Raw genomic sequence first — 115,343 nt, 5'->3', positions numbered from 1 at the left:
GCACCGAGATCGTTCATGCAGCTGACGCACCCACGCGTCGCCAGAAGGTCGGCGGAGCATTCAAGCGCATCAGTGTCGCAGCACTCGCTGTAGGACTCGCAGGCGGCATCGCTCTGCCTGCTGTCGCTGGCAGCACCGGCATGCAGCAGGACTCATCGCTGGCTTCTTCATTTGCCGGCCAGGAGCAGAACTACGAGGTCAGCCCCGAGCTCGAGGCCGCCCTCGCACTCGTGCCCGACACGATCGATGCAACCTCGCGCGAAGAGCTCGAGGCAATGCAGGCACGCATCGAAGCAGATGCCAAGGCTGAAGAAGAGGAAGGCATCGAAGTCGACGAAGAGGCTCCTTCGAACGACGCGCCTCCCGTGTCAGACAATGCTGGCGGCATCGTCGGCATCGCACAGCAGTACCTCGGTGTTCCCTACGTCTTCGGCGGCAGCACGCCTGCCGGCTTCGACTGCTCGGGCTTCACCCAGTACGTCTATGCGCAGGTCGGCGTCAGCCTGCCGCGCATCGCAGGCGCTCAGGCGAGCGTCGGCACACCTGTCGGAATCGGCAGCGTCCAGCCCGGCGACTTGCTCGTCTGGGGCGGCCACACCGCGATCTACGTCGGCAACGACCAGGTCATTCACTCACCCTACGAAGGAACGACCGTGCGATACGAGTCGTTCTCTGGCATGATTGCCGCGATGGGAACCCCGCAGGCACGCCGCTTCTGAGGCCCTGCAAACGATTGGAATCACCGCTCATGAGCAACAGCACTGACTTGGTCCGCGTCGACCGCGAGACCGCCGAGACCCCCAAGCGCCGCTTCCTCGGAGCAGCAAAGAAGCTCGGCATCGTCGCAGTGGCTGCCGGCCTGGTCGGCGGCGTCACGCTTCCGGCTGTGGCCATGAACGACAGCGCGCAGTCGTCGCAGCTGCCGTCGATGTATTCGAGCCTCGGCCAGGGCGGCACTGCCGTCGAGGGCGAGACCGTGGTGTTCCCCGAAGACGCATTCGTCGCAACGACCGCTGCCGAGCTCGAGCAGCTGATCGCTGACGAAGAGGCTGCCGCCGAAGAAGAGGCGAAGCAGCAGGCTGCAGACGACGCAGCCGCAGATGACGCGGCAGACGACTCGTCTGACGACCAGGGTGCAGAAGACACCGGTCAGCACCAGTCGACCGGCGGCGGCAACCAGGCAGTCGTTCAGGCAGCGCTTGCGCAGCTGGGCGTGCAGCAGTGGTGCACGGAGCTCGTGCAGAAGGCCGTCGCTGCCAGCGGCACCTTCACCTGGACGGGCTACGCATCGCTCGGCCAGCTCCAGCAGGTGCCGATGTCACAGGCTCAGCCCGGCGACATCCTCTACTACGCTGACGGCGGCACAGGCCTCCACCACGTTGCGATCTACCTCGGTGACGGCAAGGCAGTCCACGGCGGCTGGGGCTCAGGCCTCACCACTGCTGTGTCGACGGCCTACGTGGGCAGCGGCCCCATCGCGTACAGCCTCGGCGGCTGACACGCGCCCGCGCGACCTGATAGCGCATCCGCCTCTGTAGCTCAATGGAAGAGCATCTCCGTCCTAAGGAGCTGGTTGGGAGTTCGAGTCTCTCCAGGGGCACCACTTCATCATTCCCCGATGCGTTGCAATTCGCTGTCAATTTGCGCGAACGCGGCGGGCTGAACGGCCACTTCGCACATGCGCATATAGCCTGGGCGCGTGCATCCTGAAGACGACGAGAACCGCGAGGACCAGCCAGTGGCTGAGCGCGACGAGACAGTGACCGCCGACGAGGCCGCGCTGCCAGCCGATGATGCCCTTCCTGACGCTGTCGAATCCGGCTGGGGCGCATGGCGCAGCGAGCTCGCTGACGTGGGCGGCCGCTCTTCGCTGCTGCGCTTCATCGACACCTCGGCGACACGCATCGAGCTCTCGGCGACGCACCCCGGCGGCCTCGCCCAGTTCATCATCGGAAAGCCGACGCTGCTGTCGAACCTGATCCGAGACGACCTGGCCCTGCGCGCTGCCCGCGGCGCCGCATCCGCCATTCTGTCGAAGGGCGTCGAGCTTGCGACCGCGCGCTCGATCGATGCCGTGCACCTGGCCGTGGGCCTCGCCACGATGCCGTCTGAGCCACTCGACGTGCAGGCGCCGGTGCTGCTGCGGCCGCTGGTGATCCGTCGTCGCGGACGCGACTTCGAGCTGCAGCTGCAGGGCAAGTCCTTCGTGAACCCCGCGCTGTCTCGCCTGCTGCGCGACGACTTCGGCGTTGAGCTCGACGAAGAGCACCTCGCATCGCTCGCCGACGACGGAGGCGGGTTCTCGCCGAACCCGGTGCTTGACAGCCTGCGGCTCTCGGCAGCGCATGTTCCCGGCTTCGACCTCTCGCCGCGGGTGCTCGTCTCGGTGTTCGCCGAGGTCGCGACGCCCATGCTCGACGACCTGACGTCGGCCTCGCATCCTGTCCTCGACGCGGTCGCAGGCGACGAGATCGCTGTGTCGCTCCTTCGCGATGCGCGCACCGAGCCCGACTACGTGCCGCAGGACGAGCGTGCACCTGAGACCGACCGCCTGGTGCTCGAAGCAGACGCTGAGTCAGAGCGCGTCATCGCAGAAGCGCTCTCGGGCAATTCTGTCACGGTCAACGCGCGTCCCGGAACGGGTGCCACGCAGACGATCGTCAACCTCATCGGCGCCCTTGTGGCAGACGACCGGCGCGTGCTCGTCGTGAGCCCGCGGCGTGCGACCAGCGCTGCGATTATCGATCGTCTCGCTGTTGCGGGCCTGCCCGGACTCGCTGTCTCGGAGCGCAGCCTGCGTCGCGACCTGATCGCGTCGATCCGTCGCTCAGAGCGTGCGACAGACCCGGATGTCGCAGACGTCGACGATGCGCTGATCCGCCTGCGCAAGGTGCTCGGCGACTACCGCGTCTCGCTGCGTCGTGTCGACTCCGAGCTGCAGGTGTCGGTCGTCGACTGCCTCGGCGAGCTCTCGAAGCTCGCGGCGCTCCCGAACCCGCCGCAGACGCAGGCACGCCTGTCGCGCGAGAGCATCGTGAAGCTCGCCGACAAGCGGCCGAGTGCTGCGCGGACGCTCGCGACAGCCGCTGAGCTGGGTGAGTTCCAGTACGGCTCGGGCGATACCCCGTGGCACGGTGCCGACTTCGACACCGACGGCGACGCAGAGCTGGCGTTCGAGGATGCGCAGACGCTCGCGGGCGACGGCTCTGACGAGAATCAGGGCGAGCTGACTGAGCTTCGCGAAGAGGCCGAGCGAGTCCTCGGTGCGACCAAGGTGCAGCAGTTCGAGACCTTCGAACAGCTCGGCGACCAGATCGAGCTGCTGGCCGACATCCGCGAGAGCCTCGAGGTGTTCCACCCGTCGATCTTCGACCGGCCGCTCGGCGAGCTCGTGACGGCGACCGGCTCGCGTCGGGATGCGAATGCGGCCCTCGGCGGCCTGCAGCGCAGACGACTGAAGAAGCATGCCCTCGAGTATGTGCGCCCCGGTGCTCGCATCGCCGACCTGCACAATGCGCTCGTGCGCGTGCAGCGTCAGCGCAAGCACTGGAATGCGATGACGCCCGACGGTGCGGTTCCGAGCATTCCCGCTGGCCTCTCGAGCCTCGAGGAGACCTACGGACGCGTTCGCGGACGCCTCGAGCGCATCGGCGATGCCCTGAAGAGCGACTACCGCGATGCGATTGCGATGAGCCTCGATGACCTCGCAGCCTGGGTCGAGTCGCTTGCTGCGAACTCTGACGCCCTCACGAACATCCGTGAGCGGTCGCGTCTCATCAAGTCGCTCGCAGAGCTCGAGCTCGACCCGCTGTACCGTGACCTCGCAGACCGCAAGGTCGACGTCGCCCAGATCGAGCCTGAGCTCGAGCTCGCATGGTGGCAGTCGGCGCTTGAGGTGCTGATCTCGTCGCAGCGTGCGCTGCTGCGCGGCAACACCCAGGTGCTCTCGCGTCTCGAGAATGACTTCGCGCTCGTCGATCAGACGCACGCTGAGGCTTCGAGCGGCAAGCTCGCATGGCAGCTGGGGGAGCAGTGGCGACTCGGCATTCGCGACTGGCCCGACGAGGCTCGGGCGCTGCGCTCGATGCTCAAGGCAGGGGCCGTCGACTCTGACGAGCTCGCCGAGGCCGCGCCGCATCTGCTGCGTCCTCTGGCGCCCGTCTGGCTCACGTCGCCCTACCGGGTGCACGAGATCTCGCAGAATGTGCCGTTCGACTGCGTCATCCTGGCCGATGCCGGGGCTGTGACGGTCGCTGAGGTTGCAGGAGCCGTCGCACGTGCTCCGCAGGTCATCGCCGTCGGCGACCCCGTCACGCAGGCTCCGAGCACGTTCTCGGTGGGGATTGCCACCACGGGCCTGAAGGCCGGCTCGGATGCCGACACGCTCGGTGATGAGTCTGCGCTGTCGCGTCTCATGCAGCTGTTGCCTACCCTCGAGCTCACACGCACGTTCCGCACTGGCGGTCATGATCTGCTCGAAGCGGTCAGCGATCGCTTCTACGACAGCACTATTCGTTCGCTGCCCTGGGCCGGAACATATCTCGGCCATCCGTCGATCACCGTGCAGACGGTCGACAACGCGTGGGGCCTGCCGAAGCCGGGGGCTGCCGAGATCGAGTCTCCGGATGCCGAGATCGACCGAGTGCTGCAGCTGGTGACCCAGCACGCGCGCCAGCGACCCAACGAGTCGCTCATGGTCGTGACCGGCAACGAACGTCACGAGACGCGTCTGCAGCAGGCGCTCGTGCAGGAGCTTGCGCAGAACCCGCCGCTTGCAGACTTCGTGTCGACTGACACCGACGAGCCGTTCGTCATCGCTGACCTGACACACGCAATGGCACTCTCGCGTGACCGAGTCATCTTCTCTGTCGGCTACGGCCGTTCGAAGTACAGCAAGAATGTCGACTTCGGTGCGCTCGGCCGCGAGGGCGGCGAGCGGCTGCTGGCCATCGCGATGACGCGTGCTCGCAAGGCGCTCACGATCGTGACGTCGTTCGATGCTGCAGAGCTCGACCCTGATTCGGTCGAGTTCGGTGCCGAGCAGCTGCGCGAGGTGCTGCTCGATGCGGCGACGCCCAAGCTCGCTCAGGAGCCTTCGGTTGCAGATCCGCTCATGCATGATCTGGCGGGCCGTCTCGAGATGATGGGGCTCAACGTGGGCCTCGGCTACGGCGGGCTTCCGCTCGTGGCATCGAACGGTGGCGTGTGCGCGGCAGTGCTGAGCGATCACGAAGAGAGCGACGATTCGCTGCGGCACCAGCTGCGTGTCGAGCCTGATCAGCTGCGCAGGCTCGGGTGGCACACGGTGCGCGTGCACGCGTTCGAGCTGTTCACCGACCCGGATGCGGTGGCTGCGCGAGTCGCCGAGACTGTCGGCATCGAATCCCATGGCTGAGCGGCGCGAGGGCGAAGGCGCCTCTGAAGTTGCTCCGCGCATCCGCAAGACTGGTCGGCGAGTGACGACCGAGCCTGTCGAAGGCTACATCGGTGAGCCCCCTGCCGACTCGGGTGACGGCAAGCGTCAGAGTGCCGGTGAGAACGATGCACGCCTGATCGGCGACAAGCCGCCGCACTGGGGCTGATCTGCTGCAGGACAAGCGAAGAGGGAGGAAGCCGCGGCTTCCTCCCTCTGTCGTTGCAGCTGCTTAGAGCTTGCCGCCCTGCTGAGCCTTGAGCAGCTCGCGGATGTCGGCGAGGATCTGCTCCTGCGACTCGGGGTCTTCTGCCGGGACGATGCCCTTGCGGCGGTCGGACGCTTCGCGCATCTTCTGGATCGGCAGCACGAGCACGAAGTACACGATGGCTGCGACCAGGATGAAGCGGATGACTGCTGCGATGACGAGGCCGATCAGGATCGGGCCGGCGGTGACCTCAGCGATGTTGTCGAAGCCGCCAGCTGCGGCGATCAGAGGCTCGACGACGCCTGTGACGAAGGCGTCGACGATTGCGGCGAAGGCACCGCCGATGACGACTGCAACGGCAAGGTCGATGACATTGCCCTGCATGATGAATGCTTTGAAGCCCTTCATGGGTTTCCTTTCATTGGGGCCGCCTCAGGAGGTTGAACCAGTCTGTTGTGCAGTGGCGGGAGCCGCAGCTGGGGGTGCCGATTGTGTCGGCGCCTTCGTTGCGGAACCCTGGGATGAGGTTGGTGAGGAACGGGAGTCTGTCCTGTAGAAGCCGGAGCCGTTGAACGTGACACCGACAGCACCGAACTGCTTGCGCAGACGGCCTCCGCAGGATTCGCACACGGTCAGAGACTCGTCTGTGAACTCCTGGCGGATGTCGAAAGCGTTGCCGCAGTCGCGGCAGGCGTAAGCGTACACGGGCATGGTCTACTCGATTCTGTGAATTCCGGATGGCGTCACGACGCCATCAACACTGTAATCATGCGGCTCGCTCGGCACGCTCTCGAGGAGCTCTGTGTCGTACACGACTGCGTAGGTCGGGGGCAGGTTCTCCATTGAGCCGAGCAGCTTGTCGAAGTAGCCTCGGCCCCAGCCCATGCGCATGCCCTCTGCGTCTGCGGCGGATGCGGGCAGGATGATCAGGTCGACATCGTCGATCGCATTCGGCGGCAGCACCTCGCCAGCCGGTTCGGGCACGCCGTAGGGGCCCTGCACTTCGCTTTCGTCGAACTCAGCCCAGTCCATGAGGCCGTCGATGCGGCTGATCGGCAGCAGTACCTGTACACCGTGGTTGCGGGCCCAGACGAGGAAGCCGCGGGTGTCGGGCTCGTCAGGCGTCGAGAGGTAGGCGGCGACCTTCTTGGCGTCGAGTTCGGCTGCGAGCGAGATCAGGTGCTCGGTGAACTTCGGCGCTTCGGCCAGAGCGCCCTCGGTGCCGCGCTGGCGGCGTTCTGTGCGAATCTGGGCGCGCAGCTGTTCCTTCTCTGAAGCAGTCTCGCTGTGGCTCATGGTCGCAATACTACGGTGCCTCTAGGCTCGTAGCATGTTCGACATCGCGCCTCGGCTGCAAAGCGGCGCCATTGCACTCCGGCCGATTCGCCTTCGTGATGCACGTGCACTGGAGCGAGAGCTTTCAGACAACCGCCAGTGGCTGCAGCAGTGGGAAGCCCACATGCCGGGCACCAGGCCGCCGAGTGCGATTGACGGCAAGGCGACGATCAGAGGCTTGCTCGAAGGTGCCCGTGCCGGCACAGGGCTGCCGTTTGCGATCGAGGTCGACGGTGAGTTTGCCGGTCAGCTGAATGTCTCGAGCATAACGTGGGGTGCTCTGCAGAGTGCGACGCTGGGCTACTGGATCGCAGAGCGCTTTGCCGGCAGGGGAGCCACGCCCACTGCAACGGCACTCGCCACCGACTACTGCCTCTTCGAACTGGGCCTGCATCGCATGGAGGTCTGCATCCGTCCCGAGAACAAGCCGTCGCTGCGCATTGTCGAGAAGCTCGGCTTTCGGTTCGAGGGAATCCGCCGTCGCTACATCTACATCGACAGCGACTGGCGAGACCACCTGTGCTTTGCGCTTGTGCGTGAAGAGCTTGCCGAGCCGGTGCTGCAGCGGTGGCAGGCGGGTCGGGTTCCTCAGCTGCCGGAGGACTCGCGGCCGCCTACCATCCACCCCTGACACAACTTTTTCAGATCGTTCGCGGCGTTCGCGGTGCGCCTCGGGCGTTCATGCGAAGATGGTCGTTACCGTTCTGCTCATGGAGTTCACAGCGGGCATGGGCACGACAGCCGTGTTCGTGCTGGCGGCGCTCGTCTGGCTTGCGTATCTGATTCCCGTGTGGTCGAAGCAGCGAGAGGTTCGGGCTGCTGAGCTCGAGGCGACTCGGCTGCAGCACACGCTGCGAGCACTGACCGAGACCACAGAACTCAGTGAAGCCGTCGCATTCGATGTGCGGGCCAGAGACATTGCTCGGCAGCGCAAGCTGCTGGAGCGCGAAGTGCGTCTTCGTGAAGCGCAGAAGCACCGCGAGGCGGTAGCGAAGGCGCGCGAGATCGATGCGCAGATCAGAAGGATTGAACAGGAGGTCAAGGTGGTTGTTCAGAGCTCGACTACCCGTCAGGCGCGGCTGCGCCGCACCAAGCTGGCATGCACGATCACGGGTCTGGTCGCACTTGCGGCAGCCGTCGTCGGCCTCGCTGTTCCGGGCCTCTGGGCGCTGACGCTTGCAGCAGTACTGCTGCTTGCCGTTGCAGTGTCGGGACTCGTCATGGTGAATCGCTCGGCGAAGCAGATCGCGCTGGTCTCCAGTGCCGCACGCGAGCAGACCGAAGCGGTGCTTCGCGAGTCTGCTGTGCAGCAGCCTGTTGCCGACGACCAGGCGGCGCACCAGCTGCAGCAGTCGTCGCTGCCGACCGAAGAGCACATGCGCTCACGGTCGTGGACGCCCCAGGATGTGCCTGAGCAGCGCACGACGGCGCCGTCGCGCGAGGAGTACCAGGAGCTCATGGCAGAGCGCATTCGTGAGGCGCTGCGTCGTGAGGGAGCTGCTGCCAAGACGTCGGCTGCTTCGGAGGAGAGCTTTGCAGAGCTCGTGGGCTTCGACGCAGAAGGCGACCAGGTCGACACTGCTGAGCAGCGTCGGGTCAAGGCTGAAGACGCCAAGGTCGCTGACGGTCGCACGGTTGCGCCGTCACTCAGCGAGGCTGCGGCAGAGGGTGCTGACACCGATGCTGTCTTCGACGTGCACGCTGCGTTCTCGCGTCGCGTCGGCTGAGAGCCGCTGTTACCAGCTGATCGAGATCTCGATCTCGTTCTTGTCAGCTGACTCGACTTCGACCTCGTACTCGAACGTCACCTGATCAGCGACGCGCACGGTCACGTCGCGGCCGTGTGCGAGCAGGCTGATCTCGTTGTGCTTCTCGAGCTGGTCGGCGATCTCGCGCAGGCGCTTTGCTGCAGCTTCGCGTGACATCGTCTGCTCGGACTCGTGCTCAAAGATCTCTTCGCTCATGACAGCATTCAAGCCGACTTCTGTTGCATGCAGGTGAACGGATGCGCGGGTGCAGCCAGTTTCGCGCATCCGCCTTTCGAGGAGTAACGTGTTTCTCGCTGGGGCCCATGGCGCAGTTGGTAGCGCGTCTCGTTCGCAATGAGAAGGTCGGGGGTTCGATTCCCCCTGGGTCCACCAACACGAAAACAGCCCCTGACCGGACGTTTTATGCGTCCAAGTCAGGGGCTTCTTTCGTGCTCTCAGCGCGTGAACTGCACCTTATCTGCACCCTATGGGGTCAGTAACGCGTCTTGGTCGAGGTGGAGGTGCTGCTGTGTTGTTGACATCGGTGCGTGGCCAAGGAACATTTGCACGGCTCGGAGGTCGCGGGTCGCGAGGTAGGCTGCGGTCGCGCCAGCGTGCCGGAGAGCGTGGTGCTTTGTCGTCTCTCCGGTTCGCTGGCGCATGAAACTTCTGCGGTCCATCTCAGCATCACTGAACTTCCGCATTGCTCTGATCATCGTTTCGTTCGAGCTTCCGGATGGACACGGATTTCGAGCAGGTTCGAGGGCTAAATCACTCGTTAAGAAAATGAAGCTTGCACAACTGATCCTTGCAGGTGATACTGGAATCGACTCATTCTTGCTGGGTCGAACAATTCACTCAACGGAGAGGTGTATACCCATTAAACACGCGGCCCTTCGCTTTGGAGCCCTGATGCTCGCTGTCACGACTGTGTCTCTTGGCGGCCCCCTGCCCGCCTCCGCTGCTCCCACCGAAGACAAACTGTCAACTCTCTTGAGCTTCAATCCGGGCTCAACGGAATCTGAGGTTATGGACACACTTCTCCTGCAAGCGCACGAGGAAGGATCCACCATCGAAGCAGTGCTAGATGAGGCTTACCAAGAAGTAGTTGATGCATACGGACCTGGCGTCAACGCCAATTACAGCGTCATGTCCGGCTCCATAGTCATGGACAAGTCCCTGACCGTAGCTCAACGGAAGGGCGACGTGTTCTACTCGGACTCGAACAAATACGTTGTCAATCATGGCCACACTGGCATCTACTCGGGAACTCACACTATTACCGAAGCGCCCGGGCACGGCTGGCAGAGCCGCAACACGAACTACAAAAACGTTGCCGTGGCATCTGGCGCGGTCATGATGCGCGTCGAGACATCACAGACGAAGCGGAACGCGGCCGGCCACTATGCGTATCACTCCCTGAAAGGAAAGAACTACGATTCAAATTTCTGGAACAGCCGCAAGTCCAACTGGACAGACATGAACTGTTCCAAGCTCGTCTGGGCTGCATACTGGAAGCAGAATATCGACATCGACGCCAATAAAGGGTATGGCGTGTACCCAATTGACATTAAGAACTCGAAATTGACCGTCACATACAAAACAATTCGATGACTCATCGATCTGTGGATCGAAAACGTCGCCGTAACTCCGCCAGAATCGCTCTTACTACTGCGTGTACCCTCACAGTTGGCTCCCTCCTGAGCAGCTGCGTGGTACCAGAGCCGCCTACGCCAGAACTCGATGAACTGCAGTTGGGCGACACTGTCGTCGCCCTGGCCCTGAGCCCACGAGCGGATGGCGTGGCTGCCGACCAAAGCGGCTACGTCGTTCTGGTGCAGCCGGACGGCAGCATCGAGGTAATCGAGACGTCAGGGATGGAGAATGCCCAGCTCGACTGGACCGCCGACGGCCTCATTTTTGCCGACACCCAGTACGACTACTTCCTCGCCGACTCGCTCACGCGCATCCCGAGCCCGAAGACGAACTTCCAGGAGGGGTTGTTTGGGATGCGCTCGAGCGATGGTCAGCCGACAATAGTCGGTGTTTACAATCAGGGACAAGGCGAGGATCAGTTCGAGTACGTGAACGAAACCGTGGTCAGCACTGCTGACAGCGCGGATCACAGTGAAATCGAAGGAGCCTACTTTCTCGTCGGCCGCTGCGACGATCGTGTCGCCGGCGTTGGGCAGACGTCCGGTGAGTACCTGCAGGGTGAGTACCGATCAGACGACTGGTTCGAGCGCACCCACATGCTGGCATGGCTCACTGGCACTGACGATGGGCAAGAAGACGTGGTGAGCGTCAAGGTTGGGCCCGTATCCGGAATCGCCGCGGATGATGCTCCGTGCGTGGACAACACGCTGTTCTACCTCGCGGAATTCACGGATGCAGGCGGTGGCCCCGACCTCGCCCTGCACGCATGGAACCTCGATTCTGGTGAGCGACAGGAGTTGCCTATCCGCGACGAATCAGGACTGGCGTTGAATGATCAAGAGGCGCTTCCATACTCGCAATACGGCTCAAGCTCAATTCGCAACGGAAACCTGGAGTGGATGGATGGGGTCGGCCGCGTTTGGCAGACAAGCCTTGAGAGTGGGGTCACGACGATGCTCTTTCAAGTGGAGATGGAGCCGTTGACGAGGTGGACGCTCGTTGAGTTCAGCGAAAGCAATCTGCTCGTGGTTCGCAACGACAATGATGGCGAGAAGCTCGAACTCATCACCGTCGACCGCAATACAGGGAAAGAACTCGAGAGCATCGAGATTGATGACTGGGTCTTCGATCAGATGGCCAGCAACATTGTGCACCTGTACAGCATCGCTGTGCCGCCCGGAGTCTGACGACCGGCTTCGAACAGACAACTTTCCGTTGACGGCGCTGCACCCTATTCTGCACCTTATATTTCATTCGCTGGCGCTCGACGGGATTCCACCGGCATGCAGATTCCGCGCTATGACTGGGAAGTGGCCTGACCCGCATCGACCGGCTTACGCCCTGCGTCTCGTTCGCAATGAGAAGGTCGGGGGTTCGATTCCCCCTGGGTCCACTCGGTGTTTCTGAAGATGCAGATCCCGGACATTCTCCACGAGAACAGTCCACTGGACTGTTCTCCCTGGGTCCACCAACACGAAACAAGCCCCTGACCGGACGTTTTATGCGTTCAGGTCAGGGGCTTCTTTCGTGCTTCAGAAGCGTACCCTGCCACAATCTGTCAGCTGCTGTCGGGTGAATGCGTCCAGCCTTGATCAGTAGCGTGTCGCCTGGTTCCACGGCGAAAGGAATGAACCGATGAAAGCGAAAGCGATTCTCCGCACGGCCCTCGTAGCGACGGCAGTCACAGGCCTCGCGTTCACCAGCATGGGGCCGGCTCCAGCCGCACAGGCGTCAGTCGCCACATGTCAGAACGTCGACACCAGCATGAAGAAGAAGCTCCGCGTTGGTGACTCTGGCATGTCTGTGATGCTTCTCCAATGCGTTTTGCAGGACCTGAACTTCATTGTCGAGGTCGACGGCAAGTTTGGCCCGAAGACGCTCGGCGCGGTCAAGACGATGCAGGCCTGGAATGGGCTCTCGATCGACGGTGTCGTCGGAGCGCAGACGTGGCGGCTGCTGCTCGCGAAGTCTGACCGCTACTGAGGCGCGCTGCGTTCCGAAACGCTGGGAAATCGGCATGTGAGGCTGAGATGCTGGCGGAAAACCAGCATCTGGGGCGCGGGCCAGTTTTTCGGAACCGGGTGTGGTCTGAAACTGTCATCCGCACCGCCTCGGAGCATGTCAAAATGGTGCCGATGACTTCACCCAGAGACTGGCGTTCGCGCCTCGCGAGTGCGATTCGCACCGACCCTGCTTCGCGTCCCATGACCGAGGCAATGCTGACGATCGACGAGATCTACGCACGCAAGGTCATCGATCTGTCGATGCGCATCGGTGAGGCGCTCATCGCTGTCGGCGCATCCGCCAACGAAGTCGCCCTTTCGACCATGCGTGTCGCCGGAGCTCTCGGAGTGCGTCCGGTGCACGTCGACATCACGTACAACTCGATCGGCGTCTCGTACCACCGTGATGACACCGAGCTGCCGTTCACACTGCTGCGCGTCGTGCGCGCGCCGGTGCCCGACCACTCGAAGCTGCAGCAGCTGCAGGCGCTCGTGGCAGACATCCAGGCGGGCCTCGACCTCGACGAGGCACGCACCCGCTTCCACGTCATCCGGCGCATGCCGTTCCGATACCGGCCTGCGATCATCGTCATGGCGCAGGGGCTGCTCGTCGTCGGCGTGTGCCTGCTCTTCGGCGCTTCGTGGGTGGTGACGCTCGTGGCATTCCTGGCGGCGACCAGTGCTGCGATGGCGCAGCGCGGCATGTCGCGTCTGCACATGCCGTTCTTCTTCTCGCAGGCGGTCGGCGCGCTGGTGGTGACCGCGTTCGCCGCCGTCACGACATGGCTCGGCAATCTCGGGGTCATGTTCTTCGTGGATGCGAGGCCGGCGATCATCGTCGCGGCAGGCATCGTGCTGATGCTGGCCGGCATGTCGGTCGTGGCTGCCGCACAGGATGCCATCGACGGCTTCGCCCTCACCGCCGGTGGCCGCATTCTCGACCTCGCGCTGCTGACCCTCGGCGTCGTGATCGGCATCATCGGGGGTGTGGAGCTGGCGCGTGCACTGGGGTTCGGCTTCGCCCTCACTAATGACCCTCCCGGCTTCGGCCCCCTGCCCATGCAGGCGATCGGCGTCGTGGTCATCGCCGTCGCTGTCGCGGTGTGGAACGGAGCTCGGACCCGCACGATCCTGGTCTCGGTCGTGATCGCCAGCATCGCGTGGTTCGGATACAGCCTGGCCGTCGCCGCGGGGGCTGGCATTCCGCTGGCAAGCGGCGTCGGCGCCCTCGTGGCCAGCTTCGTCGGCACCCTGATCGCGCATCGACTGCATGTTCCGTCGATCGCTGTCACGACCGCAGCGATCGTGCCGATGGTGCCCGGCTCGGCGGTGTTCCGCGGCCTCCTGGGCGTCATGGAGGCGCAGGGTGACCCGCAGCTGCTCATGGTCGGCGTCGCAGAGCTCATCGTCGCGGGCGCCATCGGCATCGCGCTGGCGTCCGGCGCGTCACTCGGGCTCTTCCTCGGTGCACCGCTGCGCGACACCCTCGAGAGCGTCGTGCGTCGCCGGGGGCGCATCCGCTGATCCGCACAACGCACAACGCAGAAAGGGCGCCCATCTGGACGCCCATTCTGCTTGCTGCACTGCTCTAGATGATCGACTCGCCGTTCTTGCGAGCCTCACGCCAGTCCTTGAAGAACCCGCGAGCGATCACGAACAGCGTGGCACCGACCAAGACGGGCCACATCAGGAAATAGACGGTGAGTCCAATGACACCCATGTGTTACTCCTTGTCTTTCTGGTTGACAGCGGTGGTGGCGCCGGCGGCAGCCGAGCTGGTGGCGGCGCGGTTGTCGAAGGTTCCGGTCACGGACTTGATGATGTTGAAGTCGAAGTTCTGCTTCGACTTGAACGACATGAAGTAGCAGACCAGGAACGACACCGAGTAGGCCACGAGCGACGCCGACAGCACCGTGTAGTCGCGCAGGTAGTCGAGCGCGAACGGCGACACCCCGACCGTTGTGACGATGCCGACGACCACGGCGGTCTTCAGCCCGAAGAAGCCGAAGGCCATGATTCCGAGCACGACTCCGACACCGACGATGGCAAGCACCTCGATGGCCCAGGCGATGGCGCCCTCCATGGGAATCAGCTCGAAGCGCACGGGGAGGAACACCACAAGCGCTGCGATGACCGACACCGTGAAGGCCATGTTGGTGACCTTCTTCCAGTAGAACGAGGCGATGACGGGGAACACGAGGCAGCCCCACAGAGCACCGACGAACACCAGCAGATCGAGGATGTTGAATTGACTCGTCGCGAAGAAGAGCCCCGCGGCCGTGGCCACGATCATCGTGATGCGGCCGATCAGCAGCATCGTCTTCGGGTTCGCGCGCTTGCGGCCCTTGCCCTGGCCGTAGATGTCGCTCATGACGATCGACGACAGTGCCGAGAGGTCGCTGTCGGCCGTTGACGAGAGCGAGCCGATGATCATCAGGAACGCCAGCCCGAGCAGCACCGGGCCGAGGAAGGTTCCGGCCATCTGGGGGATCAGGTTGTTGACGTCGCCGTCGAGCGGCGAGATTCCGAGGTAGAGCGCCATGACACCGACCATGCCGATGCCGATCACGGTGGCGCCGTAGCCGACCGTGGCCGTGACGAAGGTGGGCTTGATGAGGTTTTCGCGCACTGCGAAGAGGCGCTGGGCGATCGTCTGGTTGCCGATCGCGTAGGCGAGCACTGCAGCGATGTAGGGCGCGCCCTGGTTCATGAAGGCTTCAGACGAGAAGAAGTTGCCCTGGGCCGGCGTCAGGTTCGATGCTCCGTCGACGAACATGCTGGGGCCTCCTGCGGTGAAGAAGATCACCGGAATGATGATCGCCGCTGCGCCGAGCATCGCCATGACCTGCGCGAAGTCGGTGAGCACGGACGCCCGGAAGCCTGACCAGAGGGTGTAGAGCAGTACGCCGCCGGCGATGATGAGGATGCCGGTGCCGAAGTTGAGTGGCGAGAGCATTGCGATGAGCGCGCCGCCGGCGATGAAGTTCGATGTGAGCGAGATGACAGAGCCCACGACGTTGGAGCCAGCGAGCATCAGCTGTGACGAGCGGCCGTGTCGTGCGTACATGACCTCGGCGAGGGTGTGCGCCTTCGGAGCGACCTTGCGGATGCGGCGGCCGAAGGGGTAGATGAAGAGGATCATCAGGGCCCCCCAGAGGCCGTAGTGGATGGGACCGGAGATGCCGTACGTGTAGCCGGCTGTCGCCGATGCGTACATAGAAGACGCCCAGATCCACGTTGCCGTCATGGAAGCGGCAGAGACGCCGAAGCCGATCTTGCCGCCGGCCGTCATGTAGTTGTCAGCGTTCTCCTTGCGCTTGCTGATCGCGACTGACATCCACATGGTGCCGCCATAGAAGACGAGCAGCAGGACGATGACAGTGACGGTGCCCAGCTGCAGAATCTCGTTTGCGGGTGGCACAGTGCTCCTTTCACTTCGTTCGAGACGAGCGAGTGACCAAGGATCGTGCGCTGAGCTGCGTTGAGTTGTTGATGCTGCTGGATAGCTGTGGTGCTGTGGCGTAGTTCACTGTGGTTTCGACTCGTCATCCTGCGATGCGACGTGCAGACACGCGTCTGCACGAACTTCTGAGTGCTCAAGAAGTCGTCGATGCGAGACACACGCCAGCCCGCAGACACGCAGGAGGGGACTAGGCAATGCTACACAAATTGCCCGACAGAGGTTTCCTCGGCATAAAACCGGCTCGGGATTTGTCACACTATGGAGTAGACCTGCATTCGAGAGGACGTTCCATGACCGACGCTGCCGAGAAGATCAAGATCGACATCTGGTCGGATGTCGTGTGTCCGTGGTGCTACGTGGGCGAGGGCAGGCTCGGCGAGGCGATCAGGGCCGAACGGCTCGAGGACCGCATCGAGATCGAGACCCATTCGTTTGAGCTGGATCCGAATGCGAAGGACGGCACGGGGGAAGACAACATTCAGCACCTCCAGTCGAAGCTCGGGCAGGACCCCGAGCAGATTCGCGGGATGGAGCAGAGGATCAGCGGCCTGGCGGCCGAGATCGGGCGTGACTACGCGGTCGAGCGGCCGATGGGCAACACGCGGAGCATCCACCGAGTGCTGCAGGCGCTGCGTGAACGGGGCACCGGCAACGACTTCTTCTTGGACCTGCAGCGTGCGTACTTCACCGGAGCCGCGAATCCGTTCGACGACGAAGCCGTCGTCGCTGCTGCCGAGCGTGCAGGCATGCCCGCTGATGAGGCACGGGCGATTCTCGCAGACGCAGACAGCTACGACCACGAGGTGGAGACCGAAGTCATGCGTGCACGCGCGATGGGCGCACAGGGGGTGCCGTTCATGGTCTTCGACGGCAAGTACGCGGCCCCGGGCGCAATGCCGGTCGAGGCCTATCGACAGGCTCTGCGACAGCTGGTCACGGAGCACGACGAGGCAGGAGGCGTCTAGGTGTTCGAGCGTCAGCGCAACATCGAAGACGGCAAGAGCGAACCGGAGTGGATGCGCAGAGCGGCCGAGCAGCTCGGCGATCAGGAGACGGTCGCAGACGACGATGTCGTTGAGTCGATCGGCCACAGCGTGTCAGGACTCGAGACGTTCAGCACGCTGCTGGGGACCACTGTTGAGGCCGACTCCTGCACGATCGACGGCGACTGCGCGCCCGGCGACTGACCCGCGCTACTGGCTGAGCACTGCCAGCAGCGCCTCCTCGGCGCCCTTCGTGTCGAGGGAGCCGCCGAGATCCTGCGTCACCTGTCCGGATCGCAGCATCGAGTCGACGGCGTCGTTGAGGCGCTTCGCCGCGCTCTGCTCGCCGAGGTGATCGAGCATCATTGCGGCCGAGCTGACCTGCGCGAGCGGGTTCGCGATGCCCTGACCCGCGATGTCGGGAGCCGAGCCATGCACCGATTCGAACATCGACGGAGCAGTGCGCTCTGGGTTGATGTTGCCGGATGCGGCGAGTCCGAGAGAGCCAATCGTCGCTGAAGCGAGATCGGAGAGGATGTCGCCGAACAGATTCGAGCAGACGATCACGTCGTGGCTCTGTGGCTTCAGCACGAGTTCGGCCGACATTGCGTCGACGAGCACCGAACGCCACGTGAGGTCGTCGTGCTCGGCCGCGATCTCATTGACGACTTCGTCCCAGAACGTCATCGAGTGGATGATGCCGTTCGATTTGGTCACGCTGGTGATGCGTCCGCTGCGCTTGCGAGCGAGATGGGCGGCGTAGGTGGTGATGCGCTCGATTCCGTGGCGTGAAAACACCGCATCCTGGCTTGCAAACTCCTGGGGTGTTCCACGCCCGAAGCGACCGCCGAGCTCGGAGTACTCGCCTTCTGAGTTCTCGCGCACGATGATGAGGTCGATGCCGTCGGGGTTCTTGAGCGGGCCCGCGAGACCGTCGACGTGCTTCGCCGGTCGGAGGTTGACGTACTGGCCGAATTCGCGGCGGATGGGGATCAACAACCCCCAGAGGGTCACGGCGTCAGAGATGTCAGGGGCACCGACTGCCCCGAAGAAGATCGCATCCGTCTCTGCAAGTTCATCAAGGCCCGACTCGGGCATCATGCGTCCGTACCTGCGGTAGAACTCGGAACCCCAGTCGAAGTCGATCCAGTCGATGCCGAATCCTTCCTGCTGTGCGAGCAGGTCGACGGCAGAGCGTGCGACGTCGACGACCTCGGGGCCGATGCCGTCGCCGGGAATGGAAGCGATTCTGTGTGTGCGAGTCATGGACGGGCTCCTTTGCCTTGCGTGCTCTTTGCGACACCAGAATTCTAGTCAAGGCTCGGGGGAGGTCTTCTGGAGAGGTTCTCATTGCGCACTCGTTCGACCGAGAGTAGTATCGTATACGATGTGAACACGTGATGCTCTTGCTGAGCGCCAGCAGCACACGACGCTGAAGTCGAAGGGTCAGGCAACAATGCAGTTCCACCACGAAGGATACGTCTCGGGCGAACCCCGCGTTCTCGAGGCAGCCGGATACGGCATCGATCGAGCAGCGGAGCTTCCTGAAGAGATGGACGTGCTGATCGTGGGTTCGGGCCCCGCGGGCATGATCGCCGCGGCGCAGCTGTCGAAGTTTCCGAGCTTGAACGTACGCATGATCGAGCGCCGTGGTGGTCGTCTCGAACTGGGTCAGGCAGACGGCGTGCAGGCGCGATCGGTCGAGTCGTTCAACGCCTTCGGCTTCGCTGAGCGCATCATCGCCGAGGCCTATCGCATCACCGAGATGGCGATCTGGAACCCGAACCCTGACAACCGCGACGAGATCATCCGCACGGGCCGCACCCTCGACGACGAGGGCGGCACGATCAGCGAGTTTCCGCACCTCATCGTGAACCAGGCGCGCGTGCTCGACTACTTCGCCGAAGTTGCCCTGCGTAGCCCCGGACGCATCAAGCCCGACTACGGCTGGGAGTTTCAGACACTCACAGTGCACGAGGAGGGCGACTATCCCGTCGAGGTGAAGCTGATCGGATCGGCAGGCGAGCAGGCCGGCGTCGAACGCACGGTGCGTGCGAAGTACGTCGTCGGATGCGATGGTGCATCGAGCCGTGTGCGCAAGGCAATGGGGCGCAAACTCGAGGGCGACGCCGCTAATCACGCGTGGGGTGTCATGGACGTCATCGCGAAGACCGACTTCCCTGACTGGCGCCTGAAGGCCACGATCCACTCGAAGAACGGGTCTATTCTGCATATCCCCCGCGAGGGCGGACACCTGGCGCGCATCTACGTCGACCTCGGCGAAGTGCCGCTCGATGACAACCACGCTGTGCGTTCGACGCCGATCGAAGAGGTCATCCGCCGCGCGAACGAGATCCTCAGCCCGTACACGCTCGATGTGCACCACGTCGCATGGAGCAGTGTCTACGAGGTCGGCCACCGCGTCACCGACAAGTTCGACGACGTTGACGACGAGTCGCGCACCCCTCGCGTCTTCATCACCGGCGACGCGTGCCACACGCACTCAGCGAAGGCCGGCCAGGGTATGAACGTCTCGATGCAGGACGGATGGAATATCGCCTGGAAGCTCGGTTTCGTGCTCGAGGGCCGTAGCCCGGCGTCGCTGCTGCACACGTACTCGGGAGAGCGTCACGAGATCGCACAGAACCTGATCGACTTCGACAAGCAGTGGTCGTCGATGATGGCCAAGAAGCCCGAGGAGTTTGAGAGCCCTGATGCGCTCGAGCGATTCTACGAAGACACGTTTGAGTTTCCTGCTGGCTTCATGACGCAGTACAAGCCCTCGGTGCTGACTGCTGGCGATGAGCATCAGGAGCTCGCGACCGGATTTCCGATCGGCAAGCGCTTCAAATCGGCGAAGACGATCAAGCGTGGCGACAACAACCCCGTGCACCTCGGGCACCTGCACGAGGCAGACGGCCGCTGGCGGATCTACGTTTTCGCAGACCCGGCGGCACCGGGAGCCGACTCACCCGCGCAGCGCTTCGGCGACTGGCTGGGGGAGAATCCCGCGTCACCGGTCGTGAAGTACACGCCTGCGGGCGGCGACGACGACGCGTGGTTCGACTCGAAGGTGATCTACCAGACCGACTACACGCAGGTCGAGTTCGGCGACGTGCCGAAGGTCTTCTGGCCCGAGGTTGGCCCCTGGAAGGTCAACTGCTGGGAGAAGGTCTTCGCAAACGGGCTCGGCAACGACATCTTCGACACTCGCGGCATCTTGCGTGACGGTGCTGTCGTCGTCGTTCGGCCCGACCAGTACGTCGCTGCTGTCATGCCGTTGGATGCGACCGACGAGTTCGCTGCGTTCTTCGACGGAGTCTTCACGCTGCAGGGCTGAACACGATCAGGCCGCTCGCGACTCGCGCCACTGCGCCCACAACTGCTTGAGGTCGAAGGCATTATCGGCCTGCACCGAGACTCCTCGTGCGCCGGTTCGGCGAGTGCGGCCGTGCACGACCATGAGCTTTGTGCCGAACAGCAGCGGACCGACTCGCTGCTGAGCGTCATCGAAGAAGGTGCAGTCGGCGACGCCGTGCCCGTCGTCGAATGAGATGAACACGACGCGCTTGCCGCTGCGCATCGGCGGCGTCTGGGTTGCGACCCTGATGCCAGCGACGATCACCTCGCTGCCGCCGCGCAGGTCGACCAGCTGATCGGCGGGCGTGACGCCGAGCTCGTCGAGCATCTCGCGGTAGGGGTCGAGCACATGCCCGTCGAGCTCGCTCGAGAGCACGTCGAGCTGTGCTGCGAGCTGCTCGTCGCGTGACGGAGCAGGTGTTCCGGTCGGCAGCTCGTCGAGACGTGCCAGCGGCAGCTGATTCTCGGAGTCGGACTTCGGCCGGTGCTTGGCCGTGAGCTGCCGCACGTAGGCGATCACGTCGCCGCGCCGGTCGCCGACCACCAGCGAGTCGAGCGCGCCCACGGCGGCAAGGCGCTGGATGAGCGGGCGGGATGGGCGAGCCCGGGTGTAGAAGTCGGCGATCGACTCGTAGGGCTCGTCGGTGCGCTCGGCGATGATGCGGCGGATCTCAGCCTGTGTGATGCCCTGGACGTCTCTGAAGGCGAGCCGGATGCCCCGTGTCGGTGCCTCTGCATCCGTGTCGGCATCCGCCCACTCGACGACGTAGGAGTCGGTCGAGACGTTGACGTCGAGCGGCAGCAGCGGCACGCCTATTCTTCGCGCCTCTGCCATGAGCAGCCTGCGCGGATACATGCCGGGGTCGTGCTCGAACAGTCCCGCCATGAACTCGGCCGGGTAGTGGGTCTTGAGCCACGCCGACTGGTAGGTCGGCAGGGCGAATGCGGCGCCGTGCGCCTTGCAGAAGCCGAAGGAGCCGAAGCCGCGCAGCGTCGTCCAGATGCGGTCGATCTCGCGGTCGGTGAAGAGGCGCCTGCCGCGCTCGTCGACACGCTGGGCGGTGCGGGTTCTGAAGGCGTCTTCGATCGAGTCGACATCGCGCTCCATGCGGCGGCGCAGCTCGTCGGCGTCGGCGAGGTCGATGCCCATGCAGTCGTGCAGGATGCGCAGCACGTGCTCGTGATAGATCACGACGCCGTAGCTGTCTTGCAGAAACCACTTGAACCGCGAATGCAGGTAGTCGGGCTCTTGGAACCCCAGCTTGGTGTCGACGTAGGGTGCGACCATGTTGCCCTTCATGGGCCCCGGCCGAAACAGCGAGATGTCGGCGATGAGGTCTTCGTAGCGGTCGGGCTGCATCTTGCCGATCAGCTCGCGCTGGCCGGGCGACTCGATCTGGAACATGCCGAGCGTGTGGGCTGAGCGGATCGCCTCGAAGGTCGGCTCGTCGTCGTGTGGCAGCGCATCGACGTCGATCACGCCCTCGGGCGAGATGTAGGGGGCGTCGACCGGAAGCTCGCCTGCGCGCGCAGTCGTGGACCCGTGCACGCGGGCGATCTCGCCGACAGCGTGGGCGATCGACGACTGCATGCGCGCGCCGAGCACGTCGAGCTTGATGAGCCCGATGTCGTCGACGTCGTCTTTGTCGAACTGGCTCATCGGCAGCCCTATGCCGGTCGGCTGCACAGGGGTGACGCTGAGCAGGCTGTTGTCGCTGAGGATCACGCCGCACGGATGCATCGAGATGTGCCGGGGGAGGCGGTCGAGCCGCTCGGTCAGGTCGACCATCAGATCGAGGCGCTTGTCGTGCCTGATGAGCTCGGCGATCTCGCGCAGCTCGGGCTTCTGGTCGAGGACCTCACGGAAGTCGCGGGCGTTGAACCGCCAGATGTTCTTTGCGATCTGCTCGATCTGCTCAGGCTCGATGCCGAGGGCGAGCCCGGCGTCGCGGGAGGCACCGCGGGCTCGGTAGCGGTTCTGCATCGACAGCAGCGTCACGCGAGTGTCGCCGTAGCGCTCGAAGATCGCACGGTAGATCTCGTGCCGACGAGCGGACTCGACGTCGACGTCGATGTCAGGAAGCGTCGATCGCGAGTGGCCGAGGAAGCGCTCGAACAGCAGATCGTGCTCGAGCGGGTCGACGCTCGAGACGCGCAGCAGGTAGTTGACGATCGAGCTGGCGCCCGAACCTCGCGCCTGGGCGCGGATGCCGCGCTCGCGGATGAGGCTGACGACGTCTGCGACGGTGAGGAAGTACGTCTCGAAGCCGAAGTGCTCGATGGTGCCGAGTTCGAGTCGCAAGCGGTCGCGGATGCGCGTGTGCAGCGTGTGCGATGCGTCGGGGTAGCGTTCGCCGATTGCGACCTCGCACTTCTGCCACAGTGCGAGCGTCGGGTCGCCGTCGATGCCGATCACGCTCGCCTCGGGCACCTTGGGCTTGCGCCAGCGCAGGTCGGCGTCGGGGTCGAGCCTGCAGGTGTCGGCAAGGCGCTCGGTGGTGCTCAGCAGGTCGGAGGCGGCCTGCTGGCCGAGCCCTGCCTGCTCGGCGATGCTCTTGGCGATCAGATGCATCTTCTTCGGCGGCTTGAGCCAGCCCTGTGCGTTGGGCTGCGGCTGAAAGGTGCCGAGTGCTGCGAGCTGGCCGGCTGCGTCGAGCACGTCACCCGTCACGGCGTCGTCGGGTGTGAGGTAGCGGACGCGGTTGGTGAGCACCGCAGGGGTGCCGGATGCGCGGGCCAGCGAGAGCATGTCGGCTGCGTGTCGCAGACTGCCCGCCTTGTCAGGGTGTGTGTGATGGCACACGACCTCGAGCATGACGCCGCCCGGCAGCAGCGCTCGCCAGCGGTCGAGCAGCTGGCGGGCCTCTGCGACGCGTCGGTGCTGCAGCGCGAAGCCGACGTCGCTGCCGGGCCCCAGCAGCACCGTCGTGTTCGGCGGCCCGTCGCCGTGCAGCACAGCGGAGACCCGGCTCGGAGTCAGGTGGGCGGAGCGGTGCGCTGCCCCGTTCTGCATCTTGGCGATGCCCCTCGAGGCGCCGTGGGAGGCGGAGACGACTCGAGACAGTGCCGCCCATCCGGCCCCTGCTGCTCTGCCGTGTGCGAGCACGACGATGTCGCGCATCTGGTCGCCCGAGGTGCGAAACTGCAGCTCGGCGCCGACGATCGGGTCGATGCCGGCTGCGATGCAGGCGCGAACGTGCCGGATGGCGCCGTAGAGCCCGTCTCGGTCGGTGATCGCGGCGGCGTCGGCGCCCTGCTCGGCGGCAGCGGCGACGAGGGTCTCTGGGGATGCAGTGCCGTAGCGAGCCGAGAACGCGCTCGCGACGTGCAGATGGGTGAACCGCATCAGGCATACACGCCCGTCACCTGCCAGGTGCGGTCTTCGCCTGCCTCGAGGTCGATCAGCATGATCTCGCCGTTGTCGATCGCTCGGATCTGCACCTGCCACATGCGCCGCTCGAGCGGCGGAAACGACCCGCGTGCGGCGCGCTGCTCGAGCATCCACCACTCGACGCGGTCGATCCAGGGGATGGGCTTGGCGTGCACGAGGAACCTGCGGCTGCGCCACACGAGACGCTCAGGAGCGCCGGATGCTGTGGCCCAGACGGTTGCGGGCTCGTTCAGGGGCGGTTCGCCCGCAGCCCCTGCTTCGATTGTGTATTCGACCGTCACTGTCATTCCTTTCGCCAGCACTAGAACACTCGTACTATTCAAGAGTGTAGGAACGACGTCTGACATCGCAAGATGACTCGGCGTGGCGCGGGCTCGGGATGCTCGGCTGAGCAGTGTCAGCTGAGCTGGGTCAGTTGCCCTGCACGAACTCGATCACGGTGCGGCCGACCTCTTCTGGCTGATCGCGCTGGATCCAGTGGCCGGCGTCGTCGATCAGCAGCAGCTGTGCGTCAGAGAGCCTCGCGGCAGCAGCGCGGGCCGAGCTGACGGGCACGGCAGAGTCGCGTCCGCCCTGCACGATGAGCACCGGCAGGTCGATCTCCGAGAGCCGGTCGAGGTGGTTCGTCGCCATGCGATTCCAGAGGATCTGATCGCGCTGCCACTGCGTGAAGGCAGTGAATGCGGTGCCCTTCTCTGCCTCCTGCATGACCTCGTCGACCAGCGCATCCGTGATCCGCTCTGGGTCTCGGATCGCACCGTGCAGGCTGCGCTCCATCCACGACCGCCGCTTTGCGTAGCCGCGCTGCACGGCATCGAGCAGGCCAGAGCGCACGGTGGCCCATGTCACTGTCTGCAGCGCAGACGAGATGGGGGAGTCGAACTGGTAGTCAGACAGGCCGTAGCTTGCGAACAGCATGAGCGCTCGCACCTGCTCGGGATGCTCGAGCGTGTGGCCGAGTGCCATGCCGCCGCCCATCGAGAGTCCGCCGAGCACGTACCGGTCGAGTTCAAGTGCCGCGACGAACTCGCCGACGAACTCGTCAAGGCGACGCTGCGTGACCGGCCAGGGGGCCGCATCCGACCCTCCGTACCCCGGCGCGTCAGGGGCGATGACGCGATACCCCTTGCGGGCCAGATCGCGTCCCAGCGGTGCCCACGAGAGGTGTGCGCTGTCGACGCCGCCGCCGTGCAGCAGCAGCACGTCCTGACCGCGCGGCGCGCTCAGCGGCTTCCATTCGAGGTACGAGACCTCGCCCCATTCGAGCGTGCAGGTCTTGCGGTCGGGCTTCATGCAGCTCCTTTCGGGGCAGGCTCGATCAGCTCTGGTGCGTTGACGTACTGGCCTTTGGCTGTCGACAGCCATGCGTCGCCCACCTCGCGGAACTCAAGGCCCGCGGCGACTTCGGCAGACGATTCGGCGACAGCTGCGAGCAGGCCCTCGTCGCCGGGCTCAGTCGGATCGAGCCACGCGTCGAGCATGGTGTCGTCGAGGTAGAGGGGCTCGCGGTCGTGCACTTCGGTCATCTGCCCCTGGGGCGGATGCGTCACAATCGTCGCCGAGAGCAGCCATGAGCTGTCTGCGGGGTCTCGCCACCATTCGTAGAGCCCTGCGAATGCCAGGACGGAGCCATCAGCCGGTGTGATGTAGAACGATTGCAGGTCGCTGAGCTTGCGGCGCTCGAAGAATCCCGAGGCGGGGATGATCGCCCTGCGCGAGCTGAATGCTCCTCGGTACATGCCGCTCGAGCCGAGTTTCTCGACACGCGCATTGAACGGAGTGGGGCCGTCTTTCAGAGATTTCTTAAAGGGCGGCACAAGCCCCCAGCGCGCGGATTCGAGCCTTCGTTGCTCGGTCTTCAGTGAGTCGAGAATGACCGGAATCGAGTGTGTCGGTGCGATGTTGTACGAAGGCTCAGGGAGATCGCTGCCTGAGCTGTCGATCTCGAACAGCGGCAGCAAGTCTGCATTCGCCCTGGCGACAACGAAACGACCGCACATACTCACCAGCGTAGTGAATGACGTTCGGGCAGACACGCTTGTTAGTCTTAGCTCTATGACTCAGGTGACAAAAGCGGTTATTCCCGTAGCAGGCCTCGGCACGCGCTTCCTTCCCGCAACGAAGGCACTGCCGAAAGAGATGCTGCCCGTTGTCGACAAGCCGGCGATCCAGTACGTCGTCGAAGAGGCGACGGCGGCTGGCCTGCACGACGTGCTCATGGTGACGGGACGCAACAAGAACGCGCTTGAGAACCACTTCGACCGTGCCACTGAGCTCGAGGCGACCCTCATGAACAAGGGCGACTCGAAGCGTCTCGCCGACGTCAAAGCGTCGACCGAACTGGGTGAGATCCATTACATGCGTCAGGGAGACCCCCGTGGTCTCGGCCACGCCGTGCACAAGGCGAAGCAGCACGTCGGCAACGAGCCCTTTGCGGTGCTGCTCGGCGATGATCTGATTCACTCCGACGAGACGCTGCTCAAAGACATGCTCGCTGCGACCGTCAGTACCGGCACCAGCGTCATCGCGCTGATGGAGGTCGACCCGTCGCAGACACACCTCTACGGCATCGCGACTGTCGAAGAGACCGGTCAAGACGGCCTCGTCAAGGTCAGTGGCCTGGTCGAGAAGCCCGCTGCCGAAGACGCGCCCTCGAACCTGGCGATCATCGGACGCTACGTGCTGCAGCCCGACGTGTTCGATGTGCTCGAGCACACCGAGCCCGGCCGCGGCGGCGAGATCCAGCTGACCGATGCCCTCGACGCCATGGCGCGCAACCCCGAGCAGGGTGTGCACGGCGTCGTGTTTCGCGGCCGCCGCTTCGACACGGGCGACAAGCTCAGCTACATCAAGGCGATCATCGAGCTCGCCCTCGAGCGCGACGACCTCGGCGACGATCTGCGCAGCTGGATGCGCGACCACTACGGCAGCGCGCAGTAGCGTTCACGCCAGCAGACGGCTCCGCAGCGAAAGCGCGGAGCCGTGTTCGCGCAGGTAGTCGAGTGTTCGCTCACCGGCCGACAACAGCGTCTGCCTGTCGATGCAACGGGGTGCGGCGAGAGTCGGCTGCCCTCGCAGCACGGACAGCGCTTCGGCGAGCATCGCGATGCGCAGCGACACGAGCTCTGGTGGCGAGTCCATGCGAGCGCCCTCTGCCAGTGACTCGATCGTGACGGTCACCCATGACGTGAGCGGAGTCTTGGATGCGCGTTCGGCGATGCAGACGACTCCGAAGGCGAGGCGTCCGGCGTCGTCGGCGTTGAGTCCGACTCCGCGGTAGTCGCTCGCGAGGTCGAAGAAGCCTGCGCTGTCGTCTGCGAGCAGCATCGAATCGAGGGTGAGGCCCGGCAGCGTGGGGGCCGGGCGCATGCGCCGCTGCATGTGTCGAAACCGCAGGCACTCGGCGCTCAGCCACTCCCGATCACGGGCGGGAAGCAGATCTTCGTCGAGCACGTCTTCGATGATGCGGAGCGAAGCGGATGCGCCAGGAGCTTCAGAGGCGCCTGCGGCGTCGTGCAGCACGGCGATGACCTCACCCATCCGTCGGGCCGTCTCAGTGGAGTCGTCGGATGCTCTGCCGGCTGCCGCGGCAGCAGCTGACGCCTCGAGCAGTTCGACAGCGCGTCGTTCGCCGGGCCACCGCTCGCGCACCAGCAGAAATTCGCTTACGCGATCTGCATTGCCGTCGTGCCACTCGGCTGACAGCTGGCTCAGCACCTGGGGCATCGCGACGGATCCGCTGCGGTAGAGGTCATCGCTGAGACGTGCCTCGACACTCGCGTCTCCGCGCAGCACGCGCCGGAAGGCGGTCTGCCAATCCGTTCCGTCTTCTTCTGTGCGCAAGCGCGCGCCGCCGGTTCCGCGCAGGCACGCTGTGTGCACGTGGCCGGTCGCGGCGTCGAGCAGCTCCTGCTGGGTAGCGGCGTGCTCGAGTCCGTCGATGAGCCATACGCCGTTTACGAATGCGATCGACGCCGGATGCTGCTCGTGGCTGAGCGCGATGGGGATGATGAAGGCGTATGCGCCGCTGCGAGCGAACAGGATGCGCGCGTCAGCACGGGGCAGGCGGATCTCGTCGGTGAAGACGACAGGGTCATCGGCCTCGCGCGGGAACCATGCCTGGGTGCGGGCCCAGAACGCGACATACGCGAGAGCGTCACTGCCCAGCTGCGCTTCTGCCATGGCAGCATGGTTGCACTCGAAACCCCCGTCAGGGCCGCTATTCGGCAGAGATCAGGGAGTGTTCACCGGTTTTTCATACGGCGTCCAAGCGCAGGCCACGTTCGGGCGTGCCGTCGCGGACTTCGAGGATCTCATTCTCGTCGACGACTGCTGTCGTGCCTTCGGGAAGCCAGAGGCAGTAAGCGAGGGGGAGAGCGATACGCAGCAACTCCCACGACGGAAGCGGGCTCCACAGGGTCTCGTCGGCTGTTGCTTCGTCAGTGACCTCGCTCGCAGCGATCAGCCAGCGGCCGCGGTGGCGGCGCATGTGAATCTGTGCTCCTGTGCGCCATCCTTCTGCGATCTGGACGTCGTCGAGGTACGACAGCTCTTCGAGCTCGAGACCGGTCTTCTCGGCGAGCAGCCATTGCTGCGCACGGATCCAGAGCACCGTCGAGAGGTCGGCGGTGACGTCGGTCCTGGGATTCGTGACGACATTGGGAACCTGGGCCACGAGCACGTCGTCAAAGGGCGTCAGACGGATGGGCGACCAGCCGTAGTCGATCACGGAGTCGTCATGAACCATTTCGGGGTTCTTCTCGAGGTAGGTCAGCAGCTCTTCGGCCAGAAACGCGACAGCGGGGATCGTGTCGATCTCGATGTCGGCACCGCCTGCGCGTCGGCCCGTGGTGGTGAAGTCGCCGGCGTCCATGGTCAGGCTTCCGTTCGGCTCAGGCTTCGTCTGTGTTCTCGTACAGCAGCTCGTTGTCGTCTTCGCCGTCGAGCTTGATGACGCGATAGATCTCGCGGTCGAGGAGGATCGTGAGGGTGTCGGCCGGCAGTGCGAGCACCTGGGAGAGCTCAGGACGGTGCTGCACGACCTCCCATGCCTCGACCTTCTCGATCTCGTCGTGGGGGTAGGGCTCGCCACGGTCTGTGGTGTCGCAGATGAACCAGCCGGAGAAGATCTCGTGCTTCGAGATTCTGCGCGAGGCTTCGAAGTCGGTCCGCTCGCGCCACCCGCGCTGAATGAGGATCTCCTGGTCGAACCGCAGCCCCATCGGCCTGACATTTGCGGCCCTCGGCAGCCACATCTGGCTGACCTGGATCGCGATGGCGCCGGAGAGGTCTTCTGTGCGATCGTTTGCGGCGTCTCTCGAGTAGTCGGGAGTCCGGAGCCGAAGCGCGTCGTCCTCTGCCTCGAGGAAGATCGGTCCCCAGCCGAACTGCAACACGTAGCCGTCGCGCAGGTTCGCCTGTTGCCCTTCGAGGACGTCGAGGATGTCTTCGACCATCTGTGAGAACTGGGCGGCTGCTGTTGCGCGAAGCGTGTGTTCGCCGGCCTGTCGGGTGATCGTCGTCGTTTCGTTCACAGAGTCCTGCCTCCTCAGCCGTTCTGTTCGAGCAGTCTCAGTATATGAAGCTTGACCGCGAGCTCGCCGAGCCAGTGGTTCGTCTCGAGGCGCGCACGGCCCTCGGGGCTCAGCGGGCCGTACTTGCTGTGGCCCGGCCAGTCGGGACCCTTGTTGCCCATCGACGAGTTGACGCCGCCGTCGATGCCGACGAAGTTGTGCAGTGTGTTTGCGACTTCGACCTTCTGAGCCTCGGGCAGGTCGCGGAATCCGGGAAGATCCCACATGTTGTCGTAGGCGAACGCGTGGTCGGCGTGCATCTTGTCGCCATAGCCGGGAGTGTTCTGAACGTCGGGGTTGTCGGGGTAGTAGTCGTCGGTGTTGCCTTCTTTTTCTGTGTGCTTCTTCGCGTCGCTGTTGGGCGACTTGTCGCGAACCCGCTTCTTCTCTGCCTTCTCGGCATCGGTGGGCTTGTAGTTCGAGTCAGCTTCGACCTTCTTGCGGTCGGCCCCGTCGATCTTCTTCTTCGGAGCCTTGAAGCGGTCGTCGACCTTCACGGTGCCGTCTTTGATCTCGCGGAACAGCGCGGAGTTCTTGTTGATGTTGCTCGGCACCGAAACGCCGATGTCATCGGATGCGCGCTTGAGGTGGTCGAGAATGTCGCGTGCGGTCTGGCTGAGTTTGGATGCCATGGTGCTATCCCGTCACAATCTGCAGTGAAGTCATGCTGCTCACGTAGTCCTGCGTGATCCGCTCCTGGTCGGTGGCGTTCGAGTCGAGGTCGCTCGCCGCGGTCTCGAGTGCCGCAAGGTCTGCGCGGTACTCGCGCGGGTCGCCGATCATGCCCTGCGTCAGCGGTGCGTCCATCACGCGATTCGCGAGGTTCACGAGTGCGCCCGAGAGCGGCTCGATGACCATGTCGAGGATCTGGCCGACCAGCTGGTCGATGATGACGTTCGTCACGAAGTCGAGCGCCTTCTTGCGGGCGAACATGATCGCGGCGTTCGCAGCGGCGCTCGCACCGGCTGTGACGAACGCTGTCGCAGCGGTGACCGCGAGCTGGGCGGCTGTGATCACGAGTTCGGCGATGACTTTGATCTTCAGCGCTTCGACAGCTGCGGCGAAGAGGTCCATGGCAGTCGCGGCCGGATCGAGCAGCTCGTACATCTTGGTGATGTTGCTCGACTTGTTCTCATCCCAGGCATTCATGAGCGACTTCGCGGCGCCCGTCTGGATGATGGTGCCGAAGTCGTCGTTGATGGTGGAGTCGGCCTTCTGAAGGGCACCCTCGAGATCGGTCTCGAAGTCACGGGTGAATCCAGCACCACGACGGACTTCGTCCTCGTCGATCTCAGGCCAGTCATAGCCGAGCATGTTGAGCACCCATGCGAGTTCACCGGGCAGATTGATGGACACGTGGTCTCCCTTCCGCATAAGAATCTATGCGGCGCTCCGCGACGGCACAACGAGGAGAAGTCCCCGTTCAGGGTCTCAGCCCTTCTGGCGCTTCTTCTCTTCCTTCGCTGCGATCTTCTCAGCGGCCTTGCGCTCGCGGTCTGCGACTTTGGCGATCGCTTGGCTCGCCTTCGCCTGTGCGGCTCGGAGGCGCTCTTCAGCCTCTCGCACAGCCTTCTGCGCAGCGCGCACTCCGCCGTCGCGCACGATCGCCGCCGGGAGGTCGGGAGCTGGATCGTCGACGTGTCCTTCAGCGTGCATCCATGCTTCGATGCCGTCGAGAAAGCGCTGGAAGCCGAAGTAGAACGTGCTGTCGCTGTCGATGATCGGCTCGTCGAAGACGCCGTCGGCGACCAGCGGTGCGAGTTCGGGATAGGACTCGACGTCGATCAGCATGCGCAGTGCGCTGCGCACCGCGGGGTCGACGCTGTCTCGGCTTGCGGTCTGGTACATCGCGACGTAGCCGAGCAGCAGCAGCGTCACCGAGAGCTTGATGGGGCCGGGTGCGTGCAGCGAGCGCATCGCGTGGAGTCCGGCTTCGACAATCGCGATGCGGTTCGGCGTGGTGGGCGTCGCTGACGGGGGAATGGCGGCGAGCCACGGATGCGCGCGATAGCCGGCGCGCACGACGGCTGCCCAGTGGGTCAGCTGTTCGCGCCATGTGCCCTCGGTCGACGCGAGCGGCACGTCGGAGGCCGCGTCGAACATCAGCTGCAGCAGGTCGTCCTTGCCGGTCACGTAGCGGTACAGCGACATCGGAGTGTAGCCGAGGGCTGTCGCGACCTTGCTCATCGACACCGACTCGAGGCCCTCGTCGTCGGCGATGGCAATTGCGGCTTCTGTGATGCGCTCGAGCGACAGCTCGCGCTTGGGGCCACGCTGCCCTTCGGCGGCGATGCCCCATGACGCTGCGATGCCGTGCGGCATGCCCTCCAGAGCGCCCTCGACGGGCTCCTGTCGTCGTGTCACCGCTACCTCGGGATCTCGACGGGCGCTGTGGGCGGCGGTTCGTGGATGCCGTCGGAGAGGTCTGGCTGATGTTTGCGGAAGATCGCGGCGATCGCGACTCCGGCGATCGCGAACGCGAGCGCGACGAGCAGACCGCCGAGGGGGCCGTTCGAGTCGATCAGCACGCCGGCGAGTGCAGAGGCGAGGGCTGTTCCGATCAGCTGGCCCGAGTTGACCCAGCCGTAAGCCTCGGGGGTGTCAGCGAACTTCACCGACCCTGCGACGATTGCACTGACTGCTGCCAGGGCGGGTGCGCATCCGATTCCGGCGATGAACATGCCGATCGACAGGCCCCAGATGTTGATGACGAACGGGGCCAGCAGGAATCCGAAGACCATGATGCCGCCGCGGATTGCGAGCGACCACTTCGTGATGCGGCGGTGGCCGAACGTGAAGCCGCCGATGAGCGAGCCGAGTGCAGAGACGGCGAGCACGACGCCGGCCTGCGGGCCGTCGTGGCCGAAGACCGAGACGACACCGGCCTCAGCTGCTGCGAACGAGCCGATCATCAGGAACCCGACGACCGTCACGAGCAGCACGGGGCGCTTCTTCAGCACGCCGCCCATCCGCTTGTTCGTCGGCGGGATGCGCAGGTTGCCGATCTCGCGCAGCAGCACGAACCACAGGCCGCCGACCAGCTGCACGGAGGCTCCGACGACGAGTGCCGCAGTGGGATTGAATGTGGTGGCCAGGAACGTGACGGCGACGGGGCCGAGCACCCAGATGAGCTCCTGCAGCGTCGCGTCGAGCGAGTAGAGCGGTGCCAGCTGCCGCTGCGGCACGAGGCGGGGATAGAGCGTGCGCACGGCGGGTGCGATGGGCGGCATCGTCACGCCGGCGACGGCGCCGAATACCACGTCGACCCAGAGCGGCACCTGCAGCACGGCGAGGGCGAAGACGGCTGCGGCGCTGACGACCACGGTGAACAGCAGCAGCCACCGGGTGCCGAACTTCGACATGAGTCTCGTGGTGACGGGTGTTGCGATCGCCTGGCCGGCAGAGATGGCGGCGAGCACGAGGCCGGCGGCGGCGTAGGAGCCGTGCACGAGCTCCATGTGTAGCAGCACGCCGAGGGCGTACATGCCCACGGGAAACCGGGAGACCAGCTGCGCTGTGATGGTCCGTGCGACCCCGGGGGTCTTCAGAACATCGGTGTATGTGCTCACGTCATAACACTACATTTGAGCGGGTCTATTTCGGCGTCATCCTGATGGCGCCGTCGAGGCGGATGACCTCGCCGTTCAGCATCGGGTTCTCGACGATGCTCTGCACCAGCTGCGCGTACTCAGCGGGGTGGCCGAGACGGCTCGGGTGGGGCGCCTGGGGGCCGAGGGAGTCCTGGGCCTCCTGTGACAGCGAGGCCATCATGTCGGTTGCGAAGATGCCCGGAGCGATGGTCATCACGCGAATGCGATTGCGTGCGAACTCGCGGGCCAGCGGCAGTGTCATCGAGGCGACGGCGCCCTTCGATGCGGCGTAGGCGGGCTGGCCGATCTGGCCGTCGAATGCCGCTACCGATGCGGTGTTGACGATGACGCCGCGCTCTTCGCCTACGTCGTCGTTGGTCTGCATCTGCTCGGCTGCGATCCGGATCACGTTGAACGTGCCCGTCAGATTGATGCGGATGACGCGCTCGAAGTGCTCGAGCGGCTGAGCGCCCTCGCGTCCGACTGCGCGCTCGGCGCCGATGATGCCGGCGCAGTTCACGACGATGCGCAGGGGAGCGACAGCGGATGCGGTGGCCACCGCCTCGCGCACATCCGTCTCGTTCGTCACGTCGGTGCGCAGATAGGTGACTCCTGGCTCGCTGCCCTCCTTGAGGTCAGCCACGACGACCGTTGCACCGGCGGCTGCGAGTGCCTTCGCCGTCGCTGCGCCGAGACCGCCGGCGCCGCCGGTGACGAGAGCTGAGCATCCTGCGATCTGCATGTCTAGATCCTTTCGATGAGCGTCGCGTTGGCCATGCCGCCGCCTTCGCACATGGTCTGCAGGCCGTACCGGCCCTCGGTGTGCTCGAGTGCGTGCACGAGTGTGCCGGCGAGCTTCGCGCCGGTTGCGCCGAGCGGATGGCCGAGCGCGATTGCGCCGCCTGCGATGTTGAGGCGGTCGGGGTCTGCTCCGACAGCGTCGAGCCAGGCGAGCGGAACGGGTGCGAACGCCTCGTTCACCTCGTAGGCGTCGATCTGGTCGAGGGTCATGCCCGTGCGGGCGAGCAGCTTCTCGGTTGCCGGGATCACGCCGGTGAGCATCTCGATGGGGTCGCTGCCCACGGCGACTGACGAGACGACGCGCGCTCGCGGCTCGAGGTCGAACTCGGCGGCGAAGCGCTCGCTCGTCACCAGCAGCGCCGATGCGCCGTCGGTGAGGGGAGAGGAGTTGCCTGCTGTGATCTGCCATGAGATCTCAGGGAACCGCTGCTGCACGGCGTTATCGACGAATACGGGAGAGAGGCCTGCGAGCTTCTCGACGATGGTGGATGCTCGCACGGTCTCGTCGCGGTCGTGCAGGCCGGTGGGCGTCGAGACGGCGAGGATGTCGTCGTTGTGGAACTTCGCGTACTCGTGGGCGAGCCGGTGCGAGCGGGCGGCGAATTCGTCGGAGTGCTCGCGCGAGATGCCGTAGCGTGCGGCGATCAGCTCGGCGCCGATGCCCTGGTGCACGAGTCCGCCGAAGCGCTCGTGCACAGACTGCGCGATCGGGTCGCGGTCGCCTGCTGCTGCGCCGATCGGGTGGGTAGACATCATCTCGACGCCGCAGACGATGATCGCGTCGGCGTGGCCGGCGGCGATGGCTGCGTGTGCGAACTGCAGCGCCTGCTGGCTCGAGCCGCACTGGCGGTCGATCGTGGTGCCGGGAACAGACACGGGGAGGCCGGCGGCGAGCGCTGCCGTTCGGGCGATGTTCTGCGTCTGCATGCCGAACTGGCTGACGCAGCCGGCGTAGACGTCGTCTATTCGGTCGGGGTCGACTCCGGTGATCTCGACGAGTGCGGCGATGACGTCGCCGAGGAGGGCAGCCGGATGCAGGTGGCTGAGAGAGCCGCCGGGCTTGCCCTTTCCGGAGCCGGTGCGGACGGTGTCGACGATGACGGTGTTCACGCGCTCCACACTACCTACGATTTCGACTCCAATGCCCGACGGATGCGCTGCACACTGACAGGGCCGCGAGCGCCCAGCTGCTGTGCGAAGAGGCTGAGCCGCAGCTCCTCGAGCATCCAGCGAGCGGTCACGAGGTGCTCGGGGGCGTCCATCGGCAGCGGCACCTTGCCGCCGGCCTTGGTGAACGCCTCCGTCGCTTCGAGTGCCTCGCCCATCCACACGCGGTCGCGGTTTGCAGTCTCTGGCAGACGCTTGACGCGGTGTGCGATGCCGACGAGGTAGACCGGCAGGCGCTCGAGCTGTGCGGCACCGGTGCGGCGGATGAAGCCGTCGTAGATGAGCCCGTCGAGCTGGCTGCGGGCGTCGGCCAGCTGTGCCATGAACGAGATCGAGGCTCCGTCGCGCAGCTCGCGGTCTGCGTCGCGGGCTGCGGTGAGCGACTTGGCGGCGAGGGCTGCGACGTCGAACATGCGCTCGACGACGCCCGAAGAGATTCGGATGCGCAGCGCCTCGAACTGCTCGGGGGTCGTGACGGGTGCGGCTGCCTCAGCGGCGGCCAGCTCGGTGTCGACGATGTGGCCGAGCACGTCGTCCATGAGGGCGTTCGTCGAGCGATACGGCGATGAGCCGAGTGCCAGCCGCTCGGTCTGCGTGAGGTTTGCGGTGACGTAGCTGGCGGGAGTCGCGATCGACGCCTCAAGCATGCTGGTGACCGCCTCGAGACGTGCCGCTTCGCGCTCGCGCTCTGTTGCGTGCATCCGCACTGCGTGCCCGCCCTTGACCTTCGTGTAGCCGGGGTATGCGCGCACGACGTTGCCGCCCTGCCGCACGTCGATGAAATCTGGCAGCTCGGCGTCGAGCGCTGCCACATCGTCGCGTTCGATCTCGTGCTCGACCTTCACCGCGACCTGGGCGACGCGCTTGGTGGCCTGGCCTCCGAAGCGCTGCTGCAGCTCGGTCAGCGACTTGGCGTCGCCCATCGGCTTGCCGCGCTCGTTCTCGATCAGGAAGGTCGGCTGCAGATGGCCGGGCACGCGATCCCACTCGACATCCGAGGCGTCTGCGGGGATGTGCGCCTTGCGCTGGATGCGGTCGGCAAGCACTGCGGCGAGCGGCAGGTCAGTCGGTGTCTCAGGCAGCTCTGCGAGCATGCTCCTCGCCCAGTCGCCAGCCGGCACGATGTGGCGGCGGATCTGCTTAGGGAGCGCCTTGATCATGGCGGTGAGCAGCTCCTCGCGCATGCCGGGCACAAGCCAGTCGAAGCCAGCAGGACTCAGCCTCGGCAGCACCGCCAGCGGCACGTGCACCGTGAGCCCGTCGCGCTCGTCACCGGGCGAGAACCGGTACGAGACGCGCAGCCGCTGCTCGCCTTGCTGCCACTTGGTCGGAAACTCCTCTTGCGAGACCTGCTCGTCGCCCTCGGTCAGTGCTTCTCGAGTGAGCGTCAGCAGGTTCGGCCGCGTCGACTTCTCCTTGCGCCACCAGCCCTCGAAGGTGCGCTGCGAGACGACATCTGCGGGAATGCGCGCATCGAAGAAGTCATAGATCGTGTCTTCGTCGACCAGCAGGTCACGGCGGCGCTGGCGCTCTTCAAGGCGTTCGATCTCACGAATCAGCTGGCGGTTCTGACGCTCGAACTTCTCAGGGCTCTCCCAGTCGCCTTCGACAAGCGCGTGCCTGATGAACAGCTCGCGAGCGTGCTCGGCGTCGAATCGGGCGAACTGCACGCGTCGCCTTTCGACGATCGGCACGCCGAACAGCGTCACTCGCTCATAGGCGACGACGGCGCCCTGCTTCTTCTCCCAGTGCGGCTCGCCGATGGTCGACTTCGCAAGATCTCCTGCGAGCTCCTCTGCCCACTCGGGCTGCACTTCGGCGACCTGTCGCGCGAACAACTGCGAGGTCTCGACGAGCTCAGCGGCCATGACAGCCTCGGGTGCCTTCTTCGCAAGGCCGGAGGAGGGATGGATGCGGAAGCGCGATCCGCGAGCGCCTCGGTATTCGCGGGTCTGGGGTCGCTGGCCCTTCTTCTGCGGCTTCTGAGTCTTCTGTGTCGCGTCGACGATGCCGAGATGACCGAGAAGACCTGCGAGCAGTGCCTTGTGAATGGCGTCGGCATCGGTCGACATGCTGGCCGGGTCGCTGCCGAGTGCGCTGTCGCGGCCCACGCCGACTGCGCGCGAGAGCTGCCTGACGACGTCGTGCCACTCGCGGATGCGCAGGAAGTTCAGAAACTCAGACTTCACTTCGCGTCGGAAGGCGCTGTTCGAGAGCTCCTTCTGGCGACGGCCGAGGTGTCGCCAGAGATTCAGCAGCGAGATGAAGTCGCTCGTGGGGTCGGCGAAGCGGGCATGCAGCTCGTCTGCCCGCTGGCGCTTCTCGAGCGGCCGCTCTCGCACATCCTGGATGCTGAGTGCTGCGACGATCGCGATGGTCTCGTGTGCGACGCCGCGCTCGCGGCCGGCGAGCACCATGCGGGCGAAGCGCGGGTCGACGGGCAGCCGCGAGAGTTCGCGACCCGACTTCGTGACCTTGCCGGCCGGTGTGATCGCAGAGAGCTCGCGCAGCAGGTCGCGGCCGTCTTTGAGGCCGCGTGAGTCTGGCGGAGTGAGAAACGGAAAGCGCTCAAGCTCGCCGATGCCGAGGGTCGCAGCCTGCAGGATGACGCTTGCGAGGTTCGTGCGCAGGATCTCGGGGTCGGTGTACTCGGGGCGGCGCTCGTAGTCCTCCTCTGAATAGAGGCGAATGGCGATGCCCTCGGCGACGCGGCCTGCGCGTCCGGAGCGCTGGTTGGCGCTGGCCTGGCTGATCGCCTCGATCGGCAGCCGCTGCACCTTCGAGCGCACCGAGTAGCGCGAGATGCGGGCGGTGCCGGTGTCGATGACGTGACGGATGCCCGGCACAGTCAGCGACGTCTCTGCGACGTTGGTCGCCAGCACGATGCGACGTCTGAGGCCTGCCATCTTCGACGGCTCGAACACGCGGTGCTGATCGGCTGCCGAGAGGCGACCGTAGAGCGGCAGGATCTCGACGCCTTGCCCCAGCTTGCCGCGCAGCGCATCCTGTGTGTCTCTGATGTCTGCCTCGCCCGAGAAGAACACGAGGATGTCGCCGCCGCTCTCGGCGCTGATCTCGCGAATCGCGCGCTGGATGCCGCCGACCTGGTCTCCGTCGTCGTCAGATTCGTCGTCTTCGTCGATCAGCGGCCGGTAGCGCACGTCGACGTCGTAGGCGCGGCCCGAGACCTCGATGATCGGTGCGTCGTCGAAGTGCTTCGAGAACGACTCGGGGTCGATCGTGGCAGAGGTGATGACGACCGTGAGGTCGGGGCGGCGGGGGAGCAACCGTTTGAGGTAGCCGATCAGGAAGTCGATTGTGAGGCTGCGCTCGTGTGCCTCGTCGATCACGATCGCGTCGTACTGCTTCAGGTCGCGGTCGCGGTGGATCTCGGCCAGCAGTACGCCGTCGGTCATGACCTTGAGCTTGGTCTCCTTCGAGACCTGGTCGGTGAAGCGCACCTTGTAGCCGACGGTGCCGCCGACCTCTTCGCCCAGCTCGTCGGCGATGCGCTCGGCGATCGTGCGCGCTGCGATGCGGCGGGGCTGGGTGTGCCCGATGCTCGTCTTGCCCATCTCGAGCAGCATCTTCGGCAGCTGTGTGGTCTTGCCCGATCCGGTTTCGCCCGCGACGATGACGACCTGGTGTGAGGCCAGTGCGGCGAGGATGTCGTCGCGGCGGCCGGCAACCGGAAGCTCGGGCGGGTAGTGGATGTGCATCGCCTATACAATCTACTGGTGGACTGCAGATGCAGTCGCGGACGAGGGAGCTGTACCCGCACCAGACGACGGCCATTGAGGAATCACTCATGGACTGGATCGTGCTGATCGCAAGCGGACTGCTCGAGGCGGTGTGGGCCATCGCCCTCGGTGCCTCCAAAGGCTTCAAGCGCTGGAAGCCCGTTGTCGTGTTCCTTGCCGCACTCGTGCTGAGCATGGCAGGGCTGGCGTATGCGATGGTGACGATTCCGGTCGGCACCGCGTATGCCGTCTGGGTAGCCATCGGCGTCGTCGCGACGGTTGCTGTCGCTGCAGTGCGCGGCGAAGAGCGCATCACGATCGTGCGGGGCCTGCTGCTTGTGCTGCTCATCGCAGCGGTCGTCGGGCTGAAGGCGGTGTCGTGATGCGTGCCTGGATCATCCTGGTCGGCAGTGCGGTCTTCGAGACCGTCTGGGCGATTGCGCTGTCGGAGTCGAACGGATTCTCGGAGCCGGTTCCGACAGTCGTCTTCGTCGTCGCGGCGGTCATCAGCATGACCGGGCTCGGCATCGCAGCACAGCACATTCCGATCGGCACTGCCTACGGGGTGTGGACGGGCATCGGCGCGGTCGGCACGGTCGTCTACTCGGCGGTCACGGGGCAGGAGCAGCTGTCGTGGTTCGGCTGGCTCTGCCTGGTCGTCATCGTAGGGGCGGTCGTCGGGCTCAAGCTGACGACGCCGGGCAAGGCAGAAGGGGCACCCGTGTCAGACGAAGCCGGTACGCTTTGACGCTGTGATGGAGACAGGTCGAGACGAGGAGCAGCACTACGGCTCCTATGCCGCCGACCAGCTTCCGCCGACGTATCCCGAGCGTGCTGCGTGGGGCACGACGCAGACGCTGCGAGCCTGGCAGCAGGAGGCGCTCGACAAGTACTTCGCGCTTGATCGACGCGACTTTCTGGCGGGTGCGACGCCGGGAGCCGGCAAGACGACCTTTGCGCTGCGGCTCGCATCCGAGCTCATGCGCCGGGGTGTGATCGACCGCATCACGGTCGTTGCGCCGACCGAGCACCTCAAGCGGCAGTGGGCCGATGCTGCGCACAGGGCGAGCATTCGGCTCGACCCTGAGTTTCGCAATGGCGACGGCGACTATCCGAGGCAGTTCCACGGTGTCGTCGTCACCTATGCGCAGGTTGCTGCCAGGCCCCCTGTGCACCGGCGCATCACCGACTCGGGCAGGTCGCTCGTCATCCTCGATGAGGTGCACCACGGCGGCGATGCCCTCAGCTGGGGCGACGGTGTGCGCGAGGCCTTCACCACAGCTACCCGCAGACTCTCGCTCACCGGAACCCCGTTCAGATCAGACGATGCGCCCATCCCGTTCGTGCACTACCAGCCCGATGCAGACGGCGCCCGCTATTCGGTGACCGACTATGACTACGGCTATGGGCGTGCGCTGAAAGACGGTGTCGTCAGGCCCGTCATCTTCCTGTCGTATGCGGGCACGATGCAGTGGCGCACCGCCCAGGGCGACGAGATGAAGGCGACGCTCGGGCATGAGGATGCGAAAGACATCACGTCGGCTGCGTGGCGCACGGCGCTCGACCCGGGTGGCGAGTGGATTCAGCAGGTGCTGCGCAGCGCCAATGTGCGGCTGACGCATGTGCGGCAGCAGGTGCCCGATGCGGGCGGGCTCGTGATCGCGACCGACCAGGCGCAGGCCAGGCAGTATGCGGCGATTCTCGAGCAGATCTCTGGCGAGAAGGCCACGGTAGTGCTCAGCGACGACGACGGTGCGTCAGATCGCATCGAGGCGTTCTCTGAGGGAACCCAGCGATGGATGGTCGCGGTGCGCATGGTGTCAGAGGGTGTCGACGTGCCGCGGCTGTCGGTGGGGGTGTATGCCACCAGCAGCGCGACGCCGCTGTTCTTCGCGCAGGTGATCGGCCGGTTCGTGCGAGCTCGCAGGCGCGGTGAGGTTGCGACGGTGTTCCTGCCGTCGGTGCCGGTGCTGCAGCAGCTTGCGGCCGAGCTTGAGAAGCAGCGCGACCACGCGCTCGACCGAGACCGCGATGACGACGGGCTGCTCGACGACGACCTGATGGCCCAAGCAGAGAAGCCCGATGCCGAAGACCGTGAGGCGGCGCCCTTCGTCTGGGAGCCCATGTCGTCGACGGCGACGTTCGAGAAGGCGATGTTCGGCGATCTCGAGTTCGGCGAGCTGGTCGAGCCGCAGTCAGAGGAGGAGCTCGACTTCATCGGGCTGCCGGGCCTGCTCGAGCCCGAAGAGGTCAGCGACCTGCTGAAGCGGCGCCACCAGCGGCAGTCGGCGAGGCTGCGCTCGCGGCCCCAGCCACCTGCAGACGACATGAAGCCGCTGTACCGCAGCATGAAAGAGGAGCGGCAGCTGCTCAACTCGCTCGTCTCGATCGTTGCGAGGCAGCGGTCGTCGACGCATGCGATCGTGCACGCAGAGGCTCGCAGGGCCTGTGGCGGGCCCGAAGTGCGACGTGCGTCGACGCAGCAGCTGCGCGATCGCGTGCAGTATCTGCGGCGTCAGGTTAGGTGAAGCAACCCTCGCCAAGGCGAGCCTCTCCTTGCTGGACGAGCGCGAAAGTGCCGGTCAGACTGTGGTGAAGGCGCAGATGCGCCGCCAGGATTGGAGACCGGGATGTCGATCACAGAACTGCCCAGAGTCAGCAGCTGTTCGGTTGCCTCATGCGGCTACAACCACGACGGATGCCGTGCGCCGGCGATCAACATCGACGAGAACGACAGCTGCACGACGTTCATGGCGCTTGACGAAGACGGCGGGCTGCCGCGAGTCGTCGCTGCCGTCGGTGCGTGCCAGCGCACGGACTGCGCATTCAACGGTGCCGGAATCTGCGGTGCCGCGTCGGTGCGCATCTCAGGCGGTCGCACGACTGCCCACTGCGAGACGTACCGGGCTGCGTAAGCCCAGCTGCTCAGCGGTTCAGACTGCTCAGTCGCGAGTTGCCGAGACCAGGATCAGGTCGTCGGGCTGAATCTCGATGCCGGCTGCCGTCGAGAGCGCGTCGAGGTCGTCGTAGTTCGATGCCGGGTGCCACGAGAGGCTGCCCTGGAAGCCGTCGTCAGTCGTGAAGGTCGTCTGGGTTCCGCCGTCGGAGACCTGGAGGCCGTTGGAGCGAGCGGCTTCGACGATCGTCTCGGCGTCGACTCCGCGGAGCACTGCGAGCGATGCCAGGTTGCCGACGACTGCGTCGCTGCCGTCCTGCGAGATCGACAGGCGGCCGCTCACGGTGCACTCGGGTGCGAACATGGCTGGGATGAACTCGGGCACGAAGGTGTTCGAGACCTCGTCGAGGGTCGTGTCGACGCCTGAGACACCCAGGAGCGGCTCGACGAATGCGGGGTCGCACTGCCCCTCGGGCAGGGTGGTGTCTGGAGCCTCGCTCGACTCGACCGGTGAGGGATTCGGGGCCGTGACGTCGGGCTGATCGTCACCCGCGCATCCGACTGCCGTGAACGAGAGGGCTGCGGCTGCGGCAAGGGACGCGAGGATGCGGGTTCTGATCGGTTTCTGCACGCGACAATCCTATGGGCCGAGACTTGTCGGTAGGCTCGGAGACGTGCAGAACCATGAAGTTCGCGCCCACAAGAGCGCCGAGAACCTAGCCCGTGAAGACCAGCTCGCATGGAAGATCGCCCAGGTGGCCATCGATCCTGTCGAGGTAGACGCCGACGTCGTCGAGATGATCGGCAACCGCATCATCGACAACGCGTCGGTCGCCATCGCCTCGCTCGAGCGTGCGCCGATTGTCGCAGCTCGCGACCAGGCACTGACGCATGTCGCCCCCTCTGGCGGTGCTGGCGCATCCGTCTTCGGTGTCGACACGCTTGCGAGCCCTGAGTGGGCTGCATGGGCGAACGGCGTCGCGGTGCGAGAGCTCGACTTCCACGACACGTTCCTTGCGGCTGACTACTCGCACCCCGGCGACAACATTCCGCCGATCCTCGCGGTTGCGCAGCACACGGGCCAAGACGGCTGTGCGCTCGTTCGCGGCCTCGCCACCGGCTACGAGATCCAGGTCGACCTCGTGCGTACGATCTGCCTGCACGAGCACAAGATCGACCACGTCGCGCACCTCGGCCCGTCGGCTGCTGCCGGCATCGGCACCATGCTCGGACTCGATGCAGAGACCGTGTTTCAGGCAGTCGGCCAGGCCCTGCACACCACGACGGCCACGAGGCAGTCGCGCAAGGGCGAGATCTCGACCTGGAAGGCGCACGCGCCTGCGTTTGCCGGCAAGCTTGCGGTCGAAGCTGTTGACCGCTCGATGCGCGGCCAGACGAGCCCAGTGCCGATCTACGAGGGCGAAGACGGCTTCATCGCGTGGCTGCTCGGCGGCTGGGAGGCGCGCTACTCGGTCCCGCTGCCTGCTGCAGGCGAGTCGAAGCGTGGCATTCTCGACACCTATACGAAGGAGCACTCCGCTGAGTATCAGGCGCAAGCCTGGATCGACCTGGCACGTGCGCTCGGTGCTGAGCGCCCCGATGTTCGAGACCCCGAGAAGGTCGCCTCGATCGTGCTCGAGACCAGCCACCACACGCACTATGTCATCGGATCGGGCGCCAACGACCCTCAGAAGTACGACCCGACTGCGAGTCGCGAGACGCTCGACCACTCGATCCCGTACATCGTCGCCGTTGCGCTGCAGGATGGCGGATGGCACCACGTCGACTCATACGCTCCCGAGCGGGCTGGCAGGGCAGACACCGTGGCGCTCTGGAACATGATCACGACGGTCGAAGACCCGATCTGGACTGAGCGCTACCACGATCCAGACCCCGACAAGAAGGCGTTCGGCGGCAAGATGGTCGTCACGATGGCTGACGGCGAGCGCATCGAGCGCGAGATCTTCGTGGCGGATGCGCACCCGGCCGGAGCGCGTCCGTTCGCTCGCGAGCAGTACGTGAACAAGCTGCGCACACTCGCGGCGGGCATCGTCGACGATGCCGAGCTCGACAGGTTCCTCGGGCTGGTCGACCGACTGCCGGAGCTCTCGGCCGACGAGGTGCGTCAGCTGAATGTGCAGGCGCCTGCAGGGTCGCTCACGCTCGACTCGACGCAGGGACTCTTCTAGTGCTGTCGTCGCAGGTCGATGCTCGCGCCAAGCGCCAGGCGTTTCGTGCGGGGCTCGAGTCGGGCAGGCTACAGCGGTTTCCGGGGGCGTTCACGCCGCTGACGGCGCCGCTGATTCAAGAGCTCGGCTTTGAGGGTGCCTACATCTCGGGGGCCGTCATGGCTGCCGAGCTGGGGCTGCCCGACATCGGCCTGACGACGCTCACCGAAGTCGTGCAGCGAGGCCACCAGATCTCGCGCATGACCGATCTGCCGACGCTCATCGATGCCGACACAGGCTTTGGCGAGCCCATGAACGTTGCCCGCACGGTGCACGAGCTCGAAGATGCGGGTGTTGCCGGGCTGCACATCGAAGACCAGGTCAACCCCAAGCGGTGCGGCCACCTCGATGGCAAGGAGGTCGTCTCGGCAGATGTCGCTGCGCAGCGCATTGCGGCGGCAGTGAAGGCCAGGCGCGATCCGGGTCTCGTCATCATGGCGCGGACGGATGTGCGCGGCACTGTGCCGGGCGAGCAGGGGCTGTCGCTTGCGGTCGATCGGGCGAAGGCCCTCGAGGCTGTCGGGGCAGATGCGATCTTTCCTGAGGCGATGCAGTCGCTGGCCGAGTTCGAGGCGATCAGAGCAGCGGTCAAGGTGCCGATCCTTGCGAACATGACCGAGTTCGGCAAGAGCAGGCTGTTCACCCACGAAGAGCTCGAGGGTGTCGGTGTCAACCTCGTCATCCACCCCGTCTCGCTGCTGCGCATTGCGATGGGTGCGATCGAGCGCGGCCTAGTCGACCTGCGCGACTCGGGCACGCTCGACGGCCAGCTGGATGGCATGCAGACGCGTGCACGGCTCTACGAGCTCAACGACTATGCGAGCTACAGCGCGTTCGACCAGACGCTGTTCGACTTCGAGGTGCCGGGCACGCATGAGTGAGATGCGCGCCCTCGCAGAGGCAGCGCGCGATGAGATGGTCGCAGACCTCACTCGCTATATCGAGGTCGAGACGCCGTCTGACGACAAGCAGGCGCTTGCGGCCGGGCTCGCCTGGGTTCGCTCGTACATCGCGGGGGCATTGGGTGTTCCGGCTGCTGAGCGCATCGTCGATGGCGGTGAGCGTGGCGGCATCGCCATCGTCGACTACGACGGAACTTCCGGCTCGACGGGCAGTGTCGTCATCCTGTGCCACTACGACACCGTGTGGTCGCTCGGCACGCTCGCCGACTGGCCTGTGGCTGTCGATGGCGACCGACTGACCGGTCCTGGGGCATTCGACATGAAAGCCGGCCTCGTGCAGGCCGTCTGGGCGATTCGGTTCGCACGCGAGCGCGCTCTGCCGCTGCCGCGCATCCGCTTTGTGCTGAACGGAGACGAAGAGATCGGCTCGCCCGCGTCGCGTCCGGTGATCGAAGCGGCTGCTGCCGGCTTCGATGCTGCGCTCGTGTTCGAGGCGAGTGCCGAAGGTCGCATCAAGACGGAGCGCAAGGGTGTGGGCATCTTCGACATCGTCGTGCACGGTGTCGAGGGGCATGCGGGGCTAGACCCCGACAAGGGTGTCAGTGCGATCGACGAGATGGCCAGGCTGATTCTGCAGGTGCACGGGGCGGCAGATCTTGCTGCCGGCACGACGCTCAACGTCGGCACGGTTGCGGGCGGCACACGGCAGAACGTCAAGGCCGCCCGTGCTGACGCGCGTGTGGATGTGCGGGTGGCGAGCCAGGCAGAGATGGATCGCGTCGATGCGCTGTTTGCGGGTCTCGCCGCGCATGACTCGCAGGCGCGGGTCGAGGTGTCGGGGGAGTGGAATCGCCCTGTCATGCAGCGCTCGGAAGCGACTGCGCGGCTCTTTGCGCTTGCGCAGCAGGCGGCGGCACAGATCGGCATCGAGGTCGACGAGATCTCGGTTGGCGGGGCAAGCGATGGCAATTTTGTGGCGGCGATGGGCATTCCGGTGCTCGACGGACTCGGTGCTGTCGGCGACGGAGCCCACGCTCGGCACGAGTGGGTCAGCATCGATGGAATAGTCGAGCGGTCGGCCCTTGTTGCCCACCTCATGGAGAAACTCGCATGAGCCGTCTGTTCACGCCGATTCGCATCGGCAGTGTCGAAATCCGCAACCGAGTCTGGGTGGCGCCGATGTGCCAGTACTCCTGTGAAGAGCAGGATGGCGTGCCGGGCGACTGGCACCGCGAGCACCTGACGTCGTTTGCACGCGGAGGTGCGGGTCTCGTGATCACCGAGGCTGCGGCGGTCTCGCCTGAGGGGCGAATCTCGCCGCAGGATGCTGGCATCTGGAACGATGCGCAGGCTGACGCATGGGCGCCCATCACTGAGCGCATTCGAGTGCACGGTGCGGTGCCGGGCATCCAGCTGGCACACGCGGGTCGCAAGGCGAGCAACTACCGGCCCTGGGCGCCAGAGCGCGGCACGGTGCCGGTCTCGGAAGGCGGCTGGCAGATGCTCGGCCCCACCGATGAGGCGTTTGAGGGCTTTGATGCGCCTCGTGCCATGACGGGCTCAGAGGTCGAGCAGGTTGTCGCAGACTTTGCAGCTGCTGCTTCGAGGGCTGTTGCAGCCGGCTTTGCGGTGCTCGAGCTGCATGCGGCTCACGGCTACCTGCTGCACCAGTTTCTGTCGCCGCTGTCGAATACGCGCAGCGACCAGTGGGGTGAGCGCACACTGCTGCTGCAGCGTGTGACCGAAGCTGTTCGTGCAGCTGCCCCGGAGGCCGGCCTCATGGTGCGCTTCTCAGCAAGCGACTGGATCGACGGCGGAGTCACGCCCGAGATGACTGCTGAGTTCGCACGGGTCGCCTCAGCTGCAGGTGCTGACTTCTTCGACATCTCGTCGGGTGGTCTCGATGCTCGGCAGAAGATTGCGACGGGCCCCGGCTATCAGCTGCCCTTCGCACGTGCTGTGCGGGAGCAGGCGGATGTGCCGGTTGCCGCAGTCGGTCTGATCACCGACCCAGCGCAGGCAGAGCAGGTGCTCGCTCATGGCGATGCAGATGCTGTGCTGATCGGACGAGAGCTGCTGCGCAACCCGCACTGGCCGCTGTTTGCAGAAGCTGAGCTCGATGGTGCTCCTGACGGCTCAGTGGGTTCAGGCTCAGTCTGGCCTGCTCAGTACACTCGCGGGCGTCGCGTCAGCTGAGCGGCGGCTGTCGGCGACGGCATCGGCGGCAGCGGTCTGCAGCCACTGCTGGCGCTGTTCGGCAGTCGACGTGCGGACGGGACCGAATCTGCGCATCCGCACAGGCTTGATGCCGCAGAGCTCGAGTGTGCCTGCGCGAAGCTGAGTCAGGCGGGTGTCGGGCAGCAGCGGGGCGAGCCACGGGGGAGTGTCTGAGGTTGCGATGATGCGACCTGTTCGCCCCTTCAAGAGGCCCTCTGGCAGCTGCCCCTTGTAGCGGTAGTCCTCCTGCGGCAGCAGGGCGCGGTCGAGAAAGCCCTTGAGCAGCGCTGGCACTGAACGCCACCACACCGGTGTTGCGATGACGATGTGGTCGGCGTCGCGAATGGCCTGGCGGGCGTCTGCGAGGTCAGGCTCGATCTGCATGCGCTTGGTGTAGCCGTAGCGCATGTGCACGTCGAATTCGAGGTCACGAAGTGCGAGCAGCCGTGCATCGTCGTGGGCGGATGCGTATGCGGCGGCGAGTGCGGAGATGAGGGAGTCGGGGTTCGGGTGAGCGTCGATGACGAGGGCAGACATCGGGGGTCCAATCAGTTGTGGAGTGATCTTGCGGTGGCGGTTATCTTGGCAGTGTCAACTATCTTGACAGTGCCAAGCATGACGTAGGGTGTGACACGTGTCAAGATCCAATTCCGGCTACCATCACGGCAACCTCGCCGAGTCGCTCGAGCGTGCGGCAATGGAACTGCTCGAGACGCATTCGGCAGCGGATCTGAGCCTGCGTGAGGTGGCTAGGACGGCGGGCGTCAGCCACAATGCGCCGTACCATCACTTCTCGGGCAAGAACGATCTGCTCAAGACGCTTGCGGAGCGCAGCATGGCTGAGCTCGTCGCGTCGCAGCGTCGCTCGCTCGAAGGCGTCGACCCGAATGAGCACCTGCGGTCGATGCTTGCCGACTATGTGCGCTTTGCTGTCGCCAGGCCGCATCTGTTTGCGGCGATCTATGATCCGACGATCTGTGTTCCGGGTCAGCCGACACCGGCGATGGCTGTGCTCATTGCCGAGGAGGAGCAGCTGCTCTCAGACACGGCGCGCGATGCTCGGCCCGAGTTGCCCGACACTCGGGCGTTCGCTGCTGCAGCGTGGGGTCTCGCCCACGGACTTGCCCAGCTGGCGCAGGTGGGTCATCTGCCGCAGCAGGCAGTGGATGCGGCGATCGACGCGTTTGTCGTCAGATGATTGCGATGAGAATCAAAGCGCCGATGACCACCTGGACCACAGCGCGAACCCGCACTGCGACCCGGGAGGCTTCGGCGTCATCCGTCTTCTGCGCGACGCCAGTCGTGATCATGAACAGTGCGATCAGCAGTGCGATGAGCACGATGCCGGCGATGAACCTCGGCAGCCACCAGGGGAGCAGCAGCGCCAGGCCGGCGAGCATGGCGATGATCGCGACTGCGAGCACGATCGAGCGTGCAGCCTTCGGCATGACGCGCTTCACGGCTGACACAGCCGCCTCTCGCTGAGCGGGAAGGAACAGCGACGAGCCGACGAAGAGAAAGTACAGCGCAAGCAGCGCACGAAGAGCCCACTGGGCGATGACGAAGATTTCCATTGCGTGTTCAATTCTGCCCTACGTAAGCTCGGGGGCATGCGCAGCAGCATTCACATCACCCAGGCCGTCGAGATCGAAGCCGATGTCACAGCAGTGTGGGAGGCGTTTCAGAACACGCCCCATGACTGGTGGGGGCATCCGTACTCCCTGCTCGACGGCGAAGGCACGCTCGAGTTTCCGACCGAGGCTGGCGCCGCTGTTGTCGAGCGACTCGGCGAAGCGACGGCGCTGTGGGGTGTCGTCTCGCAGTGCACGCCCGGCAGCGTATACGGCTGGATCGGCCAGATGGGCATGGGTGCGGCATCGCACGGCGAGGTCGTGTACTCGTTCGAAGCCAGCGAGACCGGCACGCTCGTCACCGTGCAGCACGACTTCACGCTGGCATGGGGCGACGCGGTCGCGATGCGCGAGTCATACGACTTCGGCTGGGCAGACCTGAACGAACGGCTGAAGCGCTATGTCGAGTCGGGCGAGCGCTACGGATTCGATGACCGCAACGAGTCGCCGGCGTTCAAGTTCACGCCGTCAGCGGCAGGCTAGCGGCCACCACGAGAGCGACCAACACGATCTGCCCGATCAGCCTGGGCAGGTGTGGCACGGCGAGCGTGCCGAACTTCTCGGGCCGCGTCGCAGCGTAGGCGTTCGCCGGAAACACTGCGATCAACAGCAGCACGAGACCGATGCCAGCTGCGATACGCACCCAGTCCCACGGCATGAGCAGCCCGATGCCGCCGGCGATCTCGGCGAGCCCCGAGATGACGACGAGTCCATGTGGATGCAGCGGCGGCTTCATGCGCAGCCTGGGCGGAATCATCGCCTGCATCGTGCGGCGACCCTTCGGCAGGAAGTGCAGGATTCCCATGCCGATGAAGGCTGCGGCCAGTGCCACACGAAGGGCGAGCTGGGCGATCTCGAGTGCTGACATTGCGGCGAGGCCCCACTCTTTCGGTGTCACAATTCGAAACCCGCGCGGTGACGGGGTTTAGCATGGAGTCTGGCACATCGTCGTGCGCTTGCCCCACCCGCTGAAATTCAAGAGGAGACCGCACGTGTCGAACCCCGCAAAGCCCGTTGTGCTGATCGCCGAGAAGCTGTCTGACGCCACCGTCGACGCGCTCGGTCCCGACTTCGAGGTGCGTCACGTCGACGGCACTGACCGCGAGGCCCTGTTTGCCGCGCTTGCCGATGCGAGTGCGATTCTCGTGCGCAGTGCGACCCATGTCGATGCAGAGGCGATCTCGCACGCACCGAACCTGAAGGTCATCGCTCGTGCAGGCGTCGGCCTCGACAACGTCGAGATTCCGGCAGCGACTGCGGCGGGCGTCATGGTCGTGAATGCTCCGACCTCGAACATCATCTCGGCAGCCGAGCTTGCGATCACGCACCTGCTCTCGCTCGCACGCCACCTGCCGGCGGCCAACCAGTCGCTCAAGGCAGGGGAGTGGAAGCGCAGCCAGTACACCGGTGTCGAGCTCTACGAGAAGACGGTCGGCATCGTCGGCCTCGGTCGCATCGGCGTGCTCGTCGCTGAGCGACTCGCCCCCTTCGGCGTCAAGCTGATCGCCTACGACCCCTATGTCAGCCCCGCGCGCGCTGCCCAGCTGGGTGTCGAGCTGCGCGAGCTCAACGACCTCATGGCAGAGGCAGACTTCGTCACAATCCACATTCCTCGCACGCCCGAGACCACGGGTCTCATCGGCGAGGAGCAGTTCGCTGCAGCGAAGCCGAACCTGCGCATCGTCAACGCGTCGCGTGGTGGCATCATCGACGAGGCCGCTCTCGCAGCGGCTGTCTCGAGTGGCCAGATCGCAGGCGCCGGCCTCGACGTGTTCGTGCAGGAGCCCCCGGCAGACACCTCGCTGACCGGCATCGACGGCATTCAGGTGACGCCGCACCTGGGGGCTTCGACAGCTGAGGCCCAGGAGAAGGCGGGCGTCGCGGTCGCCAAGTCGGTGCGCCTCGCACTCGCGGGCGACCTTGTTCCGGATGCGGTGAACGTCGCAGGCGGCATCATCGACGAGTACGTGCGCCCGGGCATCCCTCTCGCTGAGAAGCTGGGGCAGTTCCTCTCGGGTCTCGTCGACGGCCCAGTCGAGGCGATCGACGTCGAGGTGCACGGCGAGCTCGCCGACTACGACGTCAAGGTGCTTCGCCTTGCAGTGCTGAAGGGGTACTTTGCTCGCATCGTGAGTGAGCAGGTCACGTTCGTCAACGCTCCAGTTATCGCGGAGGGCCGTGGCATCACGAGCGAACTGCGCACCGATTCGGTCTCAGAAGAGTTCCGCAATGAGGTCACGGTCATCGCCGCGGCCAGCGACGGCAAGCGCTTCTCGGTGTCGGGCACGCTCACGGGCCCCAAGCAGGTGCAGAAGCTCACTGCAATCGGCGGTCAGTCGATCGAGCTGCCGCTTGAGCGCCACCACGTCGTGCTCGAGTACGAGGACCGCCCTGGCATCGTCGCCCTCTACGGCATCGAGCTGGGTGAAGCAGGCGTCAACATCGGCCAGATGCAGATCGGCCGCACGCAAGCAGGTGGCAGTGCGACGTCGGTGCTGACGGTTGACGCAGCGGTTCCGGATGCGGTGCTCGCCTCGATCGGCGACAAGATCGGTGATGCGCGCATCCGCCAGATCGAGATCGTCGAACTCTAGCCTTCGGCTGACTGGCTGCGAAGGCGGTCGACGAGGCGCAGGATCGATTCGAGATCGCCTGCCTCGTCGCTGCTTTCGATGCCGACCCCGGCTCGCTGGTAGAACGAGTCGCTGAGTCTCACGACGAGCAGTGCGATCGAGCGATCGCCGAGCAGTTCGGTGAAGAGGGTGAGGATTCGGTCGTCGGCGTCGCTCAGAGCACTTCGTGCGACTTCGTAGTCATCGAGCAGTGCGAGGCCGCCCAGTGCGACGAACGTGCGGTCAATGGGCTCGGCAAGCGTGATCGACTCTTCGAGGTACTGTCTCGCGGGGTCTTCGGATGCGCGCAGACGCTGCGTCTCGACGTGCGAGAACTCTTCGATGCGCTCTGCGAGGCCGCGGGCGAGGGCCTGCTTCGAGTCGAAGTGATAGAGCAGGCCCCCCTTTGAGACGCCGGCTGCCTTCGCCACTGCCGAGAGGGTCGCTGACCTCTCGCCCTGATCGATGATCAGCGTCTCGAACGAGTCGAGGATCTGGTCTCTTGTGCTCATGCGACTATGCTACTGTACCGTCTGGACGGTATGCAATTCATGCACAGAAGGAGGCAACCATGCTGGCAAGCGTTCGACAGGGGGCTCCTGCTCGCAAGTGGTTTGCCCTTGCTGTGCTCATGCTTCCGGTGCTGCTGGTCTCGATCGACAACACGGCACTGAATTTTGCGATCCCCGACATCGCCAAGGAGCTGCAGCCTTCAGCGGCACAGCAGCTCTGGATCATCGACGCCTACCCGCTTGTGCTCGCGGGGCTGCTTGTCGCTGCAGGTTCGCTCGGTGACCGCATCGGCCGTCGCAAGCTGTTGCTGATCGGTGCAACCGGGTTCGCTGTCGTCTCGGTCATCGCCGCATTCTCGCCCACCGCTGAAGTGCTGATCGCCATGCGTGCGCTGCTCGGCCTCTTCGGTGCGACGCTCATGCCGTCGACGCTGTCGCTGCTGCGCACGATCTTCGAAGACCGCTCGCAGCGCAGACTCGCGATTGCTGTCTGGGCGACCGGATTCTCGGTCGGCTCTGCCATCGGCCCGGTTGTCGGCGGGCTGCTGCTCACGCACTTCCACTGGGGCTCGATCTTTCTGATTGCGGTGCCCATCCTGATTCCGCTGGTGGTGCTGGCGCCGTTCCTGATCGACGAGTCGCGCGACCCGAACACGGGGCCGATCGACCTCATCGGTGTCGCATCGTCGATGATCGCGCTCGGCGGGCTTGCGAGTGGCATCAAGCGCCTCGCGACGCACGGCTTCGAGCCGTTTGCGATCATCATGCTCGTCGTCGCGGTCGCTGCCGGCTGGCTGTTCGTGCGCCGGATGCGCCGGTCGTCGAACCCCATGCTCGACATCGGCCTGCTGCGAAACCCCGAGTTCTCGGGTGCGCTCTCGATCAATCTGCTGAGCGTCGTCGCGCTCACGGGCTTCCTCTACTGGGTCACGCAGCACCTGCAGCTTGTCACGGGCCTCACGGTCTTCGAGTCGGCGATCGTGCTGGTGCCCGGTGTTCTGGCGATTGTGTTCTCGGGCCTGCTCGTGGTGCAGGTCGTCAAGCACTGGAGTCCGGGCTGGGTCGTGGCCGGTGGCCTCACCATCTCGACGTCGGCGTATGTGCTGATGTTCTTTGCGGGCAACGACCCTGAGGTGTGGACGATCGCGCTGCTGTTCGGCCTGCTCGGCATCGGCATCGGAGCAGCTGAGACCCTCTCGAACGACCTGGTCATCTCGTCGGTGCCGCCTGCGAAGGCGGGTGCCGCATCCGCTGTCTCTGAGACTGCCTACGAGTTCGGTGCGGTGCTCGGCACGACGCTGCTCGGGGGCCTGCTCACTGCGGCGTATCGCGGTTCGCTGCAGGTGCCTGCAGGCGTCGACAAAGCGCACGCGGATGCGGCGATGGAGACGCTCGGAGGCGCGGTGCAGTCAGCACGCGATCTCGGAGGAGCTGCAGGTGATGCACTGCTCACTGCTGCTCAGCACGCGTTCGATCAGGGTGCGACTGTGATGAGCGCAGCGGGTGCTGTGCTCATGGTCACGGCCGTGCTCGTTGCGGTGTTCACCCTTCGCAATGCGAAGGCCTAGTCAGAGGATCTGCCTGACATTCGCCTTTGCGAGGTCGATGAGGTCGGTGCCCTTGCCGCTGAGCACAGTGCGGATCGCATAGAGCGAGAAGCCCTTCACCTGCTCTGCGGTGATGGCAGGCGGCATCGAGAGCTCCTGGCGTTCGGTGACGACGTCGAGCAGAGCGGGGCCGTCGTGGGCGAGGAACTCGTCGACAGCGGCTGGCAGGTCGCTGCTTGCGGTCACGTGCCTGCCCCAGATGCCCATCGCTTCGGCGATCTTTGCGAAGTCGGGGTTGTCGAGCTCGGTTGCGAATGTCACGAAGCCGGCTGCCTTCATCTCGAGCTCGATGAAGTTGAGCGACGAGTTGTTGTAGACGACGACCTTGACGGGCAGCTTCTCCTGCTTGAGGGTGAGCAGCTCGCCCATCAGCATCGAGAGTCCGCCGTCTCCGGAGAGTGAGATCACCTGACGCTCGGGGAACGCCGCCTGCGTGCCGATGCCCATTGGCAGACCGTTGGCCATCGAGCCGTGGGTGAACGAGCCGATGATGCGGCGGTCGCGCGTCGCATTGATGTATCGCGCCGCGTAGACGACGGGCGAGCCGACGTCGGGAATGAACACAGCGTCTTCGTCGGCGCGCTCGTCGATGAGACGGGTCAGGTACTGCGGATGGATGGGCTCCTTGGGCTTCGAAGGTGTCGCCAGGTCGTCGAGGCGCTTGCGGGTCTTGACGTAGTTGTCGACCATGGACTTCAGGTGCTTCGACGACTTCGCCAGTGTCAGCAGGCTCGTGAGTTCGACCAGCGTCTCTTTGGCAGTGCCGACGAGCGGGTGGTCGATCTTGAGGCGCTTGCCGATCTGAGAGCCGCGGCGGTCGATCTGGATGATCGTGGCGTCCTCCGGGTAGAACTGCCGGTAGGGCAGGTCGGTGCCGACCATCAGCAGGGTGTCGGCGTCGCGGAGTGCGTGATAGCCGGATGCGAACCCGAGCAGGCCGGTCATGCCGACGTCGTAGGGGTTGTCGTATTCGACGTGTTCTTTGCCGCGCATGGAGTGCACGATCGGAGCCTGCAGCACCTCGGCGACGGCGAGCAGCTCGTCGTGTGCACCGGCTGCGCCAGCGCCTGCGAGAATCGTGATGCGCTTCGACTTGTTGAGCGCATCCGCGGCGCTCCTGAGCTCGTCGACGGACGGAAGGATGCGCGGGCTCGTAGCGCGAATTGGCTCGATCGGTGCGTTCTTCATCTCGGCGAGGAACGTGTCGGCGCTGACGACGAGCACTGCGACGCCGCGCTCTTCGACGGCTGCGCGCATTGCGATCGTGAGCATGCGCGGCATCTGGCTGATGTCAGAGACGTGCTCGACGAAGACGCTGCATTCGCGGAAGAGATCCTGGGGGTGGGTCTCCTGGAAGTAGCCGGTGCCGATCTCGTCGCTCGGGATGTGTGCTGCGATTGCCAGCACGGGCACACGGGAGCGCTGTGCGTCGTACAGGCCATTGATGAGGTGCAGGTTGCCGGGGCCGCAGCTGCCAGCGCAGACAGCGAGTTCACCGGTCATCTCGGCTTCTGCTGCCGCTGCGAAAGCGGCTGACTCCTCGTGACGAACGTGCATCCAGTCGATGTCGGATGTGCGGAGGGCGTCTGTGAACCCGTTGAGTGAGTCGCCAGTGATTCCGTACACGCGCTGTACGCCGCTGGCTTCGAGGGTGGAGACCATGTGTTCTGCAACGGTGGGCATAGTTCCTCACTAGAGTTGGTACCAGGATTAGGAGGCGCCTTGTCAGAGAACGAACTCAACATCGCTGTTATCGGTGGCGACGGGATCGGACCCGAAGTCACCGCAGAGTCATTGAAGGTTCTGCGAGCAGCGCTACCTGCTGTCAACCTTACGGCCCGTGAGTTCAATTTGGGGGCTTCGCATTATCTCGAGACTGGCGAGATCCTCAGTGACGAGACGATAGCTGAGCTCTCTGGCTTTGATGCGATCGTGCTCGGAGCCGTCGGCGGAGACCCGGCTGACAAGCGCCTCGCTGGCGGACTCGTCGAGCGCGGCCTGCTTCTGAAGCTTCGCTTTGCGTTCGACCATGCGGTCAATCTGCGTCCGACGAAGCTGCACCCGGCTGTCGGCAGCCCGTTGTCGGCGCCTGGCGAGATCGACTTCGTTGTCGTTCGCGAGGGCACCGAGGGGCCGTATGTCGGCAACGGCGGAGTGCTGAAGCAGGGCACGCCGAACGAGATCGCGAATGAGCTGAGTGTCAACACTGCGGTCGGTGTCGAGCGAGTTGTGCGCAAGGCGTTCGAGCTCGCTGTCGAGCGTCGCGGCAAGCTGACGCTCGTGCACAAGAAGAACGTGCTCGTGCATGCGGGTGCGCTCTGGCAGCGCATCACCGACCAGGTTGCCGAGGAGTTTCCGTCGGTTGAGGTCGACTACCTGCATGTCGATGCTGCGACGATCTTCTTCGTCACTGACCCGTCGCGCTTTGACGTGATCGTCACAGACAACCTCTTCGGTGACATCCTCACCGACCTGGCGGGTGCTGTCGGAGGCGGCATCGGCCTCGCTGCTTCGGCGAACCTCAATGTCGACGGCAGCTTTCCGAGCATGTTCGAACCTGTGCACGGCTCGGCACCCGACATCGCCGGAACCGGCAAGGCCGACCCGTCGGCTGCGATTCTGTCGGTTGCACTGCTGGCAGAGCACCTGGGCCATGCAGACGCTGCTGCGCGCATCCGTGCGGCTGTCGACACTGAGGTCACGAACCGCACAGAAGCACTTTCCACCGCTGAGATCGGCGACGCTGTCGTTGCCCTGCTCGGCCAGAACTGACAGATAGGAAGCTCCAGATGACACTGGAATTCACGACCACCCCGTCTGAGAACACGGCGACCGCCGAGCAGCTCGCTGGCATCTTCGAGAACCCGGGCTTTGGCCGATTCTTCACCGATCACATGGTCACGATCGACTGGACGAGCGATGCAGGCTGGTTCGATGCCCGTGTCGAGCCGTATGGGCCGATCGCCATCGACCCGGCGCATGCGGTGCTGCACTATGGCCAGGAGATCTTCGAGGGCCTCAAGGCATACCGTCACGCTGACGGCTCTGTGTGGCTCTTCCGCCCTGACCAGAATGCTGCTCGTCTGCAGCGCTCTGCTGCCCGCATGGCGCTGCCTGAGGTGCCGGCAGAAGCGTTCATCGAGGCATGCCGCAGGCTGGTCGAGATCGACGAGCACTGGGTGCCCTCGGGTGCTGAGCAGTCGCTCTACCTGCGTCCGTTCGAGTTCGGCAACGAGGTCTTCCTCGGTGTTCGTGCGGCTGAGTCGGCGCGATTCATGGTGATTGCGAGCCCGGTTGGCGCATACTTTGCCGATGGTGTGAAGCCGGTGCGCATCTGGCTGAGCGAGCACCACAACCGTGCTGGCAAGGGTGGCACGGGTGCTGCCAAGACTGGCGGCAACTACGCATCAAGCCTGCTGCCCACACAGGAGGCATTTGCCAACGGCTGCTCGCAGGTGCTGTTCCTGTCGTCGCTCGGCGATGGCCTCATCGAAGAGCTCGGTGGCATGAACCTCGTGCTCGTTCGCGGTGACGGCACGCTGATCACGCCCCAGTCAGACACGATTCTCGATGGCGTCACGCGCAACTCGCTGCTTGAGCTTGCCAAGAGCATGGGCTTCAAGGTCGAGCACCGACCGGTGTCGATCGACGAGTGGCGCGAGGGTGTTGCAGACGGCTCGATCACTGAGGCGTTTGCCTGTGGCACTGCAGCTGTGATCACGCCGATCAACGAGATCGTCTCTGCTGGCGGATCGTTTGGCTGGCCCGACTCTGAGCCGGGCAAGGTCACGATGCAGCTGCGCCAGGCGCTCAACGACATCCAGTGGGGTCGGGCTGAAGACCCGTTCGGCTGGATGGTGCAGGTCACCGACGCTAAGGAGTAGTCCGCATGCAGATCGCAAGGTTTGTCTCTGACAGTCAGATTCGCTACGGCATTCTCGACGGCGAAGAGCTGGCTGTTCTGACCGGTGACCCGATGTATGCCGGGTTCGACCCGACGGGGGAGCGCGTTGCAGTGGCGGATGCGCAGCTGCTGGCGCCGGTCATTCCGCGTTCGAAGGTGGTCGGCATCGGACGCAACTACCGTGACCACGCAGCTGAGCTGGGCAACGATGTGCCTGAGGAGCCGCTCGTCTTTCTGAAGCCGAACACTTCGGTCATCGGGCCGGGAGATGCGATCGTCTACCCGCCGACGACGTCGAACCTGCACTTCGAGGGCGAGATCGCGCTGGTCATGGGCAAGGTTGCGCGCAATGTCGCTGCTGCCGATGCGCTGAGTCATGTGTTCGGCATTACGGCTGCCAACGATGTGACGGCGCGTGATCTGCAGAAGTCGGATCCCCAGTGGACGCGTGGCAAGGGCTTCGACACGTTCTGCCCGCTCGGGCCTGTCATTCAGACTGAGTTCGATGCCGATGCGATTGGTGTGCGAACGCTGCTCGACGGCGAAGTCGTGCAGGATGGAACATCTGCCGATCTCGTGTTCGATTTCGGATCGCTGATCGAGTTCGTGTCGTCGTTCACGACGCTGCTGCCGGGTGATGTGATTCTCACGGGCACTCCTGCCGGTGTCGGTGCGATGCAGAAGGGCCAGACGGTGACGGTCGAAGTCGAAGGAGTGGGCACGCTCTCGAACACGGTTCAGTGAGCAGCGCCTCGCGGTGAAGACATTTCTGGGTCTGCTCGTTGCCGTTGCCGGCGCGGGCGTTGCGTTTCTGATCTCATTCGGACTCGAGGGTGTCGGCGTCTCGGTTCCGGCGCTGTCGATCTGTGTCGGTGTGGGGCTGGTGCTGAGTCTGGTCGGTGTCGGCGGCCGCAGCGGGCTGCAGTCGGGTCTCGACTTTGCGGGCAAGCACGTCATGCGAGCCGGAATTGTGCTGCTCGGGCTGTCGATCAGCTTCGTGCACATCATCAGTCTCGGACTGCCGATGATCATTGCGATTGTCGGGCTGCTGGTCGTGTCGTTTCTCTTCACGTTCTTCATGGCGCGCATCGTGGGTCTGCCTGGCCAGCAGCCGCTGCTGATGGCGGCGGGGTTCTCGATCTGCGGTGCATCTGCGATCGGTGCTGTCGGACAGGCGAGTGGCGCGCCGCAGCGTGACCAGGGAGTGCCAGTTGCCCTCGTCACCCTCTTCGGAACCGTCGCAATCGTCGCGCTGCCGCTGCTGGCGGTACCGCTGCATGTCGATGGCAACGACTTCGGAATCTGGGCAGGTGCTGCGGTGCATGATGTCGGCCAGGTTGTGGCGACTGCCTCGATTGCGGGGCCGGCGGTGCTTGCGACGGCCGTGGTCGTGAAGCTCGTGCGAGTGCTGTGCCTGGCTCCGATGGTCGCAGTCGTCTCGGGCATCGGCCGTCGTCGCGGTGGCGGAGGCAAGCGCCCTCCGATTGTGCCGCTGTTCATCATCGGGTTCATTGTGCTTGCGGCTGTGCGCACGTGGGTGCCGGTTCCGGATGCGGTGCTCAGCTGGGTGGGCACGGCACAGCATGCACTGCTCGGGGTTGCACTCGTGGGTCTGCTTGCGAAGGTGCGGCTGCGTGAGTTCGGCGGCCAGGGATGGCGCAGCATCGTGGTTGCGCTTGCAGCAAGTGCATTCATAGCAATCGGAGCGCTGCTCATGATCAACTCGCTATGAGCACACTCTAGGATTCGAGGACTATGGACGACCAGACTGACGTCGCTCGGCTGCAGGGCATGCTGCTCGAGCAGTTTCGCGAAGAGGCGGATGCCGAGCAGCAGCTCGTGCAGATCCGCACGCTCATGGCTGACCTGCGCAAGCTGTTTCTCTACTACGAGTTCGGCATCGAAGAGGTCTCGACCAAGATCGAGATTCTGCGCAAGGAGTTCGAGCAGATTCACGACTACAGCCCCATCGAGCACGTTCGGGGAAGGCTGAAGTCGCACGAGAGTGTCTTCAGAAAGGCATTGAAGTGCGGATGTGCGCTCACGGTCGACAGCATCCGTGGAGAGATCACCGATATCGCGGGCATTCGAATCACCTGCAGCTTCGTCTCTGACGTGTACTGGATGGCCGAGATGCTGTCGAAGCAGCCCGACGTGACGGTGCTGCAGACGAAGGACTACATCGCAGAGCCCAAGGAGAACGGCTACCGGTCGCTGCATCTCATTGTGCAGATTCCGGTGTTCTTGTCGACGCACACCGAGTATGTGCCGGTCGAGCTGCAGATTCGCACGATTGCGATGGACTTCTGGGCGAGCATCGAGCACAAGCTTCGCTACAAGTACGACAGCGAGCTGCCCGAGCACCTTGCCGAGCAGATCTCTGACTCTGCTCGCGTCGCTGCTGAGCTCGACCAGCGGATGGGCCTGCTTCGCGACGAGGTGCGGCCCTCGCCCAACGGGGGCAGCGACTTGCGTCACTGACGCGCTGCTGTTCACCGGCGCATCCGTCTGGTCACCCTGAAGTCGCCCGTCTTCGGGTCGTGAACGATCTGCAGGCGATCGCGGTGCACTTCGTGGTGGTGGAAGTTGCAGAGGGGCACTCCGTTGTCGATGTCGGTGCGTCCGCCGTCTTGCCAGTGCTGCACATGATGGATCTCGGCCCAGTTGCCGGGTATGTCACATGATGGTGCCTGGCATGTTCGATACTTCGCGGTGATTGCTCTTCGCTGATCTGGAGTGAAGAGCCTCTGGCTTCGACCGAGCTTGAGCACGTGGCCGCTGTCGTCGGTGATCGCTGTCTGAATGGCTCCGTCGCAGACGATGCGAGCTGCTTCGGCAGCCGGCACGACCTCTTGTGTGCGGTCGAGGTGAGCGACGGCGGGGGAGCCCTTTGCGTGCTTCTCGAGCTCGCTTGCCTTGACGGTGACGAGCAGCGTCGGGGCGGCTCCGCCCTGGATCGACGTGTGCTTCGACTTTGCGACAACCTCGAATGCTCTGACGAATGCGTCAGCAGCCTTCTGCTTGCGCCGGCGGCCGTCGCGCGGCTCGAGGTCGTCGACTTCGTCGGCGTCGACGATGAGCACGCGGGGAGCGGCGTTGGCGTCGAGGTACTGAATCACGGCTGCTCCGAGGGCTGCGGGCAGCAGCGCGTGGATACTGACCATGCCGTCTTCGCGGATGAAGTACGAGCACTCGCGAAAGTCGTGCTGCTGGTCTTCTGTGAGCTGCACCGACTCGGGGTCTTCTTCGGCCAGCCATGAGCGGATGAGCGTTTTGAGGGCCTCTGGCTTGAGTGGCGCGTTGGTGTCGGCGCCGACAGCGAAGTCGGTTGCGAAGCCGTCCATGCGGCCGATCAGGTCGTCGCCGCATCCGCGTCGGCGGCTGCGGTCGAGAAAGCGTGCGATCACGATGGCCTGCTTCGAAGAGACGGCGCCAGAGTCGACGGCGTCTGCGAGGGCCGGATACTCGCGTCGTTCGAGCAGTGCGGCAAGACGCACATAGGCATCGGCGTCTGACTTTCGCAGCCCGTGCTCGTGCTGCAGCAGGTCTGCGGTCGAGCTGTAGCCGCAGGACTTTGCGGCCTCGGTGCCCTGCACAGTGTCGAGCATCTGCGAGTACTTGCTCAGCAGTGCCTCATGCGTGAGGGAGATCTGGCCGATCGCGACGACCATGTCGAGGCGCTCGCGGTCGGAGGCCTCGTCGAACCGGTCGATGGCAGCGGTGTAGGCGCTTTCGAACACCTGGGCGGCCTGGCGCAGCGCAGCAGTCGCATCGGCGAGGGAGGCATCGTGCCGTGCCGCTGCAGGAACTGCCGCCAATGCGCCCATGTGCTCACCCCGATTCGTTTGCTAGTACACAGTTTCCCATATTCTGAGGGTGCGTGCAACCTCCTGAGTCGCGTATTCTCAAGTGTGTTCAAGCTTTACTAGAACGTTAGTACTATAAATAACCCAAGCGGGCCATTGCCAACGTCGCGTCCGCGGCGTACGCTCCAAAAACGAGGCGACATCCGTCTCGAACGCGGCCGCAGAGGAGCCAGCCATGTCATTCCAGGCCTACTTGGATGCCGTCGAAGACAAGACCGGGCTGACGCCGAGGCAGCTCGTCGACATCGCGAATGAGCGCGGCTACGCTGCAGACGGCGTGAAGGCGGGCGAGATCCTCGAATGGCTGAAGGCTGACTACGGCCTCGGCCGCGGGCACGGCATGGCGCTCGTGCACGTGATCAAGAAGGGGCCGAAGATCGACGCGAAGCACGTCGGGTCAGGCGGCTCGCACAGCGACGAGTCAGACACGCTCTGGCTCGATGGCAAGGCGACCAAACCAGCCTGACCGAGCCAAGCAAGGCCTGACCGAATCAACCTGACCAAGCAAACCCAGCTTGCCCAAGCCACCCGCGACCTCAGGCCGCCTCTGGCTCCTCGCCCAGCCGTCGCCGGTCCCGCGCGGCGTGAGCGCGCATCCATTTCTGCCACCAGGGGAGGAACATCTGAATCAGCGGTCCGATCGCCAGTGCGAACACGACCGTGCCGAACCAGACTGGTCCGCCGAGCGCGAATCCGATGATGACGACCGTGATCTCGAGCAGCGTGCGAACGACCCACAGCGGCCACTTCGTGACGCGGGTGAGGCCGGTCATCAGACCGTCGCGAGGTCCGGGCCCGTAGCCGGCGCTGACGTACATCGCCGTCGCCCACGCGAGCAGCACCATGCCGAACAGAAACTGCAGCCACGCCAGCCACCAGGCGTCGGGCGTAACGGTGAACCAGCGGCCGACATCAGCCCAGAGGCCGACGGTCAGCCCGTTCAGCAGCGAACCCAGGCCGAATTTCTGGCGCAGCGGCAGCCACAGCACGAGCACGACCACCGAGATGAGCACCGAGGCGACGCCGAACGAGAACGGAGTGTGCATTGCGACGCCGAGACCCAAGACATCCCAAGGCGAAGCGCCGATGTCGGCATCGACCATGAACGAGATCGCGAAGCCGTAGAGCATGAGCCCGATCTGCAGCACGACGAGCCTGAACGCGATGTTTCGCCAGCTTGTTCCGGTGACCGGAATCCAGAGGCGTTTGAACACCTCTTGATGCTAGTCCTATGGGAATAGACTCATAGGCATCATGAGCGTGCCTTTTTCTTCTGCAACCGGTTCCGATGTCGTCGTTCGCTTCTGCCCGTCGCCTACCGGAACACCACACGTCGGCCTGATCCGCACCGCCCTCTTCAACTGGGCGTATGCGCGGCACACGGGCGGAAAGATGGTGTTCCGAATCGAAGACACCGACGCCGCCCGCGACAGTCAGGAGTCGTACGAGCAGCTGCTCGAGGCGATGCAGTGGCTCGGCATCGACTGGGACGAGGGCGTCGAGACGGGTGGACCCAATGCGCCCTACCGTCAGAGCGAGCGCGGTGACATTTACCAGGAGGTCATCGAGAAGCTCAAGGCCACTGGCCATCTCTACGAGTCGTTCATCACGGGCGAGGAGATGGAAGAGCGCAACAAGGCTGCCGGCCGCGACCCGCGCCAGGGCTACGACAACCACGAGCGTGACCTCACCGACGAGCAGCGTGAAGCGTTCAAGGCCGAGGGCCGTCAGCCGAGCCTGCGACTGCGCGTGCCTGACGAAGACCTCTCGTTCACCGACCTCGTGCGCGGTGAGATCACATTCCCGGCCGGGTCATTCACCGACTTCGTCGTAGTTCGTCCGAACGGTGCTCCGCTCTACACGTTCGTCAATCCTGTTGACGACGCGCTCATGGGCGTCACGCACGTGCTGCGCGGCGAAGACCTGCTCTCGTCGACGCCGCGTCAGATCGCGCTCTACCGCGCACTGGCAGAGGCCGGTGTGGTCACAGAGATCCCGCAGTTCGGCCACCTGCCCTACGTCATGGGCGACGGCAACAAGAAGCTCTCGAAGCGCGACCCGCAGTCGAACCTCTTTCTGCTGCGCGAGGCCGGGTTCATCCCCGAGGGCCTGCTCAACTACCTCTCGCTGCTCGGCTGGGCCATCGCATCCGACCGTGACGTCTTCACTCGCGACGAGCTGATCGCCGCGTTCGACGTCGCAGACGTCAACCCCAACCCCTCGCGATTTGACGCGAAGAAGGCCGAGTCGATCAACGGCGACCACGTGCGCATGCTCGCAGCCGACGACTTCGCCGAGCGCCTCGTGCCGTACCTGAAGGGCGTGTTCGGCGGCGAGCCCGACGAGCAGCAGCGCGCACTGCTGGCCAAGGCGGCGCCGCTCGTGCAGGAGCGCATGCAGCTGATCGGCCAGGCAGAGGACATGATGGGCTTCCTGTTCGTCACGGCCGAAGACGTCGAGTACGACATGCCGACCGTCGAGAAGCTCGGGGCGGATGCCGAGGGCATCCTGGCAGGGTCGATCAGGGTTCTCGAAGAGCTCGAGGAGTTCGAGCAGTTCGAGACCGGGTCGATCGAGGCTGCGCTTCGCGGACTGCTGATCGACGAGATGGAGCTCAAGCCGCGCGTCGCCTTCACGGCGCTGCGCGTTGCTGTGACAGGCCGCAAGGTCTCGCCGCCCCTCTTCGAATCCATGGAGCTGCTCGGCCGCGACGAGACTGTCGCGCGCATCCGCCGACTGATGGAGAAGCTGTGACTGAAGTGCTCGACGCCGTCGTGATCGGTGCGGGGCCGGGCGGCCTCGCAGCAACGCTCGGGCTCGCCCGCATGCGCCGCACGGTGATGCTGCTCGACTCGAACCGTCCGCGTCACGCGGCGACGCTCGTGTCGCACGGCTACCTCACCCGCGACGGCATCTCGCCGCTCGAGCTGCGCAAGCTCGGCCGCGAAGAAGTGCTGGCGTATCCGCATGTGCAGTACGAGCGCACGATCGTCACCTCGGTGTCACCGCTGCCAGACGGCAACTTCATCGTCGTCGCGCGCAAGCCCGGCTCGCAGGAGCAGAGCGAGTGGCACGCGCGCACCGTGCTGATCGCGACGGGGCAGACCGAGACGCTGCCGGTGCAGGAGCACGTGCGCCCCTGGTACGGCACCAGCCTGCACTCGTGCATGGACTGCGACGGCTACGACAAGCGGGGCCAGGCGCTCGCGCTGATCGGCGAGACTGAAGACGTCGCCGACCGCGCACTGATCGTGCGGCAGTTCTCGCGAGACCTCAAGGTGTTCACGAATGGCTCGGGTGCGGTTTCGGTCGCCGACAACGACCAGCTGGCTCGGCTCGGAGTCGAGGTCTACGACTCGCCGATCGCGGGCATCGAAGGCGGACGCGACGGGATGCAGGCAGTGCTTCTCGAAGACGGATCGCGTCACGAGCGCACGGCAGGGTTCGTCAGGCCTGAATGGCACGCGACGCTAGGGTTCGCTGAGCGTCTCGGGCTTGAAGTCGACGAGCACGGGCTCGTCGAGGTCGACCGCAAACAGCGCACCAGCGTGCTCGGCGTGTACGCGGCAGGCGACATCACGCCTGGCTTCAGGCAGCTGCAGGTCGCTGCGGGGCAGGGCACGGTCGCTGCAAGCGTGATCAACCGCGACCTGATCGGGCGCGAGCTGTAGGGGCCGAGCTCTCTTCGGCGGTTGAGGTGCGGGGTTTCGTGACAGGCACGCGCTTCGCGGGTGCCTTCCTCAACCAGCGCGTGACTTCGGCGGTTGAGGTGCGGGGTTTCGTGACAGGCACGCGCTGCGCGGGTGCCTTCCTCAACCAGCGTGCGACTTCGGCGGTTGAGGTGCGCAGCGTGCAGCGCGGAGCCACGAAACCCCCGCCGATTCTTCTTCTGCGCGGTTTGGCGACTGGCGTGAATCTGCGCTAAGGTTGTCACTTGGTTCGCCGTGTATTCGGCAGACCTCTTGGGGTATGGTGTAATTGGCAACACAGCGGTTTCTGGTACCGCCATTCTTGGTTCGAGTCCAGGTACCCCAGCAAAAAGGCCCTCGCAGATGCGAGGGCTTTCTGCTTGCGCGGCCTAGATGTCGTCGCGCTGGTCGGTGCGCGTGATGCGCTCGCCCGTGACGTCGTCAACAGCGGTGCGCTGCGTCGTGGTGACGCTTCGGCGACGGAACAGCATCACGAGTCCGATGAGGAAGATGATGACGCCGGCGCCCATCAGGATGTAGCCGATCATGTTGATGTCGACGCCCTGCACGTCGATGTTGAGAGCCCAAACCAGAATGGCTCCGATGACGAACAGCGCAATGCCGAGTCCCATGCTCATGATGATTCCTTCCGCTACGACAGTGTGCAAATGGTGGTGCAAGCATAGCGGCGCCAAATATCGGTGCAAGGGGCTTGTGCAGAAGTGAAAACTCGGTGTCGAACCGGCGAATCCTCCGTGCGCCAGCGCTTCTGAAGCATGCTCGGTGAGATACTGCATGCGTCCCAGAATTGCCGCAATCCCGAGAGACCGCCAGCACGTGAACACAGCAGCGCACAGCCAGCCCGCTCTCGATCGAGGTCACTTGGTGACTGCCGAGCGCACGCTCATCGACATTCTGCGCGCCAGCGCTGCCGCGCATCCGGATGCCTCTGCGATCGACGACGGATCCGAGGCGCTCAGCTACGTCCAGCTGCTCGAGGCCGTCGACGCCAAGGCCGACGAGTTGCGCAGCAAGGGAGTGCGCCCAGGCGACCGGGACGAGCGCGCGAGGCTCGTGTTCGGCGAAGCGAAGGTTGCGGGCATCATCGGCAACGACGGCTGCGTCGCTTCGAACAAGGGCGAGTCTGACTCGCAGCCAGACACTGCTGACCCCACAGCTCGCGACGGGGTCGCAAGCGTCACCCTCGGTGGTTGAGGAGCTCGCGACGGAGTCGCAAGCGTCACGAAACCCCACGCAACCCGCACCCCGCCATCGGTGACGATCACGGCACCCGAAGTGCTCAACCCGCGACGGTGCTTTCGCGTTCGACATCGAGCAGCGCGTCAAGTGAGCCGGCGTGCTCGACGAGTGCTGCCCATCCGTGTTCCGTGACGAACTGCGCCTCGGCGTCGGTCAGGAGTCGCAGTGTGCGCACGTGTCCGACGAGTGATCCGTCGGGCTCGCGAACCTCGTCGAACTCGGCACCCCAGCGCGACCCGGTGGCGACGATGCTGTTGATTTGGGTGCCCGTCAGGAAGGGCTCGGGGTTGCGCCACGGCGACTCGACAGGGGGAGTGCGGCGGTTGGTGAAGATGTCGTTGCAGACGTGTTGCATGGCGATGACTGCCGCGCCGTCTTGGTCGGGGGCCACCTCGACGGCGAGCTCGACGTGGCTGCCGTCGTAGGTGGGCAGACGCGAGGCGCCTGCAGTCATGAGGGTGCGTGGCCCGTCGTTCACGGTGCCGGCTGCGACCATGATCGAGCCGCCGATGCGCTTCTCCTGCACCTGCAGCCCCTCGCCGAGGATGGTGAAGACGTGCTCGGGAAACGCATTGCTGCCGGGCGAGAGCGGTGACTGCTGTGACATGCGTCAACGGTAGCAACCGACTGCATCGCCACGGCAGTTTTCTCGAGATCCAGTGAATGGATAGTTTTCTTGAGAAAACCAGGTATTCGCCAGGTATAGTGAAAACCATGGATACTCGAGAAAACCCTGGATTGACTGTGCTTCGACAAGTCATTCCATCGACTATGCGCACAGAGGCGGTGGGCGGATCTCTGAGCATCATCGTGGGAGAGCACGAGCACATCCTCGCGCCGGTGTGGGTTGGCGAAGGGTACCCATCCGATGTGCAGAGGGCACTCCCCGGTATCCGGAGTGGGACAGCCGACGGCGTGACACCGGTTGTGACCGGTCGCCGGATTTCGATCGGATCTCGTCAGCTGCTTGATGACGAGGACGTCTCGTGGGCTGACTCGGCAGGGTTCGCGAGCATTCACACGGCGTCCGGATTTCTCCTTTCTCGACTTGAGCCGGCGAAGCGAAGAGCAGAGCGCAGACCCAGATGGAGCGCATCCGTTGCCGCTGCGGCCGAGGTGATTCTCGAGACGCACAGGCGTGAGGGAGCGGGCGCAAATGCACGCCTCGCAAGCATCGCTGAGATAGCCGACGCGGCGCGACTCTCCTACTCGAGCACAGCCAAGGCGCTGACTGACTTCGACGAAGCCGGCTACACCGAGAAAGTGGGCGCCTCGCGAGGGCCGACGGCGGGTCGAGCGCTGCGTGACCCAGGAGCGCTGCTCAGCGACTGGGCGGCTCGCCAGTCGATGAACGCTGGTGACCGGGTGCAGCTGCATGTGCCCTGGCGTGAACCCCAGCGTTCGCTTGAGTTGCTTAACGACGTCATCGGCGACTCCGAGTGGGCAGTTTCGGGTGCCGTCGCAGCGGAGCAGATCGCACCGTTTCTCACACAGACAGTCGACTTGAGGGCCTACATCGCGCAGGGTGAGCTGCACGAGATCCGACGGATGCTGACTGCGGTCCCCGACGTCAGAGAAGTTCGGTCGGGCGGTCGCATCATGCTGAAGACGGCGGAGCCGCATCTGTTCGCACTTGCTGAACGCAGCGGCGGGGTTCCGGTCGCGCCCGCGGTCAGAGTGTACGCAGACCTCGTGCACCGCGGTGGTCGCCTGGAAGAGGCGGCCGAGCATCTCAGGGAGGTCGCCATTGGCTTCTGAACCTCGGTCGAGAAACGCGCGCAATCGAGCTCAGGACGCGCTGGTTCGCTTCGCGCTGCTTGCTGGCGACCACGCAGAAGACTTCGTCGTCATCGGCGGACTCAACCCAGATTTTCTCGCACCGAACGCGCCCACGCCTCATATGGGCACGACCGATGTCGACCTCCTGTTTGAGCTTGGGTTCGTCTACGATCGCGACGAGCAGGACTTCGGCTGGCTCGACGAGCTCATCGCCGAGGCGAAGTTCTCAGAGGGCGAGGGCGCAGGCTGGCAGTGGCAAGCGGTGCTTGAGGGGTCGTGGGTGCGCATCGATCTGCTCTGTGATGTTGATGACAGCCCGGGGCAGACCATCGCATTGCCTGGTGCGACTCGTGTAGCGGCACAGAATCTGAAGGGCCCGATCGCGGCACTCGATCAGCCTGTGCGCCGCAGCATTGCGGTGCCGGAGTCGATGCGAGAGACGGATGTCGCCGCACCTGAGTTCGTGACCATGCGGTTTGCGACGCTCGGCGGTTATATCGTGGCCAAGGCCTCGGCATTGTCGTCGCGGAGCCTTTCGAAAGATGCGTACGATCTCGTATTCGTGCTGCTGTTCAGCCCAGGTGGCCCACGCGCAGCGGCGGAAGCAGCGCGGCAGCTGACGCTGCCCAAGCATCGCCGTCAACACCATGAGGCCACCCGAGCTGCAATCGCGCAACTTGACAGTCGTGTCTGGGTCGAGCGAGTGGTCGATCAGATGCTCGATGCTGGTGACGATTCCACGCCAGAGCAACTCCGTGAAGATGTTCAGTCCGGCGTCAGGACGTTCTTGCAGGCGTTTGATCAGTAGAGTTTCGTCAACCACTGAGGCTCGGGCGGCCCGTCGGTGCCGCTTGCCGTCTCTCGCGCATAGGCTGTATGCAGCATCCGCGCCGCCTGGCGCATGCAGAAGGAGCCAGCATGACTGAATCGCGGCCTGCGCGCAGCGACTGGCTCACCCTGCCGAATGCGATCACTGTTGCGCGTCTGCTGATCGTGGTGCCGATCGGCATCCTGCTGCTGCACGACGAGGCGCCGGTCTGGACTGCCGTGCTCGTGGCCCTGTTCGGCATGAGCGACTGGGTCGACGGCTTCATCGCCCGCAGGCTCGGGCAGACGTCGCGTGTGGGTGAGCTCATCGATCCGATCGCCGACCGCATCGGTGTCGTCGCCATCGCGGTGCTGCTGGTGATCAGCGGCCACCTGCCGCTCTGGATCGCTCTGCTCATCGCCGGCACCGACGTGCTGCTGTTCGTGTTCTGGCTCTTTCACCGCAACGCGAAGATTCCGCCGGTCACGATGGTCGGCAAGGTGCGCACTGCCGCGATCATGTTCGGGCTCGCGCTCATCGTCGTGGGTCGGATTCCCGAGAGCGATGTGCTGATGTTCATCGGTGTCGTGCTGACAGGGATCGGTGCTGTTCTGCATGTGCTCACCGGGTTCGGGTACGCGAGGGCGATCCTTCGCTCAGGACCCGGCGCCTGAGGCCTGCTGCGCCGCCTCTTTGAGGTGCAGGTAGCGGTCGACCAGAATCGGCACACCTGTGTGCTCCCACCAGCGCAGGTGCACCCGGCCGGCAGACATGCCTGATCCGGTGTCGAACTGCTCAACGTACACAGACTCTTCAGCGGCAGTCGCCACCAGCGGAAACTCCGTGCCGACCAGCTCGCTGATCGCATCTTGAACGAGTTTCTGCAGCTCGAAGATCATGGTCGGCATCGGCTCTGCGGCAAAGCGACGCTCGAGCGCTTGCCAGAGGTATGCGTCGCCGCGCAGCACGAAGCCGTGGGGCTGACGAGCGAAGAGCGAGCTGACCGTCGCCGCGTCGGGGCCCGCAGCGAACCGCCTGGGAAGAGCCGGGAATCCGAGCCGCCCCTGGTGCTGCTCGAGCTGGTACCGAGCACCCTCTCGATCGCGCTCGGCGTCGCGATACAGCGTCGCGGCCCGAGCGACATCGGCTTCGAACGCTTCTGGAATCGCGAGGGCAGCCCGCTCGGAATCGTCGAGGTGACGCAAGGTTCCATCGGCAGCTAGGGCCGAGCTGAGTGACGCTGATGGCCGAAAGCTCCACCATGCGAGAGACACCTGTCGATCGCGTGATTCATACCGCACCGCCGGAAGCGCCGACCCGTTCTCGGGCCATAGGGTCTCGTTGCTGTTGTAGCCGAACTGTTCGTACCGCAGGCTCCACCGCTTGCAGACTTCGGTGACATAGTTCGCGTAGTCGATGACGGGGCTGTGGCGTTCACCCAGCGCAAACCAGGTGGTGGTGAGCACGGCGATGCGCAGCTCGATTGCGGTTCGCTCGGTGTCGGAGTCGCGCTCGCGAACCAGCTCGTCGAACAGTTCTCGGGCGAATCGGCGGGATACCTCAGGCCATCTCTCGGCGGCAGTCTCGTCAAGCAGCACGGCATAGTCACCCTGCACGAAGACCTTGTCGGCCACGGCACGAATCGACCGCGGCACCTCTTGTTCGTAGACGGGCCACGGGGTGCGTCGCAGCATTCGAACGATGTGCCCGCGGCGGCGCTCCATCTCTGCACCAGAGGGGATGCGTGCCTCGAAGCCGGCCCGCTTCGCGGCGATCGCGCGTAGGCGTAGCTCTGCATCGTGCACGCTAGTGAACTGCTGAGACTCTGCGTCAACGTGCAGCACGATGGGCTCGTTCGACGTCGTCGCGGTCACCTCGACAGTGCGTGTTCCGTAGCGGCTGCTCTGCGCGCTCGTGGCCCGAAAAGTGCGGCTGTCGTCGGCGTTGATCTGCCAGTTGCCTTCGCGAAACACGCTGACGATGCGTCGCCCGATAAGCGGTGCTATGCGGGGGAGTGCCGCGCGCTCGCCGCTGGAGAGCAACTGGTCGCGCCTGCGAAAAGCGTCGTCGCCGAAGCACTCGAGCACCGCGGCGTCGGTCAGGGTTCCGAGGGGCCGGTCATGCACCCACAGCCACGTGCCGTCTTGCCACAGCAGCTCACTGACTGCGTACCGGCTGGTCATGATCGACAGCGGCGCGCCACCATGCCTGTCAGTCGGATCCATTCGCGGCTTCTTTCGTGAATCGAATGCTGCTGCTCAGCTTACTGACGCACGACTCTCACTACGTCGCGAGGAGCTCGCGGATGGCTGGTGTCACGGGGATTCCGCGGGCTTCGGCCTCGTCTCGGGTCCGGTATCGGCGGTCGGCCGGAATCCGCTCGATGCCAGCGTCGCGAAGAACGCCGATCAATTGGGCGGCGCGAGCTGCGAAGTCGGCCGAGCCGCCGCGGTTCGGATCAATCAGCAGCAAGAACTGACCTGTTTGCGTTGAGGCAGCGCCCTCGGGTTTGCCGGGCGCCGCTTCAACGCTGAAGTCGCCGCCTGTCAGGGCCGACGCCAGCAGCTCGACCATGAGCGACAGTGCCGCGCCCTTGTGGCCGCCGAAGGGCAGCAGGCTGCCCCCAGCTACGATCTTGGCGGCGTCTGTGGTCGCCTGACCTTCGGAGTCGAGGCCGGTGCCCTCAGGCACCTGGCGTCCTTCATTTGCTGTGAGAGTGACGTCACCCATCGACATCGCCGACGTGGCGAAATCGACTACCAGCGGCCTCGAGCCGGCGACCGGGGCCGCGTAGGCGAGTGGGTTTGTGCCGTAGACCGGGCTGTTGGCGCCCAGAGGTGCGGTGTTCGGAACCCCGGCGGTGACTGCGGTGATCGCCACGAAGCCGGCATCGGCAAACGGCTCGAGGTCAGGCCAGAGAGCGCTGTGGTGGTGGGAGTCGCGGATGGCGATCACGGCCATGCCGTGCTGCTCCAGCGCCTGCAGGGCGAGGGGCCGTGCCCGCTCGATTGCGAGCTGCGCGAACCCGCTCTTGGCATCGACGCGAATGTATGTGGGGGAGACCGCCTCGGCAGTCGGCTCGGCGGTGCCGTCGAGGTAGCCGGTGTTCAGCGTCTCGACGATCTGTGGCACGCGGAAGACGCCGTGGCTGAGGGCTCCGTCGCGCTCGCATCCGGCGAAGTTGCGAGCCATGATGCTCGCGGCTTCGGGAGACGCGCCGGCTGCCTGCAGCGTGCGATCGATCGCGGCGACCAGGTCGTCGAATCGGATGTGCTCGTCGGTGTCAGGCAAGAGGGCTCCTCGGCGTCGGTGTCGATCTTCAACCGTAACAACGTCCGCGTGGGGGGCGTCACGAAAGCTCGTGCTGGATCCTTGAAATCAGGCTCAGCATTGAGGGTGCGTGGCGGTCGAGGTATCGCACACTGTGCCTCGGCCAGCACCTCACGCGTCAACCAGCAGCTCCCAGCCGTTCTCTTCGGCAAGCTCGCGGGCCACTGACGACAGCGCGTCGATTGCTGCCTGCGCGAGCGGATCGGGTCTGCCCATCCGCACCACTGCCGCGACCTCTCGGTACGGCAGGTCGGTCACGTTCAGGCGCGCCACATCCGTTCTGCCTGCCAACGTCAGACCCGGCACCATCGCCACCGCGAGCTTGTTGCGAACGAGGCCGAAGAGCGCGTCGAAGTTATTGCTGTGAAAGGCGATGTCGGGTCGAAAGCCGGCCTTCGCGGTCGTGTTCATCAGGCATGCGTGCGCGAGGGTGCTCGTGTCGTTGCCGGCCCATGCCTCATGTTCGAGCTCGTCAAGCTCGACGGATGCATGCGAAGCCAGACGATGGCTCGGCGAGCCGATGACCGTCAGGGGCTCGCGCAGCAGCGGAATCACCTGCACATCAGATGACCACGGCGGTGACGCGACCTCGTAGCGAAACGCGATCGCCACATCGATGTCACCGCTGACGACCTGGGGCAGCAGGTCCCAAGGTTCGCCCTCGTGCAGGTCGACCTCAACACCCCGCCGACGCACGAGAAACTGGGCAACTGAGCGACTCAGCAGCTGCGCATCCGCCGATCGAAAACTGCCGATGCGAATGCGCCCTGCCTGCCCGGCTGCGAGACGACCTGCGTCGCGCTCGACCTGAGAGAGCAGCCCAACGAGCTCGGCGCTGCGTGCTCGCAGATACAGCGCTGCCTCGGTGGCGTGAATGCTGCGGCCGGCCCGATCGAACAAGCGGAGGTCGAGGGTCTGCTCGAGCTTGGCGATCTGCTGTGACACCGCCGAGGGCGTGTATCCGAGCTCGCGACTCGCGGCCGCGAACGATCCGGTGTCAACCACCGCCGCAAGTGTTTGCAAGGCTGTCAAGGTTACCCGCACGTTTTCCCCATTCCGCATCTGCAGCATCCGATCGTTAGCAATATTAATGCTCGAGGCCCGAAACATCATTGAAACTGCAGTAGAAGCACGGGTGGCCCTGGGGAAGGCTGATTTGTAGTCAAGGACGACAACCCCTTCAGGAGAGAATCGCATGCCAAATATCACCGTTCGCGGTGCCGAAGTGAAGTTCCCCGGCACCAAGAAGCACAGTGAGCCAGTGCTGGCGCTTTCAGATGTGAACCTGTCAATACCCGACCAGCAGTTTGTGTGCCTACTGGGCCCGAGCGGCTGCGGCAAGTCGACGCTGCTCAACCTCATCGCCGGGTTCCTCGAGCCCACTGACGGTGAAGTGCTCGTCGACGACGAGCCGGTGGCCGGCCCAGGCCCCGAGCGCGGCGTCGTGTTCCAGAGTGCCAACGTGTTCCCGTGGCTGACCTGCGCGCAGAACGTGGCCTTCGGCCCGAAGCTGCGCGGCAAGTCGAAGGCCGAGGTCGCCGAGCAGGTCGACCACTACCTCGAGCGCGTTGGCCTGCTGCCGTTCAAGGATCGACTGCCGATGGAACTGTCGGGCGGCATGCGCCAGCGACTGTCGCTCGCACGCGTGCTGATCAACGACCCGCCCATCCTGCTGATGGATGAGCCATTCGGCGCACTCGACGCGCAGACCCGCATAATCATGCAGGAGCTGCTGCTCGAGCTCTGGGAGCGCGACCGCAAGACGGTCATCTTCGTCACGCACGACATCGACGAGGCGCTGCTGCTGGCAGATCGCGTCTATGTCATGTCGACTCGCCCCGGCCGCATTCTCGACCACGTCGATGTGCCGCTTGCGCGGCCCCGCAATTACCAGGTTTCGAATGACAAGGCCTTCAGAGACCTGCGTCAGAGCCTGTTCGAACAACTCCACGATGACGCCGCGCACAGCGCCAACGTCGCGTGACTACGAAGGAGTAGAAGAGTGATCAAGAAACTTGTTGCATCCCTGGCGGCTCTCGCCATGATCTTCGGCCTGGCGGCGTGTGCTGGCTCGGGCAAGACCGAGGTGAAGGTCGGCTGGATTCCCTCCGTCAACTTCATCGCATGGATCTCGGCCGTTCAGGCGCTCGAGGAGTCCGAGAACATCGACATCGAGCTGGTGGAGTTCTCGTCGTCGTCAGCGGCACTCGTCGCACTGCAGCAGGGCGCTGTCGACATGACGACCACTGGCTACAACGTCTTCGCTGATGGCCTCGCGCAGTCGGACATGCCTCTCTCGTACATCTCGGGCATCTCGACCTCGGGTGCGTTCTTCATCGCACGCGACGATGCCGAGATCGAGGACTGGAGCGACCTCGAAGGCAAGGTCTTGGGCGGCTCGCGCGGCAGCGCCGAGTACCTGCACATGAACAACTCGATGGCAGCGAACGGCGTCGTGCTGGGCGAAGATGCTGAGTACCTGAACTTCCAGAACGGCACCGACGTGATGCTCGCGCTTCGCAACGGCGACATCGACGCGACCGTCTCGTACGAACCCCTCATCAGCGAGACCATCGCTGCTGGCGGCGTCGACGTCGTGCCTGCTCTGCAGGAAGACCTCTATTCAGCATCGTTCGAGGTCTCGAGCGGCCTGCTTGCCAGCGACAGCTTCGTGGCTGAGAACCCTGAGGCAGTCGACGAGATCCTCAGCGTCTACACCGGCAAGGTCGATGAGCTGCAGCAGGACCCGCAGCCGGCAGTCGATATCTACCTGAGCTACGCCGCGGGTGATCGCGACGTGATCTCGGCAGCAGCTGACCGTGTGACGCTGACATACGAGCTTCCGACCGACGAGATGCTCGCCATCGGCACGGCACTCACCGAGTCAGGCCAGCACAGTGAGGACATCGGGCCCAAGCTGGCCACCCATCTCGACTACTCGCACCTCGAAGCGGCCACCGGAAAGTCGGCCTCCGAACTCGGAGCCTCCGAATGACGGGCATGACGCAGCGCAGAAGCGCCAACAGTGAAGCCGCCATCGGCAACCGAACTCGCGCCATCGCAACGATGTCGCCGGGTGAAGCCCGAGGGCAGAACAAGAAGCTGAAGCGCAGCGGATCGATGCCCTGGTGGCAGCGGTTTGGCCTCGCGGTCATCCTGCCGGTGCTCTTCGTGATCGTGTGGCAGTACGTGGCGTCGACCGGCTCGTTCGGCGGCGGCATGCTGCCGACGTTCACCGACTCGGTCGAGGCATTGCGAGTCTGGATGTTCGGCCAAGCCGGAGACAGCTACTTCGCTGGCGGATGGCTCGCCTCGCTGGGTGCATCGGCGCTGCGGGTGTTCAGCGGCTTCTCGATCGGCGCGGTGCTCGCGATCACGCTGGGCCTGTTCAGCGGTGTCTCGCAGAACGTGCGCGGCATGGTCGACCCGTTCATTACGATCCTCCGCCCGATCTCTGTAACGGCATGGGTGCCCATGGCGCTCATCATCTTCGGCATCGGCTACGCGCCGGCGATCTTCCTCACGGCACTCGGGACCTTCTTTCCGGTCTACGTGGCAACGCTTGCAGGCGTGCGTTACTCAGAGGGAAGCCTGGTGCACGCAGCACGGATGCTCGGGGCGAACAAGCGACAGACGCTCCTGCGAGTCACGCTCCCGGCGACGCTGCCGAGCATTGCCACCGGCATGCGCGTCGCGGCGGGCATCGCGTGGACGTGCGTTGTCGTGGCAGAGATGCTCGGTGCGAAGTCGGGCCTCGGCTACACGCTGATCCTCGCGTACAACCAGTTCCAGTTCGACTACATTGCCGCGGCGATGGCGAGCATCGGAGCCGCCGGCTACCTCACCGACAAGCTCATCGAGCAACTGATCCAGCGCCGCCTGCGCTGGGCGATGACCACCAGCTGAGCCCCGCTTCTGTGGCCCGGCGTGCTCGCTGGGCCGTCACGACCATGCAATGACCAACCCATCTGTAAGGAACCACAATGACTGACATCGTGTTCGAAACCCGCGACCGCATCGCACTCATCACACTCAACCGACCCGACTCGCTCAACGCCTGGACGACCGAGATGCAGCAGCAGCTCGCATCCGCTGTGACGGCGTACGGCACCGACGACACTGTCGATGCAATCGTCATCACTGGCACCGGCGAGCGTGCGTTCTGCGCTGGCCAGGATCTCGCCGAGATCACCGACTTCACGTCTGACGACGTCGAGGGTTGGCTCGACAACTTCAAGATCGTCTACGACTCGATCCTGTCGGTCCCGAAGCCCGTTGTGGCCGCCCTCAACGGCGTCGCAGCAGGCTCCGGCTACCAGCTCGCGCTGATCTGCGACCGGCGCATCGCTCATTCGGGTGTGCGCATGGGGCAGCCCGAAGTGAACTCGGGCATCCCGAGCATCACCGGCCACTTCCTCACGCAGTACAGCCTCGGGCACTCACGCACGTCAGACATGATGCTGACGGGTCGCCTGCTGGGCGCAGACGAAGCGCAGCAGGCAGGCCTGATCCACAAGCTCGTCGAGCAGCAGGACGTGCTTGCAGCAGCAATGGAAGACGCCCGCGAACTCGCATCGAAGCCGCCCCTGGCGTTCAAGCTCACGAAGCAGCGGATGCGCGACCTCATGTGGCCGGGACTGCTTGAGGCATTCGAGGCGGCACTGGTCATCGACCAGGGTGCCTGGAGCGATGGCGAGCCGCAGCAGTCGGCCAAGGACTTCTTCACTGCGCGAAGCGCAAAGGGATCGGAGGGAGCTGAGTAATGCCGGCCCCCGCAACACCCTCGCTGCACGCTGCGCTGCGGCCGCAGCAGGTGCTTGACGAGTACCCCACGGTGAAGGAGCTGCTCGAGCGCTCTGTCGACAGCAACCCCGAAGTGATCTATGGCGTCGACTGGACCGGACGAGCACTCAACCGAGCCGGGCTCTTTGACAAAGTGCTCGAGATGCAGACATCGCTCGAGCAGACCGGAATCACGCCCGGCACTCGTGTGGCGGTGGCGCTCGCGAACTCGCTCGAGCACATCGCGATCGTGTTCGCGGTGATTCGCATCGGTGCGATCTGGGTGCCGCTCAACACGAAGCTGAAGGGTGAGGCGTTGCAGCACCAGCTGCGCGACTCGGGTGCCGCATATGTGCTGGTGCATCCCGATTCGCCCATCAGCGTCGAGGTCGAGAGCAGCACGACGGTGACCTTGACGATCGCCCCCGGCATCGCCGCGATCAGGCTCGCGGGAGCAGAGGGGGAGTCTGCTCCTGCCGAAGAGATCTCTGCCGAGACCATCGCGATCATGTACACCTCGGGCACCACGGGCCCGGCGAAGGGTGCCCAGGTCACGAACACGATGCTGATCGCCTCGGTCGTGGGCGCGGTCGCAACCACGGATGCCGAAGACGGCGACGTCTTCTACGTGTGGGAGCCGCTCATTCACATCGGCGGTGCCCAGCTGTTGCTGCTGCCGCTGATCAAGGATGTGCGACTGGCGCTGAGTGAGCGGCTCAGTGTTCGCAAGTTCTGGCACGAGGTCTCGGCGTTCGGCGCAACGCACATCCACCACCTCGGTGGCGTGCTGCAGATGCTGCTGTCGGCAGAGCCTTCGCCGATCGAGCGTGAGCACGGTGCCCGCATCACATGGGGCGCCGGCGCTACGTCGCAGATCTGGGATGACATCGTGCAGCGCTTCGGGCTGAAGATTCACGAGTGCTACGGGTCGACTGAGACCTCGAGCATCGTCACGGTCAACAAGACGGGCGCATCCGATGGAATCGGGCAGCCGCTGCCGTGGTTCGAGACGCGCATCAAGGGTGACTCGGCTGACGAGGGCGAGCTCATCATCCGGCCCGAGCGCCCTGACCTGATCACGCCGGGCTACCTGAACCGCCCAGATGCCACGCGTGAGTCACACCAAGACGGCTGGTGGCACTCGGGTGACCTCGTACGTCGCGCTGACGATGGCAACCACCACTTCTTGGGTCGTACGAACGACAGCATCCGCATTCGCGGCGAGAACGTGTCGGCATGGCAAGTGGAGTCGGTCTTCGGGGCGCACCCTGAGATTGATCAGTGTGCGGCAGTGGGAGTGGATGCGCAGATCGGCGAACAGGAGATTCTGCTGTTCGTGATTCCCGTCGAGGGTGCTGAGCCTGACCCCGCGCAACTGGTCGAGTGGGCGAAGAGTCGGATGCCGCAGTTTCAGCTGCCGCGCTACGTGCGCTTCATGAACGAGCTGCCGTTGACGCCAAGCCGTCGTGTGGCGAAGAAGCAGCTGCCGCGTGATGTTGAGGGTGCAGTCGATGTCGGTGGGGGTGGGCGGATCAGGACGCGACAACCGTGATCAGGGCTAAGCAGTCGTCCCGTTCCTACAGGTAGCGTTTCACCGTTTCACGGATCTCATCGGCAAAACGGTAAATGTCGTCAAGGGACTCGATTGGGTGGCGTGTTTCCTTCTTGTCCTCATCGAAGATGCCTACGTACTTCTGCTTCGTGTTGAAATGAAGTCTTGCGACAGGCTTTCGATTGTTGTCATCGAGAAGTACCGCGAAGTAGGTTTTGGCATCGCGGTGAACGATCCGTTGAGGCTTGGCCTCGGCGACAGCGATCGCCTTAACTATCTGATAGGCCTCGAGTTCCTCAAGCGTGGTTTCAACGTCGGGATCGGATTCGATATTCTCGACCGCCGCAGCTTCGCTGGAGTTGCTCGCTCCTGTTTCAGTAGCCGATGGCGTCTCGACGCCAGCGCCAAGGGCTGTCTTCAATCGATCATTCACTTGGTCGGTGAGGAATTGCTTCATTGCCTTCTGAGCCAAAGGAGCGAACTGATCGCTTCTGCATCTAGGGACAACTCGAGTGCTAGCAGGAGGGTCCTGTCCTCGGCAGCGGACCAGAGACTCCTTAGGCCTGACGACATCTACTAGTGGTTAAGGAATGATGATGTCGCCGTAGACTGGTGGGAGATCGAGGACAACTGCGTCCTCTATTTGACGTAAATGCATTCATGTCAGGAGTGTGCGGGGTGACAACGACGTCCGGCCTTTCATGCGACCGTGTAATGGTTGCGATCAAGCAGTGGCGCGACTCCATTGTGAATATGTCTCGCCGGAATCGCCTATTGAACTACAAGCCAACCAAGTCTTCGACTCTTGAGCTCATACGTCATTCACCTGATGAAGTGTTGCAGTTTTTGATGTCGGATCATGGTACCTACGTTATGGGCACGGTCCCTCCCGATAGTACTGCGGAATCGGATTCTATGGGCTTGTCATCTGAGTCGGCAAATGGGAATGGGCAGGATTTTGAAGTACAAGACGTACTGCTTCAGAGCCTGCAAGAGTTTGATTTTGCGAAGCATCCCGATCAGCTTTTTGTGAAGAAGACGCAGCTTGAGGTCGACCGCGCACTTCGCAACTTGCACGCTAAAGCGCAACGTCAGTACCTGGATCGTGGTTTGCGCGTTTTGTATCTAGCCCTCGGTGAGCTTCGATGGCAGGACCTTGCTGGCGACGTATATCGAAGCCCACTGATACTGGTGCCGGTCAATGAGATTCGCAAAGGGCCTCGGGAACGGATCTACTTTGAATCGTCTGACGAAGATATTGTTTTCAACCCGGCGCTTCGCTTGAAGATGGAGCAAGAGTTCGGGTTGGACATACCGCCTGACGATGAACTGATCGACGTGAACGAACTGCAGTCCGGTGAGGCATTTGCTGCTATACGGGATCGGGTGGGCGAAGTGGAGTGGCCCGCCGGGTGGGAGATTGACGACTTTGCAGCACTCGCAGACTTCGCATTCCAGAACGAAGCTATGTACCGCGACCTCCTCCAGAACGAAGCTCAGGTAGCGGACTCGGACTTAGTCCGAGCGCTTAGTGGCGGGATCGACCCAGAAGACTCCAACTTTGCGTTCGATCCATACGATCCACAGGACATCGACAGGATTGCTCCTCCGGAAACCTCTGATCTTGTGCTCGACGCGGATTCATCGCAGCGTGCAGCTATACAGGCCGCAGTCGACGGCAAGAGCTTCGTGCTCGATGGGCCACCAGGAACAGGCAAAAGCCAGACGATTGCCAATGCGATCGCTGCGTTGATCGGCAAGGGGAAAACTGTACTGTTTGTCTCTGAGAAGGCCGTCGCTCTTGATGTCGTGAAGAAGCGGTTGGACGGTCGTGGCCTAGGGCAATTCGTTTTCAGTCTGCACAGTGCCACCGCTTCCCGCAAAGAAGTCGCCAGTGCCCTTGGCTCAGCCCTAGTGGCCGACACTGAAGTTCCGCGAGGGCTCTCCGAGATTGACTTGCATACAGTGACTTCTGCACGTATTCAGTTAACTGACTATATACAGGCGATGAACGAGACTCGGCAACCGATTAACGACTCTCTCTATCAGATTCTCGGCAAGTACGAAGTCTCCCGAATCGATCACCCGGCACCGCCAGTGCATCGTGAGATTGCATCGCTGACCCAGCTGGACCTTGCGCGCGTCAGCGAAGTGGCGACGCGACTTGCTAACCGGTGGGACTTGCACTTGCAAGGAGAGAGGGCACTCTGGCACGGTCTCGTTTTCGGGGGCAGCAAAGACTTTGTGCTTGCCAAAATCGAGGGACTGCTGGGTGAGATTCGGCCGCTATTTCGGGGGTGCGAAGTGTCACTCGCTGCCTTTGACTTCGCTGGGGTGTCTGGCATGCGACAACTAGCGTCCATGCTTGAAGATGTAGCTCAGCTAGAAACGGCAAGCGCGACTCATTGGTTAAGCGTCGTCGAAACCGGCACTTCTTTCGAGGCGTTGCAATCTGCGATTGAAGCTTGGCAATTGTGTGATTCTGCAAAAGCGCAACTCGAGACGCTATCGGCTGGAGTCCGACGCGCTATCCCCTTCGAAGTAACAGCAGAGATCCAGCCTCTTGAGGACTCGATTGTTGCGATTCCGTGGCTACACACGGATCTACCATTGAGCACGGCGCTTTCGGTCAGCGACGCCGGTAGGCGTCTCGTCGAAGTCATTAACGAATTTGAAGCGAATGCGAGGCTTCTTGCCAGCAACCTAGGTGCAGCGATGCCCGCCAGTCTGCTTGAGTCCGAGGTCATGCTTCGGGGGGCCACTGCGCTATTGGCCGACCACGCCCCGTTAGCTGCGTGGTTATATCAACCGAATGGAGTGGAGGCTGCAACAATCGCGGCCGATCGCCTTGCGAATGCGCAGCGCGAACTGGATACGGCGGCCGTCAAAGCCGAACCCTTCTTTAGCACTGAAGTGCTGACTGCTGATTTCGATCGGATCGACTGGTTGGTGGCAAACTACAGCGGCTTCTTGAAACGCGGTGCAACTGGTCATAAGGAACTTCGCGCTCGTCTGTCTCAGATCAGTTCCTTGCCATGGAAGGTCGCGGTTTCAAATCTGCCGGCAGGCCGCGCTTGGGCAGAATCGCACTCCAGGTATATGCGCGAGCATGACCGCAGCGCCCAGATTCTAGGAAGGTACGTGGGGCCACCGACACAGACAATATGGACCGAACTGTGGGAGGCGCTAGGAAATGCCCGAGTAGCTGTGGCGCTGCCTCTGTTGGACTTCAATGCGACCGAACGCGTGACTACATCGATCCTGGAGAAGAATTCTGTTCGTCAGATTCGAGACGTCGTGGGCTCTTGCCTCAGTGCAGTGCGTACGCAGATCAGCGAATCGCCATTGCTTCCGGTCAATGGTCACGACGCATTGACGACAATGTTGTCTCAAATCACTTGGCTGACTGAAGAGCTGACTCCGTGCTTGCGTGTGGCAGAAACCTTGAATCTTGACGAAGGAGCGCAAATAAAGATCGGCGGTGTGTTGAAGCTGCTGAATAGCCGTCTTAACGTTCATTCTACGGAGGCTAAGCTCAGTGAAGCCTTGTTGGGTCTCCATAGTGCTTTCCCTGAGTCCGAGATCGATTCTTCTCTCGACTTGCAGTGGTTGACTCAATGCCAGCACCAGTTAGAGGTTGCGCGACGCGTACGCGAGGCCGCTCGCGACGATGGTGCAGCCCTTACACAGGAACAAATTGATGCGCTTCACTTGGCTCCCCCTTTGCAGGGAGCCGAGGCGCTGTTGGATCAATATGCGCGGGAGCGCGAGGTATTGACGGGTTGGTTTGACCCCAGCCGCCAGCCAGACTTGGCAGCGGATCTCGAGGATCCGTTTGATGCGTTGAATCTCGTCCGAGACCTTCGGGGAGGGCTTGACCTTGCGGATGACTATTTGGCAGCGGCCGCAGTGCGCCAACAGGCGACTGATTTAGGGCTTGAAGACGTGTTTGAGTATGCAAAGCTCGTCGGGCTCGGACAGTCTTCCGTGGCGGATTTTTTCCTGACTTCGGTGCTGAAGGCCTGGCTGGACCACGAATATGCCAACGACGAGCGAATCCGTATTGACTCGGCCGAATCTCAAGCTGCCGTTGTCGACCAATTCCGGACACTCGACGCGCGTTTGAGAGACCAAGCAGTGGCTCGAGTAGCGACTGCGCTTCACTCGAAGCGGCCCAAGAGCATGATCGGACAGGCCTCACTGATTCGGCGGGAGGCTGAAAAGAAGCGAAAGCACCTGCCGATTCGGGAGCTGGTGGAGCGCTCGCTGGACGTAATTCAGGCCATTCACCCGTGCTTCATGATGAGCCCACTGGCAGTTAGCCAGTTCATGCCGTCTCTGAAGATGTTTGACGTTGTGGTCTTTGATGAGGCCAGCCAGATCCTGCCGGGTGACGCCATTAACGCCATCTATCGGGGCCGTTCCCTCATGGCTGCTGGTGACCAACATCAGCTTCCGCCGACATCATTCTTCGCGGCATCACACGTTGGAGACGAAGAGGATGGCGATGAAGACATGGCCAATGACTTCGACTCCTTGCTCGACCTCATGAAAGGCAACGGAAATTTCTCTACCCAGACGTTGAGATGGCACTACCGAAGCCGGCATGAGGATCTCATTGCGTACTCGAATCATTCGTTCTACGAGTCGAAACTTATGACATTCCCTTCTGCGATCAGCGAATCCAATGATCTCGGTGTTCATTTAGTGAAAGTCAATGGCGTCTACCGAAGAGCTGGAGCACGTGACAATCCCATCGAGGCCGTCGAAGTCGCGAGTCGCGTGATCCGTCATTTCCAAACTCGACCAGGCAAGTCGTTGGGAGTGGTCACGTTTTCGACTGCCCAGCGAGACGCAGTGGAAGCTGCCATCGAACTCGCGCGTCGAGACCATCCAGAGCTCGACGACAGCTTTGGCAGCGATCGCTCATCTGGGTTCTTTGTCAAGAATCTGGAGTCTGTTCAAGGCGATGAACGTGACGTCATCATCTTCTCAATCGGTTACGGGCCAGACGAGCATGGGCGAGTCTACAACCAGTTCGGCCCAGTGAGCCGTGATGGAGGGCACCGAAGACTGAACGTAGCTATCACGCGAGCTAAAGAGCTCGTTGAGATCGTCACATCAATCAACGCGGGTGACATCAAGGACTCTGCGTCGTCCGGAACACGGCACTTACGTCGGTACTTGGATTTTGCCGAGCGCGGCGTTGACGCCCTCGCCATGGACAGTGGCGATAGAAACCACGACGTTGAGTCGCCTTTTGAAGAGGCGGTTTTACACTACGTTCGTGAACTGGGCTACGAAGTCCTGCCGCAGGTGGGAGTCGCTGGGTATCGGATTGATCTGGGAGTGCGTCACCCGGATCAGCAGGGAGCATTCTTACTTGGTATCGAATGCGACGGTGCGATGTACCATTCGAGCAGAGCCGCCCGCGACAGGGACAGGATCCGGCACGATGTTCTTGTGGGTCTGGGATGGAGACTCCACCACATCTGGGGAACGGCTTGGTTCAGGCACCCTGACCGCGAGAAGCAACGACTGAAGGAAACGCTTGCGCGACTTCAGGAACTGCCTGTCACGGGCATGTTGCCGACAAGCTTGGATCAAAGCGACGATGACAGTGCTGTGAAGACGACCATGGCGTCCCCGGTAGTTGATGTGCGCTCCCAGCGTCCCGAGTGGGCCGCTGAATATGAAGTGGCTAAGCCAGACGAGATTGGCCCATGGGTCGACCTTGGCGATACATCTGGACGGTGGGCCATTCGCAAGTTTGTTGAACAGGTAGCTGAGGTTGAGGCTCCGATCCATATGAGTGTTCTTGGCCAGCGCCTGCGAGAGGCAAGCCACATTGGTCGCGTAGGAGCACGTATACGGAGCAACCTAATCGCCGCTTGCAAATCGAATGACTACAGCTTCGACGGTGAGATCTTGCGGTTGCCTAATGAAAAGATTTCGATCAGGTACCCGAACGCGGAATTCACCAGATCACCGGACGAGGTTCCGATAGAAGAACTTGTTTCCGCAGTCGAACATGCAGTTGAAGATGCCGTTTCAATCGACCGGGATGAGTTGACGAGGTACGTTGCCGGGGTATTCGGGTGGCTGCGTGTGTCGGCTGAAACCCGCGCGCGCCTTGAGTTGGCGATCGATGGAGCCGTTGATTCTGGGAACGTCAAGGAATCTGGCCGAGGCCTTCGAATGAGCTAACTTATCGCTTCGCGAGCCGAGCGAGCTGGTTCTCGGGTCGCAGCCCAGCAAGATACTTTGAGTCTGACAAACACTAGGAACTGGACTTCACAATTGTTCAACCACGCTTCATTCATTTGGTCGGCAGCTGATCTGCTCCGCGGCACCTATAAGCAGCACGAGTACGGCGACATCATCCTGCCGTTCACGGTGCTCTCTCGCCTTGATGCGGTGCTGGCACCGACAAAAGCTGCGGTGCTCGAAGCTGCAGCAGGTTTCGACGGCGACAACGAGCTGCCGAATGCCATGCTTCGCAACAAAGCGGGTCACGAGTACTCGTTCTATAACCGCTCCAAGCACAATCTGAAGACGCTGCAAGGAGACACTGACAACCTCGAAGAGAATCTGCGCGACTACGTCAACGCATTCTCACCGAACGTGCGCGACATCTTTGAGAAGTACAAGTTCGAAGACACCATCGACGGGCTTGCCGCCAATGACTTGCTGCTGCAGATCCTGCAGCACTTTGCCAAGGCCGATCTGCACCCCAAAAACGTCGACAACGAACAGATGGGTCACATCTTCGAAGAGCTGATCCGCAAGTTCGCCGAGGCGTCAAACGAGACGGCCGGTGAGCACTTCACTCCCCGTGAGGTCGTCCAACTCATGGTCTCGATCCTGCTCGAAGGCGACGACGAGCTGATGACCCCTGGTGTGATTCGTGACGTCTACGACCCTACGGCGGGTACCGGCGGCATGCTCTCGGCCGCAGAAGACAAGATCACGGCCATCAATCACAGTGCGCAGGTCAACCTGCTTGGGCAAGAGCTCAATGCCTCGTCTTACGCAATCTGCAAGGCCGACATGGTCGTCAAAGGCCAGCCGATTCGAAATATCGTGCACGGCAACACGCTCACCGACCCCGCGTTCGCCAACCGAACCTTTCATTTCGGGCTCTCGAACCCGCCGTTTGGGGTCGACTGGAAGAAGGAACAAGCGGCAGTCAAGACAGAACATGAGGTGGCTGGATTCGCGGGTCGTTTCGGCCCGGGTCTACCGAGAGTTTCAGACGGTTCGCTGTTGTTCCTAATGCACCTGGTCTCGAAGCTCCGTGATCCGAGTGAGGGCGTTGCCGGTCGTGGCGCGATCGTGCTGAATGGCTCGCCGTTGTTCACCGGAGGTGCGGGCTCGGGAGAGTCGAACATTCGCAAGTGGGTGCTCGAGCAGGACTACCTCGAAGCCATCATTGGCCTTCCCGCCGACATGTTCTACAACACCGGCATCAGCACATATATCTGGATCATCAACAAAGACAAGCCGAAGCATCGCCGCGGCAAGGTCCAGCTGATCGACGCGACCGAGATGTCCCAGAAGATGCGCAAGAGCGTGGGCTCGAAGCGCCGCTATCTGACCAGCAAGCACATCGAGAGCCTCGCCCGTATCTACAGCGAGTTCGAAGAGACCGAGACCTCGAAGGTCTTCGCCAATGAAGACTTCTTCTATCGCACCATCACCGTGGAGCGACCGCTGCGCCTCAACTACGCGTTCACGGCCGACCGCATCGAGCGTGCGCTCGCGGTACGAGCGGTCGGCAAACTGGAGTCGGATGCGCAGACCGACTTGCGTACCGCGTTTGAGACTGCTGAGACTGCGTCGGACGGCATTGTCTCGACCAACCGCAAGCAGTTCACCGCTGAGCTGACCACGGTGCTGAACAAAGCCGGTCTGGCGCTGAAGCCTGCACTTGTGGCGGCTCTCGTGAATGAGCTTGGCGAGCACGACGACGACGGCGAACTCGTCATGAAGGCAGGCAAACCAGCTGCTAACACTGCGCTGCGCGACAGCGAGAACGTGCCCTGGGACGAAGACATCCACGATTATCTCGAGCGCGAGGTAAAGCCCTTCGTACCAGACGCTTGGATCGACGAATCTAAGACCAAGGAAGGTGCCGACATCCCATTCACGAGGCACTTCTACACGTATGTGCCGCCACGGACGCTGGAAGAGATCGACCGCGATCTCGATGAGGTCCTCGGACGGATCCGCGCACGGCTCGAGCAGGTGAAGGCGTGACCACGATTTCCGATCCCCTCGAAGGCAAATGGCCGAACGCCAAACTAGGCCATGTAGCAAGAGTCAGTACAGGATCTGCCGATCTCCAGGATGAAGTCATTGAGGGAGAATATCCCTTCTATGTCCGTTCCTCCTTCGTCAGACGTCACTCGCTGTATACACACGATACTGAAGCGGTCTTGACTGCGGGGGACGGGAACGTAGGCGACATTTATCACCACGCGAAGGGAAAATTCGCTGTTCATCAGCGTGTTTATGTGATCGAACCTGGGCCTCATCTCACTTGTCGCTATTTGTACTACGCCATGCACGCCCTGTTCCTGGAGTCTCTCCAGGGCAGCACCGCGAAGTCCACCGTTGAGTCACTGCGCCGCCCTATGCTTACGGGATTCCAAGTCCCGTTGCCCCCATTGAAGGAACAGCAGAGGATCGCGGACTACCTCGACCGCGAAACTGCCGAGATTGATGCGTTGATCGCCGAGCAAGTGGGTCTGCGCGAGCTGCTGTCAGAGCGATTTGAGTCGGATGTCGCCCGGGTTATCTCGGGAAAGACCATGAGTGAAAAGGATCAACTGGATCACTTCTTTCATGAGCTTCCCGAAACATGGAGAAACCGCAGCGTCAAATCTGTCCTCAAGGTGCTGACGGACGGAGCTCATATTTCTCCTGAAACGGAAGGCGGTGTGTATCCCTTCGTCTCCACTCGAGATATTTCGAGTTCCCAGATCGACACTGATGGGGCTCTGCTCACATCGCCGGAAACATACCGCTACATGGTCAGAACAGGCTGCCAGCCAATTGAAGGCGATGTGCTCTTCTCAAAGGACGGCACCGTCGGCACAACCGCTGTCGTGGGGCAAGAACGTCCATTTGTGGCTGCATCGTCTTTGGTCATTCTGCGGCCGGAATCGACTGCCATGGACTCCCATTTTCTTGAGTATGCGCTCCAATCGAACCAGGTTCGGTCTCAAGCGGCCCAACGGATGCGGGGAGCCGGTCTTCCGAGGATCTCGGTGGCGAATGTCGGACGATTGCGTGTCCCTCAACCCCCAATTTCAACGCAGCGGGAGATCGTTTCGTATCTTGATGGGCACCGATTGGAATATGTAGCGATGAGCCGGGCAATTGCAGATCTCATCGCGCTAGCCAAAGAACGTCGCGCAGCACTCATCTCGGCAGCAGTCACAGGCAAGATTGATGTGACCGAGAAGCACAAGTCGGCAGCTGAACAGCTCGAAGATGGCCTTGCGGAGGCACGATGACCGCCATGCATCAGGAGCTCGCGCTTCAAGCAGAGATTGCCGATCACCTTGAAGCTCACGGTTGGCTGCGCTCCGAGAATTCTGCTGGTTACGACAAGGAACGGGCGCTCTACCCTGAAGATCTGCTCGGATGGCTGGCCGAGACTGATGCTGCCAACTACGCAAAGATTGTGCCAGAAGATGCATCTGCTGAGGCGCGCGCGAAAGGTGAGCAACGCATCCTGAATCGTGTCGCAAAGCTGCTTGCTACGGATGAGTCACACGGGGGCGGCACGCTGAATGTGTTGCGCAAGGGGTTCGACCTTCCTGGTGCCAGAAGCCGCTTCAGTCTGCTGCAGATGCCGCCGGCCGACGACCGTAACCCGAACCTCACCGCCCGCTACGGCAAGAATCGGCTACGTGTGGTGCAGGAGGTCGTCTACTCGACGAAGAGAGCCGACCGCATCGACCTCGTGTTGTTTTGCAACGGCATCGCAGTGGCGACGATCGAGCTGAAGACATCGTTCACGCAGTCGCTTGAGGCTGCGATCGCGCAGTACAAGACTGACCGCCACCCCCAGGGTGAGCCGTTGCTGATCTCGGGCAGGGGAGCGCTCGTCCATTTTGCGCTCTCTGACTCAGAAGTTGCGATGAGCACGCATCTCGCCGGCTCTGAGACCGTGTTTCTGCCGTTCAACAAGGGGCACGAGAACGGGGCTGGCAATCCGCCGGTCGAGGGCAAGGCCCGCACGTCCTACTTCTGGGAGGACGTGCTCGAGCGCGATGCCTGGCTGAGCATCCTGGCGAAGTTCATTTACACGAACCATCAGAAGCGCACTGACCCCATCACAGGCAAAGTCACGCAGAAGACGCAGATTCGCTTTCCCCGCTACCATCAGTGGCGCGCTGTCACGCGGCTCACCGCATCCGCTCGTGAAGAGGGTCCCGGTCACAATTACCTGATTCAGCACTCGGCGGGCTCAGGCAAGACCGACTCGATCGCCTGGACAGCGCACCGAATGGCGTCGCTGCACACGCCTGAGGGCCATAAGGTCTTCGACGGCGTCATCGTGATCGCCGACCGGCAGGTGCTCGACCGTCAGCTGCAGGATGCCGTCGACCAGCTCGTGAATGTCACGGGAACGTTCCAGCCGATCACATCGGGAACTGACGGCTCGAAGACCCAGCAACTGACTGAAGCGCTGGCGTCGGGTGTTCCGATTATCGGCGTGACGTTGCAGACCTTCCCGTACGCACTTGAAGAGATCAAGAAGAATGGCGGTGTGCTTGCGGGCAAACGCTTTGCCGTCATTGCAGACGAAGCGCACTCCTCGCAGACCGGCGCTTCATCGCGGTCGCTGAAGGAACTCCTGTATCTGGCTGACGCGCCCGAATCTGTCGATGAGAGAGAGGCGGGGGCTGACCAGGACGCCTTGGTGGCCATGGCTGCGAATGTCGACGAGGACAAGCGCATCAGCTTCTTCGCGTTCACGGCGACGCCGAAAGCCAAGACCCTCGAACTGTTCGGCCAGATCGGGGAGAGCGGCAAGCACGAGCCCTTTGATCTGTATTCGATGAAGCAGGCGATCGAAGAGAAGTTCATCCTCGACGTGCTGCAGAACTATACGACCTATGAGCTCGCGGCCCGGATCGCGCTTCGTGGCGCGGACGACGAAGGCGTTGACGAGGTGGATGTGCGCAAGGGGACCCGCGCATACATCGGTTTCGTTGAGCTGCACCCAACAAACGTGGCGTCCAAGGTCGAGGTGATTCTCGAGCACTACCAAGAGGCCGTGCGTGATGAGCTCGGTGGGCGTGCGAAGGCGATGGTCGTGACATCGTCGCGAGCCGCTGCGGTGAAGTATGCGCGTGCGTTCCAGAAGGCGATCGAGCAGAAGGGGCTGCCGCTCAAGACCCTGGTCGCCTTCTCGGGAGAAGTTGCTGATCCAGACGTCGTGGCGCTGCCTGGCACGGAACAGAAGATGGTTACCGAGGCATCGATGAACCCCGCCCTCAAGGGGCGTGATCTCGCATCCGTGTTTGCGCAGGATGACCAGAACATCCTGATTGTCGCCAACAAGTACCAGACCGGCTTTGACCAGCCGCTGCTCGTGGCAATGTACGTCGACAAACCTCTTTCGGGCATCACTGCTGTTCAGACGCTGTCGCGATTGAACCGTATGGCTCCTGGCAAGCAGAACACCTATGTGCTCGACTTCGTCAATGATGCCGACCTGATTCTCGATGCATTTCAGGAGTACTACGAGGACGCGACGATCTACGAGGAGTCGGACCCGGATCTGGTAGCCGATCTCATGGTGAAGCTCGACGCCCAAAGCATCTACACCGAGGCAGAAGTGAACCTGGTGTGGGACGAGTGGCGGACCCTCAACGGCAAGCACACCAAACTCGGCGCTCACCTCGACCCGGCCGTTGAGCGCTTCGCATACCGGTGGAAGGCTGCGGTGTATGAGCAGAACGACGAGGAACTTGAAGTGTTGCAGGACTTCCGGTCGACTCTGGCGCAGTATGTGAAGTCATACGCCTTCTTCTCGCAGATTCTGCACTTCGGCGACCCCCGGTACGAGAAGCTTTCGGTGTTCGCTGACCTGCTTGCTCGGAAGCTTCGCGCGTTCAACGCAGATGATCCGGATGCCACGGCAGTCGATGTCGATGACGTGGTGCTCACACATTTCAAGCTCGAGAAGCTGCGAGACGAGGATCTGCATCTGCAGTCAGGTGAAACTGAGGGGCTTCGGGGAATGACCGAAGCTGGCTTGGCCAAGATCCGCGAGAAGGAGCGCTCGCCAAAGACTGAACTCGTCGAGAAGGTGAACAAGTACTTCGGTGATCTTGATGCTCGCGACGAGTACAAGGTGCAGTTTGCTGAGACTTTGCTAGCTGAAGCGCTGGACAGCGATGAATTGAGGTTGCAGGCTCTGAACAACAGCAAGGCAGACTTCTCGAATTCACCCAAGCTGCAGATTGAGATCGAAGATGCGCTGTGGCGTCAAGATGGCGCAAACGGCGAGATTCAGCAGGCTGCGAGGGCGCTGTCTACAGGGCGGCTGATCGAGTTGGTGCTCGAGCTTGGGCTGTATGACCGGCTGCGGGCTACGGGGACCGAAGGGTGAGGTTGCGGGCTTCTTCTGGATTGCTCGTCGGTGCATACGTCGACGGGCTTGTAACTCGTGTCGGGAAGTACTTTGACTAAAGGAGCGGGTGTTGGCAGTGGTGGCGCGACTACCCATCTGAAACATGCGATCTCTTTGTGCGAACCCCATAGCTATGCAGTGAATCGATCGTCGAAAAAAGGTGTGGTCGCGCCGGCTGATCGAACTAACTGCGATGCTGAGCATTCTGCTGTCACCGTGAAAGCGCCTGCTTAGCCATGACTTCAACTATCGCGTGGCTTGACGCATCGAGTGAAGAGCAACGTCGCATGCGCGACATCATTCGACTGTTTGCAGACCGCGACAGTCGAGACGAACTAGGGCTGGGCCAGGTGCGTGACGCCCTTGGCGACATCCTGTTCCCAGGGTCGTCGACCCTGCATACGCGCGCCCGCTATTTGCTATTCATTCCCTGGATCTATCAGGAAGCCGCGGCCCGCAACAAGAAACCGGGGTGGGCATCCGCTCAGGAACGCAAGCTGATATCTGCGATTCGCTCAAGTGAAGACTCCGGAGGTCTGCTCGGCTCCCGGGCCGGTCAAGCGCTGAAGACACTGCCGTCGTCGATCTATTGGGCAGCCCTCGGCACGTATGGCATCAGACTCGACAACACACTTACGAGAGAACTCGCCCTCGAGAGCTCTTCGAGTGACCGTGCAGCTGAACCGGGGGAGGGCGGGCGATTCTCGATCTGGTCGCCGACCATGCCCAAAGCGCCAGAGTCGTTTCCGGGCGAGGTTCCCGACGGGTTCGCGATGACTCACGACGAAGCTGCATGGCTCCGGGAACGGATGCTCACGGCTGCTCCAGACAGCCTCTTTGCTCACTTGCTCGAGCATCCGCCAGACTCCAGCAGCAAAAGCGCTTGGCTTGATTCTTCGGCATTGTCAGCGACCGGGAATGCGCGCCAGTGGTTGGATGACGCGCATAGATTCTCGTCAGTCATGCATGGCGCACAACTGCTCTACAACTTGTTGCTCGCAGAACTGCACCGGTCCGAGGGCTACAGAGACGACGACCAATACATCGATCGATACAGGGACTCGCTTGGGAAGTGGCAAGAGGGGCTTGCGGCCATAGATCTCGCCGAGGCGGGTGCTGTTCGTCAGATGCTCAATCGAATTCATGTGGACCGCGATCGGCCGATCCATCCGCGCTCCACAGCATTCATCACAGCTTGGTACGACATTGTGCGTGAACTTGGAAGTGGGCAGGTTGCTGATTCTCGCGGTGTGCGGGAGTTCGTCAGAAAGCGTGAGATCAGCCACAAGGGTAGTCTTTCGCGCCTGAAGAACCCCAAGCGTCTGCAGAACTGGGCCGGCGGTTCGGGTGCTGGTGCGCTGAACTACCGATGGTCGTATGTGCAGGGAACCATCGGTGACATATTCGACGGGCTTGCCCGTGGCCAGAGCGAGGTCGTCAATGCTTGACCCGCAGGATCGTCTCGCGCTCACCGAAGCGCTGGCGCCCCCAGCAGGATTCACGCTTGCTCATGGAGTCGGAACGACCTTTACCCTCGATCTTGAAACTGCGCTGACCGTGCCACTGGCCCTCGCTGCCAAGCGTGTGGAGTCCAGCGACGACGCTCTGAGCATTCTCGATGCGCTCCGACGAACAGAACAGCAGGTCGACATCTTCGCCCAGGCAGGGCAGATCAGCATGGGTCAGCACTCGAGCCTCGTTGCGCTGCTTGAGCGCTCTGTGCATCAGGTTGCTCAGCGACGCGGGCTGTTTCACCCAAAGGTATGGTTCTTGCGCTTCGAGTCAGACGATGGGGAGACACGTTTTCGATTCATCTGCTCGAGCCGCAACCTGACGCAGGATCGAAGCTGGGATGTCGTTGTTCAACTCGACGGGGCGCCCGGTGACGTTTCGGATGAGAGGGTGCGTGAGCAGAATCTGCCGATGGCTGATCTGCTGCGTCGGCTGCCGGATCTGATGATCCACTCACTGGAAGGGACGCGGCATGCGCGGCTGAACGAGCTTGCCGATCAGTGGGAACAGATCTTGTGGGAACTGCCGGATGGCGCGCGTGAACTTCGATTCCATGCGTACGGGCCGGGTGCGAATTCGACTATCGACACGAGTGGGACGCGATCGCTGATCGTGTCGCCATTTCTGTCTGACGATGGCCTGCGCTTGCTGCGCAAGGATTGTCGCCGCGAGACACACGTGATTTCGCGCCCAGAATCATTTGAGCGACTGCGGCCGGAGTCGTTGGGGGGACTGAGCAGCTACATCTTCGATGATGCGGCCAACCTTGAAGATGCAGATTCGGCCGTCTCAGAATGGCAAAGGAAACCGCTCGTTGGACTGCACGCGAAGGTGATCGTGCACGACCTGCCTCGCAAGCAGTCACGCGTGCTGTTGGGCTCGGCCAACGCAACTGGAGCAGCGTTTCGTGACAACACCGAGGTCATGGTCGAGTTGGTTGGGCCTGTGAAGCAGTTCGGCGTCAAGAGCACGCTTGAAGCCCTCGATCAGCTCAAAGAAGAGTACGCGCCAACCGGTGGCGAGACCTCGACAGAACAAGAGGAAGCCGAGCACCGGCTGGAGCAGATGCTCCGTGCGATCGCTGCTTCGCCCGTGCACATGAGACTGCGTGGGGAAGGTCCGTGTGATGTCTCGGTGTGGAGTGACAACGAGAGTGCGGATTCACCCGGCGTCACAATCGAATGGCAGATGCTGCGGGCCGCAAATGTCGTTGCAGGCGTGATTCCTGCCCGCGAAGAGGACGCCCATACCTTTGCTGAGGTTCCCCTTGAGCAGGTGACGCCGTTCATCCTGGTCACGGCCAAGAACGGTTCGGTCACTCGCCGGACGATTCTGCTCGCGAGACTCCTGGGCGATTTCGAGCGTCGACGCACGGCAGTCCTGAGCGAGCACATCACCGATCGGGCGTCATTCTTGCGGCTGCTGACGATGATGCTTGAGCTCGCCGGCTTCGGTACTGCAGCAGAAGCAGCAATTGGCGATGGAGTGTTCGGTCGCTTTGCAGCCGCTTCAGGTGAGAGTGCTGGCCTGATGGAGGCACTCGCAAAGGCTCTCGGTTATGGCACCGACGCGATTGCGGATGTGGAGCGAATCATCGAATACATCGCATCTGACGATCAGCAGGCAGCTGAGATTCTGCCCGAAGGGTTCGATGAACTCTGGTCTGCGGTGCGCGACGCTTACGCGATGACGAAGCGAGGCGGGGCATGACGACGACTGCTGAACGCGTCATGCGGGGGCTGAAGCAGTTTCAGCGTGACACCGTGCTGCACATCGCGCATCAGTTTTATGGTGAGGTCGCTGCGACTGCTGACGGGCGCACTGGCAGGTTTCTCGTGGCTGATGAGACCGGTCTCGGCAAGAGCGTGGTGGCTCGAGGCGTCATCGCTCATGCCATCGATGCGTTGCGCGCTGAACGGCCAGACAAGCCCATCAACGTCGTCTACATCTGCAGCAATCAAGACCTGGCCCGCCAAAACATTCGACGGCTCAATGTCAGCGACGATCGGCTGGCCGAGATCAACACACGGCTCACGATGCTGGCGACAGAAGGACGTGCTCTGACTCGAGGTCGTCAGACCGGAGCCGGCGAGCTCAATCTCGTCTCATTCACGCCGGGCACGTCGTTCTCTAATGGCGGCATGAGGCAGGGCAAAGGCAACGAGCGAGCACTGATCGCACTGCTGCTCGAGCGACTGCTGCAGCCCAGCCCTGATGACTGGACGCGCATCCTGCGACTGCTTCGCGGTTGGATCGACAACGTCGGTCGATTCCGTGATCGTCACGTTGCAAACCTTCGCGCTGACCTTGAAGAACATGGGATTGACCCGCAGATTGAGGAGTCCTTCGGACGAATTGCCGACGAGACCGGAGCACTCGGGAGGTTCACGGCGCTGGTGTCGCGGATAGACCTGGCTCAATCGCAGGAGCTTCCAGACGACATCTGGCATGCGGTGCAGGACTCGATTGCCGAGCTCCGGCACGCGCTCGCGAAAGCTGGAGTGGAGACGCTTCGCCCCGACCTGATCATTCTCGACGAGTTTCAGCGATTCAGGCATCTGCTGGATTCGACTCAGGACAGCGAAGCTGCCGAGCTGGCCCAGCACCTGTTTCAGCGTGGCGACGCTCGCGTTCTCTTGCTCTCAGCGACGCCCTACAAGCCGTTCACGCGAGGCGATGAGGAGGGCGATCACTACAAAGATTTTCTTTCGGTGGTTCGATTCCTTGCCGGGGGAGCTCCTGGCGCAGAACTGCCAGTGCGCAATGCCTTGGAGGAGTATCGCAGGGCGCTGACGCGCGATGGAGACGTGGCTTCAGCGGCGAAGGCTGTGCGAGACAGGCTGCTGCCGTTCATGACGCGGGCAGAACGACCTGAGGTCGTAGAGGGCGAAAGCCTCGTGCAGGAGCGACCATTGGCCGTCAAGTCTCCGACTTCGGATGACCTGCTCGGTTGGGTGGGACTGCGCAAGCTTGCCGATGCTGTTGATTCGCCACTAGAGCTTGATCGGTGGAAGTCGGTGCCGTACTTCGCCAACTACATGGATGGCTACAAGCTCGGACAGGATGTGACAGAACGGCTGGAACAGGATGCGGCGAGCATTGAGCAGCTGCTCGCGCAGACTCAGTCGCTGCCGTGTGATGTGCAGGAGCCCGGCGCTTCCGTCGATGCTGGCAACGCGAAGCTGCGCGCCTTCATTGAAGCGACGGTGGGGCAAGGCTGGTGGCGGGCGATCTGGGTGCCGCCCTCGATGCCGTACCTCGAGCCTGGCGCGAACTACGCGCCCTTGCACGAGCACGGAATGACGAAGCAGGTTGTCTTCTCATCGTGGTCGGCAGTGCCAACATCGGTTGCGGCTCTGGTGAGTCGCGAAGCCATGCGCATGCGAGTCACGCGCAAGGGCGGTGCTGCCGCCGACAACGAATCGACTCTGCACGGTCTCGAATACAAGATGGCTGCCACCGGTGCACCTCAGTCGATGTCAGCGCTGACTCTCTTCTGGCCGCATCCGGGGATCGCTGATCTTGGGGATCCGGTACGGGCAGCACGACGCCAGGGCAGCCGCGTATCGTCTGACGCTCTGTTGCAGGCCATTCGCCAGTCGCTTCCTGTAGAGGACGCCGGCGAAGCATGGCATGCGTTCTTCGGAGCGCCCGGGGCTCTGCCCTCTGAGCTGAAGAACACGAAAATGGCACTGCTCACACTCGGCGATGGCCGACCCAAGTGGAAGTCAGCGCTTCAGCAGCATATGACGGAAGCCATCGCCATGGCGCGGAAGTCTGGGGCCGCCGCCAAGAGCTCTCACCGGTGGTTGCCCGACCTTGCAGCATTCTCGCCAGGCAACTCTGCCTATCGTGCACTTCGGACCATTGCCGGCCCGCACGTTTCGAACAGCGAGCTGTGGGGAGCTGCATTTGTGCTGGCTCAGGGGCTTCGCACTCTGTTCAATCGCGGTGAGACCGTGGTGCTGCTGAACACACTCGATGAGGCCGCTGGACTCGAGGATCGGCCGTACTGGCAGAAGGTGCTGTCATACAGCGCCGATGGAAACCTGCAGGCAGTGCTGGATGAGTACCTGTTTCAGCTGCACAAAGACCGAGGCGGTCATGAACTCGATGGAGCGGCCCTCATGACAGTTGCTGAGCAAGCCAGCGAAGTGCTGGGGCTGCAGCGCGTCAACTACCGCGGACGGGGTGTCGATGCCGAGCGAACGCCTATCGACATCGGCGCGCGTTGGGCGCTTCGATACGGCGACGCTAACGTTCGCTCCACGTCAGACTCTGGAGAACAGCGTCAAGCCAACGTGCGCGCGGCTTTCAACAGCCCCTTTGCCCCGTTCGTGCTCACTTCGACAAGTGCAGGGCAGGAGGGCATCGACTTTCACTGGTGGAGCCATGCTGTCGTGCACTGGAACTTGCCGTCGAGCCCTATTGACTTCGAGCAGCGCGAAGGTCGAGTGAATCGCTTTGCTGGTCATGCGATTCGCAAGAACGTCGCTGAACAGCATTGGGCGGATGTGCTGTCGTGTGACGAAGTCAGCCCTTGGGAGGCAGCGTTCGGCGCTGCCGTTGAAGCCAGCCGTGGGAAGGGCGACTTTGCGCCGTGGTGGATGTACCCGGGGTCTTCACGCATTCATCGGGTGCTCACGAACTTCCCGCTGAGCATCGACGAGTCGCGATATGCGCAGCTCAAGCGTGATTTGGTGCTGTATCGGCTGACGCTCGGACAGCCGCGACAAGAGGACATGCTTGAGCTGCTCGCAGCCAGGGGAGTGACGGGTCATGAAGTTCCATCGATCGACCTGAGCGCACCGCGAAATTGGCTAGGATCCAGAGCAGGAGAGGACGTCCATGAGCAACCCTGAATCGCATGACAATGATGTTGCAGCCACCGAGTCGCAGACCGCAGCGGAGGTCGCGGTCCGCCGGTTCCATGGCGGTGATGCAGAGATCGCACTCCTCGAGTTTCAGGGTGAGTTGAAGGATCAGATTGTCGCCAATCTGCATGGCGGATTCCTCTCGACTGAGACCCACGCTTCGGGTGCTCGAGCGGTCTCGCCACAGAGCATGAAGTCGCTCGTGGTTTCTGGGTCGGCTGCTGGCGCAACCGCGCTTTCTGCGGGACTCTCGTCGACCCTGTTTGTTGCGACGGCCAATCCGTCCACGTTGATGCAGATCGGAGCCGGTTTCGGCAGCGCGCAGGTGGGAGCCGGAGGCATCCTCGCGCAGGCGCCGTTCATTCCCGTTGCCAGTTCGTTGCCGGTCGTCGCGCCGATGCTTGCCGTTCAGGCGATCTCGACCGCCATTATTCTCAAAGAGTTTGAGAAGGTCGACCAGAAGCTTGACGTCATCAAGGGTGCTGTTGACACCGCGATCGCACGGTTCGAGGCGACGCACGCAGGGCAGCTGCTCGCCGCATCCGCCATTGTTGACGAGATTCACCAGCAGTACGAGCTCTCTGGAGCCTTCTCGAACGACATGCTGATTCGACTGTCGCTTGCAGAGCGTGACGTGTTTCAGCTTGCGGAGCGCTTCCGGCACCTTGCGCTCACGAGCCAGATTCCGACCTCGATGGATGACCCCGGCCACGTGCAGCGGGCGAACTATGACGCCCACAGCGCCATGCTGTCGTCATTCTTGAGCCTGCGTATCGCTCATCTGCGCCTATGCGTCGACATGCAGGAGAATCCGAAGTCGGTCGAAGCATCGGTAGAGCGTCTCACGAAGAAGATTCGCGAGGATTCCCAGTTCTGGGAGTACCTGCTGCAGCGGTCAGAGTCACTTCGCGACGAGATCACAATTCGCGAAGAGAAGCTGAGCGACATGAACTGGGCTGAACGTGCGCTGCCCGGCTTCGCCGGCGGTCGAGGCACTGCAACGCAGCGCGAGATTGAGGCGCTGAAGGCTGCGTATGTTTCGACTCTGGAGAGCGAGAACGCCATCATGAAAGGCTTCACTTCGCTCATCGAGACCGCCAAAGAGACGCTTGTGGTTCTGGAGAATCCGAAGAAGAACCTCGAGTCGGCACCCACGCTTGTGTACTGGCAGGACGAGACTGGCGAGCACTCGTTTGCGACGGATCGGTTGCAGCTGAGCTGAGGCCTTGGGGGTTTCGTGACGGCGCTTCGCGCCTCCTCAACCTCCGGTGGGTGATCGGGGTTTCGTGACGGCGCTTCGCGCCTCCTCAACCTCCGAGGGGTGGCTGCGCGGCTCCTCGACCAGCGTGGGACGGGGGAGTGGCTTCCGCACGGCTCTCAGCAACGGCAGCTCGAATCGCATCGTGGCAGGCCGCCACGATGGGCGAGTGCTCCGAGCCTCGACGGATGAGCGTGACGATGCGGCGATGCATCGTGTCGGGCAGCTCGTCGATGACACGAATCTTGCAGGTGGGCACCGGCGTCACGCTGGCCGGCAGGAAAGCCGCCGCCATGCCCTGCTCGAGGAGGCTCCTGTGCAGGTAGGGATCGGGGGAGACGAAGTTGATGTTGGGCTCGAAGCCCGCGGTCCTGCAGACCTCGAGCGCCCAGCGGCCCGCATCAGCGGTGCTCGGCTCCATCGCCCACGGTGCTTCTTCGAGCGATGCAAACTGTTCAGGCACGTAGGCGCGGATGGATTCCCTGGCGATCACTGACTGCAGCACGCCCGGGCGCGGCTTGAGCGCGTATCCGGGGTACTCGTCTGACACCGCGATGTCGGCACGACGGGCGAGCAGTTCGGCGATCGCGTCGTCGGGCTCGAGTTGCGTGAACTTGATCGTCACATCAGGCGCGATCTCGCGCAGGTGACGAGAGACCGATGCCATGAGGCCGACGGCAAACGAGTGGAACGCGACGAGCCTGATCGTGCCGACGAGGCCGGTGCTGCGCGCCTCGTCGAGATCGATTTCGGCAAGCTCGAGCGCCTCGAGCACCGTCTCTGTGTGCGCGATGAGTCGATAGGCGGCTCCGGTCAGTCGCACGCCTCGTCCCTCAGCCAGCAGCAGGGGAGTGCCGACCTCTGTCTCGAGCCTCTGAAGGCGTTGCGAGATGTTCGAAGTGCTGACTTTGAGTGCTCTCGCGGCGGCAGTGAGACTGCCTTGCAGCGCGACTTCTCGAAGCAGCACAAGCTTCGAAACGTCAAGCATGCAACCCCAATCGTTAATGCACAGTGAATGATATCAATCTGGGCAGATCACTGAAATTTCGCGGGCCCCGCTAGTAGCGTCGGTGACACCGAAGCCGAGTTGAGGAATTTTGATCAGAGTGATGGTTGCGACGATGCAGAAGGCCCAATGTGGCACACAGACGCTGCTCCGTCGTGCCCCTTTCAGCAGCGTTCACTCTTCTGGTGCGACCGCATCCGTCTCCTCCTTCTTCGCAATACACCTTGCCCGCGTGTACAGACGCACGCGTTGAACCACGCCGCCGCAGTGCTGCCGATGAGGGTGCGCTGAGAGCGGTTGAAAGCCCGAGAACAACCATGAAGCCAGGAGCACGAATCGATGACTGACCACACCACTGTGCAGCCGAAGGTTGCGCTCGACAACGTCTATAAGGCGTATGGAGACAACGTCGTGCTCGACGACGTCTCGCTGCACGTCGCAGAGGGCGAAGTCGTAGCGATCATCGGCCCGTCGGGTGCTGGCAAGAGCACCTTCCTGCGCTGCACGAACCTGCTCGAGCAGCCCGACTCGGGTGTGATCCGCATCGGCACCCACACGATCGACTCGAGCCAGAAGCACACGTCCCGCGAGCTCGAAGAGCTGCGACGCACTGCCGGCATGGTGTTTCAGTCATTCAACCTCTTTCCGCACCTGACAGCCCTCGAGAACGTCTCGCTCGCACAACGTCGGGCGCTCGGGCGCTCGAAATCCGAGGCCGACGAACGGTCGCGCGCTTTGATCGACCGCGTGGGGCTCTCCGACAAGTACGACTCACACCCGGCTCGTCTCTCAGGTGGCCAGCAGCAGCGTGTGGCGATCGCCCGCGCCCTCGCCATGGACCCTGAGGTGATGCTCTTTGACGAGCCCACATCCGCTCTCGACCCTGAAGTCGGCCTCGAGGTCCTCGCCGTCATGCAGGAACTCGCTGAAGAGGGCATGACCATGATGGTCGTCACACACGAGATGGAGTTCGCACGCAGTGTCGGCGACCGCCTCGTCGTGATGGCAGATGGCGGCATCATCGAAGAGGGCGAGCCCAACAGGGCGCTTGACCCCTGATCTTGGACACGCTGATTCCAGCACGTTGCTGGGGAAGCGAGAATCCAAGGGATGGCAAGGAAGAACTACACGGACGAGTTCCGGCAGCGGGCGGTGGACTTGTTCGCGTCCACGCCGGGTGCGACGTTGAAGGGCATCGCGGCGGATCTGGGGATCTCCCGCGGTGCGCTGCGGGAGTGGGTCGAGAAGCACGGCTCGGGGAGCACGACCACCGGCACAGCGTCGACGCCCGCGCCGGCGCGGGCGGAGTCACAGGCGGCGAAGGTCCTCCGGCTGGAGGCCGAGAACGCGAGGCTGGAAGCGGAGAAGCTGAAGCTTCAGACGGAGCGGGACATCCTTCGTCAGGCGGCGAAGTATTTCGCCGGGGAGACGAACTGGTGAACCGCTTCCAGTTCGTTGAGGATCACAAGGACGCCTACGGCGTGAAGCGGTTGTGTGAGGTCATTCAGATCGCGAGGTCGTCGTTCTACGCCTGGCTGGCGGCGGCCCCGGGACGGGCCGCGAGGGCCGCCGCAGACGCCGCGCTGGCGGCGCGAATCCGTGTGCTGCAGGACCCCGCGCAGGGTGGCGATCGCGCCTATGGGGCGCCGCGGATCACCGCCGACCTCAACGACGGCGTCGCGGCGGCCGGGCGGGTGAATCACAAGCGGGTCGCCCGGGTGATGCGGGAACACCAGCTCGCGGGGATCCGGCTGCGTCGACGGGTGAGGACCACGATCCCGGACCAGTCCGGACGCCGCTTCCCCGACCTGATCGAGCGGGACTTCTCCATTGGTGAGCCGAACCGCCGATACGTGGGCGATATCACCTACCTCCCGATCGCGGACGGGTCGAACCTGTATCTCGCGACCTGCATCGACCTCGGGTCACGGAAGCTCGCGGGTTGGCAGGTCGCCGACCACATGCGCGTAGGGCTCGTCGAAGACGCCCTGCGCGCTGCGGCCCGTGACCGCGGGACGCTGGCCGGCGCGATCTTCCACAGCGACCACGGCAGCGTCTACGCCTCGAAGGCCTACGCAGCCCTCTGCGAGCAGCTCAACATCGTCCAGTCCATGGGTGCGGTGGGCACGAGCGCCGACAACTCACTCGCGGAGAGCTTCAACGCCACACTCAAGCGGGAGCTCCTCGAAGGGCAGGCGGCGTTCCCGGACCAGGCCACCGCCTACCGGGCCGTGTTCCGATGGGCGAACCGCTACAACACCCGCAGGCGCCACTCCGCGATCGGCCAGATCACCCCGAACAACTACAAGACCGCCTACGCGGAGACCACGTCCGCTACCCTCGCGGAAGCGGCATAACCGAACCGACACCGTGTCCACGATCGAGGGTCAAGGCCCAGGCCTTGCAGATCATGGATGCGCAGATCAGGTGGGTGCTGTCAGGCAAGCGAGCCGCGTCAGCGAAATCGCCGATGCGAGACGCGCTGCTGATGCGCTACGTGCGGTTCTGAGCGACTACTTCTTCGAGAAGTGGCCGATGACGTTCATCGGGATGAAGAACGCAGCCGAGAAGACGAAGATGCCGAGCACGAAGGTGATCGCCTTGAGCTCTTCAGGTGCACCCGTTGCGAGGCCGAGCAGGTAGATGCCGCCGACGAGCAGCACGAAACCGAGAACAATGCCGATGAGCGATGCGAAACCGCTGCTCTCGTGCTCCTGACGCTGCTTTGCCATGGTGTGCCCTCTCATCGGATCTGCTTGGTGGGATGCATCGCCCAGCCTATCAAGCGACAGCAGGTGTGCGGGCAGCCTTGGCAGTCTTCTCCTGCAGGCGCATCAGCGTCTTGTGCAGAACGCTGAGCTCTTCAGTCGTGATGTCGAACTGCGCCTTCACTTCGTCATTGACGTGGCGTGCACGCTCCTTGAGGGCACGGCCCTCGTCAGTCAGCGCGATTGCGAGCGCACGCTCGTCTGATGTGTTGCGCGGACGCGTGACGTAGCCGGCCAGCTCGAGTCGCTTGACCAGCGGCGACAGCGTGCCCGGGTCGAGGCGCAGGCGGTCGCTGAGGGCCCTGATCGACATCGGCTCGCCCTCCCACAGGGTCAGCATCACGAGGTACTGCGGATGCGTCAGCTTGAGGGGCTCAAGCAGCGGCTTGTATGCCGCAATCACGGTTCGAGATGTCAGCGTGATGGCAAAGCACACCTGATTCTCGAGCAGCAGGGAGTCCTGTTGCTCCGAAAGGGTGGTGTTCTGGGGCACCGTTTCTCCTAGTTTTTGAATGACACTCAAGGGCAGCCGTTGTCATCATATGCACGCCAAGCAGTTTCTTGCCGATGGTTGGTGCACAATCCACACGTTTTGCGTGTTTTCTGGCAGAAAAAGCGCGAGAAGTGCATCGAGCTCGATATCACCCGACGCAACTTCATGTTGCCATGACAAGTGTCCAAGTTGCTGTTCGGCTGCTGCGCAGCGAATGCGGTGCGAATATTGTTTGCAGGCGCTAAGCTTGACCGCGGTATATATACAGGGTCTAGGAGACTAAGTGGCAAAGCCAGGTCACGCAGCAGTTCTGCGAGACGTCACCGTGCGCTACAAGGCGACAACAGCACTGCAGTCGATTGACCTCTCGATCGAGCACGGCGAGATCGTCGGCATCGTCGGCGAATCCGGCGCCGGCAAGTCGACCATGCTGCGACTCCTCGACGCGACCGAACAGCCGACAGAGGGCACCGTGCTGCTCGACGGCGTCGACCCCGCAACGCTCGGCGAACGAGGCAGGCGGCGCATCCGTCACCGCATCGGCATGGTGTTCCAGGGCTTCAATCTGCTTTCGAACCGCACCGTCGAGCAGAACATCGAACTGCCATTGCGGCTGCAGCGACGCCGCGACCCCGAACTCGTCGCCAAGTTGATCGACTACGTCGGGCTCGCAGACCGTGCCAAGCACTATCCCGCACAGCTCTCGGGCGGACAGAAGCAGAGGGTGGCCATCGCCCGCGCCCTCATCACCCAGCCGACGCTGCTGCTGGCAGACGAGCCCACATCCGCCCTCGACGAGCGCACGACCGCCGGCATCCTCAGCCTGCTCGAGCGAACCCGCCGTGACTTCGGCACCACGATCGTGCTGGTCACCCACGAGCTCGCAGCCGTCAAGGCCGTCTGCGACCGCGCAGTGATCCTCGAGCGCGGCGAGCTGCGCGACATCGTGCAGGTCGTGCACGGCGAGACGCAGCAGGGCGCGAGCTACCTCGACCGCGCCAAGCAGGTGCTCGAGTCATGAACTTCGTGAAAGACCTGTTCGACGAGATCGTCGAAGCGCTGCAGCGAAACGGCGGCGCCATCGTCGAGGCCCTCGGCGAGACCGGCTACATGCTGGGCTTCTCGCTGCTGGCCGCAGTGCTGATCGGCCTGCCCGTCGGCGTCACCATCTTCGTCACCCGACCCGGCGGCGTGCGGCCCATGCCGTGGCTGTTCCAGCTCTCGAACCTCTACGTCACGGTCGTGCGGTCGTTTCCGTTCCTGCTGTTCGTGGTGTTCCTGATTCCGCTGACGCGTGCGGTCTACGGCACGAGCTTCGGCACGGCAGCCGCGACCTTCCCCATGTGCTTCGTCGCAGTCGCCCTGTATGCGCGCCTCGCCGAGCAGATCCTGCTCGAGATTCCCCAGGGCATCCTGCAGGCCGCCCGATCGATGGGCGCCAGCACGCTGCAGACCGTGTGGATGTACCTGCTGGTCGAATCGCGCTCGGGCCTTGTCTATGCACTGACGTCGGCTGCGATCAGCCTCATCTCGTATTCGACGGTGCTCGGCGTCGTCGGCGGTGGCGGACTCGGCGACTTCGCCATGCGCTACGGCTACCAGGAGTACGACTACGTGCTCATGTACACGACCGTGATCATCGTGGTCGTGCTCGTGCAGCTCATGCAGGTCGGGGGCCACAGGCTCTCGAAGGCACTCGACAGACGCTAGACCCCACACGCGATAGACCCGGCCGGCAATGCGGCCACCAGAAAGGAAGACCCCAATGAAGCTTCGACTCCTCGCAGGAGCCACTGCGATCACGCTCGCAGCACTGACAGTCGGATGCGCGACTGGCGGCGAAGAAGGCGCTGACGGCACCGAGGGCGGCGTCGAGACGCTGCAGGTTGCCGTCACCGTGCCTCCCATGTCGACACTGACCGAAGTCGCCGCCGAAGAGATCGCAGACGGCTACGAGATCGAGCCGGTCGAGGTCAGCGACTACGTGCAGCCGAACGTGCTGCTCAACAACCAGGAGATCGACGCGAACTTCGTGCAGCACGAGGACTTCCTCGAGGACTACAACGAAGAGAACGGCGGCAACCTCGTGCTCGTGCAGCCGATCTACGTCGTCGTCGTCGCGTTCTACTCGCGCGAATACGCGTCGATCGAAGAGCTGCCCGACGGTGCAAGCATCGTGATCTCCAACGACTCGTCGAACGGCGGACGCGCGCTGCAGATGCTCGCTGACGCAGGCCTCATCACGCTTGACCCTGAGGTCGAGCAGTACACGGCGACGCAGCAGGACATCATCGAGAACCCGCACGACTTCGAGATCACCGAGGTCGGTCTGCCGCAGCTCAACACCGCATACGAAGAGGCCGACATGGTCTTCAACGTGCCGTCGTACGCCAGGCAGATGGATCTTCGCCCCTACGAAGACGGTCTGCTCGTCGAAGACGACACGCGCTTCGCGGTGGGCCTCGCTGTGCACAAGGACGACGTCGACAGCCCTGCGACGCAGGCGCTGATCGACGCATACACGAGCGACGCTGTGCGCGCCATGCTCGAAGAGGTCGAAGAGCCCGCAGCCTTCTAGGCTGAGAGCAATCAAGAGGGGAGGGCGCTCGTGCCGATGACGAAGGCTGTGCTTCGCACGGCAGCTGAGCGCCCTGACCTCGTGGCCGTTGCGGGCGGCGGCGATCAGCTGACGTATTCCGAGCTGGCCGAGACGTCCCGCCGAACGATCGCCGCTGTCGACGCTCTGCATGCCGCACAGGCGCATCCGCCCGCTGCTGCTCCCGAGACCGGCGGCATTCCCGTGACGGCCGTCAGCATCGATTCGGCATTCCACGCAGCGCGCATCGTGGCGTCGCTTGCGGGCTACCGCGCAGTGAGTGCCGTGATCGACCCGCGCTGGCCGCTCGAGCACCGCATTCGGGTGATCGAGTCGACCGGAATCGGCCTGGTCGTGAGCGATTCGGCCGAGCTCGCACCGGCTCTGCAGCAGCGCGGATGGGGCGGCACAGTGATCTCGCTGGCCGACTTCGTGGGTGCTGAAGGGTCTGCTGCGGCAGCCACCGCGCCGACTGTGCGCGACGGTGACGAAGCCTTCCTGATGCTGTTCTCGTCGGGCACCACGAGCGACCCGAAGGCGTTTCTGAAGACCCGAGCGCAGTACCGGGCCAACGTCGCAGTGTCGAGCGCCTATCTCGAGCCGCTGCCGGGTGTGGCCACACTCGCACCCGGCCCGCTGTCATACAGCCTCACCCTCTATGCCGTGATCGAGTGCCTGGCAACCGGCGGCACAGTGCATGTTGCAGACCGCTTCGACGCAATCGATGCCGGGCGGCGCATCGAACGCGAGAGCATCACGCGCATCGTTGCCGTGCCGGCGATTCTGCAGGCGCTCGCGGTCGCAGCACGACGCAGCCCGGAGCGATTCGCATCGCTGTCGGTGCTGGTGACTGGCGGAGCAAACCTGCCGGCATCCATCAGGCAGGCGGCCGCTGAGACCATACCCGACGCACGCCTCATCAGCTACTACGGAGCAGCCGAGATCGGCTTCATCGGCGACAGCCGCGACGGCGACGGCACGAGCATCGGCGTCTACGAGGGCATCGCGGTCGAGGTGCGCGATGACGCAGGGGCGGCGGTTGCCGACGGCGAACTCGGCGAGCTCTGGGTGCTGGCTGACGCCTGCTCAGACGGCTACCTCTCGGGCACGACCGACGAGGTCCTGCAGGGCGAAGGCGGATGGGCGACCGTGCACGATCAGGCGCGCGTGGTCGACGGGCGACTCGAGCTGGTCGGCCGCGCCGGAGATATCGCCATCACCGGCGGTCACAAGGTGGCTTTGACTGAGGTCGAGCGCGTGTTCGAGGGCGTCGCCGGAGTCGATGCCGCTTGTGCCGTCGCACTGCCAGATCGGGCGCTCGGCTCAGCCGTGGCACTCGTGATCGAAGGCTCAGCGACCAAGCCATCGCTGCAGGCAGTGGCTGCTGAGAGGCTTGCTCCGCAGTTTGTTCCGCTGCGCTGGTATCGCGTGTCAGAGCTCGCGCGTACCGTTGGAGGAAAGGTTCGCAGGCATGCCGTCGCTGCGCTTGTGGCCGACGGGGGAGGGGAGCGACTGTGACACGACAGGTGGTGATCACCGGTCTCGGTGCTGTGACTCCCAGCGGGCTCACGGCCGATGCGCTGTGGCAGTCGGTTGTCGAGGGGCGCAGCGCGATTCGCGTGCTCGAAGGCGATGCGTTCGCACAGCTGCCGGTGCGCATCGGCGGCCAGGTGCGCGGATTCGACACCGAGACGATTCTCGACCGCACGCTCGCCAAGCGTGTGAGCCCGGTGCAGCACTGGGCCATTGCGGCTGCCGACGAAGCACTCGGCCACGCTGGCGTTGCCTCTCGAGCACTGCCCTGGAACCCCGATCGCGTCTCGGTGATCGCCGCAACCGGCTCGGGTCCCGTCGACGCGATGCAGCAGGCCACGCGTGCCTACGACTCCCGCGGTGCACGGGGAGTGCCGCTGACGCTGTCGATGCACGGAGCCCCCGACTCGGCCGCAGCGCTGCTGAGCCAGCGCCACGGCATCCGCGGTGCTGCTCAGGCAGTCTCGGCAACGTGCGCCAGTGGCGCAGTCGCACTCGGAGAGGGGATGCGCCGCATCCGCCACGGGTACGCAGACGCCGTGCTCGTGGTCGGCATGGAAGACTGCCTCGGCCCCGTGCACCTCTCGTCGAACGCCAACATGCGTGCGCTCGCGGCGGGCTATGAAGAGCAGCCAGAGGCCGCGAGCATGCCCTTTGATCGCAATCGATCCGGCTTCGTGATGTCGCAGGGTGCCGCGGCAGTGCTGCTCGAGTCTGATGACGCTGCCGCAGCACGAGGCGCTGAGACGCTAGCCGTGCTCTCGGGCTTCGGGTCATCGAGTGACGCACACCACCCGACCGCACCGCATCCCGAGGGCCGCGGAGCAGCACAGGCGGTTCGCGAGGGCCTGGCCGACGCCGGCATGACTGCCGACGACGTAGGCCACATCAACGCCCATGGCACCTCGACGCCCGCTGGCGATGCCGCTGAGGCGAAGGCGCTCGCGGCAGTGTTCGGCGAGCGGCTCGCTGCTGTGCCGATCACCGCGACCAAGTCGTCGACAGGGCATCTGCTCGGGGCATCTGGCGTCGTCGAAGCGGTCATCGCGGTGCAGTCGCTGCGCACCGGGCTGCTGCCGCCGACCCTCAACCTCGACTTGCCTGAGTTCGACCTCGACTTCATCTCTGGCACCGCCCGCAAGCAGCAGGTCGACACCGTGTTGTCGACGTCGTTCGGCTTCGGAGGCCACAACGCAGCGCTGCTGCTCACCCACGCACAGAAAGGTTCACTATGACTGACGCCGTCGATCGAGAGACCCGCCACCGCGAGCTTGCCGAGCAGTATCTGCCCGACGACCTGCTCGAGAGATTCCGCGAGCGTGCCGCTGTGTACGACCGCGACAACGCGTTCTTCACAGAAGACCTCGAAGAACTGCGTGAGCGCGGCTATCTGCTGGCATTCGTGCCGACTGAGTTCGGCGGCGGAGGGCTGAATCTGCAGCAGGTCTCGAAGCTGCAGCAGCGGCTCGCGACCGCAGCGCCCGGCACTGCGCTCGCGATCAACATGCACCTGCTCTGCACGGGCGTCGTGCGCGGCATGTTCGATCGCGGCGACACTTCGCTGGGCTACATCTTCGAAGAGGCAGCAGCGGGCGAGATCTTCGCATTCGGCATCAGCGAGCCCTCGAATGACTGGGTGCTGCAGGGCTCGAACTCGAAGGCAGTGCCGCAAGACGACGGGTCATACCTGCTGACGGGCACCAAGATCTTCACGTCGCTGTCACCGGTCTGGACCCGCCTCATCACGCACGGCCTCGACGAGACCGACCCCGAGAATCCGACCCTCGTGTTCGGCTTCGTCGAGCGTGAGGCCGAAGGCGTGACGGTCTCTGACTCGTGGGACGTCGTCGGCATGCGCCCGTCGCACAGCCGCGCCACGCGTCTCGACAACGTGCGGATGCGGCCCGATCGTGTTGCCCGCCGGATTCCGGCCGGCCGCCACCCCGATCTGCTGACGTTCTCGATCACGTGCAACTTCCAGCTGCTGGTCGCATCGGTCTATGCAGGAGTCGCCAAGCGCGCACTCGAGCTCGGTGCTGCCGGCCTGAAGGCTCGCAAGTCAGCGAAGGCGGGTGCTTCGTTCGCCGAGGTTCCCGAGGCGCGTGTTCGGCTGGCGGATGCCCACATGCAGTACCTGGCAGTGCCGGCCCAGCTCGACTCGATCTGCCGCGACTTCGACGAGGTGATCGACCACGGAGCCGAATGGTCGCCCCGCATCGTCGCTGCGCGCATCCATGCTTCGACGACCGCCAGGCGCACGGCTGAGGCTGCGCTGGCGTGCTCAGGCGGCAGCGGATTCTCGAACAGCCACGAGATGAGCCGCATCTTCCGCGATGCGACTGCGGGGCTGTTCCACCCGCCGAGCGAAGACGCTGCTCGCCCGATGTTCGCGGCTGCGCTGCTCGACGACTGAGCTGACCGTGACGGTCAGTCGGCGGCTACCGCGATGACGGTGCCGTCAGTGAGCTGCACGAGCTGCTCGAACGTGAGCGGCATGACGGTGTTGGGGGTGCCAGCCGCTGCCCACAGCGTCTCGTAGTCGCGCAACGCTGCATCGATGACCGTGCGCACAGGAGCCGGGTGGCCGATGGGTGCGACGCCGCCGATCGCCTGGCCAGTGAACTCGCGAACCTGCTTGGCCGATGCCATCGCGACAGCTGCAGTGCTCTCGTGACCAGCAGCGGGCCTTGCGTCGATCTGGCTGCGCTCGGGAAGCGGGGTGGTGTTGGTCATCGTTGCCCTCCAATTACACTCGAGACTACTGGCGCGCGCTGGCCGCGGTGCTGCAGTGACAGGAGCTCACATGACCCAGCCGCACGGATACCCTCCCAGCCATGCAGAATGGCATGAGGCAATGATGAACGGCCTACAGGTCGATGTGCCGGTCGATCAGCAGCGGTTGCAGAGCAAGCTGCGAGGAAACACGTTCGGATTCGCGGCAACACTGGTCGTGGCAGCGGCATGCTCGGTGCTGCTCGTCTGGATCATCTTCACTGAGTTCGGTCGCACGTTCACGTACGTGCTGCTCGGCATCCTGATCGGGTTGCTGCTGCTCATGGCGCTGTACATTCGGCGGATCAGATCGCGGCTGGCTGCAGCGCGAGCCAACCCGACCTACATCTCGGTGTCTCGCGAGGGACTGCGGATCGCCGGCAGCGTGTGGGTTCCGTGGAGCGATAGCGTCGGAGTGCTCGCAGGTGACCTTCGCAACGTCTATGTTCCGGCTCGGCAGCGGATCGCGCAGGCTCTGCACGAACTGGTCGGATCCTCACAGGCCATGCTGGTCGTCGGCCTCATTGAAGAGCGGCCTCGTTCGCTCCGCAGCGAATCCGCCCCGAAGCTGAAGCGCTTGTTCGAAGTGATCTCCGACACTGGCGGGCTCCGCGTGCCGCTGTCGGCAGTGCTCAGCGAGGATGACACCGTCATGGCACTCGTCGCTGTACCCGCAGCCGCCCGTGCCGCCGGGCTCGAAGCGATCTGGAGCGCCGACAAGGCAGAGATCGGAACAGCCACCATGTCGCTGTTCATGAGCAGGCCCATCAGCGCACAGATGACGATCCTCAGCGCCTTCGAAGAGGGGCTGCAAGAGGCGCAGGACGAGCAGTTCATCGACAGGCTCGCAGAGGCCGTGCTGAACGAAGAGGGCAGAAGAGTGCTCGCGGATGCGCGAGAGCGGTTCGGCGACAACGCTGACGACGGGCAGCTGCTGCTCGACGCAGGTGCGCATCCGAGTCCCGAGACGATCGGCTGGTGCGATGCCGGCGGTGAAGACGACCCGGGTCAGGTGTTCGCGAGTGTGATTCGGGCATGCGAGAACCTCGGTCTGCCTGCACCCCACCTGCACGACGGCATCGAGGCGCAGAGCACCGATCCCGTGGGCAGGCTGCTGCAGCAGGCCGACGCCGGTCTGCACCAAGTGGGGCTGAGACTGCTGATGCTCGACCCCGACTCTGACATGTACCATTTCGCACCGGTCACGGCCGAGCAGCACGAGAAGCTTGTCGGCACTGAGGCAGGCGGCCTCGGCCTTCGATCGGTGGCTGAAATGGTCGGCGGGCCCGACACGCTCTAGGCTCTGGTCGGGAAGAGGAGCGAAATCATGAAGATCGCACTGCTGCAGGCAGACGCCATCACGGCCGACATCGACGCCAACCTTGAGACGATCCGTCAGGGCGCGATCAAGGCAGAGGCTGACGGCGCAGCACTGCTGCTGACACCGGAGCTCTTCGTCTCGGGCTACGCACCGGTCGAGCTGCGCAGCTGGCTCGCCGCAGGAGGCGACAGTGAGACCGAGCAGAAGCTGCAGGCTCTCGCGAGCGACACCGAGATCGCGATCGCCGCAAGCTTTCCGCTGCTGCGCGAAGACGGAACAGCCACAATCTCAGCGGGTCTCTGGGCTCACGACGGCAGCGAGGTGCTGCGCTACGACAAAGTGCACCTCTGGGGCGAGGACGAGAAGGCGACATTCGTCGCGGCGTCAGACGCACCCGAGATCGCCGAGTGGAACGGCTGGAATGTCGCATTCCAGATCTGCTACGACATCGAGTTCGCTGAGCCGACTCGGATGCTCGCAAGCCACGGCGCCAACCTCGTGCTCGTGCCGACCGCCATCGACGACGATGCGCACTACGTGTCTGATCTGATCGTTCCGACGAGAGCTGCCGAGAACGGCATCGTCGTCGCCTATGCAGACCATGCACGGCCAGAGACGGACCCCGAGCGCTTCACGGGTCGCAGCGTCGTCGCCTCCTGGGACGGTTCGGTGCTCGGCAAGGCGGCCGATGCGCCCGAGCTGCTGATGGTCGACCTGCCTGAGCCCGCGAGCGTGCCTGGCCTCAGCTCGAACTATCTGCGCGACCGCCGCGCCGACGTGTACGCGGCGTGGCGCGAATCCGATCTCCCTCGCCGTACTGCTCCTTGAGAATTCGCAGGTTCGACCACGTCTCGAACGCGGCGACTTCGTCGAGTTCGCGCAACCGGTCGGTCACTGCGATGAGCTCTTCGTAGCTGTCTGCAGTGAGCGTCGCGATCATGTCGTAGTCGCCGATCGTGACAGCGAGAAACTCGGGGTTCAGTTCGCGAACGCGCTCAAGAGTTCGCTCGAGCGAATGGCGAGCCTGAATGCCCACCCCCAGCGACGGAAAATCAGTCTTGTTGCGACGTGACGGAATCCCGACGACCTTCACTGCATCGTTTGCGGTCAGCCGCTCGAATCGGAGCCGCGCACCACTCGGCGAGATTCCGGCAGCAACACCGAGCTCGCGGAACGATGCCCGACCATCCTGTTGCAGGTGCTGCACAATCGCACGGTCGGCCTCGTCGATGACGAAGCCGCCCTGGCCAGTGCGCAGCGGTGAGTAGAGGTTGATCTCAATGCTCTCGTAGAGGTGCATCGTGAGCGACTGCACACCCGGCAGTGCTCGAATCTCGTCGACAGCATTTCGGAGGTGCGGGTCGGCGCCCACGCGGATCTCGGCGTCGATCGAGTATCGGCCGGTGATGTCGGCCACGAAGGTCGTCTCGGGCATCGCGAGCAGTGCGGCGCGCACAGGCTCCATGATGCCGTCGACCGTGAGCTTGAGATAGGCGAAGCGCTCAAGGCCCAGCAGGTCTGAGCTGATCGATGTCGTGATGCGCAGCTCGCCCAGCTGCAGCGCCTCTTGCACGACCTGGGTCACGATGCGTCTGGTGATGCCGAGTCTGGTTGCAATTGCCGAGTAGCTCTCGCGGGCGTTCTCGCGCAGTTCGCGCAGGATTCGGCTGCGAAGCTCGTCTGTCTCACTGTGTGGCTGCATGGCTCTCCGAAACTCGATCCAATCGAATGTGCAGAAACACATCATCCGATACCAGTGTAGTGCGGTTTAATCATGAGATGCACTTCTTCTGCACAGAAAGTTGGCACACTGGATACAGCTATGCGGATCTGCATTCACGAGCCTGCACGTGCGCCTAGGCTGTGGGACAGTTTCGGCCGTCTGAAGCCGCAGCAGTTCGGATGCACAAGGAGGTCTGTCCATGAGTCAGAACACGGAGCTCGATCAAGAGCTCGAACGCCGTCTCGTCGAGATCGAGGCGGAAGAGGCCAATGATGCCATTCATGCAGCACTCGGCGGGCGCACCATCGCGGTGTTCCTGGCGGCCGTCGCCGTCATCGCTGGCGCATCATGGGCGGTGTCGGCACTGTGAGCGCATCGAAGAAGAGCGTAGAAGCCGCCGTCGCCGAAGAGGCGACCTACGGCGCACTCCCGCTCACCAAGAAGGAGCGAGTCTGGGGTGCCGGTGACTTCAGCTGGGTGACCATCAGCCTCGCGATCGCCACTTGGGCGTTCCTGACGGGCGGGTCGACGGTGCTGCTGGTCGGATTCACCGACGGCATCGCCACAATGCTCATCGGCAACAGCATCGGCCTCGCCATCATGGCATTCGGCAGCGTCGTGCTCAGCCAGCGCATCGGCGTCGAGCAGTACCGGGCACTCAAGTCTGTGTTCGGCATCGTGGGCGTCGGCATCGTCGTGTTCACAATCGTGCTGCTGACCGAGATGGGGTGGACCTCGCTGCTCGGTGTGCTGTTCGGGCGAGCGTTCACCGAGATCTCGAACCAGGCATTCGGCACCGGCTTCGACACCTACGGCCCCATCGTCACAGTGTTCGCACTACTGGCGATCCTGATCGGCTGGATCGTGCTCTCGCGCGGTCCCGTCACGATCAGCAAGCTCAACCGCTTCGTCGCACCAGGCCTCATCGTCGTCGTCGGCTTCATGATGGTCATGCTCATGTCGCAGAACTCGTGGGCAGACCTGCTCGCAGCGCCTCCGGTCGCACCGTTCGAAGACGAGCAGCTCAACTTCATGATGGCCGTCGAGTTCAACCTCGGCGCTGGACTCTCGTGGTGGCCCGTCATGGGCACCCTCGCCAGGCTGACCCGCGGTCCTCGCGCCGCAGTGTGGGCTTCGTGGGGCGGGCTGTTCATCGGCACCGTGCTGGCGCAGATCGTCGGCATGGCCGCAGGCCTCATGCTCGGCGACCCCGACCCGACCGTGTGGATGGTGCCGCTGGGCGGACCGATCCTCGGCATACTGACACTGCTGTTCGTCGGCTTCGCCAATGTGACGAGCATGGCCTCGATCGCATACTCGACCGTGCTGGCGGTGAAGCAGACAAGCGGAAGGGCACTGGCGAAGGTCAAGTGGAAGCACATCTGCGCCGGGTTCCTGGTGCTGCCGGCGATCCTGAGCTTCTTCCCGGCGTTCATGTACGAGCAGTTCATGACCTTCGTGCTGCTCTCGGGAGCCTTCATTGCGGCGCTCTGCGGCGTGATCATCGCTGACTACTTCATCCTGCGCAAGCAGCGCGTGCCGCTGCGCGCGCTCTACACCGAGGGCAAGGACGACCCGATGCGCTTCACCGGCGGTGTCAATATCGCGGCGCTCGTGTCGGTGGCTGTATCGGCAGCGTTCTACCTCTGGATCTACAACCCGATCACGCTCGAGACCCTGCCGCTGTTCCAGTACACGACGGCCACGCTGCCCGCGACAGCCCTCGCCATGGTGCTGTACCTCGTGCTCAACTGGCTGCTCTATGTTCGCCGCGGCGATGGGGCCTACGGCGTGCCCGACATGTTCGCCGCGGCCGGAAGGAAATGACTGTGTCCACAACCGTGCGCGCTGCTGTCTTCCGCGGGAATGACGGCGACCGGCTTGCCATCGAGCAGCTCCAGCTTGCAGAGCCCGAGACCGGCGAAGTGCGCATCAGCGTGCGGGCCGCGGGTGTCTGCGGCTCGGATCGCCACGTGATCGACGGTGAATGGCAGGTTCCGCTCCCTGCGGTCATGGGACACGAGGCAGCGGGAGTCGTGGATGCGGTGGGCGTCGGAGTGCAGAGCCTTGCGGTGGGCGATCACGTCGTGGTCGCATGGCACCAGGGGTGTCAGCGCTGTGGCGACTGTGTCAGCGGCAAGCCATGGGCGTGCTCTCGTGCGAAGTCGAACGACTCGCTGCTGCCGGACGGCACCACACGCTGGTCGACTGCGGATGGCTCGCCCGCCTATCCGTATCTCGCAGTCGGTGCGATGAGCGAGGCGATCGTGGTGCCGGAGTTCGCGGCCATTCGCATCGACGAGCGAGTGCCGTTCGACGTCGCCAGTCTGATCGGATGCTCGGTCGGCACCGCGTACGGCGCGGTCGTCAACAACGCGAGTGTCGTCGCTGGCGAGGCTGCTGTCGTGGTCGGAGCGGGCGGCGTGGGCACGTCGATCATCCATGCGCTGAAGCTCGCAGGAGCGAATCCGATCATCGCGCTCGACATCTCAGATGAGAAGCGCGCGCTGGCACTCGGGGCGGGTGCGACGCATGCGCTCGAGAGCGGCGCTGATGCGGCTGAGCAGATCGCAGCGCTCACCGACGGCGGAGCCGATGTCGCATTCGAGGCGATCGGCCGGTCGCGGACCATGGCACAGCTGCCCTCGCTGGTTCGTGCAGGCGGCCGCGTGGTGTTCGTCGGCCTGCCGAAGGAAGGCGACACGGTGGAGCTCGATGGGCTTGCGCTCGCCTATGACGGCAAGACTGTAATCGGCTCGAACTACGGAGCATGGGCTGTGTCAAGTTTTGTAGACGGTCTCTTTGTGGATCAGGCCGCGGTTGCGG

General features: G+C 63.6%; 104 protein-coding genes, 4 tRNA genes and 1 pseudogene (1 of these 109 running past the window's edge). 68 read left to right on the top strand and 41 right to left on the bottom strand.

Annotation, left to right across the window (positions count from 1 at the left end; all coding sequences use genetic code 11):
* The 5 genes from CZ674_RS11005 to CZ674_RS10985 all read left to right on the top strand — a co-directional run.
* On the top strand, nt 1–719 hold the 3' portion of the coding sequence (locus CZ674_RS11005; RefSeq protein ID WP_086992573.1) for a C40 family peptidase. It extends 19 nt beyond the left edge of the window; the window shows 719 of its 738 coding nt (coding positions 20–738); the start codon falls outside the window, past its left edge; it ends in the stop codon at nt 717–719.
* Nucleotides 720–748: 29 nt separating this feature from the next.
* Nucleotides 749–1,498: an NlpC/P60 family protein gene (locus CZ674_RS11000; protein ID WP_086992572.1), complete on the top strand. Its 750-nt coding sequence runs from the start codon at nt 749–751 to the stop codon at nt 1,496–1,498.
* A gap of 30 nt (nt 1,499–1,528) precedes the next feature.
* Nucleotides 1,529–1,603, top strand: a tRNA-Arg gene (locus CZ674_RS10995).
* 96 nt (nt 1,604–1,699) lie between these two features.
* Nucleotides 1,700–5,395: a DEAD/DEAH box helicase gene (locus CZ674_RS10990; protein WP_086992571.1), complete on the top strand. Its 3,696-nt coding sequence runs from the start codon at nt 1,700–1,702 to the stop codon at nt 5,393–5,395.
* Nucleotides 5,388–5,582: a hypothetical protein gene (locus tag CZ674_RS10985; RefSeq protein ID WP_086992570.1), complete on the top strand. Its 195-nt coding sequence runs from the start codon at nt 5,388–5,390 to the stop codon at nt 5,580–5,582. The genes CZ674_RS10990 and CZ674_RS10985 overlap by 8 nt, the downstream gene beginning before the upstream one ends.
* Nucleotides 5,583–5,645: 63 nt before the next feature.
* Here CZ674_RS10985 and mscL read toward each other — a convergent pair whose 3' ends face one another.
* From mscL to CZ674_RS10970, 3 genes are read right to left on the bottom strand one after another with little or no spacing between them, the layout of a single operon-like run.
* Complete coding sequence (mscL, locus tag CZ674_RS10980) at nt 5,646–6,029, bottom strand: large conductance mechanosensitive channel protein MscL (protein WP_086992569.1); 384 nt, start codon at nt 6,027–6,029, stop codon at nt 5,646–5,648.
* A 24-nt stretch (nt 6,030–6,053) separates the two neighbouring features.
* On the bottom strand, nt 6,054–6,332 hold the full coding sequence (locus CZ674_RS10975) for an FmdB family zinc ribbon protein (RefSeq protein WP_086992568.1): 279 nt from the start codon (nt 6,330–6,332) through the stop codon (nt 6,054–6,056).
* A gap of 3 nt (nt 6,333–6,335) precedes the next feature.
* Nucleotides 6,336–6,917, bottom strand: coding sequence for a 5-formyltetrahydrofolate cyclo-ligase (locus CZ674_RS10970; RefSeq protein WP_086992567.1), 582 nt, complete (start codon nt 6,915–6,917; stop codon nt 6,336–6,338).
* 34 nt (nt 6,918–6,951) lie between these two features.
* Here CZ674_RS10970 and CZ674_RS10965 point away from each other — a divergent pair, with 34 nt between their 5' ends.
* Both CZ674_RS10965 and CZ674_RS10960 read left to right on the top strand, forming a co-directional pair.
* A complete protein-coding gene (locus CZ674_RS10965; RefSeq protein WP_086992566.1) occupies nt 6,952–7,587 on the top strand; it encodes a GNAT family N-acetyltransferase in 636 nt (211 codons plus the stop codon).
* 79 nt (nt 7,588–7,666) lie between these two features.
* Nucleotides 7,667–8,683, top strand: a complete 1,017-nt coding sequence (locus CZ674_RS10960; protein ID WP_143244727.1) for a hypothetical protein — start codon at nt 7,667–7,669, stop codon at nt 8,681–8,683.
* 9 nt (nt 8,684–8,692) lie between these two features.
* On the opposite strand, the gene CZ674_RS10955 is transcribed toward CZ674_RS10960, so the two are convergent.
* On the bottom strand, nt 8,693–8,920 hold the full coding sequence (locus tag CZ674_RS10955) for an amphi-Trp domain-containing protein (protein WP_159456970.1): 228 nt from the start codon (nt 8,918–8,920) through the stop codon (nt 8,693–8,695).
* 101 nt (nt 8,921–9,021) lie between these two features.
* On the opposite strand from CZ674_RS10955, the gene CZ674_RS10950 reads away from it, so the two are divergent.
* Nucleotides 9,022–9,097, top strand: a tRNA-Ala gene (locus CZ674_RS10950).
* A gap of 92 nt (nt 9,098–9,189) precedes the next feature.
* Here CZ674_RS10950 and CZ674_RS14620 read toward each other — a convergent pair.
* A complete protein-coding gene (locus CZ674_RS14620) occupies nt 9,190–9,366 on the bottom strand; it encodes a tyrosine-type recombinase/integrase (RefSeq protein WP_159456969.1) in 177 nt (58 codons plus the stop codon).
* Between CZ674_RS14620 and CZ674_RS10940 the strand changes: the two genes are divergently transcribed.
* From CZ674_RS10940 to CZ674_RS10925, 5 genes are all read left to right on the top strand, one after another.
* Complete coding sequence (locus CZ674_RS10940; protein WP_159456968.1) at nt 9,365–10,318, top strand: hypothetical protein; 954 nt, start codon at nt 9,365–9,367, stop codon at nt 10,316–10,318. The two genes, CZ674_RS14620 and CZ674_RS10940, sit on opposite strands and share 2 nt — an antisense overlap.
* A 140-nt stretch (nt 10,319–10,458) precedes the next feature.
* On the top strand, nt 10,459–11,547 hold the full coding sequence (locus CZ674_RS10935) for a hypothetical protein (protein WP_143244725.1): 1,089 nt from the start codon (nt 10,459–10,461) through the stop codon (nt 11,545–11,547).
* Between the two features lie 130 nt (nt 11,548–11,677).
* Nucleotides 11,678–11,753 (top strand) — tRNA-Ala (locus CZ674_RS14205).
* 242 nt (nt 11,754–11,995) lie between these two features.
* Nucleotides 11,996–12,343 carry a peptidoglycan-binding domain-containing protein gene (locus CZ674_RS10930; protein WP_086992560.1) on the top strand — a complete coding sequence of 116 codons (348 nt, stop codon included), beginning with the start codon at nt 11,996–11,998 and terminating at the stop codon, nt 12,341–12,343.
* A 152-nt stretch (nt 12,344–12,495) separates the two neighbouring features.
* Nucleotides 12,496–13,887, top strand: a complete 1,392-nt coding sequence (locus CZ674_RS10925) for a threonine/serine exporter family protein (RefSeq protein WP_234988560.1) — start codon at nt 12,496–12,498, stop codon at nt 13,885–13,887.
* Between the two features lie 64 nt (nt 13,888–13,951).
* On the opposite strand, the gene CZ674_RS14420 is transcribed toward CZ674_RS10925, so the two are convergent.
* A complete protein-coding gene (locus tag CZ674_RS14420) occupies nt 13,952–14,083 on the bottom strand; it encodes a putative transporter small subunit (protein ID WP_234988559.1) in 132 nt (43 codons plus the stop codon).
* A 3-nt stretch (nt 14,084–14,086) separates the two neighbouring features.
* Complete coding sequence (locus CZ674_RS10920; RefSeq protein WP_086992559.1) at nt 14,087–15,784, bottom strand: sodium:solute symporter family protein; 1,698 nt, start codon at nt 15,782–15,784, stop codon at nt 14,087–14,089.
* 332 nt (nt 15,785–16,116) lie between these two features.
* Here CZ674_RS10920 and CZ674_RS10915 point away from each other — a divergent pair, with 332 nt between their 5' ends.
* Nucleotides 16,117–16,791: a DsbA family oxidoreductase gene (locus tag CZ674_RS10915; protein ID WP_086992558.1), complete on the top strand. Its 675-nt coding sequence runs from the start codon at nt 16,117–16,119 to the stop codon at nt 16,789–16,791.
* Nucleotides 16,792–17,013, top strand: a complete 222-nt coding sequence (locus CZ674_RS10910) for a hypothetical protein (protein WP_086992557.1) — start codon at nt 16,792–16,794, stop codon at nt 17,011–17,013. It abuts the gene before it with no gap.
* Nucleotides 17,014–17,019: 6 nt separating this feature from the next.
* Here the strand turns inward: CZ674_RS10910 and CZ674_RS10905 are convergent, their stop codons facing one another.
* Complete coding sequence (locus CZ674_RS10905; protein WP_086992556.1) at nt 17,020–18,075, bottom strand: isocitrate/isopropylmalate dehydrogenase family protein; 1,056 nt, start codon at nt 18,073–18,075, stop codon at nt 17,020–17,022.
* Between the two features lie 190 nt (nt 18,076–18,265).
* On the opposite strand from CZ674_RS10905, the gene CZ674_RS10900 reads away from it, so the two are divergent.
* Nucleotides 18,266–20,149 (top strand): FAD-binding monooxygenase, encoded by a 1,884-nt coding sequence (locus CZ674_RS10900; RefSeq protein WP_086992555.1) that lies wholly within the window; start codon nt 18,266–18,268, stop codon nt 20,147–20,149.
* A gap of 6 nt (nt 20,150–20,155) precedes the next feature.
* Here CZ674_RS10900 and CZ674_RS10895 read toward each other — a convergent pair whose 3' ends face one another.
* The 4 genes from CZ674_RS10895 to CZ674_RS10880 form a co-directional block, all read right to left on the bottom strand.
* Nucleotides 20,156–23,515: a DNA polymerase III subunit alpha gene (locus CZ674_RS10895; protein ID WP_086992554.1), complete on the bottom strand. Its 3,360-nt coding sequence runs from the start codon at nt 23,513–23,515 to the stop codon at nt 20,156–20,158.
* Nucleotides 23,515–23,841, bottom strand: coding sequence for a DUF6504 family protein (locus CZ674_RS10890; protein WP_086992553.1), 327 nt, complete (start codon nt 23,839–23,841; stop codon nt 23,515–23,517). The genes CZ674_RS10895 and CZ674_RS10890 overlap by 1 nt, the downstream gene beginning before the upstream one ends.
* A 130-nt stretch (nt 23,842–23,971) precedes the next feature.
* Nucleotides 23,972–24,853 (bottom strand): alpha/beta fold hydrolase, encoded by an 882-nt coding sequence (locus tag CZ674_RS10885; protein ID WP_086992552.1) that lies wholly within the window; start codon nt 24,851–24,853, stop codon nt 23,972–23,974.
* The gene (locus CZ674_RS10880) at nt 24,850–25,596 is read right to left on the bottom strand and encodes an SOS response-associated peptidase (protein WP_143244724.1); all 747 of its coding nucleotides are present in this window, start codon (nt 25,594–25,596) and stop codon (nt 24,850–24,852) included. The genes CZ674_RS10885 and CZ674_RS10880 overlap by 4 nt, the downstream gene beginning before the upstream one ends.
* Before the next feature lie 19 nt (nt 25,597–25,615).
* Here CZ674_RS10880 and galU point away from each other — a divergent pair, with 19 nt between their 5' ends.
* Nucleotides 25,616–26,500: a UTP--glucose-1-phosphate uridylyltransferase GalU gene (gene galU, locus CZ674_RS10875; RefSeq protein ID WP_086992550.1), complete on the top strand. Its 885-nt coding sequence runs from the start codon at nt 25,616–25,618 to the stop codon at nt 26,498–26,500.
* 3 nt (nt 26,501–26,503) lie between these two features.
* Here the strand turns inward: galU and CZ674_RS10870 are convergent, their stop codons facing one another.
* From CZ674_RS10870 to hrpA, 10 genes are all read right to left on the bottom strand, one after another.
* Nucleotides 26,504–27,742 carry a hypothetical protein gene (locus CZ674_RS10870; RefSeq protein ID WP_086992549.1) on the bottom strand — a complete coding sequence of 413 codons (1,239 nt, stop codon included), beginning with the start codon at nt 27,740–27,742 and terminating at the stop codon, nt 26,504–26,506.
* 73 nt (nt 27,743–27,815) lie between these two features.
* Nucleotides 27,816–28,433, bottom strand: a complete 618-nt coding sequence (locus CZ674_RS10865; protein ID WP_086992548.1) for a hypothetical protein — start codon at nt 28,431–28,433, stop codon at nt 27,816–27,818.
* 19 nt (nt 28,434–28,452) lie between these two features.
* A complete protein-coding gene (locus CZ674_RS10860; RefSeq protein WP_086992547.1) occupies nt 28,453–29,094 on the bottom strand; it encodes an immunity protein Imm33 domain-containing protein in 642 nt (213 codons plus the stop codon).
* 14 nt (nt 29,095–29,108) lie between these two features.
* Entirely contained in the window at nt 29,109–29,765 is a 657-nt protein-coding gene (locus CZ674_RS10855; protein ID WP_086992546.1) for a hypothetical protein, read from the bottom strand.
* Nucleotides 29,766–29,769: 4 nt separating this feature from the next.
* Nucleotides 29,770–30,489, bottom strand: a complete 720-nt coding sequence (locus CZ674_RS10850) for a WXG100-like domain-containing protein (RefSeq protein ID WP_086992545.1) — start codon at nt 30,487–30,489, stop codon at nt 29,770–29,772.
* A gap of 75 nt (nt 30,490–30,564) precedes the next feature.
* Nucleotides 30,565–31,497 carry a TetR/AcrR family transcriptional regulator gene (locus CZ674_RS10845; protein ID WP_143244723.1) on the bottom strand — a complete coding sequence of 311 codons (933 nt, stop codon included), beginning with the start codon at nt 31,495–31,497 and terminating at the stop codon, nt 30,565–30,567.
* Nucleotides 31,498–31,499: 2 nt separating this feature from the next.
* Nucleotides 31,500–32,702, bottom strand: a complete 1,203-nt coding sequence (locus tag CZ674_RS10840) for an MFS transporter (RefSeq protein WP_086992543.1) — start codon at nt 32,700–32,702, stop codon at nt 31,500–31,502.
* Between the two features lie 25 nt (nt 32,703–32,727).
* Nucleotides 32,728–33,465 (bottom strand): SDR family NAD(P)-dependent oxidoreductase, encoded by a 738-nt coding sequence (locus tag CZ674_RS10835; protein ID WP_086992542.1) that lies wholly within the window; start codon nt 33,463–33,465, stop codon nt 32,728–32,730.
* Between the two features lie 2 nt (nt 33,466–33,467).
* Nucleotides 33,468–34,634, bottom strand: coding sequence for a thiolase family protein (locus CZ674_RS10830; RefSeq protein WP_086992605.1), 1,167 nt, complete (start codon nt 34,632–34,634; stop codon nt 33,468–33,470).
* Nucleotides 34,635–34,648: 14 nt separating this feature from the next.
* The gene (gene hrpA / locus CZ674_RS10825; protein ID WP_086992541.1) at nt 34,649–38,410 is read right to left on the bottom strand and encodes an ATP-dependent RNA helicase HrpA; all 3,762 of its coding nucleotides are present in this window, start codon (nt 38,408–38,410) and stop codon (nt 34,649–34,651) included.
* An 89-nt stretch (nt 38,411–38,499) separates the two neighbouring features.
* Here hrpA and CZ674_RS10820 point away from each other — a divergent pair, with 89 nt between their 5' ends.
* The 4 genes from CZ674_RS10820 (at nt 38,500) to CZ674_RS10805 (ending at nt 41,346) form a co-directional block, all read left to right on the top strand.
* Complete coding sequence (locus tag CZ674_RS10820; RefSeq protein WP_086992540.1) at nt 38,500–38,814, top strand: DMT family transporter; 315 nt, start codon at nt 38,500–38,502, stop codon at nt 38,812–38,814.
* Nucleotides 38,814–39,179, top strand: coding sequence for a DMT family transporter (locus tag CZ674_RS10815; protein WP_086992539.1), 366 nt, complete (start codon nt 38,814–38,816; stop codon nt 39,177–39,179). Before CZ674_RS10820 ends, CZ674_RS10815 begins: the two co-directional genes overlap by 1 nt.
* A 7-nt stretch (nt 39,180–39,186) precedes the next feature.
* Nucleotides 39,187–40,959: a DEAD/DEAH box helicase gene (locus CZ674_RS10810; RefSeq protein ID WP_086992538.1), complete on the top strand. Its 1,773-nt coding sequence runs from the start codon at nt 39,187–39,189 to the stop codon at nt 40,957–40,959.
* 102 nt (nt 40,960–41,061) lie between these two features.
* The gene (locus CZ674_RS10805; protein ID WP_086992537.1) at nt 41,062–41,346 is read left to right on the top strand and encodes a DUF1540 domain-containing protein; all 285 of its coding nucleotides are present in this window, start codon (nt 41,062–41,064) and stop codon (nt 41,344–41,346) included.
* A gap of 27 nt (nt 41,347–41,373) precedes the next feature.
* Here the strand turns inward: CZ674_RS10805 and CZ674_RS14055 are convergent, their stop codons facing one another.
* The gene (locus CZ674_RS14055) at nt 41,374–41,958 is read right to left on the bottom strand and encodes a hypothetical protein (protein ID WP_143244722.1); all 585 of its coding nucleotides are present in this window, start codon (nt 41,956–41,958) and stop codon (nt 41,374–41,376) included.
* Nucleotides 41,959–42,001: 43 nt separating this feature from the next.
* Here CZ674_RS14055 and CZ674_RS10795 point away from each other — a divergent pair, with 43 nt between their 5' ends.
* Genes CZ674_RS10795 through CZ674_RS10780 form a run of 4 tightly spaced genes read left to right on the top strand, consistent with a single transcriptional unit; the run spans nt 42,002 to nt 46,653 of the window.
* Nucleotides 42,002–43,516, top strand: coding sequence for an MmgE/PrpD family protein (locus CZ674_RS10795; protein ID WP_234988558.1), 1,515 nt, complete (start codon nt 42,002–42,004; stop codon nt 43,514–43,516).
* A complete protein-coding gene (gene prpB / locus CZ674_RS10790) occupies nt 43,516–44,436 on the top strand; it encodes a methylisocitrate lyase (RefSeq protein ID WP_086992534.1) in 921 nt (306 codons plus the stop codon). The genes CZ674_RS10795 and prpB overlap by 1 nt, the downstream gene beginning before the upstream one ends.
* A complete protein-coding gene (locus CZ674_RS10785) occupies nt 44,429–45,571 on the top strand; it encodes a M20 family metallopeptidase (RefSeq protein ID WP_086992533.1) in 1,143 nt (380 codons plus the stop codon). Before prpB ends, CZ674_RS10785 begins: the two co-directional genes overlap by 8 nt.
* Nucleotides 45,568–46,653, top strand: coding sequence for an NADH:flavin oxidoreductase/NADH oxidase (locus tag CZ674_RS10780; protein WP_086992532.1), 1,086 nt, complete (start codon nt 45,568–45,570; stop codon nt 46,651–46,653). The genes CZ674_RS10785 and CZ674_RS10780 overlap by 4 nt, the downstream gene beginning before the upstream one ends.
* Here CZ674_RS10780 and CZ674_RS10775 read toward each other — a convergent pair.
* Nucleotides 46,609–47,211, bottom strand: coding sequence for an NAD(P)H-dependent oxidoreductase (locus tag CZ674_RS10775; RefSeq protein ID WP_086992531.1), 603 nt, complete (start codon nt 47,209–47,211; stop codon nt 46,609–46,611). The two genes, CZ674_RS10780 and CZ674_RS10775, sit on opposite strands and share 45 nt — an antisense overlap.
* A 97-nt stretch (nt 47,212–47,308) precedes the next feature.
* Between CZ674_RS10775 and CZ674_RS10770 the strand changes: the two genes are divergently transcribed.
* Entirely contained in the window at nt 47,309–47,872 is a 564-nt protein-coding gene (locus tag CZ674_RS10770) for a TetR/AcrR family transcriptional regulator (protein ID WP_200810097.1), read from the top strand.
* Here the strand turns inward: CZ674_RS10770 and CZ674_RS10765 are convergent.
* On the bottom strand, nt 47,865–48,248 hold the full coding sequence (locus CZ674_RS10765) for a hypothetical protein (protein ID WP_086992529.1): 384 nt from the start codon (nt 48,246–48,248) through the stop codon (nt 47,865–47,867). The two genes, CZ674_RS10770 and CZ674_RS10765, sit on opposite strands and share 8 nt — an antisense overlap.
* Nucleotides 48,249–48,284: 36 nt before the next feature.
* Between CZ674_RS10765 and CZ674_RS10760 the strand changes: the two genes are divergently transcribed.
* Nucleotides 48,285–48,788 carry an SRPBCC family protein gene (locus tag CZ674_RS10760; RefSeq protein WP_086992528.1) on the top strand — a complete coding sequence of 168 codons (504 nt, stop codon included), beginning with the start codon at nt 48,285–48,287 and terminating at the stop codon, nt 48,786–48,788.
* Here CZ674_RS10760 and CZ674_RS10755 read toward each other — a convergent pair.
* On the bottom strand, nt 48,766–49,203 hold the full coding sequence (locus CZ674_RS10755) for a DoxX family protein (protein WP_234988557.1): 438 nt from the start codon (nt 49,201–49,203) through the stop codon (nt 48,766–48,768). The two genes, CZ674_RS10760 and CZ674_RS10755, sit on opposite strands and share 23 nt — an antisense overlap.
* Nucleotides 49,204–49,297: 94 nt before the next feature.
* Between CZ674_RS10755 and serA the strand changes: the two genes are divergently transcribed.
* Entirely contained in the window at nt 49,298–50,899 is a 1,602-nt protein-coding gene (gene serA / locus CZ674_RS10750; protein WP_086992526.1) for a phosphoglycerate dehydrogenase, read from the top strand.
* On the opposite strand, the gene CZ674_RS14530 is transcribed toward serA, so the two are convergent.
* Entirely contained in the window at nt 50,896–51,429 is a 534-nt protein-coding gene (locus CZ674_RS14530) for a TetR/AcrR family transcriptional regulator (protein WP_086992525.1), read from the bottom strand. The genes serA and CZ674_RS14530 overlap by 4 nt on opposite strands.
* Before the next feature lie 59 nt (nt 51,430–51,488).
* Here CZ674_RS14530 and CZ674_RS10740 point away from each other — a divergent pair, with 59 nt between their 5' ends.
* Complete coding sequence (locus tag CZ674_RS10740; protein WP_086992524.1) at nt 51,489–52,997, top strand: MFS transporter; 1,509 nt, start codon at nt 51,489–51,491, stop codon at nt 52,995–52,997.
* Here CZ674_RS10740 and poxB read toward each other — a convergent pair whose 3' ends face one another.
* Entirely contained in the window at nt 52,998–54,719 is a 1,722-nt protein-coding gene (gene poxB, locus CZ674_RS10735) for a ubiquinone-dependent pyruvate dehydrogenase (protein ID WP_086992523.1), read from the bottom strand. It abuts the gene before it with no gap.
* A gap of 39 nt (nt 54,720–54,758) precedes the next feature.
* Here poxB and CZ674_RS10730 point away from each other — a divergent pair, with 39 nt between their 5' ends.
* Genes CZ674_RS10730 through CZ674_RS10710 form a run of 5 tightly spaced genes read left to right on the top strand, consistent with a single transcriptional unit; the run spans nt 54,759 to nt 59,421 of the window.
* Nucleotides 54,759–55,808: a 3-isopropylmalate dehydrogenase gene (locus CZ674_RS10730; RefSeq protein WP_086992522.1), complete on the top strand. Its 1,050-nt coding sequence runs from the start codon at nt 54,759–54,761 to the stop codon at nt 55,806–55,808.
* Nucleotides 55,809–55,825: 17 nt separating this feature from the next.
* Nucleotides 55,826–56,920 carry a branched-chain amino acid aminotransferase gene (locus tag CZ674_RS10725; RefSeq protein ID WP_086992521.1) on the top strand — a complete coding sequence of 365 codons (1,095 nt, stop codon included), beginning with the start codon at nt 55,826–55,828 and terminating at the stop codon, nt 56,918–56,920.
* Between the two features lie 5 nt (nt 56,921–56,925).
* Nucleotides 56,926–57,684 (top strand): fumarylacetoacetate hydrolase family protein, encoded by a 759-nt coding sequence (locus tag CZ674_RS10720; RefSeq protein ID WP_086992520.1) that lies wholly within the window; start codon nt 56,926–56,928, stop codon nt 57,682–57,684.
* Between the two features lie 13 nt (nt 57,685–57,697).
* Complete coding sequence (locus CZ674_RS10715) at nt 57,698–58,672, top strand: YeiH family protein (protein WP_086992519.1); 975 nt, start codon at nt 57,698–57,700, stop codon at nt 58,670–58,672.
* Between the two features lie 23 nt (nt 58,673–58,695).
* Complete coding sequence (locus CZ674_RS10710; RefSeq protein ID WP_086992518.1) at nt 58,696–59,421, top strand: GTP pyrophosphokinase; 726 nt, start codon at nt 58,696–58,698, stop codon at nt 59,419–59,421.
* Nucleotides 59,422–59,432: 11 nt separating this feature from the next.
* Here CZ674_RS10710 and CZ674_RS10705 read toward each other — a convergent pair whose 3' ends face one another.
* Nucleotides 59,433–60,767: an HNH endonuclease signature motif containing protein gene (locus CZ674_RS10705; RefSeq protein ID WP_086992517.1), complete on the bottom strand. Its 1,335-nt coding sequence runs from the start codon at nt 60,765–60,767 to the stop codon at nt 59,433–59,435.
* 214 nt (nt 60,768–60,981) lie between these two features.
* Here CZ674_RS10705 and CZ674_RS10700 point away from each other — a divergent pair, with 214 nt between their 5' ends.
* On the top strand, nt 60,982–61,272 hold the full coding sequence (locus CZ674_RS10700) for a DUF4287 domain-containing protein (protein WP_086992516.1): 291 nt from the start codon (nt 60,982–60,984) through the stop codon (nt 61,270–61,272).
* A 70-nt stretch (nt 61,273–61,342) separates the two neighbouring features.
* Here CZ674_RS10700 and yczE read toward each other — a convergent pair whose 3' ends face one another.
* On the bottom strand, nt 61,343–62,020 hold the full coding sequence (yczE, locus tag CZ674_RS10695) for a membrane protein YczE (RefSeq protein WP_200810096.1): 678 nt from the start codon (nt 62,018–62,020) through the stop codon (nt 61,343–61,345).
* A 40-nt stretch (nt 62,021–62,060) separates the two neighbouring features.
* On the opposite strand from yczE, the gene gltX reads away from it, so the two are divergent.
* The 3 genes from gltX (at nt 62,061) to CZ674_RS10680 (ending at nt 64,841) form a co-directional block, all read left to right on the top strand.
* Nucleotides 62,061–63,560, top strand: coding sequence for a glutamate--tRNA ligase (gene gltX, locus CZ674_RS10690; protein ID WP_086992515.1), 1,500 nt, complete (start codon nt 62,061–62,063; stop codon nt 63,558–63,560).
* Nucleotides 63,557–64,477 (top strand): NAD(P)/FAD-dependent oxidoreductase, encoded by a 921-nt coding sequence (locus CZ674_RS10685; RefSeq protein WP_086992514.1) that lies wholly within the window; start codon nt 63,557–63,559, stop codon nt 64,475–64,477. Before gltX ends, CZ674_RS10685 begins: the two co-directional genes overlap by 4 nt.
* A 292-nt stretch (nt 64,478–64,769) precedes the next feature.
* Nucleotides 64,770–64,841 (top strand) — tRNA-Gln (locus CZ674_RS10680).
* Between the two features lie 43 nt (nt 64,842–64,884).
* On the opposite strand, the gene CZ674_RS10675 is transcribed toward CZ674_RS10680, so the two are convergent.
* Nucleotides 64,885–65,133: a DUF6458 family protein gene (locus CZ674_RS10675; protein ID WP_086992513.1), complete on the bottom strand. Its 249-nt coding sequence runs from the start codon at nt 65,131–65,133 to the stop codon at nt 64,885–64,887.
* A gap of 199 nt (nt 65,134–65,332) precedes the next feature.
* Here CZ674_RS10675 and CZ674_RS10670 point away from each other — a divergent pair, with 199 nt between their 5' ends.
* Nucleotides 65,333–65,710: a hypothetical protein gene (locus CZ674_RS10670; protein WP_200810095.1), complete on the top strand. Its 378-nt coding sequence runs from the start codon at nt 65,333–65,335 to the stop codon at nt 65,708–65,710.
* An 85-nt stretch (nt 65,711–65,795) separates the two neighbouring features.
* Here CZ674_RS10670 and CZ674_RS10665 read toward each other — a convergent pair whose 3' ends face one another.
* Nucleotides 65,796–66,362 (bottom strand): suppressor of fused domain protein, encoded by a 567-nt coding sequence (locus CZ674_RS10665; protein ID WP_086992512.1) that lies wholly within the window; start codon nt 66,360–66,362, stop codon nt 65,796–65,798.
* Nucleotides 66,363–66,670: 308 nt separating this feature from the next.
* Between CZ674_RS10665 and CZ674_RS10660 the strand changes: the two genes are divergently transcribed.
* The 3 genes from CZ674_RS10660 (at nt 66,671) to CZ674_RS10650 (ending at nt 69,016) form a co-directional block, all read left to right on the top strand.
* Complete coding sequence (locus CZ674_RS10660; protein WP_143244721.1) at nt 66,671–67,513, top strand: type IV toxin-antitoxin system AbiEi family antitoxin; 843 nt, start codon at nt 66,671–66,673, stop codon at nt 67,511–67,513.
* Nucleotides 67,503–68,342, top strand: a complete 840-nt coding sequence (locus CZ674_RS10655) for a hypothetical protein (RefSeq protein WP_086992510.1) — start codon at nt 67,503–67,505, stop codon at nt 68,340–68,342. Before CZ674_RS10660 ends, CZ674_RS10655 begins: the two co-directional genes overlap by 11 nt.
* A gap of 110 nt (nt 68,343–68,452) precedes the next feature.
* Nucleotides 68,453–69,016, top strand: a complete 564-nt coding sequence (locus CZ674_RS10650; RefSeq protein ID WP_086992509.1) for a CDP-alcohol phosphatidyltransferase family protein — start codon at nt 68,453–68,455, stop codon at nt 69,014–69,016.
* Here CZ674_RS10650 and CZ674_RS10645 read toward each other — a convergent pair.
* From CZ674_RS10645 to CZ674_RS10635, 3 genes are all read right to left on the bottom strand, one after another.
* Entirely contained in the window at nt 68,999–70,567 is a 1,569-nt protein-coding gene (locus CZ674_RS10645; protein WP_086992508.1) for a hypothetical protein, read from the bottom strand. The two genes, CZ674_RS10650 and CZ674_RS10645, sit on opposite strands and share 18 nt — an antisense overlap.
* A gap of 58 nt (nt 70,568–70,625) precedes the next feature.
* Nucleotides 70,626–71,633, bottom strand: a complete 1,008-nt coding sequence (locus tag CZ674_RS10640; RefSeq protein WP_200810094.1) for an Ldh family oxidoreductase — start codon at nt 71,631–71,633, stop codon at nt 70,626–70,628.
* Nucleotides 71,634–71,783: 150 nt separating this feature from the next.
* Nucleotides 71,784–72,734, bottom strand: a complete 951-nt coding sequence (locus CZ674_RS10635; protein ID WP_268802401.1) for a LysR family transcriptional regulator — start codon at nt 72,732–72,734, stop codon at nt 71,784–71,786.
* Between the two features lie 133 nt (nt 72,735–72,867).
* Here CZ674_RS10635 and CZ674_RS10630 point away from each other — a divergent pair, with 133 nt between their 5' ends.
* From CZ674_RS10630 to CZ674_RS10610, 5 genes are all read left to right on the top strand, one after another.
* A complete protein-coding gene (locus CZ674_RS10630) occupies nt 72,868–73,656 on the top strand; it encodes an ABC transporter ATP-binding protein (RefSeq protein ID WP_086992506.1) in 789 nt (262 codons plus the stop codon).
* Nucleotides 73,657–73,674: 18 nt separating this feature from the next.
* A complete protein-coding gene (locus CZ674_RS10625; protein ID WP_086992505.1) occupies nt 73,675–74,667 on the top strand; it encodes an ABC transporter substrate-binding protein in 993 nt (330 codons plus the stop codon).
* A 5-nt stretch (nt 74,668–74,672) separates the two neighbouring features.
* On the top strand, nt 74,673–75,578 hold the full coding sequence (locus CZ674_RS10620; RefSeq protein WP_159456966.1) for an ABC transporter permease: 906 nt from the start codon (nt 74,673–74,675) through the stop codon (nt 75,576–75,578).
* 77 nt (nt 75,579–75,655) lie between these two features.
* Entirely contained in the window at nt 75,656–76,435 is a 780-nt protein-coding gene (locus tag CZ674_RS10615; RefSeq protein WP_086992503.1) for an enoyl-CoA hydratase/isomerase family protein, read from the top strand.
* Entirely contained in the window at nt 76,435–78,006 is a 1,572-nt protein-coding gene (locus CZ674_RS10610) for an AMP-binding protein (protein ID WP_086992502.1), read from the top strand. Before CZ674_RS10615 ends, CZ674_RS10610 begins: the two co-directional genes overlap by 1 nt.
* A gap of 25 nt (nt 78,007–78,031) precedes the next feature.
* Here the strand turns inward: CZ674_RS10610 and CZ674_RS10605 are convergent.
* Nucleotides 78,032–78,493: pseudogene (locus tag CZ674_RS10605) on the bottom strand (restriction endonuclease); the annotation flags it as partial.
* Nucleotides 78,494–78,618: 125 nt separating this feature from the next.
* Here CZ674_RS10605 and CZ674_RS10600 point away from each other — a divergent pair.
* From CZ674_RS10600 to CZ674_RS10565, 8 genes are all read left to right on the top strand, one after another.
* Complete coding sequence (locus CZ674_RS10600) at nt 78,619–84,213, top strand: DUF3320 domain-containing protein (RefSeq protein ID WP_143244720.1); 5,595 nt, start codon at nt 78,619–78,621, stop codon at nt 84,211–84,213.
* Between the two features lie 93 nt (nt 84,214–84,306).
* Entirely contained in the window at nt 84,307–86,265 is a 1,959-nt protein-coding gene (locus CZ674_RS10595) for a type I restriction-modification system subunit M (RefSeq protein ID WP_086992499.1), read from the top strand.
* Nucleotides 86,262–87,527, top strand: coding sequence for a restriction endonuclease subunit S (locus CZ674_RS10590; protein WP_086992498.1), 1,266 nt, complete (start codon nt 86,262–86,264; stop codon nt 87,525–87,527). Before CZ674_RS10595 ends, CZ674_RS10590 begins: the two co-directional genes overlap by 4 nt.
* Nucleotides 87,524–90,640: a type I restriction endonuclease subunit R gene (locus CZ674_RS10585; RefSeq protein WP_086992497.1), complete on the top strand. Its 3,117-nt coding sequence runs from the start codon at nt 87,524–87,526 to the stop codon at nt 90,638–90,640. The genes CZ674_RS10590 and CZ674_RS10585 overlap by 4 nt, the downstream gene beginning before the upstream one ends.
* Nucleotides 90,641–90,897: 257 nt before the next feature.
* On the top strand, nt 90,898–92,109 hold the full coding sequence (locus CZ674_RS10580) for a DUF6361 family protein (protein WP_268802400.1): 1,212 nt from the start codon (nt 90,898–90,900) through the stop codon (nt 92,107–92,109).
* The gene (locus CZ674_RS10575; RefSeq protein WP_086992495.1) at nt 92,102–93,883 is read left to right on the top strand and encodes a phospholipase D family protein; all 1,782 of its coding nucleotides are present in this window, start codon (nt 92,102–92,104) and stop codon (nt 93,881–93,883) included. Before CZ674_RS10580 ends, CZ674_RS10575 begins: the two co-directional genes overlap by 8 nt.
* Nucleotides 93,880–97,035: a DEAD/DEAH box helicase gene (locus tag CZ674_RS10570; RefSeq protein ID WP_086992494.1), complete on the top strand. Its 3,156-nt coding sequence runs from the start codon at nt 93,880–93,882 to the stop codon at nt 97,033–97,035. Before CZ674_RS10575 ends, CZ674_RS10570 begins: the two co-directional genes overlap by 4 nt.
* Entirely contained in the window at nt 97,022–98,269 is a 1,248-nt protein-coding gene (locus tag CZ674_RS10565; protein ID WP_086992493.1) for a hypothetical protein, read from the top strand. Before CZ674_RS10570 ends, CZ674_RS10565 begins: the two co-directional genes overlap by 14 nt.
* Before the next feature lie 85 nt (nt 98,270–98,354).
* On the opposite strand, the gene CZ674_RS10560 is transcribed toward CZ674_RS10565, so the two are convergent.
* On the bottom strand, nt 98,355–99,293 hold the full coding sequence (locus CZ674_RS10560) for a LysR family transcriptional regulator (RefSeq protein WP_086992492.1): 939 nt from the start codon (nt 99,291–99,293) through the stop codon (nt 98,355–98,357).
* Nucleotides 99,294–99,650: 357 nt separating this feature from the next.
* On the opposite strand from CZ674_RS10560, the gene CZ674_RS10555 reads away from it, so the two are divergent.
* On the top strand, nt 99,651–100,370 hold the full coding sequence (locus CZ674_RS10555; RefSeq protein WP_086992491.1) for an amino acid ABC transporter ATP-binding protein: 720 nt from the start codon (nt 99,651–99,653) through the stop codon (nt 100,368–100,370).
* Between the two features lie 51 nt (nt 100,371–100,421).
* Nucleotides 100,422–101,668 (top strand): IS3 family transposase gene (locus tag CZ674_RS10550; protein WP_086992490.1). Its coding sequence is split into 2 segments (ribosomal slippage): nt 100,422–100,731 and nt 100,731–101,668, totalling 1,248 coding nucleotides; the frame shifts between segments, so codons are not numbered across the junction.
* A gap of 156 nt (nt 101,669–101,824) precedes the next feature.
* Here CZ674_RS10550 and CZ674_RS10545 read toward each other — a convergent pair.
* Together CZ674_RS10545 and CZ674_RS10540 are read right to left on the bottom strand one after the other, a co-directional pair.
* Nucleotides 101,825–102,043 (bottom strand): hypothetical protein, encoded by a 219-nt coding sequence (locus CZ674_RS10545; protein ID WP_086992489.1) that lies wholly within the window; start codon nt 102,041–102,043, stop codon nt 101,825–101,827.
* 49 nt (nt 102,044–102,092) lie between these two features.
* Nucleotides 102,093–102,572, bottom strand: coding sequence for a MarR family winged helix-turn-helix transcriptional regulator (locus tag CZ674_RS10540; RefSeq protein WP_086992488.1), 480 nt, complete (start codon nt 102,570–102,572; stop codon nt 102,093–102,095).
* A 283-nt stretch (nt 102,573–102,855) separates the two neighbouring features.
* Here CZ674_RS10540 and CZ674_RS10535 point away from each other — a divergent pair, with 283 nt between their 5' ends.
* Genes CZ674_RS10535 through CZ674_RS10510 form a run of 6 tightly spaced genes read left to right on the top strand, consistent with a single transcriptional unit; the run spans nt 102,856 to nt 109,114 of the window.
* Nucleotides 102,856–103,593: an ATP-binding cassette domain-containing protein gene (locus CZ674_RS10535; RefSeq protein WP_086992487.1), complete on the top strand. Its 738-nt coding sequence runs from the start codon at nt 102,856–102,858 to the stop codon at nt 103,591–103,593.
* The gene (locus CZ674_RS10530) at nt 103,590–104,282 is read left to right on the top strand and encodes a methionine ABC transporter permease (RefSeq protein WP_086992486.1); all 693 of its coding nucleotides are present in this window, start codon (nt 103,590–103,592) and stop codon (nt 104,280–104,282) included. The genes CZ674_RS10535 and CZ674_RS10530 overlap by 4 nt, the downstream gene beginning before the upstream one ends.
* Nucleotides 104,283–104,337: 55 nt before the next feature.
* A complete protein-coding gene (locus CZ674_RS10525; RefSeq protein ID WP_086992485.1) occupies nt 104,338–105,150 on the top strand; it encodes a MetQ/NlpA family ABC transporter substrate-binding protein in 813 nt (270 codons plus the stop codon).
* A gap of 36 nt (nt 105,151–105,186) precedes the next feature.
* Nucleotides 105,187–106,686 carry a class I adenylate-forming enzyme family protein gene (locus CZ674_RS10520; protein WP_327078624.1) on the top strand — a complete coding sequence of 500 codons (1,500 nt, stop codon included), beginning with the start codon at nt 105,187–105,189 and terminating at the stop codon, nt 106,684–106,686.
* Entirely contained in the window at nt 106,683–107,936 is a 1,254-nt protein-coding gene (locus CZ674_RS10515; protein WP_086992483.1) for a beta-ketoacyl-[acyl-carrier-protein] synthase family protein, read from the top strand. Before CZ674_RS10520 ends, CZ674_RS10515 begins: the two co-directional genes overlap by 4 nt.
* On the top strand, nt 107,933–109,114 hold the full coding sequence (locus CZ674_RS10510; RefSeq protein ID WP_086992482.1) for an acyl-CoA dehydrogenase family protein: 1,182 nt from the start codon (nt 107,933–107,935) through the stop codon (nt 109,112–109,114). Before CZ674_RS10515 ends, CZ674_RS10510 begins: the two co-directional genes overlap by 4 nt.
* Before the next feature lie 14 nt (nt 109,115–109,128).
* On the opposite strand, the gene CZ674_RS10505 is transcribed toward CZ674_RS10510, so the two are convergent.
* Nucleotides 109,129–109,434 (bottom strand): YbaK/EbsC family protein, encoded by a 306-nt coding sequence (locus tag CZ674_RS10505; protein WP_086992481.1) that lies wholly within the window; start codon nt 109,432–109,434, stop codon nt 109,129–109,131.
* A gap of 70 nt (nt 109,435–109,504) precedes the next feature.
* Between CZ674_RS10505 and CZ674_RS10500 the strand changes: the two genes are divergently transcribed.
* On the top strand, nt 109,505–110,773 hold the full coding sequence (locus CZ674_RS10500) for a DUF6630 family protein (protein ID WP_086992480.1): 1,269 nt from the start codon (nt 109,505–109,507) through the stop codon (nt 110,771–110,773).
* Between the two features lie 27 nt (nt 110,774–110,800).
* Complete coding sequence (locus CZ674_RS10495) at nt 110,801–111,622, top strand: nitrilase-related carbon-nitrogen hydrolase (RefSeq protein WP_086992479.1); 822 nt, start codon at nt 110,801–110,803, stop codon at nt 111,620–111,622.
* Here the strand turns inward: CZ674_RS10495 and CZ674_RS10490 are convergent.
* Entirely contained in the window at nt 111,537–112,496 is a 960-nt protein-coding gene (locus CZ674_RS10490; protein WP_159456965.1) for an Lrp/AsnC family transcriptional regulator, read from the bottom strand. The genes CZ674_RS10495 and CZ674_RS10490 overlap by 86 nt on opposite strands.
* 220 nt (nt 112,497–112,716) lie before the next feature.
* Here CZ674_RS10490 and CZ674_RS14200 point away from each other — a divergent pair, with 220 nt between their 5' ends.
* The 3 genes from CZ674_RS14200 to CZ674_RS10480 all read left to right on the top strand — a co-directional run.
* Nucleotides 112,717–112,887: a hypothetical protein gene (locus CZ674_RS14200; RefSeq protein WP_159456964.1), complete on the top strand. Its 171-nt coding sequence runs from the start codon at nt 112,717–112,719 to the stop codon at nt 112,885–112,887.
* Nucleotides 112,884–114,344, top strand: a complete 1,461-nt coding sequence (locus CZ674_RS10485) for a purine-cytosine permease family protein (RefSeq protein WP_234988556.1) — start codon at nt 112,884–112,886, stop codon at nt 114,342–114,344. The genes CZ674_RS14200 and CZ674_RS10485 overlap by 4 nt, the downstream gene beginning before the upstream one ends.
* Nucleotides 114,341–115,343: zinc-binding dehydrogenase (locus tag CZ674_RS10480; protein WP_143244718.1), on the top strand; the 1,003-nt coding region annotated here is incomplete at its 3' end. The genes CZ674_RS10485 and CZ674_RS10480, both read left to right, overlap by 4 nt.

The sequence above is a fragment of the Agrococcus casei LMG 22410 genome, assembly GCF_900163565.1.
Classification (GTDB): Bacteria; Actinomycetota; Actinomycetes; order Actinomycetales; family Microbacteriaceae; genus Agrococcus; species Agrococcus casei.
Note: the sequence above shows the minus strand (reverse complement) of the source record. Positions and strands in the feature narration are given on the sequence as shown.

Coding starts and splice junctions, on each gene's coding strand:
- CZ674_RS10610 (WP_086992502.1), top strand. CDS start 76,435: ATGCCGGCCCCCGCAACACCCTCGCTGCACGCTGCGCTGCGGCCGCAG.
- CZ674_RS10915 (WP_086992558.1), top strand. CDS start 16,117: ATGACCGACGCTGCCGAGAAGATCAAGATCGACATCTGGTCGGATGTC.
- CZ674_RS10785 (WP_086992533.1), top strand. CDS start 44,429: ATGAGTGAGATGCGCGCCCTCGCAGAGGCAGCGCGCGATGAGATGGTC.
- CZ674_RS10760 (WP_086992528.1), top strand. CDS start 48,285: ATGCGCAGCAGCATTCACATCACCCAGGCCGTCGAGATCGAAGCCGAT.
- CZ674_RS10905 (WP_086992556.1), bottom strand. CDS start 18,075: ATGACTCGCACACACAGAATCGCTTCCATTCCCGGCGACGGCATCGGC.
- CZ674_RS10885 (WP_086992552.1), bottom strand. CDS start 24,853: ATGAAGCCCGACCGCAAGACCTGCACGCTCGAATGGGGCGAGGTCTCG.
- gltX (WP_086992515.1), top strand. CDS start 62,061: ATGAGCGTGCCTTTTTCTTCTGCAACCGGTTCCGATGTCGTCGTTCGC.
- CZ674_RS10635 (WP_268802401.1), bottom strand. CDS start 72,734: ATGCGGAATGGGGAAAACGTGCGGGTAACCTTGACAGCCTTGCAAACA.
- CZ674_RS10525 (WP_086992485.1), top strand. CDS start 104,338: ATGAAGCTTCGACTCCTCGCAGGAGCCACTGCGATCACGCTCGCAGCA.
- CZ674_RS10720 (WP_086992520.1), top strand. CDS start 56,926: ATGCAGATCGCAAGGTTTGTCTCTGACAGTCAGATTCGCTACGGCATT.
- CZ674_RS10650 (WP_086992509.1), top strand. CDS start 68,453: ATGACTGAATCGCGGCCTGCGCGCAGCGACTGGCTCACCCTGCCGAAT.
- CZ674_RS10815 (WP_086992539.1), top strand. CDS start 38,814: ATGCGTGCCTGGATCATCCTGGTCGGCAGTGCGGTCTTCGAGACCGTC.
- CZ674_RS10865 (WP_086992548.1), bottom strand. CDS start 28,433: ATGGACGCCGGCGACTTCACCACCACGGGCCGACGCGCAGGCGGTGCC.
- CZ674_RS10505 (WP_086992481.1), bottom strand. CDS start 109,434: ATGACCAACACCACCCCGCTTCCCGAGCGCAGCCAGATCGACGCAAGG.
- CZ674_RS10960 (WP_143244727.1), top strand. CDS start 7,667: ATGGAGTTCACAGCGGGCATGGGCACGACAGCCGTGTTCGTGCTGGCG.
- CZ674_RS10810 (WP_086992538.1), top strand. CDS start 39,187: ATGGAGACAGGTCGAGACGAGGAGCAGCACTACGGCTCCTATGCCGCC.
- CZ674_RS10615 (WP_086992503.1), top strand. CDS start 75,656: ATGACTGACATCGTGTTCGAAACCCGCGACCGCATCGCACTCATCACA.
- CZ674_RS10585 (WP_086992497.1), top strand. CDS start 87,524: ATGACCGCCATGCATCAGGAGCTCGCGCTTCAAGCAGAGATTGCCGAT.
- mscL (WP_086992569.1), bottom strand. CDS start 6,029: ATGAAGGGCTTCAAAGCATTCATCATGCAGGGCAATGTCATCGACCTT.
- CZ674_RS10985 (WP_086992570.1), top strand. CDS start 5,388: ATGGCTGAGCGGCGCGAGGGCGAAGGCGCCTCTGAAGTTGCTCCGCGC.
- CZ674_RS10705 (WP_086992517.1), bottom strand. CDS start 60,767: ATGGGCGCATTGGCGGCAGTTCCTGCAGCGGCACGGCACGATGCCTCC.
- CZ674_RS10925 (WP_234988560.1), top strand. CDS start 12,496: ATGACTTCACCCAGAGACTGGCGTTCGCGCCTCGCGAGTGCGATTCGC.
- CZ674_RS10565 (WP_086992493.1), top strand. CDS start 97,022: ATGAGCAACCCTGAATCGCATGACAATGATGTTGCAGCCACCGAGTCG.
- CZ674_RS10870 (WP_086992549.1), bottom strand. CDS start 27,742: ATGGCAGAAGCGCAGCTGGGCAGTGACGCTCTCGCGTATGTCGCGTTC.
- CZ674_RS14200 (WP_159456964.1), top strand. CDS start 112,717: ATGAGTCAGAACACGGAGCTCGATCAAGAGCTCGAACGCCGTCTCGTC.
- CZ674_RS10710 (WP_086992518.1), top strand. CDS start 58,696: ATGGACGACCAGACTGACGTCGCTCGGCTGCAGGGCATGCTGCTCGAG.
- CZ674_RS10645 (WP_086992508.1), bottom strand. CDS start 70,567: ATGGATCCGACTGACAGGCATGGTGGCGCGCCGCTGTCGATCATGACC.
- CZ674_RS10500 (WP_086992480.1), top strand. CDS start 109,505: ATGACCCAGCCGCACGGATACCCTCCCAGCCATGCAGAATGGCATGAG.
- CZ674_RS14530 (WP_086992525.1), bottom strand. CDS start 51,429: ATGAGCACAAGAGACCAGATCCTCGACTCGTTCGAGACGCTGATCATC.
- CZ674_RS10700 (WP_086992516.1), top strand. CDS start 60,982: ATGTCATTCCAGGCCTACTTGGATGCCGTCGAAGACAAGACCGGGCTG.
- CZ674_RS10940 (WP_159456968.1), top strand. CDS start 9,365: ATGAAACTTCTGCGGTCCATCTCAGCATCACTGAACTTCCGCATTGCT.
- CZ674_RS10665 (WP_086992512.1), bottom strand. CDS start 66,362: ATGTCACAGCAGTCACCGCTCTCGCCCGGCAGCAATGCGTTTCCCGAG.
- CZ674_RS14420 (WP_234988559.1), bottom strand. CDS start 14,083: ATGGGTGTCATTGGACTCACCGTCTATTTCCTGATGTGGCCCGTCTTG.
- hrpA (WP_086992541.1), bottom strand. CDS start 38,410: ATGCACATCCACTACCCGCCCGAGCTTCCGGTTGCCGGCCGCCGCGAC.
- CZ674_RS10580 (WP_268802400.1), top strand. CDS start 90,898: ATGACTTCAACTATCGCGTGGCTTGACGCATCGAGTGAAGAGCAACGT.
- CZ674_RS10955 (WP_159456970.1), bottom strand. CDS start 8,920: ATGAGCGAAGAGATCTTTGAGCACGAGTCCGAGCAGACGATGTCACGC.
- CZ674_RS10570 (WP_086992494.1), top strand. CDS start 93,880: ATGACGACGACTGCTGAACGCGTCATGCGGGGGCTGAAGCAGTTTCAG.
- CZ674_RS10900 (WP_086992555.1), top strand. CDS start 18,266: ATGCAGTTCCACCACGAAGGATACGTCTCGGGCGAACCCCGCGTTCTC.
- CZ674_RS14620 (WP_159456969.1), bottom strand. CDS start 9,366: ATGCGCCAGCGAACCGGAGAGACGACAAAGCACCACGCTCTCCGGCAC.
- CZ674_RS10530 (WP_086992486.1), top strand. CDS start 103,590: ATGAACTTCGTGAAAGACCTGTTCGACGAGATCGTCGAAGCGCTGCAG.
- CZ674_RS10805 (WP_086992537.1), top strand. CDS start 41,062: ATGTCGATCACAGAACTGCCCAGAGTCAGCAGCTGTTCGGTTGCCTCA.
- CZ674_RS10675 (WP_086992513.1), bottom strand. CDS start 65,133: ATGAGCATGGGACTCGGCATTGCGCTGTTCGTCATCGGAGCCATTCTG.
- CZ674_RS10560 (WP_086992492.1), bottom strand. CDS start 99,293: ATGCTTGACGTTTCGAAGCTTGTGCTGCTTCGAGAAGTCGCGCTGCAA.
- CZ674_RS10740 (WP_086992524.1), top strand. CDS start 51,489: ATGCTGGCAAGCGTTCGACAGGGGGCTCCTGCTCGCAAGTGGTTTGCC.
- poxB (WP_086992523.1), bottom strand. CDS start 54,719: ATGCCCACCGTTGCAGAACACATGGTCTCCACCCTCGAAGCCAGCGGC.
- CZ674_RS10780 (WP_086992532.1), top strand. CDS start 45,568: ATGAGCCGTCTGTTCACGCCGATTCGCATCGGCAGTGTCGAAATCCGC.
- CZ674_RS10895 (WP_086992554.1), bottom strand. CDS start 23,515: ATGCGGTTCACCCATCTGCACGTCGCGAGCGCGTTCTCGGCTCGCTAC.
- CZ674_RS10970 (WP_086992567.1), bottom strand. CDS start 6,917: ATGAGCCACAGCGAGACTGCTTCAGAGAAGGAACAGCTGCGCGCCCAG.
- CZ674_RS11000 (WP_086992572.1), top strand. CDS start 749: ATGAGCAACAGCACTGACTTGGTCCGCGTCGACCGCGAGACCGCCGAG.
- CZ674_RS10575 (WP_086992495.1), top strand. CDS start 92,102: ATGCTTGACCCGCAGGATCGTCTCGCGCTCACCGAAGCGCTGGCGCCC.
- CZ674_RS10855 (WP_086992546.1), bottom strand. CDS start 29,765: ATGGCATCCAAACTCAGCCAGACCGCACGCGACATTCTCGACCACCTC.
- CZ674_RS10520 (WP_327078624.1), top strand. CDS start 105,187: ATGACGAAGGCTGTGCTTCGCACGGCAGCTGAGCGCCCTGACCTCGTG.
- CZ674_RS10495 (WP_086992479.1), top strand. CDS start 110,801: ATGAAGATCGCACTGCTGCAGGCAGACGCCATCACGGCCGACATCGAC.
- CZ674_RS10765 (WP_086992529.1), bottom strand. CDS start 48,248: ATGGAAATCTTCGTCATCGCCCAGTGGGCTCTTCGTGCGCTGCTTGCG.
- CZ674_RS10820 (WP_086992540.1), top strand. CDS start 38,500: ATGGACTGGATCGTGCTGATCGCAAGCGGACTGCTCGAGGCGGTGTGG.
- CZ674_RS10725 (WP_086992521.1), top strand. CDS start 55,826: ATGACACTGGAATTCACGACCACCCCGTCTGAGAACACGGCGACCGCC.
- CZ674_RS10975 (WP_086992568.1), bottom strand. CDS start 6,332: ATGCCCGTGTACGCTTACGCCTGCCGCGACTGCGGCAACGCTTTCGAC.
- CZ674_RS10630 (WP_086992506.1), top strand. CDS start 72,868: ATGCCAAATATCACCGTTCGCGGTGCCGAAGTGAAGTTCCCCGGCACC.
- CZ674_RS10555 (WP_086992491.1), top strand. CDS start 99,651: ATGACTGACCACACCACTGTGCAGCCGAAGGTTGCGCTCGACAACGTC.
- CZ674_RS10545 (WP_086992489.1), bottom strand. CDS start 102,043: ATGGCAAAGCAGCGTCAGGAGCACGAGAGCAGCGGTTTCGCATCGCTC.
- CZ674_RS10775 (WP_086992531.1), bottom strand. CDS start 47,211: ATGTCTGCCCTCGTCATCGACGCTCACCCGAACCCCGACTCCCTCATC.
- CZ674_RS10510 (WP_086992482.1), top strand. CDS start 107,933: ATGACTGACGCCGTCGATCGAGAGACCCGCCACCGCGAGCTTGCCGAG.
- CZ674_RS10490 (WP_159456965.1), bottom strand. CDS start 112,496: ATGCAGCCACACAGTGAGACAGACGAGCTTCGCAGCCGAATCCTGCGC.
- galU (WP_086992550.1), top strand. CDS start 25,616: ATGACTCAGGTGACAAAAGCGGTTATTCCCGTAGCAGGCCTCGGCACG.
- CZ674_RS10930 (WP_086992560.1), top strand. CDS start 11,996: ATGAAAGCGAAAGCGATTCTCCGCACGGCCCTCGTAGCGACGGCAGTC.
- CZ674_RS10835 (WP_086992542.1), bottom strand. CDS start 33,465: ATGCAGATCGCAGGATGCTCAGCTCTCGTCACCGGCGGCGCCGGCGGT.
- CZ674_RS10620 (WP_159456966.1), top strand. CDS start 74,673: ATGACGCAGCGCAGAAGCGCCAACAGTGAAGCCGCCATCGGCAACCGA.
- CZ674_RS10965 (WP_086992566.1), top strand. CDS start 6,952: ATGTTCGACATCGCGCCTCGGCTGCAAAGCGGCGCCATTGCACTCCGG.